This is a genomic window from Sphingomonas kaistensis (assembly GCF_011927725.1).
In the GTDB taxonomy this organism is placed as follows: domain Bacteria; phylum Pseudomonadota; class Alphaproteobacteria; order Sphingomonadales; family Sphingomonadaceae; genus Sphingomicrobium; species Sphingomicrobium kaistense.
The window spans coordinates 223647-337975 of sequence record NZ_JAATJC010000001.1 but is presented as its reverse complement, the minus strand read 5'-3'; the positions used below and the strand labels follow the sequence as shown (position 1 = coordinate 337975).

Annotated in this window: 100 protein-coding genes, 2 tRNA genes and 1 pseudogene (2 of these 103 cut by a window edge); 37 read left to right on the top strand and 66 right to left on the bottom strand. The window is 67.1% G+C overall.

All coding sequences use genetic code 11. The features are described 5' to 3' along the window. Window positions 1–675, top strand: the 3' portion of a protein-coding gene (fghA, locus tag GGQ97_RS01545; RefSeq protein ID WP_168067321.1) for an S-formylglutathione hydrolase. It extends 162 nt beyond the left edge of the window; the window shows 675 of its 837 coding nt (coding positions 163–837); its start codon lies off the left edge, out of view; its stop codon occupies window positions 673–675. A 158-nt stretch (window positions 676–833) separates the two neighbouring features. After that, window positions 834–4091: a hypothetical protein gene (locus GGQ97_RS14490; protein WP_168067320.1), complete on the top strand. Its 3258-nt coding sequence runs from the start codon at window positions 834–836 to the stop codon at window positions 4089–4091. An 86-nt stretch (window positions 4092–4177) separates the two neighbouring features. Here GGQ97_RS14490 and pgl read toward each other — a convergent pair whose 3' ends face one another. The 11 genes from pgl to GGQ97_RS01485 form a co-directional block, all read right to left on the bottom strand. Then, the gene (gene pgl, locus GGQ97_RS01535; RefSeq protein WP_168067319.1) at window positions 4178–4879 is read right to left on the bottom strand and encodes a 6-phosphogluconolactonase; all 702 of its coding nucleotides are present in this window, start codon (window positions 4877–4879) and stop codon (window positions 4178–4180) included. A gap of 103 nt (window positions 4880–4982) precedes the next feature. Further along, complete coding sequence (locus tag GGQ97_RS01530; RefSeq protein WP_168067318.1) at window positions 4983–6788, bottom strand: TolC family outer membrane protein; 1806 nt, start codon at window positions 6786–6788, stop codon at window positions 4983–4985. 185 nt (window positions 6789–6973) lie between these two features. Further along, window positions 6974–8161: a glycosyltransferase gene (locus GGQ97_RS01525; RefSeq protein WP_168067317.1), complete on the bottom strand. Its 1188-nt coding sequence runs from the start codon at window positions 8159–8161 to the stop codon at window positions 6974–6976. A gap of 163 nt (window positions 8162–8324) precedes the next feature. Then, window positions 8325–9632 carry a DUF1996 domain-containing protein gene (locus GGQ97_RS01520; RefSeq protein WP_168067316.1) on the bottom strand — a complete coding sequence of 436 codons (1308 nt, stop codon included), beginning with the start codon at window positions 9630–9632 and terminating at the stop codon, window positions 8325–8327. A 231-nt stretch (window positions 9633–9863) separates the two neighbouring features. Beyond that, window positions 9864–10619 carry a hypothetical protein gene (locus tag GGQ97_RS01515; protein WP_168067315.1) on the bottom strand — a complete coding sequence of 252 codons (756 nt, stop codon included), beginning with the start codon at window positions 10617–10619 and terminating at the stop codon, window positions 9864–9866. Window positions 10620–11242: 623 nt separating this feature from the next. After that, window positions 11243–13363, bottom strand: coding sequence for an NAD-dependent epimerase/dehydratase family protein (locus tag GGQ97_RS01510; RefSeq protein WP_168067314.1), 2121 nt, complete (start codon window positions 13361–13363; stop codon window positions 11243–11245). Window positions 13364–13487: 124 nt separating this feature from the next. Beyond that, window positions 13488–14477 carry a glycosyltransferase gene (locus tag GGQ97_RS01505; protein ID WP_209022768.1) on the bottom strand — a complete coding sequence of 330 codons (990 nt, stop codon included), beginning with the start codon at window positions 14475–14477 and terminating at the stop codon, window positions 13488–13490. A 108-nt stretch (window positions 14478–14585) separates the two neighbouring features. After that, a complete protein-coding gene (locus GGQ97_RS01500) occupies window positions 14586–15542 on the bottom strand; it encodes a glycosyltransferase (RefSeq protein WP_168067312.1) in 957 nt (318 codons plus the stop codon). Between the two features lie 182 nt (window positions 15543–15724). Beyond that, window positions 15725–17128 carry an HlyD family type I secretion periplasmic adaptor subunit gene (locus tag GGQ97_RS01495; RefSeq protein WP_342448419.1) on the bottom strand — a complete coding sequence of 468 codons (1404 nt, stop codon included), beginning with the start codon at window positions 17126–17128 and terminating at the stop codon, window positions 15725–15727. Next, entirely contained in the window at window positions 17129–18850 is a 1722-nt protein-coding gene (locus GGQ97_RS01490) for a type I secretion system permease/ATPase (protein WP_168067311.1), read from the bottom strand. A 241-nt stretch (window positions 18851–19091) separates the two neighbouring features. Continuing rightward, window positions 19092–22151, bottom strand: coding sequence for an Ig-like domain-containing protein (locus tag GGQ97_RS01485; protein WP_168067310.1), 3060 nt, complete (start codon window positions 22149–22151; stop codon window positions 19092–19094). A gap of 547 nt (window positions 22152–22698) precedes the next feature. Here GGQ97_RS01485 and GGQ97_RS01480 point away from each other — a divergent pair. Then, window positions 22699–24057 carry an O-antigen ligase family protein gene (locus GGQ97_RS01480; protein WP_168067309.1) on the top strand — a complete coding sequence of 453 codons (1359 nt, stop codon included), beginning with the start codon at window positions 22699–22701 and terminating at the stop codon, window positions 24055–24057. A gap of 59 nt (window positions 24058–24116) precedes the next feature. Here the strand turns inward: GGQ97_RS01480 and GGQ97_RS01475 are convergent, their stop codons facing one another. From GGQ97_RS01475 to GGQ97_RS01455, 5 genes are all read right to left on the bottom strand, one after another. After that, entirely contained in the window at window positions 24117–25496 is a 1380-nt protein-coding gene (locus GGQ97_RS01475) for an oligosaccharide flippase family protein (protein WP_168067308.1), read from the bottom strand. A 210-nt stretch (window positions 25497–25706) separates the two neighbouring features. Continuing rightward, window positions 25707–26852, bottom strand: coding sequence for a cell wall hydrolase (locus tag GGQ97_RS01470; RefSeq protein ID WP_245197804.1), 1146 nt, complete (start codon window positions 26850–26852; stop codon window positions 25707–25709). Further along, complete coding sequence (locus tag GGQ97_RS01465) at window positions 26849–27610, bottom strand: WecB/TagA/CpsF family glycosyltransferase (RefSeq protein WP_245197803.1); 762 nt, start codon at window positions 27608–27610, stop codon at window positions 26849–26851. Before GGQ97_RS01465 ends, GGQ97_RS01470 begins: the two co-directional genes overlap by 4 nt. Then, the gene (locus GGQ97_RS01460; RefSeq protein ID WP_168067307.1) at window positions 27594–29093 is read right to left on the bottom strand and encodes an exopolysaccharide biosynthesis polyprenyl glycosylphosphotransferase; all 1500 of its coding nucleotides are present in this window, start codon (window positions 29091–29093) and stop codon (window positions 27594–27596) included. The genes GGQ97_RS01465 and GGQ97_RS01460 overlap by 17 nt, the downstream gene beginning before the upstream one ends. Then, window positions 29090–30511, bottom strand: a complete 1422-nt coding sequence (locus GGQ97_RS01455; protein ID WP_168067306.1) for a tetratricopeptide repeat protein — start codon at window positions 30509–30511, stop codon at window positions 29090–29092. Before GGQ97_RS01455 ends, GGQ97_RS01460 begins: the two co-directional genes overlap by 4 nt. A gap of 96 nt (window positions 30512–30607) precedes the next feature. On the opposite strand from GGQ97_RS01455, the gene GGQ97_RS01450 reads away from it, so the two are divergent. The 4 genes from GGQ97_RS01450 to GGQ97_RS01435 are packed head-to-tail and all read left to right on the top strand — an operon-like array spanning window position 30608 to window position 34650. Continuing rightward, window positions 30608–31213, top strand: a complete 606-nt coding sequence (locus GGQ97_RS01450; RefSeq protein ID WP_168067305.1) for a polysaccharide biosynthesis/export family protein — start codon at window positions 30608–30610, stop codon at window positions 31211–31213. Beyond that, entirely contained in the window at window positions 31210–32427 is a 1218-nt protein-coding gene (locus tag GGQ97_RS01445) for a hypothetical protein (protein WP_168067304.1), read from the top strand. The genes GGQ97_RS01450 and GGQ97_RS01445 overlap by 4 nt, the downstream gene beginning before the upstream one ends. Then, window positions 32427–33845 (top strand): GumC family protein, encoded by a 1419-nt coding sequence (locus GGQ97_RS01440; RefSeq protein ID WP_168067303.1) that lies wholly within the window; start codon window positions 32427–32429, stop codon window positions 33843–33845. The genes GGQ97_RS01445 and GGQ97_RS01440 overlap by 1 nt, the downstream gene beginning before the upstream one ends. After that, window positions 33838–34650, top strand: coding sequence for a CpsD/CapB family tyrosine-protein kinase (locus GGQ97_RS01435; RefSeq protein ID WP_168067302.1), 813 nt, complete (start codon window positions 33838–33840; stop codon window positions 34648–34650). Before GGQ97_RS01440 ends, GGQ97_RS01435 begins: the two co-directional genes overlap by 8 nt. Before the next feature lie 39 nt (window positions 34651–34689). Here the strand turns inward: GGQ97_RS01435 and GGQ97_RS01430 are convergent, their stop codons facing one another. After that, window positions 34690–35508 carry an EpsD family peptidyl-prolyl cis-trans isomerase gene (locus GGQ97_RS01430; protein ID WP_168067301.1) on the bottom strand — a complete coding sequence of 273 codons (819 nt, stop codon included), beginning with the start codon at window positions 35506–35508 and terminating at the stop codon, window positions 34690–34692. 85 nt (window positions 35509–35593) lie between these two features. On the opposite strand from GGQ97_RS01430, the gene GGQ97_RS01425 reads away from it, so the two are divergent. Continuing rightward, window positions 35594–35848: an XrtV sorting system accessory protein gene (locus GGQ97_RS01425; protein ID WP_168070612.1), complete on the top strand. Its 255-nt coding sequence runs from the start codon at window positions 35594–35596 to the stop codon at window positions 35846–35848. Between the two features lie 2 nt (window positions 35849–35850). On the opposite strand, the gene epsI is transcribed toward GGQ97_RS01425, so the two are convergent. Together epsI and xrtV are read right to left on the bottom strand one after the other, a co-directional pair. Beyond that, window positions 35851–36546: an exosortase-associated protein EpsI, V-type gene (gene epsI / locus GGQ97_RS01420; protein ID WP_168067300.1), complete on the bottom strand. Its 696-nt coding sequence runs from the start codon at window positions 36544–36546 to the stop codon at window positions 35851–35853. Further along, window positions 36539–37420, bottom strand: a complete 882-nt coding sequence (xrtV, locus tag GGQ97_RS01415) for an exosortase V (RefSeq protein WP_168067299.1) — start codon at window positions 37418–37420, stop codon at window positions 36539–36541. The genes epsI and xrtV overlap by 8 nt, the downstream gene beginning before the upstream one ends. 127 nt (window positions 37421–37547) lie before the next feature. Between xrtV and GGQ97_RS14240 the strand changes: the two are divergent. After that, window positions 37548–38537, top strand: a pseudogene (locus GGQ97_RS14240) (glycosyltransferase family 2 protein); the annotation flags it as partial. 67 nt (window positions 38538–38604) lie between these two features. On the opposite strand, the gene GGQ97_RS01410 reads toward GGQ97_RS14240, so the two are convergent. The 5 genes from GGQ97_RS01410 to GGQ97_RS01390 form a co-directional block, all read right to left on the bottom strand. Then, window positions 38605–39912, bottom strand: coding sequence for a glycosyltransferase family 4 protein (locus GGQ97_RS01410; protein WP_168067298.1), 1308 nt, complete (start codon window positions 39910–39912; stop codon window positions 38605–38607). A gap of 127 nt (window positions 39913–40039) precedes the next feature. After that, window positions 40040–40609, bottom strand: coding sequence for an FxDxF family PEP-CTERM protein (locus GGQ97_RS01405; RefSeq protein ID WP_168067297.1), 570 nt, complete (start codon window positions 40607–40609; stop codon window positions 40040–40042). A gap of 129 nt (window positions 40610–40738) precedes the next feature. After that, complete coding sequence (locus tag GGQ97_RS01400) at window positions 40739–41263, bottom strand: CAP family protein (RefSeq protein WP_168067296.1); 525 nt, start codon at window positions 41261–41263, stop codon at window positions 40739–40741. Between the two features lie 52 nt (window positions 41264–41315). Next, entirely contained in the window at window positions 41316–41963 is a 648-nt protein-coding gene (locus GGQ97_RS14235; protein ID WP_342448418.1) for a L,D-transpeptidase family protein, read from the bottom strand. Window positions 41964–41973: 10 nt separating this feature from the next. Next, window positions 41974–42618, bottom strand: a complete 645-nt coding sequence (locus GGQ97_RS01390; protein WP_168067295.1) for a PEPxxWA-CTERM sorting domain-containing protein — start codon at window positions 42616–42618, stop codon at window positions 41974–41976. A 180-nt stretch (window positions 42619–42798) separates the two neighbouring features. On the opposite strand from GGQ97_RS01390, the gene GGQ97_RS01385 reads away from it, so the two are divergent. Both GGQ97_RS01385 and GGQ97_RS01380 read left to right on the top strand, forming a co-directional pair. Then, window positions 42799–44268: a mannose-1-phosphate guanylyltransferase/mannose-6-phosphate isomerase gene (locus GGQ97_RS01385; RefSeq protein WP_209022767.1), complete on the top strand. Its 1470-nt coding sequence runs from the start codon at window positions 42799–42801 to the stop codon at window positions 44266–44268. Window positions 44269–44424: 156 nt separating this feature from the next. Continuing rightward, window positions 44425–45051: a PEPxxWA-CTERM sorting domain-containing protein gene (locus GGQ97_RS01380; protein WP_168067294.1), complete on the top strand. Its 627-nt coding sequence runs from the start codon at window positions 44425–44427 to the stop codon at window positions 45049–45051. Window positions 45052–45201: 150 nt separating this feature from the next. Here GGQ97_RS01380 and GGQ97_RS01375 read toward each other — a convergent pair. The 5 genes from GGQ97_RS01375 to glpX all read right to left on the bottom strand — a co-directional run bounded on the left by GGQ97_RS01375 (window position 45202) and on the right by glpX (window position 50169). After that, window positions 45202–45276, bottom strand: a tRNA-Glu gene (locus GGQ97_RS01375). 66 nt (window positions 45277–45342) lie between these two features. Beyond that, window positions 45343–47091, bottom strand: a complete 1749-nt coding sequence (gene recJ / locus GGQ97_RS01370) for a single-stranded-DNA-specific exonuclease RecJ (RefSeq protein ID WP_168067293.1) — start codon at window positions 47089–47091, stop codon at window positions 45343–45345. Beyond that, complete coding sequence (locus GGQ97_RS01365; RefSeq protein ID WP_168067292.1) at window positions 47088–48629, bottom strand: PH domain-containing protein; 1542 nt, start codon at window positions 48627–48629, stop codon at window positions 47088–47090. The genes recJ and GGQ97_RS01365 overlap by 4 nt, the downstream gene beginning before the upstream one ends. A 1-nt stretch (window position 48630) precedes the next feature. Beyond that, the gene (locus GGQ97_RS01360; protein ID WP_245197800.1) at window positions 48631–49164 is read right to left on the bottom strand and encodes a PH domain-containing protein; all 534 of its coding nucleotides are present in this window, start codon (window positions 49162–49164) and stop codon (window positions 48631–48633) included. A 30-nt stretch (window positions 49165–49194) separates the two neighbouring features. After that, window positions 49195–50169 carry a class II fructose-bisphosphatase gene (gene glpX, locus GGQ97_RS01355; protein WP_168067291.1) on the bottom strand — a complete coding sequence of 325 codons (975 nt, stop codon included), beginning with the start codon at window positions 50167–50169 and terminating at the stop codon, window positions 49195–49197. 144 nt (window positions 50170–50313) lie between these two features. On the opposite strand from glpX, the gene GGQ97_RS01350 reads away from it, so the two are divergent. Then, window positions 50314–50727, top strand: a complete 414-nt coding sequence (locus GGQ97_RS01350; RefSeq protein ID WP_168067290.1) for a hypothetical protein — start codon at window positions 50314–50316, stop codon at window positions 50725–50727. On the opposite strand, the gene GGQ97_RS01345 is transcribed toward GGQ97_RS01350, so the two are convergent. Together GGQ97_RS01345 and GGQ97_RS01340 are read right to left on the bottom strand one after the other, a co-directional pair. Beyond that, the gene (locus GGQ97_RS01345; protein WP_342448546.1) at window positions 50724–51155 is read right to left on the bottom strand and encodes a DUF2721 domain-containing protein; all 432 of its coding nucleotides are present in this window, start codon (window positions 51153–51155) and stop codon (window positions 50724–50726) included. The two genes, GGQ97_RS01350 and GGQ97_RS01345, sit on opposite strands and share 4 nt — an antisense overlap. A gap of 56 nt (window positions 51156–51211) precedes the next feature. Then, complete coding sequence (locus GGQ97_RS01340) at window positions 51212–51364, bottom strand: DUF2256 domain-containing protein (RefSeq protein WP_168067289.1); 153 nt, start codon at window positions 51362–51364, stop codon at window positions 51212–51214. 53 nt (window positions 51365–51417) lie between these two features. On the opposite strand from GGQ97_RS01340, the gene GGQ97_RS01335 reads away from it, so the two are divergent. Then, a complete protein-coding gene (locus tag GGQ97_RS01335) occupies window positions 51418–51999 on the top strand; it encodes a hypothetical protein (protein ID WP_245197799.1) in 582 nt (193 codons plus the stop codon). 7 nt (window positions 52000–52006) lie between these two features. On the opposite strand, the gene GGQ97_RS01330 is transcribed toward GGQ97_RS01335, so the two are convergent. Continuing rightward, window positions 52007–52702 (bottom strand): META domain-containing protein, encoded by a 696-nt coding sequence (locus tag GGQ97_RS01330; protein ID WP_168067288.1) that lies wholly within the window; start codon window positions 52700–52702, stop codon window positions 52007–52009. 34 nt (window positions 52703–52736) lie between these two features. Then, window positions 52737–53915: an LL-diaminopimelate aminotransferase gene (locus tag GGQ97_RS01325; protein WP_168067287.1), complete on the bottom strand. Its 1179-nt coding sequence runs from the start codon at window positions 53913–53915 to the stop codon at window positions 52737–52739. 105 nt (window positions 53916–54020) lie between these two features. Here GGQ97_RS01325 and GGQ97_RS01320 point away from each other — a divergent pair, with 105 nt between their 5' ends. Beyond that, window positions 54021–54716, top strand: coding sequence for a type 1 glutamine amidotransferase domain-containing protein (locus GGQ97_RS01320; RefSeq protein ID WP_168067286.1), 696 nt, complete (start codon window positions 54021–54023; stop codon window positions 54714–54716). Window positions 54717–54735: 19 nt separating this feature from the next. Here the strand turns inward: GGQ97_RS01320 and GGQ97_RS01315 are convergent, their stop codons facing one another. Both GGQ97_RS01315 and GGQ97_RS01310 read right to left on the bottom strand, forming a co-directional pair. Then, window positions 54736–55563, bottom strand: coding sequence for a hypothetical protein (locus GGQ97_RS01315; protein ID WP_168067285.1), 828 nt, complete (start codon window positions 55561–55563; stop codon window positions 54736–54738). Window positions 55564–55640: 77 nt separating this feature from the next. Beyond that, window positions 55641–56270: a trimeric intracellular cation channel family protein gene (locus tag GGQ97_RS01310; RefSeq protein ID WP_168067284.1), complete on the bottom strand. Its 630-nt coding sequence runs from the start codon at window positions 56268–56270 to the stop codon at window positions 55641–55643. 237 nt (window positions 56271–56507) lie between these two features. Here GGQ97_RS01310 and GGQ97_RS01305 point away from each other — a divergent pair, with 237 nt between their 5' ends. Then, window positions 56508–58244, top strand: coding sequence for a PHA/PHB synthase family protein (locus GGQ97_RS01305; RefSeq protein ID WP_168067283.1), 1737 nt, complete (start codon window positions 56508–56510; stop codon window positions 58242–58244). 4 nt (window positions 58245–58248) lie between these two features. Here GGQ97_RS01305 and GGQ97_RS01300 read toward each other — a convergent pair whose 3' ends face one another. Together GGQ97_RS01300 and rarD are read right to left on the bottom strand one after the other, a co-directional pair. After that, window positions 58249–58473, bottom strand: coding sequence for a hypothetical protein (locus GGQ97_RS01300; RefSeq protein ID WP_168067282.1), 225 nt, complete (start codon window positions 58471–58473; stop codon window positions 58249–58251). 43 nt (window positions 58474–58516) lie between these two features. Further along, window positions 58517–59425: an EamA family transporter RarD gene (gene rarD, locus GGQ97_RS01295; protein ID WP_168067281.1), complete on the bottom strand. Its 909-nt coding sequence runs from the start codon at window positions 59423–59425 to the stop codon at window positions 58517–58519. Between the two features lie 107 nt (window positions 59426–59532). Between rarD and GGQ97_RS01290 the strand changes: the two genes are divergently transcribed. The 3 genes from GGQ97_RS01290 to GGQ97_RS01280 are packed head-to-tail and all read left to right on the top strand — an operon-like array spanning window position 59533 to window position 61901. Then, window positions 59533–60201, top strand: coding sequence for a DUF4893 domain-containing protein (locus GGQ97_RS01290; protein WP_168067280.1), 669 nt, complete (start codon window positions 59533–59535; stop codon window positions 60199–60201). Window positions 60202–60204: 3 nt separating this feature from the next. Then, window positions 60205–60564, top strand: coding sequence for a ribose-phosphate pyrophosphokinase (locus GGQ97_RS01285; RefSeq protein WP_342448417.1), 360 nt, complete (start codon window positions 60205–60207; stop codon window positions 60562–60564). Window positions 60565–60593: 29 nt separating this feature from the next. Then, window positions 60594–61901, top strand: a complete 1308-nt coding sequence (locus GGQ97_RS01280; protein WP_168067279.1) for a metal-dependent hydrolase family protein — start codon at window positions 60594–60596, stop codon at window positions 61899–61901. A 9-nt stretch (window positions 61902–61910) separates the two neighbouring features. On the opposite strand, the gene recN is transcribed toward GGQ97_RS01280, so the two are convergent. From recN to GGQ97_RS01250, 6 genes are all read right to left on the bottom strand, one after another. Further along, complete coding sequence (recN, locus tag GGQ97_RS01275) at window positions 61911–63563, bottom strand: DNA repair protein RecN (protein WP_168067278.1); 1653 nt, start codon at window positions 63561–63563, stop codon at window positions 61911–61913. Window positions 63564–63582: 19 nt separating this feature from the next. Further along, on the bottom strand, window positions 63583–64377 hold the full coding sequence (locus tag GGQ97_RS01270) for an outer membrane protein assembly factor BamD (RefSeq protein WP_168067277.1): 795 nt from the start codon (window positions 64375–64377) through the stop codon (window positions 63583–63585). A gap of 68 nt (window positions 64378–64445) precedes the next feature. Next, on the bottom strand, window positions 64446–65408 hold the full coding sequence (gene secF / locus GGQ97_RS01265) for a protein translocase subunit SecF (protein WP_168067276.1): 963 nt from the start codon (window positions 65406–65408) through the stop codon (window positions 64446–64448). Between the two features lie 10 nt (window positions 65409–65418). After that, complete coding sequence (gene secD / locus GGQ97_RS01260) at window positions 65419–67011, bottom strand: protein translocase subunit SecD (RefSeq protein WP_168067275.1); 1593 nt, start codon at window positions 67009–67011, stop codon at window positions 65419–65421. Beyond that, window positions 67011–67352 (bottom strand): preprotein translocase subunit YajC, encoded by a 342-nt coding sequence (yajC, locus tag GGQ97_RS01255; protein ID WP_209022766.1) that lies wholly within the window; start codon window positions 67350–67352, stop codon window positions 67011–67013. The genes secD and yajC overlap by 1 nt, the downstream gene beginning before the upstream one ends. Before the next feature lie 39 nt (window positions 67353–67391). Next, window positions 67392–67468: transfer RNA gene (locus GGQ97_RS01250), tRNA-Pro, on the bottom strand. Window positions 67469–67601: 133 nt separating this feature from the next. Here GGQ97_RS01250 and GGQ97_RS01245 point away from each other — a divergent pair. Further along, complete coding sequence (locus tag GGQ97_RS01245; protein ID WP_245197797.1) at window positions 67602–68246, top strand: TIGR02117 family protein; 645 nt, start codon at window positions 67602–67604, stop codon at window positions 68244–68246. Here GGQ97_RS01245 and GGQ97_RS01240 read toward each other — a convergent pair. The 7 genes from GGQ97_RS01240 to GGQ97_RS01210 form a co-directional block, all read right to left on the bottom strand. Continuing rightward, window positions 68234–68635, bottom strand: coding sequence for a GFA family protein (locus GGQ97_RS01240; RefSeq protein ID WP_168067274.1), 402 nt, complete (start codon window positions 68633–68635; stop codon window positions 68234–68236). The genes GGQ97_RS01245 and GGQ97_RS01240 overlap by 13 nt on opposite strands. A 67-nt stretch (window positions 68636–68702) precedes the next feature. Beyond that, window positions 68703–70001: an ATP-dependent protease ATPase subunit HslU gene (gene hslU / locus GGQ97_RS01235; RefSeq protein ID WP_168067273.1), complete on the bottom strand. Its 1299-nt coding sequence runs from the start codon at window positions 69999–70001 to the stop codon at window positions 68703–68705. Window positions 70002–70013: 12 nt separating this feature from the next. Then, window positions 70014–70547 (bottom strand): ATP-dependent protease subunit HslV, encoded by a 534-nt coding sequence (hslV, locus tag GGQ97_RS01230; protein WP_168067272.1) that lies wholly within the window; start codon window positions 70545–70547, stop codon window positions 70014–70016. A gap of 11 nt (window positions 70548–70558) precedes the next feature. After that, a complete protein-coding gene (locus tag GGQ97_RS01225) occupies window positions 70559–71479 on the bottom strand; it encodes an alpha/beta hydrolase (RefSeq protein WP_168067271.1) in 921 nt (306 codons plus the stop codon). Continuing rightward, window positions 71479–72942: a phospholipase D-like domain-containing protein gene (locus tag GGQ97_RS01220; protein ID WP_342448416.1), complete on the bottom strand. Its 1464-nt coding sequence runs from the start codon at window positions 72940–72942 to the stop codon at window positions 71479–71481. The genes GGQ97_RS01225 and GGQ97_RS01220 overlap by 1 nt, the downstream gene beginning before the upstream one ends. Window positions 72943–73057: 115 nt before the next feature. Further along, entirely contained in the window at window positions 73058–73471 is a 414-nt protein-coding gene (locus GGQ97_RS01215; RefSeq protein WP_168067270.1) for a holin family protein, read from the bottom strand. 73 nt (window positions 73472–73544) lie between these two features. Next, window positions 73545–74114 (bottom strand): glycoside hydrolase family 108 protein, encoded by a 570-nt coding sequence (locus GGQ97_RS01210; RefSeq protein ID WP_168067269.1) that lies wholly within the window; start codon window positions 74112–74114, stop codon window positions 73545–73547. Window positions 74115–74244: 130 nt separating this feature from the next. On the opposite strand from GGQ97_RS01210, the gene GGQ97_RS01205 reads away from it, so the two are divergent. From GGQ97_RS01205 to GGQ97_RS01195, 3 genes are all read left to right on the top strand, one after another. Beyond that, window positions 74245–74592 carry a hypothetical protein gene (locus GGQ97_RS01205; protein WP_168067268.1) on the top strand — a complete coding sequence of 116 codons (348 nt, stop codon included), beginning with the start codon at window positions 74245–74247 and terminating at the stop codon, window positions 74590–74592. A gap of 767 nt (window positions 74593–75359) precedes the next feature. Then, the gene (locus GGQ97_RS01200) at window positions 75360–75929 is read left to right on the top strand and encodes a hypothetical protein (protein ID WP_245197794.1); all 570 of its coding nucleotides are present in this window, start codon (window positions 75360–75362) and stop codon (window positions 75927–75929) included. Between the two features lie 254 nt (window positions 75930–76183). Next, window positions 76184–77611 (top strand): methyl-accepting chemotaxis protein, encoded by a 1428-nt coding sequence (locus GGQ97_RS01195; RefSeq protein WP_342448415.1) that lies wholly within the window; start codon window positions 76184–76186, stop codon window positions 77609–77611. A 168-nt stretch (window positions 77612–77779) separates the two neighbouring features. On the opposite strand, the gene GGQ97_RS01190 is transcribed toward GGQ97_RS01195, so the two are convergent. From GGQ97_RS01190 to GGQ97_RS01170, 5 genes are all read right to left on the bottom strand, one after another. Further along, entirely contained in the window at window positions 77780–78772 is a 993-nt protein-coding gene (locus GGQ97_RS01190; protein WP_209022765.1) for a sigma-70 family RNA polymerase sigma factor, read from the bottom strand. A gap of 181 nt (window positions 78773–78953) precedes the next feature. Beyond that, on the bottom strand, window positions 78954–79877 hold the full coding sequence (locus GGQ97_RS01185; RefSeq protein WP_168067267.1) for a peptidoglycan-binding protein: 924 nt from the start codon (window positions 79875–79877) through the stop codon (window positions 78954–78956). Beyond that, on the bottom strand, window positions 79874–80275 hold the full coding sequence (locus tag GGQ97_RS01180) for a hypothetical protein (protein WP_168067266.1): 402 nt from the start codon (window positions 80273–80275) through the stop codon (window positions 79874–79876). The genes GGQ97_RS01185 and GGQ97_RS01180 overlap by 4 nt, the downstream gene beginning before the upstream one ends. After that, the gene (locus GGQ97_RS01175) at window positions 80272–81588 is read right to left on the bottom strand and encodes a FliI/YscN family ATPase (protein WP_425338726.1); all 1317 of its coding nucleotides are present in this window, start codon (window positions 81586–81588) and stop codon (window positions 80272–80274) included. Before GGQ97_RS01175 ends, GGQ97_RS01180 begins: the two co-directional genes overlap by 4 nt. A 5-nt stretch (window positions 81589–81593) precedes the next feature. Beyond that, window positions 81594–81998, bottom strand: coding sequence for a flagellar biosynthesis repressor FlbT (locus tag GGQ97_RS01170; protein ID WP_168067264.1), 405 nt, complete (start codon window positions 81996–81998; stop codon window positions 81594–81596). 168 nt (window positions 81999–82166) lie between these two features. Here GGQ97_RS01170 and GGQ97_RS01165 point away from each other — a divergent pair, with 168 nt between their 5' ends. The 6 genes from GGQ97_RS01165 to GGQ97_RS01140 all read left to right on the top strand — a co-directional run bounded on the left by GGQ97_RS01165 (window position 82167) and on the right by GGQ97_RS01140 (window position 92557). Continuing rightward, on the top strand, window positions 82167–83465 hold the full coding sequence (locus GGQ97_RS01165; protein ID WP_168067263.1) for a flagellar hook protein FlgE: 1299 nt from the start codon (window positions 82167–82169) through the stop codon (window positions 83463–83465). 14 nt (window positions 83466–83479) lie between these two features. Next, a complete protein-coding gene (locus GGQ97_RS01160; RefSeq protein WP_168067262.1) occupies window positions 83480–85573 on the top strand; it encodes a flagellar hook-associated protein FlgK in 2094 nt (697 codons plus the stop codon). Beyond that, a complete protein-coding gene (locus tag GGQ97_RS01155) occupies window positions 85570–86487 on the top strand; it encodes a flagellin (RefSeq protein ID WP_168067261.1) in 918 nt (305 codons plus the stop codon). The genes GGQ97_RS01160 and GGQ97_RS01155 overlap by 4 nt, the downstream gene beginning before the upstream one ends. A 56-nt stretch (window positions 86488–86543) precedes the next feature. Beyond that, window positions 86544–87956 carry a M20/M25/M40 family metallo-hydrolase gene (locus GGQ97_RS01150; protein ID WP_168067260.1) on the top strand — a complete coding sequence of 471 codons (1413 nt, stop codon included), beginning with the start codon at window positions 86544–86546 and terminating at the stop codon, window positions 87954–87956. Next, window positions 87953–89401: a D-alanyl-D-alanine carboxypeptidase/D-alanyl-D-alanine endopeptidase gene (gene dacB, locus GGQ97_RS01145; RefSeq protein WP_342448414.1), complete on the top strand. Its 1449-nt coding sequence runs from the start codon at window positions 87953–87955 to the stop codon at window positions 89399–89401. Before GGQ97_RS01150 ends, dacB begins: the two co-directional genes overlap by 4 nt. 156 nt (window positions 89402–89557) lie before the next feature. After that, window positions 89558–92557: a TonB-dependent receptor domain-containing protein gene (locus GGQ97_RS01140; protein ID WP_209022764.1), complete on the top strand. Its 3000-nt coding sequence runs from the start codon at window positions 89558–89560 to the stop codon at window positions 92555–92557. A gap of 64 nt (window positions 92558–92621) precedes the next feature. On the opposite strand, the gene GGQ97_RS01135 is transcribed toward GGQ97_RS01140, so the two are convergent. After that, window positions 92622–93776 (bottom strand): serine hydrolase domain-containing protein, encoded by a 1155-nt coding sequence (locus GGQ97_RS01135; RefSeq protein ID WP_168067259.1) that lies wholly within the window; start codon window positions 93774–93776, stop codon window positions 92622–92624. A 50-nt stretch (window positions 93777–93826) separates the two neighbouring features. After that, the gene (locus GGQ97_RS01130; RefSeq protein ID WP_168067258.1) at window positions 93827–94861 is read right to left on the bottom strand and encodes a S66 peptidase family protein; all 1035 of its coding nucleotides are present in this window, start codon (window positions 94859–94861) and stop codon (window positions 93827–93829) included. Window positions 94862–94953: 92 nt separating this feature from the next. On the opposite strand from GGQ97_RS01130, the gene GGQ97_RS01125 reads away from it, so the two are divergent. Next, window positions 94954–96150, top strand: coding sequence for an FAD-dependent oxidoreductase (locus GGQ97_RS01125; RefSeq protein ID WP_168067257.1), 1197 nt, complete (start codon window positions 94954–94956; stop codon window positions 96148–96150). Here the strand turns inward: GGQ97_RS01125 and pobA are convergent. From pobA to GGQ97_RS01090, 7 genes are read right to left on the bottom strand one after another with little or no spacing between them, the layout of a single operon-like run. Beyond that, a complete protein-coding gene (gene pobA / locus GGQ97_RS01120) occupies window positions 96147–97316 on the bottom strand; it encodes a 4-hydroxybenzoate 3-monooxygenase (protein ID WP_168067256.1) in 1170 nt (389 codons plus the stop codon). The genes GGQ97_RS01125 and pobA overlap by 4 nt on opposite strands. Beyond that, complete coding sequence (locus GGQ97_RS01115) at window positions 97316–98260, bottom strand: Gfo/Idh/MocA family oxidoreductase (RefSeq protein ID WP_168067255.1); 945 nt, start codon at window positions 98258–98260, stop codon at window positions 97316–97318. Before GGQ97_RS01115 ends, pobA begins: the two co-directional genes overlap by 1 nt. Window positions 98261–98281: 21 nt before the next feature. Next, the gene (locus tag GGQ97_RS01110) at window positions 98282–99181 is read right to left on the bottom strand and encodes a class III extradiol dioxygenase subunit beta (protein WP_168067254.1); all 900 of its coding nucleotides are present in this window, start codon (window positions 99179–99181) and stop codon (window positions 98282–98284) included. Then, the gene (gene ligA, locus GGQ97_RS01105) at window positions 99181–99591 is read right to left on the bottom strand and encodes a protocatechuate 4,5-dioxygenase subunit alpha (RefSeq protein WP_168067253.1); all 411 of its coding nucleotides are present in this window, start codon (window positions 99589–99591) and stop codon (window positions 99181–99183) included. Before ligA ends, GGQ97_RS01110 begins: the two co-directional genes overlap by 1 nt. Beyond that, entirely contained in the window at window positions 99588–100607 is a 1020-nt protein-coding gene (locus tag GGQ97_RS01100; RefSeq protein WP_168067252.1) for an amidohydrolase family protein, read from the bottom strand. The genes ligA and GGQ97_RS01100 overlap by 4 nt, the downstream gene beginning before the upstream one ends. Further along, entirely contained in the window at window positions 100604–101467 is an 864-nt protein-coding gene (locus GGQ97_RS01095) for a DUF1932 domain-containing protein (RefSeq protein WP_168067251.1), read from the bottom strand. The genes GGQ97_RS01100 and GGQ97_RS01095 overlap by 4 nt, the downstream gene beginning before the upstream one ends. A 58-nt stretch (window positions 101468–101525) precedes the next feature. Further along, a complete protein-coding gene (locus tag GGQ97_RS01090; protein ID WP_168067250.1) occupies window positions 101526–102725 on the bottom strand; it encodes a LysR family transcriptional regulator in 1200 nt (399 codons plus the stop codon). A gap of 94 nt (window positions 102726–102819) precedes the next feature. Between GGQ97_RS01090 and GGQ97_RS01085 the strand changes: the two genes are divergently transcribed. Genes GGQ97_RS01085 through GGQ97_RS01070 form a run of 4 tightly spaced genes read left to right on the top strand, consistent with a single transcriptional unit; the run spans window position 102820 to window position 106583 of the window. Further along, window positions 102820–103491, top strand: coding sequence for a 4-carboxy-4-hydroxy-2-oxoadipate aldolase/oxaloacetate decarboxylase (locus tag GGQ97_RS01085; protein ID WP_168067249.1), 672 nt, complete (start codon window positions 102820–102822; stop codon window positions 103489–103491). Continuing rightward, complete coding sequence (locus GGQ97_RS01080) at window positions 103484–104539, top strand: 4-oxalomesaconate tautomerase (protein WP_168067248.1); 1056 nt, start codon at window positions 103484–103486, stop codon at window positions 104537–104539. Before GGQ97_RS01085 ends, GGQ97_RS01080 begins: the two co-directional genes overlap by 8 nt. A gap of 56 nt (window positions 104540–104595) precedes the next feature. Continuing rightward, entirely contained in the window at window positions 104596–105423 is an 828-nt protein-coding gene (locus tag GGQ97_RS01075) for an amidohydrolase family protein (RefSeq protein ID WP_245197989.1), read from the top strand. Next, window positions 105420–106583, top strand: coding sequence for an MFS transporter (locus tag GGQ97_RS01070; RefSeq protein ID WP_168067246.1), 1164 nt, complete (start codon window positions 105420–105422; stop codon window positions 106581–106583). The genes GGQ97_RS01075 and GGQ97_RS01070 overlap by 4 nt, the downstream gene beginning before the upstream one ends. Here GGQ97_RS01070 and GGQ97_RS01065 read toward each other — a convergent pair. Next, window positions 106562–107674, bottom strand: a complete 1113-nt coding sequence (locus GGQ97_RS01065) for a 5-methyltetrahydropteroyltriglutamate--homocysteine S-methyltransferase (RefSeq protein ID WP_168067245.1) — start codon at window positions 107672–107674, stop codon at window positions 106562–106564. The genes GGQ97_RS01070 and GGQ97_RS01065 overlap by 22 nt on opposite strands. Before the next feature lie 146 nt (window positions 107675–107820). Between GGQ97_RS01065 and GGQ97_RS01060 the strand changes: the two genes are divergently transcribed. Beyond that, a complete protein-coding gene (locus tag GGQ97_RS01060) occupies window positions 107821–109143 on the top strand; it encodes an MFS transporter (protein WP_168067244.1) in 1323 nt (440 codons plus the stop codon). 107 nt (window positions 109144–109250) lie between these two features. Next, the gene (locus GGQ97_RS01055; protein WP_168067243.1) at window positions 109251–111599 is read left to right on the top strand and encodes a TonB-dependent receptor; all 2349 of its coding nucleotides are present in this window, start codon (window positions 109251–109253) and stop codon (window positions 111597–111599) included. Between the two features lie 51 nt (window positions 111600–111650). Here GGQ97_RS01055 and GGQ97_RS01050 read toward each other — a convergent pair whose 3' ends face one another. Continuing rightward, entirely contained in the window at window positions 111651–112826 is a 1176-nt protein-coding gene (locus GGQ97_RS01050) for a cytochrome P450 (protein WP_168067242.1), read from the bottom strand. A gap of 86 nt (window positions 112827–112912) precedes the next feature. Here GGQ97_RS01050 and GGQ97_RS01045 point away from each other — a divergent pair, with 86 nt between their 5' ends. Both GGQ97_RS01045 and GGQ97_RS01040 read left to right on the top strand, forming a co-directional pair. Beyond that, complete coding sequence (locus tag GGQ97_RS01045) at window positions 112913–114184, top strand: MFS transporter (RefSeq protein WP_168067241.1); 1272 nt, start codon at window positions 112913–112915, stop codon at window positions 114182–114184. Beyond that, window positions 114181–114329: the 5' portion of a hypothetical protein gene (locus GGQ97_RS01040; protein WP_245197791.1), read on the top strand. It continues 1354 nt past the right edge of the window; the window shows 149 of its 1503 coding nt (coding positions 1–149); the start codon lies at window positions 114181–114183; its stop codon lies off the right edge, out of view. Before GGQ97_RS01045 ends, GGQ97_RS01040 begins: the two co-directional genes overlap by 4 nt.

Sequence of the window (114329 nt, the reverse complement as noted above, 5' to 3'; positions counted from 1 at the left end):
ACCCATGCCAACGTCACCGACAAGGGCGAGTATCGCCGGTCCTGCGCCGAGCGCGGACTCGCCTTCCTTGCCCCCGACACCTCTCCGCGCGGGGACGGCGTGGCCGATGCCGAAGGCTGGGACATCGGCCTCGGCGCCGGTTTCTACGTCGATGCTACCGAGGCCCCGTGGTCGGCCAACTACCGGATGTGGAGCTATGTCACCGAGGAGCTTCCCACGCTCCTCGCGGGCGAATTCCCGATGCTCGACAGGGGGCGGCAGGCGATCAGCGGTCACAGCATGGGCGGGCACGGCGCGCTGACCGTGGCGCTGCGTCATCCCGGCCGCTTTCGCAGTGTGTCGGCCTTTGCCCCGATCGTCGCGCCGAGCCAGGTGCCGTGGGGCGAAAAGGCATTTTTCCACTATCTCGGGGCAGACCGGGAAGCCTGGCGCCAGCATGATGCGGTGGCCTTGATCGAGCGCGGCGGCCGCCTGCCGGCGCTCAAGGTCGATGTCGGCGGCGCCGATCCGTTCCTGGAACGCGAGCTGCGGCCCGGCCTCCTCGAGCAGGCCTGCGCCGCCGCCGGCCAGCCGCTCGAACTGGCGGTGCAGCAGGGCTACGACCACAGCTATCATTTCGTGTCGACGTATATGGCGGCGCACCTCGACTGGCACGCCAGCCGCCTGAAAATTTAACTCAGGTTTAATTTCCGGCCCAGAATAGTGACGGAAAAACCACAGTTACCGCCTTTCTCCTCTGGGCGGAAACCCTGAGTGGCTGCCCTCGTTACCCGGGAACTGAAATTATCAGGGGAGCGTGCGGCTGTTCGCCCTTCCCGCAGGGGAGTAACATCATGACAAATCGGTACACCAGGCTTGCGCTGCTGGGCACAGCATCGACCGCGATGGCCGCGCTGTTCGTGCCCGCCGCCGCCTCGGCGCAGAGCAACACCACCTGCACCCTGCGTGCGGGCACCACCAACACCTACGACTGCGTCAACGGCACCACCGGCGTGTCCACCGTGACGGTGACCAACGGCACCTTCACCGGCACCGCTCCGCTGACCTTCACCACCGCCACCGGTGACCTCACGGTCGGCGCGACTGCGGTCAACGGCGGCGTCATCACCAACACCACCGGCGGCCTCGGCAACGACGCCATCCGCCTCCGCAACACCGCCACCGGCGGCGCCATCACGCTGAATGCCGCGGGCCAGAACATCACCGTCCTCGGCACCGATGTCAGCGCGATCGACTTCGCGGCCACCAACGGCCCGGTCACCATCACCGCCGGCAACCTCAGCGCACCGGGTGCGCAGAGCTTCGGCATCTACGGCACCGGCGCTTCGACCGCCAACGTCACCGTCGGCAACATCAACACCGGTGCGACCGGCGCCAACATCTTCGCGTCGGGCAACATCAACTTCACCAGCGGCACGATCACCAATGCCAATGGCTATGCGCTCGACCTGCAGAGCACTGGCGGAACCGTCACCGCCACCACCGGCGCGATCAATTCGAGCCTGCTCGGCGTCCAGCTGATCGGCACCGGCGTCAGCTTTACCGGCGCCGGCATCACCAGCCGCGACTTCGGCATCATCGCCACCGGCTCCACCGGCCCGGTCACCCTCCGCACCGGCGCTGTCAGCAGCGTCGCGGCGGCTGGCATCAACGCCACCAGCACCACCGGCGCGATCGACATCGGCAACTGCCCGACCGTCGCCACCACCGGTGCCAATGCCCCCGGCATCGTCGCCACCACCACCACCGGCAACATCACCGTCAATTGCGGCGCAGTGACCACCGCCGGTGCGGGCAGTGACGGCGTCAACCTGTCGAGCACCAGCGGCAACGTCAGCCTGACCACCACCAGCGTCAACACCGGCACCGGTGCCGACAGCGACGGCGTGGTGATCGCCACCGCCGGCACCGTCAACGCCACCACCGGCACCATCGCCACCGGCGGCGCCGCTGCGGACGGCCTGCAGATCACCGGCGGCGCGGGCGCGGTTACCGCAACCGTTGCCGGCGTCACCACCACCGGCGCCAATTCCGACGCAATCTCGATCACCCGCTCGGGTCCGGTCACGGTCACCAACACCGGCACCATCGCCGTCAGCGGCGCCAACAGCGTCGGCATCGACGTCGCCACCACCGGCACAGGTGCGGTCAACGTCACCACCGGCGTGGTCAACTCGACCGCTGCCAACACCGCCGCCGATCCGAGCTTCGCCGCGGTGCGCGTTGTTGCAGCCGGCGCTGCGCCGGTCACCGTGACCGCCAACGGCAACATCACGTCGGCCGCCGGGTCGGGCATCTGGGCCCAGACCGCCGGCACCTCCAGCGTTACCGTCAACTCGGGCGTCACCGTCAGCGCGCCGACCGCCATCACCCTGGGCGGTGCGACCGGCAACACCCTGGTCGTCAACGGCACCCTCACCAGCACCACCGCCGGTACCGGCGGCTACGTGCTTGCGCCGGGCGCTGGCCCGCTGACCCTGACCGTCGGCGCCGCCGGTTCGATCAGCGGTCCGCTGACCTTCGGTGCGGGCAACGACACCTTCACCAACAACCGCACCGCCGGCTACACCCAGTCGGGCGCGCTCAGCTTCGGTGCCGGCAACGACACCTTCAACACCAGCACCATCTTCACCCAGAACGCCGCCATCACCTTTGGTGACGGCAACGACACGGTGAACAACACGGGCGTCTACAACGCATCGGGCACCACCGACTTCGGCGCGGGCACCGACACGTTCAACAATGGCACCACCGGCACCGGCGCGCTTCCGGGCACGCTGAACGCGTTCAGCGGCGCGACCTTCACCGGTCTCGAGGCGTTCAACAACAACGCCGGCCTGATCGACCTGCGCGACGGCGCCACGGGTGACGTCCTCAACCTCGGCACCGCCAACTACACCGCGACCGGCAATGCCCGTCTCGGGGTCGACGTCGGAAGCGCCAATGGCGTCCTCACCGCCGACCGCCTGGTCTACGGCGGCACCACCACCGGCATCACCACCGTCCTCCCGACCTTCCTCACCGGCGGCGTCGTGGTCGACACCACCGGCGCGCTGATCGTCGATGCCGGAACCGTCGCGGCGGGGCAGTATGTCCTGGCCGGGCCGACCAACGCGGGGCTCGTCAACTTCGGGCTCGAAACCCGCGGTTCCGACGTGTTCCTGACCGGCCGCCCGGACGAGGCAACCGCCGACCTGCTGTTCGTCAACCGCATCGGTAACGACATCTGGTACCAGTCGGCGGAGGCCTACCAGTCCTACGCGATGAGCCGCCGGGTCGACTTCGGCAACGAGCGCAAGAGCCCGGTCGGGATCTGGGCCCAGCTCTACAACTCGAAGGAGCGCTTCGGTGACCGCAACCGGTCGACCACCGCCTTCGGGACGGCGCTCACCACCTCGGCCCGCTTCGAGACCAAGCGTCGCGGTGCCCAGGGCGGGATCGAGTTCGGCGCGCCGAGCTTCCTGGTCGGCGCCACTGTCGGTTACGAACATGCCGAGGGCGGTACCGACTTCGGCACCGACATCGACGCCGAGGGCTACAACTATGGTGTCTACGGCCAGTTCGGCGCCCAGCAGGGCCTCTATGCCGGCGTCCTCCTGAAGCGTGACGTCTATGACGTCCGCGTCACCAACAACTCGGTCGGCGCGCTGACCGTCATTCCGGAAGGCAAGAGCACCGGTATCGACGGCGAAGTGGGCTTCCGCTTCGGCAACCCGGGCAGCCTCAACTTCGACGTCGGAGCGGGCCTCAGCTACGTCCGCAGCCGGATCGACGACTATAACTTCGGCAACCTGACGTTCGACAACGACCGCTACACCAGCACTCGTGGTCGACTGCAGGCCCGGGCTTCCTTCGCCGGGGCGATCGCGCCGTTCGTCGACGGCAAGATCTTCCACGAATTCGGCGATGCGTCCGACCTGATCGTGCGTTCGGGTGCGCTGACGACCGGCCTGGTCGATCAGAAGCGCGGCACCTGGGGCCGGCTCGAGGCCGGAATCGGCGGCGGCGCGGGCGGTGGTCCGCTGCTGTCGGCCTTCGTCGACCTCGGCGATGTCCGCGGCTGGGGCCTGCGCGGCGGCTTCCGCTTCTAAGCGAAAGTCTCACGGCAAAAGGAAGGGCGCCGGGAGCAATCCCGGCGCCCTTTCTGTTGCGCTGCCAAAGAATGAAATGAGGGGCGTTACGGGGCCCAGTGAATGTCGATCGGCTGCTCGGCCTCGGCCAGCACGCGGCCGATCGGAAGCTTGCTCGACTGTCCGTCGGCGATCGCCTGTTCCAGCAGGGCGCGCTTGTCGGCGCCGGTGATGGTGATGATCAGGGTCCGCGCCGACAGCAAAGAAGCGCGGGTCAGCGTCACCCGCGGGACCGGCATGTCGGCCGGCATCGGGTCGGGCGTTACGCCGACCGCCCGGCGCGCCTTGGGCGCATCCAGTGCGTTCTGCATGTCGGCACCGGGAAAGATCGAGGCGGTATGCCCGTCTGCGCCCATTCCCAGCCAGACGAGGTCGGGCGGCCACGGCAGGTCCTGCAGCCGGGCGTCGGCGATATTGCCCGCCGCGGCGACATCGGCATTCTCGCCGCCGATCGGGATCACCCGGGCACCCGCCCGCATGAAGCTTTGCGCCAGCAGGCGCGCATTGCTGCGTTCGTCACTGACCTCGACCAGCCGCTCGTCGGTGGGGACGATGGTGACCTTCTTCCAGGCCAGCTTCTGCGCCGCCAATTTCTTGAAGATCGGCCCCGGCGTGTTGCCTCCCGGCAGCGCCAGAAGCGAGGCGTCGCGCGCGTCGATCGCGCTTTCGATGATGAATCCGACATCGCCGGCGACCGCATCGGCCATCTCCTCGACGCTGTCATATTCCCACCATTCGGCTTCGATCATCGCATGTCCTTCACTTCGGTTTTCGATCGCAAGTCGAGCGCCTTCGTCCCGCGCGGGGGCGGGGTCAAGGCTGGACTGGCGACTGGCATGGGGGTTCTCGGCGTCAGTCGCGGCGAACGGGGTAGCAGGGTGTGGCACCGCTCAGGCCGCGGCAGGCCGCCTCCGCCTCGGCCCGGCTTGCATAGGGCCCGACCAGCAGCCGGGTCACGCTTCCGGCCGGGACATAGCTCGGCTCCTTCGGCCCGACCCGCGTTGCAAGCCGCGCGAACAGCGCCTGCGGAGCGCCCGGACGGGCAAAGGCGCCAAGCTGGATCGCCCAGCGGCCGGGGGCGGGCGCGGGGATGGAGGCGGGGGCGGGCCTCGCCTCGGCCACCGTCCGGACCGGCGCCACCGGTGGCGCAAGCACGGCCTTGACGGCGGGTGATACCGCCGGGACCTCGTTTGCAGCCAGCATGGGGGGCGCAGCGCCGACCCGGTCCGGCGCCGCTTCGGCCAGTTTCTGGGTCGGGGTGGAGCGCGGCACATGCTTCTCCGCGCCGCCCCAGTCGCTCCACGCCCCGGCGACCTTGTTGTAATTGCCCAGCGGATCGTAAAGCGAGCCGCCCTCCAGCCCGAGGTCCTCGGAGCTTGCCTGGCCCATCGCCTGAAGCAGCCGGAACCCCGCCACATACGCATCGCGCCGCGACGCGATCAGCTGGACCTGCGTGCCCAGCAATTCCTGCTCGGCGTTCAGCACCTCGATCACGGTGCGTGATCCGACCCGCCGCTCGGCCCGGGTCCCGCGTAGGGCGAGCTCGTTGGCGCTGACCGCATCCTGGTTGGACGCGATCGCCTTCAGCGAGGCCTGGTAGGTCATGAAGGCCGAGCGGGCGTTGGCGACCACGGTGCGCTCGGTCGCGACCGTCTGCTCGAGCAATTGCCCTTCGGCCGCGCGGGCCTGGCGGATCCGGGCCGCCGGGGCACCGCCCTGGTAAAGGGGGATGCGGGTGGTCAGGCCGACGCTGGTCTGGACCCCGGCGCGCGGCACCCCGATCCCGGGCTCGTCGGTGACATAACTGACATAATCGCCGCCAAGCACCCCCGACAGGCTGGGAAGCCGGTCCGCAAAAGCAACACGTACATCCATTCCCGCCGCCCGAGCCTGCTGCAACACCGCAGTCAGGCGGGGATTGCGGGCAATGGCGATCCGCGCCGCCTCGCTTGCCGTGGCGGGAAGAGGCGGAAGCGGGGGCGGGGAGGCGAGCTGCTCCGGCCGCCGGCCAATCACCCGCAGGAAGCTCTCCTCGCTGACCCCGAGCCGCGATTGCGCCAGTGCCAGTTGCGCGGTGGCGCTGCTCAGCCGCGCCTGCGACTGGGCGATGTCGGTGCGGGTCAGGTCGCCGGCCTCGAACAATTGCTGGGTGGCGCGCAAATTCTCAGCGAGGACGCGGACCTGGTTCTGGTTGAGATCGAGCACCGCGCGGTCGCGCAGTACGTCCATATAGGCTTCGACTGCCTCGGCGAAGACGTCGCCCTCCACCGCGCGCAGCGCCGCCCGTCCGGCTTCGACCCGGGCCTTGGCGGCGTCCACGGAATTACGGATTCGGCCGCCCGCGAACAGCGGCAGGTTGACGTCGAGCCCACCCGACAGGATCGGCCCCTTGGAGCGGCTGGTGACGAGCACGCCCGAGCGGGTGAGGTCGCGGTTGATGCCGACCGTGGCGGCGATCTGCGGCCGGGACTGGGACCCGGCGAGGGCGACGGTCGCGTCGGTGCCCTTCAAGACCTCACGCTGGGCGTTGAGCGCCGGACTGGTGCCGTAGGTGGCCCGCAACGCATCGCGCAGCGTGTCCGCGGCGGCCGTTCCCGCGCCGGCGAGTGTCAGGACGGCAGCGGCGCACGCGAACAGCCGACAAGGCCGTGCACCCACTTTGAAAGTCGCCTTCGCCCCTCGCAACGACCAGCCCCCTTCGCCGCCTGCCGCTTCCTCTGCATCGAGCAGCCCTCGGGCCCGCGTCAGACAAGGAGGAAACTGCCGCCAGAGTGGACCACGACCCGCCCGAGGGCAAGTTCAGTTAACGCGGTTAACCCGGTGCTGCGACGAATGGACGGGGCTCAATGCGCCCCGGACTTCCTGTCGTCGAAAGCGGCTAAAGTGCGGGCAAGAAGGTAGGGCGCCTCGTCGCCCTGCGTGACCCAGTCGAAGATCATCGTGCGCCAGTCCGCCGTCGCCTGCAGGTCAGCCCAGCTTATATCGGCATTGCGTGAGAGCGTGGCATAGAGAAGAGTATCGGAGACAGTCCTCCTGATGGCTGCTGCAAGGCTCCGTGGATTGGCGTTGGCAGCCACGGATGCGGTGACACCATCCCTCATGATGGGCACGAACATGGGATGATCGCTGCAGACAATCGGGGTCCGGCTGGCAATCGCTTCGATCAGGACGAGCGGGAAGCCCTCGGTATACACTCTTCTGCTCGGCACCACGATGACGTCTGCAGAGCTGAAGAGCGTCCTCACCTGATCGTTCGAGACAAGCCCAAGGAAGTCCAACCTGTCGGCTATGCCCTTTTGTTTCGCCAGGTCCCGATAATGGTCGATGGTTCCATTGCCGGCGATACTGCACCGGACGTTCACTCCTTTGTCGACCAGCCTCGCCACTGCGCCAATGAGGTCGCCAACGCCCTTTTCCTCATTGACCGATCCAGCATAAGCCAAGTGGATCTCGTCCTGACCACCCGTCGACTTCGCGGACGCCGTCGCGAGTGATGTCGAAACGGGAATATTCCACGCAACCAGCTTTCGCCGGTCCACCCCCAGATTCGCCAGATGTTCTGTCGCGGGAGGACAATGGTTCGATACGAAGCGGAACTTGGGATTATTCAGCACGCTGGCGATGCGGCGACGTTCCAGGGATGCTCGGATACCCCGCCGATTGTAGCTGTTCGCGAGGATCGGAAAGCCGCGGGAACGATCGGAGGCGCCTGCATGCAGGAGCTTGGGGTCCGGCATGTGAAGGATCGACGTGTCGGCTGGATAGTGGTGGAATGCCTGGACTGCGTGAGGATCGCTATACTTGCTCGCGCCCAAGTCCGTCACCGTCAGCCCCTCCGCTGGTGAGCTGCTTTTTTGGGTGGGAGTGATGAAGCTGAATACCCGTATATCCAGCTTCTCGGCCGCGAGGTCGAGAAGCAGGCGGGCAACTTCATTGTGAGTGGCGTAGACCTGTGCCTCCCCCTCGCGATAGCGGCGGATAGCTTCGACGAAGTCACCTGCGAAGAAGTAGAAATTCACCCGCTCTTTCATTCTCGCCCCACGATGACAGTGCGAAGCCTGCTTGGAACATCGAGTTGTGCTGGTCAAACGATGTGCTGCCGCCGCAGCAACGATTGGCTACGATGCTGTGATTCAAAGCGAAGGCGCGCTCTGCGTGGACGAGGTCAAGTTTGAGCGGAGCATTGGCGAGACGTCACTCAACCGGGATCGGCACAAGACGCGGCTCGGCCTGCTTTACAGCCCAGGAGCCGCGCAACTGCTGGCCGTTCCCCAAGTCGCCGCCAGAGCAGCTAAGCAACTTGTTGATGCAATGGTCATGGAACATGCGGTGCGTGATCGGATCCCAGGCCATGAAGAAGTCCGCGTGGTAAGTGGAGCCCACGGGTTGCCCAGGCGCCATCGCATCAGACGAGAGCGACCACTTCAGCGCGTCGGCATCTAAGGTAAAGTTTGCCTTCATGGTGAAGAAGGGGATCACGTAAGGGTGTGTCGCTGGGCACTTTAGATAGCCCCAGGTGCCATAGGACGGGTAGGCAACGTGATCTCTATGATTAGGGCTGTCCAAGCGCTTACCGTCCCAGCAAGCCGGCGCCTCTCCTTCTGTTGTGACCGATGCCATGCGGCCACTTGCGTCGGGCCGGAGCGGACAGGCGGCGATTGCCTTCCCAAGGCTGTCAAATTCCGTTTGCTGCCCACTTGGCAGGGTGCAGTTAAAGCGAAAGCCACCCGTTGAGGGTTTGCTGAGGTCGAGCATGTCGCGGCCGAAAATGAAACGCAACCCATTTGGTAAATCAACCGCTTGGCCCATGTACCTAGGATTGGATGGATCACTCACGATTGGATCTGTTGCCGGGCGCCGTTTGTAATAGATGCTGACCCAGTCCGGCCGGACAACTGAACCCTTCCCGTTGAGCATGGCAGGCTGCCAGTATGCGGAACGATTGAGGGCAAGTGCTCCGGGCGCGAAGGGATCTCCGACTTCATTGCAGGTCGAGCCGCCTTCGGCACGCAGAGAGGCGTAGGTGCTGTCGCTATACACCCGCGTGTTGCCGAAAAATTGGTGCAGGTGGTTTGATTTTGTGCCGCGTGGACCGGGATTCACAATGGGATCAACCATTGCGATCTGGCCAGGACGACAGATAAATCGGAACGCCCCAACGACATCCGGAGCACCAGATTTGGGTAGGTCGCCAGTACCCCCATTTGGCCGCAGGCCGAGCTTGCTGTCGAAATTGCTTTTGATCGCGGGGAGGCCGGTCAGCGAAGGGGAGGCAATCGGGTCCGGGACCACGGCTGTTGAGGGAAGCATGTGATCGACAACAGCATGCCCCGGCTGGGAGGCGGAATGGTCATCGCGGACACCGCTCAACGGCGCGCTCATGACGCTGGTTGTCGTTGCCACAAGTTTGCGGGCAAAGGGAAGATGCGCGAATCCTGCTGCGGCGACGGAGGCTGCGATACAGGACAGCAGCAGAACTGCGTTATCAGTAGCAAACTTCAAGATGCTCTCCGGGCTCTCCATCTTAGTCCGATCTTGCCTTGCAAGCGAGCCCCCAGACCCTTTTGCGCGATGGATCATGTTATGGGGACTTGCTGGGCCGTGGCACGGCATACGCCTCGAGCACTCTTGTCCTACAGGCTGACCTTCAGGCTTTTGCCTGCGTGCAGCCTGCCAGCACGGTCAATCTCTCGTCAACGAGTGGCTATCGGCGTTTGAGCAGAGAGCGACGGTTCAGATCGCGAAGCCCAGCTTGTTCGCAACCCTCTTGTGAAGAGCCCAGAAGCTTAGCTGAGCTCGGCTAACCCAGCCTAGTTGTTGGATTAGGCGGGGCAGATGCTGCTCAGTAATGACGTGCCGGGCTGACACAGGCTCTTTCGGCGCGCTCAAAATATTGTTCGGCAAAACTTGGGTGTATACCGGCTCTGGCGAGCGGAGGCGCCTGAGCCTGACTCCCTTCTGATAAAGGAAGAAGCCAAGCCACAAATCATCATGATACATCAGTTTGGTGTCGGTAATGTTCTTTGCGGCGAACTCCTCAATTCCATCTAGGTTGGGAGTGTAGAAACTAACGCCATCGCAACCAGTCGCGACGGGAACGCCGTGCTCTCTGTACGTATGGTAAGAGAAGGAACTACCGTGATTCTTCCGCTGGGCTGCAATTAGGTTCTTCAGAAACCACGGCGAGTAGATCACATCGTCATCGGCTATCACAAGGTAGGACGGCTCCTGGATACGCGGAATGGACCCGAGTATCTTGGTGCTCGAGCCCCAGTCGCGACTGGCGATGACATGTTCGACCCGGGCGTAAGCGCCATTCACAAGGAAGTCGGGCACGACATAGCCAGACTGCTCCCATGCACAGAATTCGGGATGCACCAGTAAGATGCGGGTCGGCACGAGATCACCAGCCAACAGCGAATCTAAGGTCGGCTGTAGCTTGCCTATCCTGCTTGGGACGGTGGCAATACTAACAACGATGGGGATCATGCACCGCTCCAGCGGACACGACGTTGGCGATTGACCCTGTTCATTGCGGAAGCTTCAGCTTCGTCCGGCGACACCCCATCGAATAGGAGCCGATCGTATTCGGTATCGAACAACTGCCTATACTCCTCTGGGCGTAGCACTTTTCGTTCGATCAGCTTCAACCGAGCCGCAAGCGCTCAGCGTAGGCTTTGCAGGTTCAAAAACAAGGCTTCCGATCCCCGCTTCCTCCCCGGAGCTGCCGTCCAACGCAGCCACTTACTTTTCAAGGCTTATGGCCGGCCTGCACTTATCTAACGGTCGAGGCGGTCCACCCGGAGGCTTGCTCTGTCTTCACCTCATGCCTCGATCGACAGCCTAGAATTCGGCAGGACTTGGAGAGTAGTCGGCCTTGTCACGCCGCGAATGCGCCTATGCGATTACGACGCTGACAGGCTGGACATTTTTGGCGACACAATTGTAGCCTGGATTGAAGACAAAGTGGCGAAGCAGTTTGTATGACGCCGTCAGTCTTGCGAGACGCCCGCCTTAGCTCGCATGAGCGTGGAAGGACCCAGAAGGCGGCGATTCCACGCAGGGCTTGGACGAACTTGAACAAGGCTCCTCCGCGCTCCGTTCGCCTCTACTCAGCTTCGAGCCGACAGCCAGCCGGACAGTGATCCGGCAATGCCCCGTTCGATGAGTTCGTCGGCCGTGCCAACAGGTTGCCAGCCGAGGTCCTTTCGCGATGCTGCGGCATCGAAGCTGGCCTTCTGTGTTCGGGAAGCCCAATCGCGATAGCTGGGAATGCGTTGCGCATCGGCATGCCGCACCGCCACCTTGATCGGCCACTTGGCCATGTCTTCCAGATAATAGCGCCAGACCGGGCGCGGATGGATCTCGACTTTGAAGCCGCCGATACGCTCGAGCTCCGAGATATAATCCCGCGCCGACAGGAGGGGGCGGTCCACCAGGTTGTAGCTGCGGCCCTCGATGCCCGGCGCCTCCATGGCCTTGACCAGGCCGGAAGCGACATCATCGACAAGAACGAGCGGAAGCTTGTTGTCGCCGTCTCCCCAGAGTTCGACGACGCCTTCGCTGGTCCATCGGCCGACCCCCCAATGGAAGGGATTGCCGCCTTGCCCGATCACGATGCCCGGACGCACGACGACGACAGGCAGCCCCTTGGTCCGATGCAGCTGCAGCAGGACTTCTTCCCCGGCCGCCTTGGCGCGAGCGTAATAGTTGCGGCGACCGATGGAGGGATCGACCGGCGTCGAGTCAGAGATCGTGCCCGCCCCAGGGCCGGCGTAGAGACTGTCGATGGTACCGGTGTAGACGAGACGCTTGACGCCCTGCTTCAGGCAGATCTCCCCGAGGACCCGCGCCGGCTCCACTTCCCGCTCGAGGAACTGCGGCCAGGTCTTTGAATCGGTCGTCGCAAGGTGAAAGACATAGTCGATGCCTTCGAGAGCCCGCGAGAGGTCGTCGGCCGAGCTCATGTCGGCCCGCACGATTTCGACCTTTCCGCCGCCCTGCTGCTCCATGGCACTGTTCGGGCTGCGCGCTGCGATGCGGACTTCGTGACCGCTCTCCAGCAGCTTGCGGACGAGGGCCTTGCCGATGAAGCCCGTTCCGCCGATCACCAGCACCTTGGGGTTGATCGTCGCGGTCGGGCGAGCCTCTGCCGGAGCCGTTGCCGTCGAAACACCGGCCTTGGCGATGATCTCCTCGCAAAGCTTGATGACGCGATGCCCGGTCTGCCCCTCGAGCCGCCTGTCGGCAGGGGAGGTTTCTCTCACTTCGGCATAGAAGCTTGCGATGCTGTTCTGGATCGAGATCTGGTCCGGAGTACCCGTGCGGGGCAACTTCGCCTTGGCGAACAGAACATTGGCGATGTTCGAGCTCGCCTGCTTCCGGAGCTGACGCCCCTGATCCAAGGTTCGGGCACGGCGATCGAAGTCCAGTCCGGACGACGTTCGACGATCGATCACGCAGGTATTGGCGTTCAGGTCGCACAGACCTGTTCCGAGCAATCCACGGACCATGATGGTGCGCTGCGGGAAGCCGGGACCGAAGTTCATGGTGAGGTCGATTGCGGTCGAGCCCACGTCACCAGCGACGCGCCAGCGCCGGTAGGCCGTGCCACCCCCGGGTATGTCGAGCGGGCGGTCTGCGATCACCGACATGCGGTCCGGCTCGCCGGCGAGGTCGAGCAGTTCCGACACGAGGTGCGAACCGATCTCCATCAAGGCATTGCCGGGTTCGCGGACGATCCAGTTGTTGAAGGGCCCCATGCGCATCACCGGCAACTCGCTGAGATGGGTGATGCTGAGATAGTCGATCGGTCCGAGCGCACCCGAGTGAACATGCTGCCGCAGACGCTCGAACGATGACAGGAAGGTCAGGTTATGGTTCACGCCGATCTTGAGGCCGGCTTCCGCCGCGGTCTCAAGAAGATCGCTGGTTTCGGACGTCGACGCGCACATCGGCTTTTCGACGAAAACGTGACTACCCGCCTGCAACACCTTCTCGGCGAGGGCATGATGAGTGTCGGGCGGCGTCAGGATATGGACGACATCGATCTGCTGTTCGGCGAGCATCTGATCGAGGGACTGATAGGCCTTCGCGCCTTGGCCACTGGCCAACGCCTCGGCCCGTACGAGATTCGTGTCGCACACAGCGACGAGCTCCGCCGCCACATCGTGGATGATGCCCCGGAGGTGGAAATCGGCAATGAAGCCGCTTCCAACGATAGCGGACCGCAACTTGCGATCTGTCTGCGGTGTTCGCGAATTCAACTGACTCTCCGATGTATTTTGCGCTGGGGCTGACAAGATCGCTTTCGAGACGTCAAGCTTTACATGGCCGGGCCAAGTGCCGCCGGAGAGCTCAGGAGCGGCCGTTGGTTGCCGCAACTGATTCCAGAAATTCCGAATAGCGCCGGGCAATCACTTTCCAGCTGTAGCGTTCATGCGCCCAGTTGGCGGCATCGCTCCGCTGGCCAAGGTCAAGGGTCTGGCGAATTGCAGCAGACAGTTTGGCCTTGGATTCAGTGTCGACCAGTACGGCATGGTCCTCGAGGATCCACCGCGCGACTTCGTCGTCGTGGGCGACGATCGGGGTCCCGCAGCTGAGCGCCTCCACATAGACGTTGCCGAAGGACTCCCGGATCTTGGTATGCAGGAACACGTCTGCGCTTCGGTAGAGATCGGGCATCTGCTCGTGACGGAAGGTTGCGCGCATGAAGCGCCCGGGGATAAGCCGGTCGGCGAGTTGATCGACGTCGCTCCGCAGCGGACCGTCTCCGGCAACCACCAGCATCGCATTGGGCACGTCGGCAAAGGATTCAATGGCTTCAAGCACGCGCTTGCCTGGCTCAAGCGCACTGACCATCAGCACGATCTTCCGGTCGACCGGCAGCCCGAGTTCGGCCCGCCGTGCAGGACCCGGTGAGAAGCGCAGCGGGTCGACCCCGTTGGGAATGAGGCAGGAATTCCAGCGACCGCGATTGCGTTCGAAGTAGAGAGGGTTCGTGCAGATCAGGCCCTCGCAGGAGAATAGCGACGGTTCAGGTCCCTCGCCGCGTGGCGCCCAATCTCCATTCTGGGTCACGAAGACGTGCGGCGGTCTCCCGCCCCGGCGGGGACGGCGCAAGGCCCAATTCACGTAGGGGAAGCTGCAGGTGACGGTGACGTCGGTCGTGGCCATTGCGGGCAGGTGCAGCAAGCCCGCCGCGAAGGTCAGTTCCTCGTACATGAAGTGATGACGAAGGAAGGGCATGGTCGGCCAGCGCTCGAAGCGTTCCCGGGAGGCGGCAGGCACATGGATGAATTGGTAGGCGCGATCGTCCCGCGCCTGACCCGAGCCCACCAGGGTCACCTCGTGCCTCCCGGTCGTCGCAATCTCCTGGGCGATGTTCTCGAAGACGATTTCTGCGCCTCGGCCGAATCGGTGAAGGCCAGGTAGAGCAAATAATATCCGCACGATTCAACGATGCTCCACGCGAAGACCGAATGTCCCAAGACCCTTGCCAGTGGCATGCAGGATCTGGGCAAGGGTGAATCGCAGCTGAGGCTTTTGGCCGGAAGCCAGCCTCTTGACCGGCCGCAAGAATGCTCGCGCAAGCGAGGCCCCGGCGTGCACGGTCATGCGACCGCGCGAGACGCCGCTCTGCATCGAGGACAGGGCGGCGCTGTTGCCATGCCAGAAGTAGGCGTAGAGCTGATAGGCGAGTGTTGCGCGGTCCGCCGGTTCGTTCTCGTAAACGAAGCCTTGCTTCGCATAGCGGATGGTCAGCCCAGCCGCATGGGCGGCCCGGAAGAACACCATGTCCTCACCGCCGATAACGCCGAAATGTGGATCGAAACGGACGTCGGAGTGGCGCTTCAGCCACTCGTTCGAGATCATCGTATTGAAGGTGGCGGCGGAGGTCAGCTCGGCACCGTCCGGCCATTCGTCGACGCCAAGCTCGAGAAAGGGTTCGTCGACGATCCATTTCGGCGAGCCCTCGGGAACTCTCCGGACCATCCGCCCTGTGACAGCTTGGGCACCGGTCGATTGCTGCGCCGCCAGCATGGCCTCCAGCCAGTGGGACGGAACCTCGCAGTCATCGTCGGTCATGGCCGTCCAGTCCGCCATTCCGATGGCGGTCTCCAACGCAAGGTTGCGCGCCAGTGAAATGTTCTTCTTGCCGGAGATCGCGTAAGCGAGGCCAAGGCCGAACCGATCCGCGAAGGCTTCCGCAACGGGCCTCGCCTGCCCTTCCGGCGTATCGTCGACCAGCGCGACACCGACTTCGGCCTGGTCGGCAACCTGTCTTGCGGCTGCTTCCAGCGAGGTCAGCAGCCGCGCCAGCAGGTCGTTGCGCTTGAAGGTGCAGACCGCAACCGCGATCTTCACCCGCTCCCCGCCTGCCGATACACGCTTCTCCAACTGGATCTCCACATTCAACTGCGTGCGTCGACAGCCACTCACGCTTTATGCTGTGGCTACTTACCGAGCCGTTGCCGCGAGCAAAAATTCACGCTCGCACCGGGCCGGAAGAGACTTGCCGTCAAAGTGAACCACCGCTCGCCCGAGGGCAAGGACAGTGACGGCCGACGGTGCAGGCCCTCGTTATTGGCCGATCAATGCTCGCGGCCGGCCTTGCGCATGGCTGCGGTCAGCGGTTCGAGCATGTATTGCAGCGCGGTCCTCCGGCGGACCGGGATCTCGATCGTCACCGGCATGCCTGCGCGAAGCTGGAAGTCGGGCCCGCGCACGTCCTTGAGCAGGGCGAGCTGGGAGGGTTTAACCTCGACCGCGGCGGTGAAATAGCTTTCGCCGGTCTTTTCGTCGGTGAAGCTGTCGGCCGACACCCGCGTGACAATGCCCTCGAGCGGCGGAAGCGAACGCTCGTGGAGGGAATCGAAGCGGACAAAAGCGGTCTGCCCCGGCATCACGTCGTCGCCGTCGTTGACGGTCAACCGCCCTTCGACATGCAAGCCGGCGCGGTCGGGGACCACGTCCATTAGCCGCTGGCCCGCGGCGATGACGCCGCCCGGAGTGAACACCTGCAGGCCGACCACCGTGCCCGACGCCGGGCTGCGGATGACCGTCCGGGCGAGCTGGTCGCGCGCGGCGGCAAGCTTGGGGACGACCTCGTTCAGCGCCGCCTCGACGTCGCGCAGTTCGGTCGCGCTGCGGGCAAGATAATCGTTCTGCGCCTCGAGGCTCTGGAGGCGGCTCTCGCCGGCCTGATCGCGGCTCTGGGCGACGGTTGCATTATACTGCCCGCGCTGGCCGATCAGTTCGGCCTTGGCCCGCTCCAGCGCGCGGATCCGGCTTTGCGACACGAAGCCTTCCTCGGCGACGGTGCGGAGCGATTCCAGTTCCTGGTCGAGCGAACGGATCTGCTGGTCGAGCGCCGACACCTGCTCGCTATAGCCACGGCCAAGGTTGCCCGCGCCGGCACGCCGCTGGGCAAAGGCGCCGCGCTGCGCCTGGACCACCGCCAGCCGGGTGCGCAACTGGGCCCGCTGCACTTCCAGCGCGCGGGCGATCTCGATCCGGTCCTGAGGGTCGGTCATGCCCGCGAATTCGGCCGGCATGACGATCGTGGGACGGCCAAGCTGCTCGGACTGCAGCCGGGCGCGTTGCGCCAGGAGCGTGATCGCCTGCGACGACAGCGCCCGTTCCTGGGCCCGGACGTCGGCCGCGGCGAGGCTCAGCAGGACCTGCCCCTGCGCGACCTTCTGGCCCTCGCGGACGAGGATCTGGCCGACCACGCCGCCGTCGCGGTGCTGAACGGTCTGCCGCTGCCCGTCGATCACCAGCTTGCCCGACGCCACCGCCGCGGCATCGAGCCGGGTGATGGCCGCCCAGCCGATCAGCAGGACAAAGAACAGAAAGGCGATGGCGTAACCCAGCCGCATGTCGGAGCCCGGGTCGTCCACCCCCTTGGGAACCGAGGTGCCGCCGCTCCCGGAGCCGAAGCCCGGAAAGCCGGCCGGAAGCGCAGTGGCGGGAAGGTTGAGATCGATCGCGGACACTTAGGCAACTCCGGGTTGCGGCGTGGGGGCGGGGACGGATTTCTGGGCGGAAATCTGGCGCAATATCTCGTCCTTGGGACCGTAGGCGGCGACCTTGCCGTCCTGGATGATCAGCAGGCCGTCGACGATCGGCATCATGCTCATCCGGTGCGCGACCAGCAGAATGGTCGTGCCGCGGGCCTTGGCCTGGTGCAGGCATTGCAGCAGTTCCTGGTCGCCGTCGGCATCGAGGTTCGAATTGGGCTCGTCGAGGATCAGGATCGACGGTCCGCGGAACAGCGCGCGGGCAAGCGCCACCCGCTGCGACTGGCCGGCCGACAGCCCGCGTCCGTTGAGGCCGAGCTGCTGGTCGTAGCCGCCGGGCAGCCGCTGGATGAGGTCATGCGCGCCGGCGATCTGCGCCGAGGCGATCGCATCGGTGTCGATCTGCGCCGGGTCCTCGCCCATCCGGTTGCGGAAGCGGGCGATATTCTCCTTGATCGAGCCGCGAAACAGCGCGGGCTCCTGCGGCATGTAGCCGACATGCTCGGCCAGCCGCTGCGGGTCCCAGTTGCGCTGGTCGGCCCCGTCCAGCCGGATCACTCCGTGACTGGGAATGAGCGCACCCGCCAGCGCGCGGACCAGGGTCGATTTGCCGGCGCCGCTCGGGCCGACGATCGCGATGACCTGGCCGGGCTGGACCGCGAAGGTGATGTTCTGGAGGATCGGCTGGCCGTCCTCCGACATGACGTGCAGGTCCTCGACCTCGATCTTGCCCTGCGGCCGCGGCAGCTGGGTCAGCGCGATCTCGGGCGCGGACTGGTCGAGCAGGGTGTTGAGCGTGGTCCATGCCCCGCGGGCCTGGACGATCTGCCTCCAATTACCGACCATCTGGTCGATCGGGGCCAGCGCCCGGCCGACAATGAACATCGAGGCGAAGATCGCCCCCGGGCTGATCAGCCCGTCGATCGCCAGCAGCGCGCCGACGCCCAGCGCAAGCGACTGGAGGAACTGGCGGACGAACTTGGAGGTGGCGGTGACCCCGCTCGACGCCAGGCTCGCCTCGGTCTGCAGGCGCATCATGGTCGCGCGTTGCGACAGGTGGCTGTTGACCATCGCGTCGCGCATGCCGAGCGCGCGGACCACGTCGCCCGCCGCAACGGTGGACTCGAAGTCCGAATAAGCGAGGCCCGCGGCCGCATTGGCGTCCTGCAGCCGGGTGCGAGTCACCTGCTCATTACGAATGGCGAGCAGGATCACGAGCACCGCGCCGACCACCGACAGAAGGCCGATCCATGGGCTGATCAGGAACGCGACCAGGACATAGACCGGGACCCACGGCGCATCGAGCACCGCGAGGATGGCGGGGCCGGTCATCGCCTGGCGCAGGGTGTCGAATTCGCGCATCGCCTGAAGCGCGCCGCGCTGGCCGGTCTGGGTTGGCCGGCCGAGCGTCGATTCAAGGATCGTCCGCGCCAGCTGGGCGTCGAGCCGGACCCCGGCCCGGACCAGCAGCCGCGAGCGCAGCACGTCGAGCGCGGCCATGGTGACGAGGCCGATCAGCAGGAACAGGGTCAGCATGTAGAGGGTGGTGTTGCCGCGGGTCGGAACCACCCGCTCGTACACCTGCAGCATGTACAGCATCGGCACGATGAAGAGCAGGTTGACCAGCGCGCTGAAGACGATCGCGGTCGTGAAATGCCGCCGGCACGCTTCCAAGGCTGTCCTGATCGCGTCGTTCATCAACTTTCCCACCCACTGCACGGGATTGGCCACAGCACGCGCTTCCGTTGCGTGCTTCCCTTAATCGCAATGCTTCTCGGCGAATATGGTTAATAGGGTTTTACGATCCGCACCGGGGCGATCGCCCGGCGGGAATGGCGGCCGCGCCACACAGGCGGCGTCGCGCGGTCGCCCAAACGCGATCGGCGCCCCCGCTTCGATGAAGCGGAGGCGCCGACTTTCGTGGCCCCGAGGGCCTCGCTTACATGTAGAAGAAGCTTCCCAGGTCGAGCGGCCCGTGGTTCTGGACCAGCGCGATCAGTTCGTCGCGGCTGTCCAGGACGCCGTTGCCGTTGGTGTCATGATAGATGCCGGTGCCCGAGAAGCCCTGCAGGTTGTTGATCCAGCCCTGCAGATAGTCCCCCGCGCTGCCCTTCAGCTGCAGCTTGTCGCCGCTTCCGAAGTCGGTGATCCGGGCGAAGTCGTTGGTCCCGGAAGTGCGCGACGAGCCGTCGTCGTAGAAGCGGCCACGCTCGTCGCCGAGCACGAAGACATCGTTGCCGGCGCCGCCGGTCAGCGTGTCGATGGTGCCCTTGCCAAGGCTCTTGCCGTTGCCGACCCCGACCAGCTGGTCCATCCCGCTAGTGCCGATCAGCACGTCGTTGCGGGTGGTTCCCTCGATGACGTTGACACCCAGCGTCACCGACAGGGCGCTCGACATCTGGCCCTTGTTGCCGGCCGCGTCCTCGACCTGCGCGCTATACTTGTAGTTGCCCGAGGTGACGCCGTCGTTGAACGACCAGCTGCCGTTGGACACCGAAGCGGTGCCGAGGCGTACGCCGTCGCGGAACACGACCACCGTTTCGTCCGCGCCCAGCGTGCCGGCCACCGTTCCGCTGACCATCGTGCCACCACCGCTGGTGCCGGACGACAGCGAGGCCGTCCGAAGCAGGGTGGAGTCGCCCGACGTACCGGCCGCGGTCACGCTGACCGCCTGGGTCGGCGCCACCGTGTCGATCGTCAGCGAGAAGGCTGCCGAGACGGCACCCGACTGGCCGGCCGCATCGACGACCTTGACGACATAGTCATGCTTGCCGTCGCTGGCGCCCGGATCGGTGAAGTTCCAGCTGGTCGAGGTCGGCGAGACCTGGCCGATCAACTGGCCGTCACGATACACCGCCAGCTTCTGCCCGGAGCCGAGCAGCGCCGACAGCGTTCCCGTCAGGGTCGGCGTGCCATCGTTGGTGACCGCACCATTGTTGACGCTCGACACCGTTCCGACATCGTCGATTGCGCTTGCGATCAGGGCGATCTGGCCAGGCGCCGGCGTTTCGGGCGACGGGGTCGGAGTGGGAGCAGGAGCGGGGGCAGTGCCCGACGCGTTGATGTCGAGATAGGCATAACCGGAGCCGGTGAAGCCGACGTAGACGAGCCCAAACTGATCCATGTCGCCGGAAATCGTCTTGATGGCGTCGAGGCTACCCATCGGCCGCTCACCGATCTTGGTCCAGCTGTTGGCTGAATCGGTGGAATAGAAAATGCCGTACTCACCGTTGACGAAGCCGGCGACATAGACGGTCGCTGGCCCACCGGCAGTTGCCGGCGCACCGTAGCCAAAGGTGATGGCCTTCACGCTATCGAGGGCCTTCCACGTGGCGCCGCCATCGGTGGAGTGCATGAACGGCACGCCATCAGGCGCATTGATCCCGCCGCTGCCCAGCGGGCCCGAGGTGAAATAAAGCTCGCCCTTGCTACCCGGAACCGCCTCGATCTTGGCGTTCCACTGGGAGAAATTCGAGATCTCACCGCTGTAGACCTTCGACCAGTTCACGCCGCCGTCGGTCGTGCGATAGACGCCGCTGCCGGCATCATAGAGGTAGAAAGTGTTCGGCTGGACTCGATCAGCGGTGATGGTCGTCCGTGCCAAATAATAGGCGGAGTGCAGATCAGAAAAACCAGTCACTCCTGGGAGCGAAATATTCGTCCAGGTTTTCCCACCGTCAAGCGTGTAGGCGGGGGTCTTGTTGCCCGCCGACACCCAGATGAAGTTGGTCGCAGTGCTGGCAGCGATGCTGCCGCCGATCGTATCCATCGCCCACGACGGAAGGCCAGCGAACTTCTGCCAGGTCTTGCCACCGTCGGTGGAGTAGCCGCTGTTCTCCCTGCCCCACCAATCGGAGATACCGACGACGAAATTCGGATCGCTGGAAGCATAATCCAGTGACCAGCCCATCGAGAAGTCGCCGCCGCTGTAGCTGGTCGCGTAGGTATCCGGATCATCCATGTTGATGAACGCTCGGTCCCACGAGCCAAGCACCAGGTCGCCTCCGGCGGGGGCGATGATGTCGTTGGCGACGAGCTGCTCGATTCCGGAGCTGTGCGAGTTCCAGATCACGGTGTCGGTCCACACCATCTTGCTCGGAATGTCGGTCTGCCAGACGCCCACGCCCGCAGCTTGCCATAGCTTGCCCGGTACCAGCGGATCGAAAACGATCCCACCCGAACCCATGTACTTGTCGGTGCTCTCGAGCCACGGGACGTCCGAGCTTGATTCGAGCTTGCTGTACCAGCTCCAGCCACTCCACGTCGCACCGCCGTCCCTGCTCTCCTGGAGAGTTCCGCCCGGCGTCCCAATGATCAGGTGCGAGGGATCGAAGGGATCGATGGCGATGCTATGGATGCCGTTATTGCTGTCGGTGCCAAGTGCCTTCCAAGTGCCGTTGCTGTACTTCCAAATAGTGCCGTCGGTCAGGCCCGTGGCGTAATAGCTGCCATCGGGCGAGATCACTGCCGTATCGATGGTGCTGGGGCCGCCGATGGCCTTCCAGGTCTGTCCGCCGTCGCTGCTCGCGTAAACGCCGCTGCCTGCGGTTCCAACGTACACAACATTGCCCTGGATGCTGATGCCGGTCATGCCAGGGTCGGAAGTGTTGGTTCCCTGCGGCACGGCAGCAATCTTCTGCCAAGTCGACCCGCCATCGCGAGTGACCCACAATCCATCCTTCTGCGTACCGGCAAAGACAATGTCTGGATTTGAGGGGTCGATGGCGAGCTTCTGACCGCTCATCCGGTTATTGCCATTCGGATCAAGATCGTGGATCGGGAAGTCGGTCTTCGTCCAGGTCGCTCCGCGATCAACGGTTTTGAAGATGCCGTCGGACATCGCCATGTAGAAGACGTCGCTGTCGCTGGCAGCGATGCGGATTTCGTAGACGCCGTACTTGTAGAAGGACGTGTCGGGCATGCTGAAGGCGGTCACGAGCTGCGTCCAGGACGAGCCGTTCCAGATGTAGGCACCGTAAGTATCGGTGCGCGCAACCATTGTACCGTCCGGGGCGACATCAATACCGGTGATGAATCCGCCAGCGCCAACCTTCACTGGCTTCCAAGTGCTATCGAGTGCGAAGTCGTCTGCCACTTAAAGCCCCCATCAAGCTTCCGGATCAGCGATCCGCCACTTGGCTGACCTCACCGACCTATTGAGACTGTCTCGGGCAGAAGAGTTAATATTGTCCTGCCCGGGACAGCATCTGTGTTCATTCTTGAGGAGTTTGCCGGGCGTGCAGAGGGCCACCGCGGGCCGCTAAGCGCTTGGTCGGCTTTACACTTCCTAGGGTCCCCACCCGCGCCCCTCAATAATTCCGCCACTGAAAACGAGTAGCGGATCGGAAACTGATTATCGGTGAGTCGAAGGGGGGTCGCGTCCAGCGGTGAGACGGGGCGGAACCGATGGTTTGGACTGGATGGTGTTAAATGGGCATTGCCTCCCGGGGCTCATCCGAGTCAGACAGTCGTGTCTTCGGTACGCGGAGAGCGGGTCGTAAGGACGACCTGTTAAAGGCCTAGTTTGGCGGAGCGGGAACAAGCGAATGAAATGGGCTGCCCTGGCGCTGCTGCTACTGATGGTACCGGCTCTCGCTGCTTGGCTCCGAACGAATCCGAATCTGGCCGTCGTCCTATGGGGGGGGCTGACCTTCCTGCCTTTTGTGCTGACGCCTTGGCACATGCTGATGGCGACCTACTCCATGCCTTTCTGGAGCGGGTACGTGAAAGGCTGGGAGGTCACGGCACTCGACGCTCTGGCTCTGGCGATCCTTTTCGGCACGAGGAACCGATGGCGCGGAATGGTTCTGGTGGTTCCATTCGCGCTCTATTTCCTCGCCGTGCTCGTTGCGGTTATGCAGGCCCGGTTCGGGACTATTGCCTTTGGCTACCCTGTGCAGCTGATCCGGGTGGCGCTCGTCTTCTTGGCGGTGGCGCAGGTGGCCAGGATGGACAGGGGGGAAAGGGCGCTGGTGACAGGCCTTATCCTGGGCTTAACCGTGCAAGCACTCTACGCGCTTTGGGCGCGCGCCGGCGGCGCACTGCAGACGGGCGGTTCAATGGGCCACCAAAACCTTCTCGGGTTCGCTTCCCACATGGCGGTGATGCCAGCCTTCGCGATGCTGCTGGCGGGACGATACACGAAGACCGCCCTGTTAGGCGTCGTCTCCGGCCTGGTCGTGGTCGCCCTGACAGCATCGCGGGGCACTATCATCATCTCCGGTTTCGGTATGGTGCTCGTGCTGGTCCTCTCCCTTGGACTGCGCTTCAGTGGCCGTAAGGCGATTGTCGCTATGGGCGGCGTTGCGGCTCTGGCCGTAGGCTCGTACTTCGCCTTTGAGAGCCTTAACCGGCGATTTGCGGTGCAGGGCCAGATGGCGCTCTTCGAGGAGGACGCCCAGCGACCTGCCTTCGAGAAAGCCGCATATCTGATGATCGAGAACAGGCCGTTCGGGGTCGGGCCCAATCACTATGTGTTCGTTGCGAACACGGAGGGTTATTCCGCTCGGGCCGGTGTGGATTGGTCTACGGGCAATCGCTCCGCAAACGTGCACAATGCATTTTTGCTGGTTTGGGTGGAGACTGGACTGCTCGGCCTGATCACCCTGATTGCTTTACTGGGATCGGCAATCTGGCACGCCTTTTCAAAAGCAATGAAATGGAGGCGGCGACCCGAAGCCGACATGTTCATCGCCACCGGAGTCGCGATCGTCTGCATTTCCATTCATAGTTTCGTCGAATGGGTGCTAGTCATGTATTCTGCCCAATACCTTATTGCATGCACGCTTGGGATGATCGCGGGAATGAGCATGCGTTTACGGGCCTCGTCCAAACAACCGGCGGCGCGACCCGTGATGGCGCCCCTTCTAGTTGCCGGCAAGAATGCTCCGCTTGTCACTAGCTGATACGATTATTCGTAAGTCGGGTTGGGCAGCAATGTAACCTGAGTTTCTCAGGCTCCCACTCAAGCGCCGAAGTGCGAAAGCAGTTCACGCCAAGCGGGCCAACTTTCCACTAATCCGATTTCGGTTAAGAGCATGTGAAGGCCAATCGCGAGGCCCGCGAGCGAAGCCGTAAACAAAAGGTCCTGCCGTTTAAAGCTGATCCCTGCTCGCGCTTCGCCAAAGCTCAACATAGCATATCGGCAGAGTTCCGACGCGACCATCGCCCACGCTGCTCCCACGATGCCGAAACTGGTGACGGCATAGGGCAAAGTGACCACGAGCGACACGAACTTGGCACAGTTGCCCCCAGCCAGATATTCCGGCCTGCGTAGCCCGAGCAGCACATTCTCGTTGAGTGTGTTAATGATTCCGAACCAAACGGCGATTGCCGCTACTGGCAAGACCAACGCCGCATCGCGGTAGCGATCGTCATACAGCAATTCGACGATCAGGTCCGCGCCGGCGATAAGGGCCGCCGTCACGCAGCAGGCAAGCGCCATGAAGTTCAACCTGTGACGGACTATCCGGTGCCTGATGTCGCGGCCGTCCAAGTCCATTGAGGCCACGCTCGGAAAGATAATCGCGCTGCCGAGCTTGCTTCCAAACTGACCGAAGATGTCGGCCAGCGATCTTGCCAGTCCGTACAGGCCAAGGCTTGCCAGGCTCACATATTTGGCGAGCACCAGGCGGTCGAAGTTCGTAGCCAGGAAGAATGCCACGGAAGAGATAAAAACCCATTTTCCAAGGTTCACGATCTCGTTCACGTGCGCTCTGACCAGTTTGAGTCGCAATTTCAGGCCGGGTACGAGCCAGTATGTGAAGGTCGTAGCGACGCCGATCGCCAGGATGTTCCCGTAAAGCAGCCCGTAGATATCTCGCTGAAGATAGACCGTGAGGATAGTCAGGGCCGATCCTACGATGCCGGAAGACAGCTCGTAGACGGCAACGCGAAAGGACTGGAGCTCCTTGATCGCCAAAGGGAGTGCAATTGAATGGAGCCCCATGACGATGATCATGGCGCTGAGGAACGGCAGTATTTCCGCGAGATTGATGCCAGGGTAGAAGAAGTCCGCGACGGGAATGAAACCCAGCGGGAACAGGCACAGAATGACCGCCCTGATTAACTGGAGCGTCCAGGCAGTGTTGTAGAAATCCGGATTTCCTGAATTCCGATTTGCCACAACATTCTGCGCGATTCCGACGTCAGTGAGCAGTTCCAGTCCCACTCTCAAGGACGTGAGAAGGATCATCAAACCGAATAAGTCGGGCGCAAGGAGCCGCGTCAGGACGAGGTTGGTCCCGAAGCGAACGACCTGCGTGCCCATGTAGCCGAACGTGGTCCAGCCGACCCGCATCAGCAGGGGCCGTGCGCCGGCCCCCTTCATGCCAAGGATGGGCAAATCACGACGCCTTTCGACCGGGACAACCAGCGCGCGCCCTCATCTGACAAGTCCGCATGACGGGTAGCGTGCCTTCCATGATCGTTACGAACTTGCGGCCCCGCGATGATCGGCAGCAGGTCCGCTTAAGGGGGCGATAGCAGCGAAAGCAAGCGCATCTGACAGTCTGCATCCGCCCTGATCCGAGTTGCGGCGGCTGTTTGGCCTGGCTCAGCAGCCGTCCTTGCTCGCTCCTACCCGCTGCACCGCCGATTCCACCGCGCGGACCGATTGCACGGGTCCATTCTTGCAGGTCGCTTCGGCGCTGGCCTTGGGCTTGGGGGCGGTGCCCGGGGCCGCTTCGCCGAGGATCAACTGCCCGCGCGCCAGGTCGGCCTGGAGCGGGCTGCTGTCCGGCGCCTTGACCTGCGGGGCGGGGGCGAGCACCTCGACCCGGTCCTCCTCGACCTTGATCTCGGCCGGCAGGTCGCTCGGCGCCGTGACGTTCTCTAGCGTGTCGAGGCTGTCGCTGATGACCTCCGCCATCGGCAACTGGACCGATGGCTCGGTTCCGGCATAGCCCTGCCGGAATGCAGTGCGCGACCCGGCCGAGCCCCTGAAATTGTAGAAGATATGACGCCCGATCACCGCCACCTTGTCGAGCGACGCGGCCCAGTAGGGTACCACGTAATCGGCATGGTAATGGGTCGAATAGCCGACCGGCGCGAAGGTCCGGCCGGCCAGCGCCTCGCTGGCGATCAGTCGCGAGCGGGCCCACAGATAGGCCACCGGAGTCCGTGCGAGGGAGCCGTCGCAGGTGAAGGTGAACTGGCAACCGGTGACCCGCTGGCTGCCCTGGTAGACCACCCCGCAGACACTGTTGGGGTAGCCGCCGTGGCGGACGCGGTTGAGGATGACCTGGGCCACCGCGCGGCCGCCGTCGACCCCTTCGGAGGCGGCTTCGTAATAGATGGCCTGGGTCAGGCAATCGACCGCGCGAAGCCGGCTGATCTCGTCGGCCCGCAGCTTGAAGGGCAGGGCGGCGGCCACGGTGGGCGCCTCGACCGGACGCTCGGCGTTGAGCTTTTGCGCTTCCTCCGGGCTGAGCGGCCGGAACAGGTCGGGCGGCGGAAGCTCGGGAATTGCGGCGGCCGCGGCTGCGGCGGCGGCATCGGCCCTCGCCTTGGGTCCTCCTCCCGCACCGGACGCCAGGCTTTCCTGGAAATGCAGCCCGGCGGCAATCGCGGCGGCCAGCAGCGCCACGGCCACCAGCAGGATGACCGCGAGCTTCTTCTGGCGGCGCGCGCGGAGGCGGCCGGGTGACGCACCCGGCAGGGTCAGATGCCGCGCGCCGGTCGGGGTAATCGTCTCGATCAACGAACCGCGGTGCCCCGGCGGTGGCGGGCGGCGAGCAGGAAGATGCGCGGACCCTCGACCAGGTAGCGGCGCCACATCCGCTTGGGGTCCGAGGCCAGGCGGTGGACCCACTCGATGCTCAACCGCTGCATGATGCGCGGCGCGCGGCGCTGCCGCTCGGTGATGAAATCGAGCGAGGCGCCGATGCAGAGCGCCATCCCGGTCGCCTGCGGGAAGGCCCGCACCGCGCCAGCGATCATCTCCTGCTGCGGCGAGCCGACGGCGATGAAGGTGAAGCGCGCCCGCGCCTCGGCGATGAAGCGCGCCGCCTCTATCCGTGCGGCGGCATTGCGGCGCAGGCCCATTGGCGGCTCGTAATGGACCAGGTCGACGCCCGGATAACGCCGGCCGAGGTCGGCCACCATGTCCTTGTCACCGCCGATAATGGCGATCCGGTCGCCCGGCTTGATGACATTTTCAAACAGGCTTGGCGTGAGGTCGCTGCCGGGAACCACCGGAAGCGACAGCCCCCGGGCGCGGGCAAGGTGGGCGATGATCCGGCTGTCGCACAGGCTGAGATCGGCCTCGCGGTACAGCGGCTCTAATTCCGCCGCCTGCGCCGGATCGTCTAGCCGCACGACATGGTCGACGTTGGGCGTCACGACATAGCCGTAGGGCGTGGCGCTGGTGACGGCGGACAGCCGCGACAGCACGTCGGCCATGGTCAGCCGGTCGAACCCCACGCCGACGAACGGCACCCGCTCAGTAGGCATCGGCATCGAGGAACACGGCCCTGACGGTCAGCACCAGGATCCACAGATCGAGCCACACCGACCATTGATTGATATATTGCTGGTCGAGCTCGACCCGGCGCTTGGCCCGCTCGAGCGTGCGGATCTCGCCGCGCAGACCCTTGACCTGGGCAAGGCCGGTGATCCCCGGCTTGACCCGGTGACGGCCGGCATAGCCCTTGACCGCTTCCTGGTAGAACAGGTCGCCGACCCGCATGTGAGTGGCGTGGGGGCGGGGGCCGACCATCGACATGTCGCCCTTCAGCACGTTCAGAAGCTGCGGCAATTCGTCGATGCTGAGGCGGCGCAGGACCTTGCCGACCGGGGTCACCCGAGGGTCGGCCTTGGTCGTGGTCTGCAGGCCGACGAGGTCGGTCTGGGTGGCGTACATCGAGCGGAATTTGAGGACGTGGATGACCTCGTTGTTGAACCCGACCCGCGGCTGCACGAACAACACCGGTCCGGCACTGGTCAGGCGGATCAGCAGGGCCGAGATCAGCATGATCGGCGACACCGCGATCAGTGCCAGCAACGCGAGGATCACGTCCTCGGTCCGCTTCAGCATGCCGCTGACATCGCGCCACGGCCGCTGCCACACCGTCAGGACCGGCAGGGTCCCGATCAGGCGGACGCGGTAATCGGGCGCAAGGTCGATCGCCTGGTCGGGGATAAGCGAAATGTCGACGCACACCGAATTCAGCCGCTCCATGATCTCGTGGAGCCGGGCTGGCGGCAGGTTGCGGACACTGATCAAGACCTGGTCGACCTCCCCGGCGCGGGCCATCGTCGCAAGCTCGTCGCTGCCACCGATGAAGCGGAGCTCCGGGACATCGGGTAGCTTGGGGCGGTCGTCGGCAACCCCGACGAAGTGGAGATGGCTGAGATTGCTCGACGCAAGCACCTTGCGGATGGCCTCGATCGAGCCGGGGTCGGCGCCGTAGAAGGCGATGCGCTGCCCGATCACGCCGCGGGTCGCCATCCGGTCAAGCATGCGATGGAACGGCCAGCGCGAGGCCGCGAGGAAGGTCACGGTGGCGGCGACATACAGCACGCTCACGCCGCGCGAGAAATTCTCCACCATGCCGGACAGGAAGACGAGGGCAGTGGCGACCAGCCCGCCCAGCAACGCATCGAACACCGCGCTGTCGCCGCGCTCGTTGAGTGTGAACAGGTTCTGGAGGTAGCTGTCCTTCGACACCCGGAGCAGGATGAAGCTGCCAAGCATCGCCGTGAAGGCAAAGAAGTGCACCGAGGGGACCAGCGGCTGCGCGAACAGCCAATCATACAGGAACAGCGTCGCCGGCAAGGCCAGCAGGAAGCAGAGCATGTCGCGCAGGAACAGCATCGGGCCGACAATGTTCGACGTGAACCGCGTCCCGGTCGCCGTCAGATTGGGCGCACGCCGTTCGGGCGCCAGCCGTTCGGGCGCTGCCTCCTTCAGCAGGATGTCCTCGTCCGAGGGCGCGATCACGCAAAGCTCCGGGTTATCTGTTCGTTGCGCTTATCGTAAAATTCTTGCGAGAGTCGCTGCGCGGCGTCCGCTCCGTCGGATTTTGCCACGAGTGGCTTTAGCGCATCGTAAATGGTGCGGTCACCGCCAATGTCGTGGAAGGCCTCCCACAGGGTCCGGCGGGCCCCCTCCGTGTCACCCGACGCCGCATAGACGCGCGCCATCAGCAGCCGGGCGGAAGGTGCATTGCGGTCCGCTGCCACCAGTTTCTGGGCGTCCTCGATCGCTGCCTCATGTTGTCCGGCCCGGCTCCGCAGCAGCGCGCGAGCCCGCAGGGCCTCGCGGTTCTTGCCGTCGACTTGAAGCACGGCGTCCAGCCGCGACAGCCCGTCGCGAGCCCGGCCGCTCTGCACCAGCGCTGTCCCGTAAATGGCATTGGCGACGATATTCGCCGGTCGCACCGGCAGGCTCGCATCCTTCTCGATCAGGGACAGCACCCGCGCCGGTTGCGCCGTGAAGGTCAGGAAGCGGGCGATCGCGATGCGGCGACCGGTGTCGGCGCTCTGTGCCCAGGTGAACAGGCGGTCGGCGACCTTGTCCTGCAGGCCGAGCGCGATCCACGGCGCGAGCAGGACGTCGATGTCGTCCTTCTCGACGCCCTTCAGCGTCACCGCCGCAGCGGCATCGATCGCTCCCGAGCGCAGTTCCGCTTCCACCAGCCGCACCCGCGCCTGCTGGTCAGTAGGCTGCCAGTTAAGATAGCTGCGAAGCGCAGAGGCGGCCTGCGGCCAGTCTTCCTTCAGCTCGTAGATGCTGGCAAGCGCGCGGAGGCTCATCGCGTCCGAAGGCTGCTGCGTGATCTGCGAGCTCAGCAGCGTGATCGCATCCTCCCGGCGGCCCTGGGCCATCAGGATCCGCGATTGCAGGACTTTGCCATTGGGATCGAAGGGAGCAAGCGCCGCAAAGGCCGCGACCTGGCGATCGGCTTCCTCGAAATCGCCCCGCCGAAGCGCGACATAGCCCTTGGTCAGCGGCACTGCCGAATTGGTCGGCGCGACCAGCTCGAGCTGGCGGGCATTGTCGCTGGCAACTTCCAGATTGCCCCCGCGAAGGGCGAGCTGGGTCATGATCGAGAGCACCTCGACATTGCTTCGGTTCAGCTCATGTGCACGCTGGAAGGCGTCATAAGCTGCTCCATAATCGGACAGCTGCATGCAAACCTTGCCAAGCTCGACCCAGTAATCGGCGTTGGAATCATCGGCCGCCACAAGCTTCGCGAGAGCGCGCCGGACTTCGCGAAGATCACCCCCTACGACTGCGGCCTGGTAGTCGGCATAAGCGCTTTGAGCCTGCTCCTGGCGATTGTCGCAGGCGCTCAGCGAAGCGATCAGGATCAGGGACGGGAGCAGTACAAAGCTCAACCTGTTCTTGTGGTTCATAAAGGGGTTCGACTAGACCTTTGAGCGGATTTTGACCAGAAGAGTCGAGTGAGAACACCGAACACCTCCCAGTACCCCGATTTGAGCAGGAGTAACATGGCGCGCATTAACATCTACCTAGCCCTGCTGCTTGCCATCGCCTTTGGCGCGTTTGGCAGCACGGCCAGCGCCCAGCAGGCAAGCCAGGCTGCTCCCACCGGGGTCGCGTACCGCATCAACCCGGGCGACGAAATCGATGTGCTGGTGTGGGGTGACGAGCGGCTGCAGCGCAGCGTTCGGGTGCTTCCGGACGGAACATTCGCCTTTCCGCTGGTCGGGCAGGTCGTCGCCGCGGGGCGGCTTCCTTCCGAACTGGAGCGGATCATCACGGCCGGCCTTCAGCCGCAATATCGCGGCTCGGTCCCGCAGGTGACGGTGTCGGTCAAGAATCCGACCGGCTTCCAGTTCTCGGTGGTCGGCAAGGTCAAGGGGCCGGGCACCTTCACTCCGGGTCGCTACGTCAACGCGCTGGAAGCCTTGAGCATCGCGGGCGGCGCCACGGAATTCGCCGATCTCGGCAATATTCGCATTATCCGCAAGTCTGGTAGCGATCTGTTGACGATCCGTGTGCGAATAGTGGACGCGCTAAGGGGTAGCGGAGGGCGCTTGAACTCGAACGACATACCGCAGATCTTGAGCGGCGATACATTGGTGGTTCCATGATCACCGGCAAGCATTTCCTGCGCGCCCTTGCCGGCGCCAGCCTGCTGCCGCTGTTCGCGGCCGCCCCGGCCCATGCCCAGAACGAGACCTTTCTCGATCTGCAGGCCGGCCTTGGCTATTCGACCAATCCCGATCTGCGCCTGGATGGCGTCGGCAGCGCGTTCGGCCGGATTTCGGCTTACGGCTATCATGGCTGGAGCACCGAGCGGAGCCGATCGAACATCTCGGCCTATGTCGAGAACAGCACCTATTTTCGTCGCTACGGCAACCGGCAGTTGTTTTCCGTTCAGGGCAATAACAGCACCAAGATCAGTGAGACCGTCACGGCCTTTGGTAGTGCCGGCTTCAGCGGCGACTTTGGAGCGCAGCTGAGCTCGCGTTTTTTCGACGCTCCCGTCAATACTGCCCCGGTCGATCCGGTGATCCCGGAAGGCTCCGTCATCGTGGTCAATCCTGACCTCGCCGCCCTTTCGCAGCGCCAGTACCGCATCTTTGGCAACGGAGGCCTCAGCTTCACCCTGTCGCCGCGCGACAGCCTCACCGGCACCATCGGCGCGCAGCGGGCCTTTTTCAAAGGCAATGCGGGCAATCTGCTCAACTACACCCAATTGGATTCCACCTTGGCCTGGAATCGTCAGCTGGACGAGCGGCTGTCAGCCGGTGTGAGGCTGATCGCGAGCAAGTCCGATTACACGCTCGACCGGTCGATCCTGACCTATGGACCGCAAGTTACCGCCAACCTGCGGCTCGACGAGAGCCTTGAACTCGACGGCGCGATCGGCTTCGTCAGGACCGAACGCGACCTCGGGCCGCTCGGCGAAAGCAGTTCGACCGATCTCGCGTTCGACGCGTCGCTGTGCCGTAATCTGGAATATGAACGGATGTGTGCCGCCATCGCGCGGCGGACGCAGAGCACTTCGATTGGGGCTGCGCCGACTTCCTCGAGCCTCTCGGCTAATTACTCGCGGCGCTTGAATGCGCGTGACCAGATCCAGCTCGCCATTGCCGCGACCACGACCGACTCGGCTCGTGAACTCGGACTTGGACGCCAGAACTTCTACTCGGCGTCGGGCTCGTTCGACCGGAAGATCAGCCTGCGTCTGTCTGCGGGCGTCAACGTCGCCGCTCGCAAGTTCACCATCGGAGGACCGGATCCCAAGGCAGACATCGGCGGGTCGCTGTTCATCCGCAATCGATTTGGAAGCGTGCGCTGATGGATGAGACGGAAACCGGGCAGGGCGGGATCGGGTGGTTTTTCAACCACCTGCCCACCATCATGTGGCAACGACGCAATTGGGTCATCTGGCCCTTCGTCGTCACTACGCTGGCGGCAGCGATCGCCGCCTTTGCGCTGCCCACCCTATATCGCTCGACGGCCAGCCTGCTGGTCCAGTCGCAGGACCTGCCGACCAGCGTGGTCGAGGCGCCGACCGCAGGCGACATCGAGCAGCGCATCGCCCGGATCCGCGAGCGGGTGCTGAGCCGCGGCGACCTGATCCGGCTGATCGAGCAGAACAACCTGTATCCCGAGGATCGGCAGAGCGATCCGCTGTCGGAAATCGTCGAAAAGATGCGCGACGCGACCACCGTCGGCGCGCAGACCAACGACCTCGGCGGCTCCTCGGGTGGTACCAACGACACGATCGCGATCGATATCAGCTTCGATTATTCCGATCCGGGCCAGGCCCAGGAAGTCCTGCAAAGCTACGTCAACGACTTCCTGGCTCAGGACAGCGAAGACATTTCCGAGCAGGCGCGGCTCAGCGTCCGCTTCCTCGAGGACCAGGCCAATCGCCTGCGCGGGCAGATCAGCACCCTCGAGAATCAGCTGACGACGCTCAAGGCCCGCAACGGGGCCGCGCTGGCGCAAAATGCTCCGCCGATGATGGATCTCGGCAGCTATTCGAGCCAGATCGCCAGCCTCGAAAGCCAGAACCGCGAGCTCCTGGCGCAGGTCAATCGCGTGCCGCGCAAGGACCCGCAGGTCGCCAATGCCGAGGCCGTGCTGGCTGCGGCGCAAGCGCTGTACAACGACAACCACCCCGACGTCGCGGCCGCGCGCGAGCGGCTCCGCGCCGTGCAGCAGATGTCGCGCGCCAATCCGTCGCAGGACGAATCGGGGCTGTTGCGTGGCCAGATCGCCGCCAACAACCAGGCGATCGGCTCGCTTCAGGCGGCGCGCGCCTCGGCCATGGCGCAGGCGCAATCAGCCGTCGCCGGTTCGGCCCGGGCTCCGGCCATTCTCGAGCAGGCGATGCAGCTGGAGAATCAGGCGACCGGCCTTCGCGAGCAGTATCGCAAGGTCGCCGACGATCTCCTCAAGGCGCAGAACAGTGCACGCCTCGCCAACGAGCAGCGCGCCGAGCGGCTGTCGCTGGTCGAGCCGCCGAACCTGCCCGACACGCCCTACTCGCCCAACCGGCCGTTGCTGATCGCCGGCGGCGCCATTCTCGGCCTGGTGCTCGGGCTCCTGCTCGCCTTCGCCGTCGAATTCCTCCGGCGCCCGCTGCGCAGCCCGTCGCAGATCGAAAGCCTCGGCTTCCCGGTCCTTGGCGTGGTGCCGCTCCTCGGCGCCAAGAAGAAGCGTTCCCGCTTCAATTTCTTCCGCAAAAAGAGTCCGCGATTTGCATAGCTCCATCAACCAGATCCCGGGCGACGCCGCCGATCGCCATTCGACGCCGGACCAATTCGTCGCCGATGCGCTCGACAGTCCCGAAGTGCTCGGCTGGAGCCCGGAACGGGCGCTGTCCGGCGGCATCTACGGCTTCAACAGCATCGATCCGCGCTCGCGCAGCTTCAACCTGGTGCGCGGCCGCCTGCTCGAGCTGAAGCGCAGCCGCAACATGCGGCTGGTCGGCGTGGTCTCGGCGACGCCCAATGTCGGCAAGTCGTTCGTTGCCGCCAACATCAGCGCCAGCCTCAGCCGCGATCCGCAGATCCGCACCTATGCGGTCGACCTCGATCTTCGTCGCGGCTCGCTCAGCACGCAGTTCGGGATCATCCCGGAAAATGGCCTCAACGAATATCTCGCCGGGGGCGGCCGGTTCGAAACCTACGCGCTCGACGGCGAAGCGCTGACCATCATCCCGACCCGCGGCGGGATGGTCCACTCCGCCGAGTTGCTGGCCTCGGCCCGCGCACGCGGGATGTTCCAGGCCATGCGCCGGAGCAATCCGGACAATCTCTTCGTGTGCGACCTTCCGCCGGTCTTCGCCAACGACGACGCGGTCGCGAGCATGGCCTATCTCGATGCCTATATCCTCGTGTCGGAAGAGGGCCTGACGACCGAGCGCGAGATCAAGGATTCGGTCGACGCGCTCGGCCGCCAGAAGCTGGCTGGCGTCGTCCTCAACAAGTTCAAGGGCGGCGTGCTCAGCGACGGATATGGCGTCGAGAATTACTACGCCGTCGGTTACGGCGTCGAGCGCGACAACTAGGGTCTAGTCGCCCGCGCTCCACGGCGCCGCCGTGGCTGCCTATTTCTTGGCAGGCGGCGCGAAGCCTTCCTTATATTCGATCTTGGCAGCGGACCGCAGCTCTTTCAGCCGCTGCTGGAGCGAGGTGGTGCTGTTCTGCCGGCGCATCGCATTGACCGCCTCGGTCTTTGCGTTCGGCCCGGTCAGCGGGTTGGGCTCGCGGGTGGCGATGGCGCTTGCGACCGACTTGTTGCCGGCCGGAACGATGAACGGCTCACCCGGCCCGAGGCGGGCCAGCTGCGGGTAGAGCTCGGACGGGATGACGCTGGTGACCAGCTGGTTGTTGCCGCGCTGGAACGGGATCCGCGCCGCCGTCAGCACGCCGGCCAGTTCTTCCAGCGTCTTGGTCGCGGTGATCCGCTGCTGCACCGCCTTGTCGGTGGGCGTGTCATACTGCAGCTGGTCGAGTTTCCACACTTCGCGGTTGGCGAAGGCCTGCGGCTGCTTGGCCTGGAACGCGGCGATCTCCGCGTCGGTCGGAAGCTTGCTCGTGTCCATCGACCGGTTGGCTAGCATGCCGATCAGCAATTCCTCGTTCAGCTTCTGCTGGCGCGAGATGAAGTCCGGCGACCGGTCGATCCCGTCCTTGCGGGCCTGCTCGGCCAGCAGGCGGCGGTCGATCAGGCCCTGCAGGATGCGATTGGTGACCGCCTTCTTGTCGGCTCCGTCGGGAACGTTCGCATTGGCCAGTTCGGCATTCAGCTGCGAGGCGGTTATCTCCTCATCGTTGACGACCGCGACGGTCTGACCTTCCGCCTTCTTCTGGCAAGCCGTGCAGGTGGCGAGAAGGAGAAGCGCGACAAGGGTACGATGTTTCATAGAATGCGAAGCCTCGAGAACTGCTGTTTCTGGAGGCTAGCATCGATGCTAGGAGTACACCAGACAGGCGGAGGAGTTGCTGTTCGTGGAAACGCCATATGACTGGATTACCGTCGGCATCTTCGCCGGACTGATTGTTCTTTTCATGCAGCGCTCGACCAGCGAGAGCAATGATGTGGACGATCCCTTGTGGATGTACCTTGCTGCCGGCGTCGGTTGTGCACTTGCCAATTACGCCGGGAATGAGGGCCAGCATCTGCTTGCCGCCCTGGCGATCGTCGGCACGCTCGCCTTCGTGTTCCATTTCCTGAAACCGTTCCGCTGGCCCCGCGCCGATTAGGGTCAGGCGATCAGCACGTTCCGGTTGGCGCCCATCTTCGACAACAGCTGTTCCGCGAAATCCGCCAGGCGGGAAAAGGCCGCGTCCCTGTCGGTATCGATGGTGGAAATGCGGGTGAGGACGGCGTCCGGAATGATGCCCTTCAGATTGTCCATCGCGACGGCCATGCGCTGCTGGGCCCAGCTTAGCGGCATGTGATTGCCGACGCGGGTCCAGTAGACGATCTGCTCGGCCCGTCCGGGAATGGTCGCCGAAAGCTTGTTCACGTCGATCGCGCCACCGCCCACCGGAAGCGGCACGGGGACGATCGGGGACAGCTCGAACCCGCCTGCCGGATAGCAGAATTCGGGCCGGTGGATCTGCAGCACGCCGCTTTGGCCGGCGCCCTGCGCGACCAGCAACATCATCGGGGCGTCCTTGCCGTTGGTGTACACCCGGGTGACCAGCTGCGAATAAAGCGCCGCCGACAGCGCGTCCTCCGTCGGGACTACCAGGCCGCTGCTGGTCAGATAGTCCCACGCTCCGATCTGCTTCGGAATCAGGTCCTCAAGCTTGCGGTCGCCAAGGTAGCTGACGACCTCGCTCGGCTTGCGGGCATAAGCGGTGGCCGCCCCCGCAGCGAGCAGGCCGCCGACCAGGAAGCGTCGCCGATCGAGCGAAAGGGAGGGGCTTGCGTGAGGCTCGCGGCCATCAGACATCGACGGTCTCGTTCCTGGAATGCGGTCGGCGCCGGCTGGTGACGAGCGCTTCGATCGCCATCAGGGTGGCGAGTGCGGCGGCGAACGTGAGCAGTCCGGCAAAGTCGTGCAGGAACCCCTGCGCGGCCGCTTCGCCGGCATAATAAGTGATCAGGATCAGGATCAGGACGCGAATGAAGTTGGCCAGCACCGCGATGGGCAGGACCAGCAGCGCCATGCCGATGAACAGCGCCCTGTCATTCTTGTTCTTGAGATAGACGTAGAACATGCAGATCGCCGACAGGGTGAGAAGCGAATTGAGGCCGGAGCAGGCCGCCGCTACCAGCAGCTCGAACTGCGCGATCTGGATCATCACGCCCGAGCTGCCGATCGGATAGCCGAGCGCATAGAGGAACTTCACCGCGGCGCCCGAAATGGCGATCTTCACCGGTTGGGTGAGGACGGCGACAACCTGGTCGGGCGGTGGAAGCGCAAAGGCGAGATAGAGGATCGGGAACCAGCAGGCCCGCAGGACCGCGCCGCCGACCAGAAGATAGGCGCCGGCGACCACCGCCGCATACATCAGGAACACCTGCAGCTCGAGGATGCCGGTGATCCCCGCAACCACGTAGAGCGGGATCAGGACCAGCAAGGCACCAAAGCCGATCAGGCGATTGCCGGGAACCGCAAGGTGTCTGGCCCTGCTATATTCGCGGTAAAGCAGCCACAAACCGGTCGCCATCACGATCGGTCCGTGCCCGCCTTGCTCGGTGGTCCAGTTGAAGCGCGCGACCTCGACCATCGGCGGCACGACGAACAGCAGGAGGGCGGCGATCAGGACGAAATGGGAGAGCTGCCAACCGGCCAGCCCCGACGCCTTTTCTCGGTCCCTCACAAGCAACACTACATACCCGCCCTAATCCGCGTTGGCAGAAGAAGTAAATTGATCCAAGACGCTAGTCTCAAGCCGGGAGCATGGCAATCGCTGCCACGGACAGCCCGGGTGGAGAGACTTCGGACGCATGATTACCATCGTTGTTCTGGTCCTGCTTGCCCCGCTTCTGCTCATCAATTCCGTCTTCGCGCTTGAAGTGGCTACCGGCCTTGCACGTCGTCGAAAGCAGCAATGGCCTGCCCCGCTGGGCCGTACGGTCGTCATTCTGCCCGCGCATGATGAAGAAGCGGTTATCGGACGTACGCTGGCGGCACTTGTCGACGCTGCCGCCGGCGACTTCGAGATCATGGTGGTGGCCGACAATTGCAGCGACCATACCGCTGCGGTGGCGAGGTCGTTCCCCGTCGACGTGGTGGAACGGTTCGATCAAGAACGTCGCGGCAAGGGCTTTGCGCTCGCCTTCGCCCGCGATCGGATGCGCGCCAATCCGCCGCACTCCGTCATCGTCCTCGACTCCGACTGCCGCACCGACCGGGAAAGCCTGCGCGCGCTTTCCGGGGCCAGCCAGCACCTCCAGTCACCGGCGCAAGCCGTCAACCTGCTCGAGCCCGCTCCCTCGGCAGGACCGCTGGTCCAGGTTTCCTCCTTCGCCTTCCTGATCAAGAACTTGGTGCGCCAGCGCGCCCTCCAGCGGCTTGCCGGCAGCGTGCACCTGACGGGCACCGGAATGTGCCTTCCCTGGTCCCAGTTCGACGCGGCCGATCTTGCCACCGCCAGTATCGTCGAGGACATGCGGCTGGGGATCGAACTGGCCCGCAGCGGCAAGCATCCCCGGCTGATCGAGGATGCCGTCGTGTGGTCGCCTCATGCCGACCAGGCGCACACCCTCGGGCAGCGCAGCCGCTGGGAAGGCGGCTATCTCGCACTTGCCCGCGCCACGGCGCCGGCCTTGATCGGTCGCGGTCTGGCAAGCTTCTCACCCCGGGTGCTGGTCGCCGGCCTGGACCTGCTGGTCCCCCCGCTTGCCTTGCTGGCGCTGGTGAACATCGTCGCATTGGGCGCCGCAGCCGTGCTGGCACTAGCTGATATTGTCTCGTGGCTACCGGCCGTACTGCTCGCCACCATCGGCTGCGTCGCCGCGGTGGTCGTGCTGCTGGCCTGGTGGCGGGAGGGGCGGGCCTTTCTCAGCCCCTCGGCGCTGGTTCGCCTGCCGCTCTATCCGCTGTGGAAGCTGCCCATGTATCTGAAGCTGGCCCGCTCGGGCGCTCCAAAGCAGTGGCAGCGGACGGAGCGGCCTGGAGGAACAGGCGACGAAGCGCCTCCGCCGACGTCCTGATATCGAATTCGGCGGCGATCTTTGCCGGACCTGCAGCGCCCAGCCGCCGTCGCAACGCCGGATCGCTCGCCAGTGCCTTGATATGCGCTGCCAGTTCATCCCAGTTCGAAGGGGTGAACAACAGGCCGTCCTCCCCGTCGGTAACCAGCTCCGGAATGCCGGCCACGCGGGTCGCGATCACCGGCTTGCCGAGCGCCATCGCTTCCATGAGGACGATGGGCAGTCCCTCCATGAAGCTCGACAGCACCAGCGCGTCGCTACGGGCGATTTCGACCAGAGTGTCGGCTTCGGACAGGCGGCCGAGGAATGTCACATGGTCGCCGAGGCCCAGCCGCTCGACCTGCTCGTCGAGCTCAGCCCGCATCGGACCGTCGCCGACGATGAACAGCCGGGGCCGCTCGGCGACCGCGACCATGCTGATCGCCTGCAGCAAGCCACCGATCCCCTTCTCGGGAGAAAGCCGCCCGACGAGGATGAGGCGCAGCGCCGGGCCGTCGGTTTGCACGGGAGTTGGCAGCTCATCGAGCGCCAACCCGCAATGCACAACGGTCAACTTGCTCCATTCCCCCCCCTCCACCACCCGAAACGCCTGCGCGCGTCCAAAAAGGGATACGCATGCGACGAACTTCGACGCGGCGATCTTGTCGGCGAGGAGCAGGCCGGCCGGATAATCGAATTCCGAAATTCCATGGATGGTGAAACTCCAGGGTATTCCGACCTGGTGGCTGGCGAGCATGCCGACCGTCGCGCCGCTATTCGCGAAATGATTGTGAAGATGCCCGATCCTGCGCCGCCGCAGTTCGCCCGCAAGCACGATCGCCTCGGCGAAATGGGCCAGCGACAGCAAGGCGGACTTGATGCCCGGCGGGCGGTGGCGAAGCGCCAAAAGCAAGGTTCGCAACGTGCGGATCGGTCGACGGACTGCTTCACCCAGATGCGCGCCAAGAAACGTCAACGGGGACTGTCCAAGTACGAAGAACGTCCGAACGGCCTCGGCCTGGTCGACTGGAGAATTCAGATCCACGGCAGGCGGGACGCGGATGCTGAAGGTCTGGATGTCGACGTCGATCGCGCGCAGGGCGCTGACCTCACGCCGGATGAAGGTGTGGGAAGGCCCCGGATATTGGCTGGTGAGATAGGCGATGCGCACGGTCATGCGCCGTAGTGGACCGGCCTGCGGCCGAACATCAAGCCGCCGAACTGATCCTTGGTCACTGCACAAGAAAAAGGGTCCGGCGGGGCGGCCGGACCCTTCAACTTTTCCGTCGTACCTGTGTGGCTAGTTACGCAGCCTGATACAGGTGAGCGGTCTGGCGGCGGCGGCGCATCGAAAAGCCGATGGCGCCAAAGCCGACGAGCATCATCGCCCAGGTGCCGGGCTCGGGAACGGCTGCTGCGGCCGCGGTAAACGCGACCGAACCGCCGAACGAACCGCTCGAGGTGCCCGGGTTGCCGAGGATGTTCAGGGTGAACGTGCCGACGCCGACGCTGAAGTTGTTCAGCGCACGGGTTTCGTTCGGATCGGCGAGGATCTGAGCGATCGAGATCGGCCCGGCGAGGCCGGTTCCCGACAGGAAGACGTTGGAGAAGTCGGTGTCATCCGACGCCGACGTCGTCACCGAGGTCAGGTTGATGCTGAGCTGGCCGGCCACGTCGGTGGTGAAGGTCAGCACTTCGTTGAAGGGATTGGCGAGATTGGAATCGCTGAACCCGATGGTGAAGCCATTATTGGCGGCAGGATCGAGATTGGCGTTCACCGTGGTCTGCGCGGCAACGATCGTGGCAGCTTCGGCCGTTGCGGGCAAAGCAGTGGCGGCGATCGCGGTTGCGACCCCGAGTTTCAGCAATTTCATAACAGTCCCCTAACGATTGGAAAAGTCGATGGAATGGGATTTCCACCGCGTGTTCGTTAACGGGCTGGTAACTAATTCTGTTCCGATCAGATTAAGCGGTTTCGGATTAAGTCGCTCGGTTCATCCCGCTCAGCTAACGGCTTGTCCCCAAACATTGCCAGCGGTGCGGTAACGGCACACCATTACTTCCTCCGCACCACTATTACCGACCCCGCAGCCGACGTGAGTGGTGCGGCGCCAGATCAACTGCGTGTAGTGGGTAACGTCTTCCATCCGGCCGGTGCGGCTATTGTTGGGAAAGGTGCCGGGCTTGAACTGCTTTTTCTCGGCGATCCACAAGCCGACCATCGCTTCCGGCTGATAAGCCTGCGGCGTTCCGCCCCAGATATTCTCGCCAGTCTGTGGTTCATCGGGCTCGTCGGGCGAATGCTCGAATTTGCCGCTGCGGCTGAGATGCTCGGCCCAGGCAGCGGCGCCCTTGGCCAGCTCCGGATCCCATTGCAGGGGCGGCACCGCGACCGCGCTTCTTTCCCGGTTGTGGGCAGCAAGCAGGCGCTGGTCGAAGCTGGTGCGCGGGCCAAGGCTGCCGATCAGCAGCGGACTGGCCGCTGCCAGCAGCACAAGTTTGCCGAGTGAACGCCGCCATTCCCGCATCGAAGAGCCCTTTCGCGGGCTCCTTCATGCGCTTCAGGCTGTAAACTAATGGTTAGCCGGTCGCCTTCGGGCCGGGCGAGGGGGTGCGGACGATGGTGACCACGTCGCCGACCTTGGCCTGCGCGAACAGATGCCGCGCGAATTCGGTCGGCACGCCGACGCAGCCGTGGGTCGCGGCGCCCCACCGGACATTACTGCCGTGAATCGCCACCCCGTCGCCGGTCAGGCGAAGTGTGAAGGGCATCGGCGCATCGTACAGGCTGGAGCGATGGTCCTTGCCCTTCCACAGCACCGGAAAGCTGCCGAGCGGGGTTTCCTTGCTGTCGGCCCCGTACAGGGCGACCGCGGTGCCGATCTCGTGCCCGCCGCGAAACACGCTCAGCAACTGAGTGCGAAGATCGACGCGGATGGTGATCGGGCCGGCAGGGACGCCCTCGTCATTCCATTCGAAATCGCCGTAATGCATGCGGCGGTTCACCCGCAGCAGCGATAGCGGGACCTGCCTGAAGCCACCCTCGGCCGAAGCTTCCCGGCGTTGCTGGGGCGTCAGGGTGATGCGATCCTCGCTGCCGATCGGCGCAGCCGCGATCGCGGCCACCGGCTTGGCCGTGACCTGCGCCGAATGGGCGACCAGCGGCGACTGGGCGGCATATAGTCCGCCCGCGGCTGCGGCAGCAAGGATCAGGACCAGCCAGCGCACGCCGTCGCCCTCAGGCGGTCGCCAGGCGCGACTGCCGGCGCCGGCGGTTCATGGCAGTGCCGATCATGCCGAAGCCGAGCAGCATCGTCAGCCAGGTGCCGGGCTCGGGCACCGCGCTCACCGGGGTTCCGGGCGGGACTTCGCCGGTGGGCGGAACAGTGCCGGTCGGCGGCGGCGGGGGAAGCAGGCCGCCGCCACCGCCGATGATCGGCGTGCCGCCGCCGACCGGGGGCAGGCTGGCGACCAGGGTGGCGGGGTTGATGATGTCGGCGGTGGTCGGTGGGACCAGCGGCGCGATCGGCGGCACGATCTGCACCGGCGGCGGGGCGGGCACCACGACCTTGACCAATTGCTCCATCGGCGACGGTTTGGGCGGGAAGGTCTTGCCCAGCGCCCGCTCGCGCGGAACGAAGGCGAGCCGCTGCTTGACCTTGGTCTGGGTCAGCGCGCCCTTTTCACGCTCGCCCGGCGAACGCGCGTCGAGCATCGCCATCAATTGCTGGGCTGACGCCAGGCTGGGGAGGGCGATGCCCTGCGTTCCAAAGCTTCCGAGGCTGCCGAAACCGCCGACGGCGAGCGGAGCGGAGGCGATCGCGGCGAGGCAGACAAGCCCCACGACGGTGATGCGCGCCCTTGCGGCATTAACTTTCAGCACGCTCGCTCTCCGCACAATCATTTCCCAACAAGAACAATTAAAGTCTTGTTAAGTTTCCTTTCTACCCGAAGAAGCCGGTCTTGCGAAGGTCGTGCAGAGGGGGTGCGTCGATCCGGAACAGTGTGTGGTTAACGTGTTTTGGCCCGCGACGAGGGCCGGCATTGGCTTTAAGGCAGGTGAATGACCGACAGCGAACAGTCCCGCGCCGCCGCGATGCCGGCCTCCATCCGACCGGTGATCCTGTGTGGTGGCGCCGGCACCCGGCTGTGGCCGCTCAGCCGTGCGCAATTCCCCAAGCAGCTCGCCAGCTTCGACGGCGGCCCCTCGCTGCTGCAGAACACGGTGGCGCGCGCGTCGGGATCTTTGTTTTCGCCGCCGCTGCTGATCACTGCCGAGGATCAGCGCTTCCTGGTGCGCGACCAGGTCGAGGATGGCGGGGCCCAGCCCGAATGCATCATCCTCGAGCAGCAGGGCCGCAACACCGCCCCCGCGCTGGCCGTCGCCGCCCAGTGGCTGGCCGACCATCGCCCCGGCGAGGTCATGCTGGTGCTTCCGTCCGACCATGTGATCGACGACGTCCCGGCCTTTCACGCGGCCATCGCCCAAGCGCTTCCGCAGGTCGCGCGCGGCAAGATCGTCACCTTCGGCGTTCGCCCGACCTCGCCCCACACCGGCTACGGCTACATCCGGGTCGATCCGGAGGCACTGAGCAGCGGCCCGGTCGTCGACGTCGCCGAATTCGTGGAGAAGCCCTCGCTGGACAAGGCAGAGGCCTATGTCGCCTCGGGCGCCTACTTCTGGAACGCGGGCATCTTCCTGTTCCGGGCCGAGGATTTCCTGACCGAGATCGCCCAGCATGCCCCCGGCATCGCGGCCTGGGCCGCTGCAGCAGTTTCCGGCGGTGGCGCGGACGGGGCCTTCTTCCGGCCCGCGGAGGACAATGACGCGGCGCCGATCCAGCCCATCTCAGTCGACTATGCGGTGATGGAACGCTCGCGCCGGGTGGCGGTGGTGCCGGTCGACATGGGCTGGTCAGATCTCGGATCCTGGAACGAGATCTGGAGCCGGTCGGACCATGACGGCCACGGCAATGCACTGCAGGGAAGTGCGCTTGCCGTCGACACCGCCGGCTCGCTGGTCATCGCCGGCGGGGACACCACCGTCGCCACCCTCGGCCTCAAGGATGTGGTGGTGGTCGCGGTCGACGGCGCCGTTCTGGTCAGCGCCCGCGACCGGGTCCAGGACGTCGGCGCGGTGGTCAAGGCGCTCAAGGAAACCGGCGATTCCAATGCCGACCTCGGAAGCGTGGTCCATCGTCCGTGGGGCTCCTATCAGACCACCGATCGCGATGCCCGGTTCCAGACCAAGCGCATCATCGTCCGCCCCGGCGGCAAGCTGTCCAGCCAGCTCCACCATCATCGGTCGGAGCATTGGGTAGTGGTCACCGGTACCGCCGAAGTGACGGTGGGCGAGCGCACTTTCCTGCTGCACGAGAATGAATCGACCTACATCAGTGCCGGGACCGTCCACCGCCTGGCCAACCCGGGCAAGGTCCCGCTGCACTTGGTCGAGGTTCAGTGCGGCACCTATCTCGGCGAGGATGACATCGTGCGCTTCGACGACGTCTACGGACGCGCCGACCAAGGCTGACAAACGGCCTCGCTTGCCGTTCTCCAAGGTACTGTTAGCGTTTCATTAACTTTATTTTCGGTGCGCCGGAACAAGATGGTTAACGCATGCGTCGTGCGCTTCGGACCAAGAGGTTGCTTCTGAGCATCCCCGTGTCGCGTATCGGAGATTCATGCGATGAAGAAACTAACGACCCTTGCGGCCGCGTCGGCACTTGCCGTGGCCGTGGCCACCCCGGCTTCGGCCGCCATCACGGTTCAGGCCGGCGCCGGCTTCGTGCAGCCGTCCGAGAATGTTCTCGCCAACACCACCATGACCGGCACCACCGTCATGGGCAGCACCAACCAGACCAGCACCGCGGTCAGCGTGACCTCGAACGAGTCGATCACGACCAGTTCGTCCAACGGCCAGTCGCGCTTCGTCGCAGCTGACGGGTCGGCGCTCGATCAGGCGACCATCTCGCTCACCGGTGGCGGCACGTTCACTTCGGCTGAGTTCAATCTCTTCAATGCCGCGGCCGATACCAGCTCGGTGACGATCTTCGTCAACGGCATTGCCCAGACCTTCAGCCTCGCCAACGGCCAGAATTTCTTCGGCTTCTCGGCCACCGGCGGTGACCTCATCACATCGATCGCGTTCGACACCAACGGAAGCGGCGTCGCCGATCTTCGTCAGGTCCGCCTCGGCGGTGTCGCCGCCGCGGTTCCGGAGCCCGGCACCTGGGCGCTGATGCTGTTCGGCTTCGGTGCCGTGGGCGTTTCGATGCGCCGCCGCCGCCGCACCCACCTGCCCCAGTTCGCCTGATCCATCTGCCGCTCCCGTCGGGGGCGGTGGACACGGCAAGAAAAAGCCCGGTGCCCACAAGGCGCCGGGCTTTTTCGTGCCGGTGTTACAAGAGTATTGCGCCGCCCTGCCGTCACACCAGAGGCTGCCCCCCGGCAGCACATTCAGGTGTGGTGACCCCTACGGGACTCGAACCCGTGTTTCAGCCGTGAAAGGGCCGCGTCCTAACCACTAGACGAAGGGGCCGTCTGGGCGGGCCGCTGCTAGGCGAAGGCGGCGGGAGGGTCAAGTCAAACGCACCTGAGATTTTGGTCAGGCCAGCGCCGCATCCTCGAGGTGCAGCTCGGCCGCCTCGCCGCCGTTCCAGCTATCGCGATGGACGGTGCCGGCGAGCCACAGTTTCCGGTCGCCCGGCATCGCCAGTAGGGCCTGCCCGAGCGGCGTGTCGGCGGCGCGAAAGGCGATCCACTTGAAGCTCGCCCCGTCGGCCCCGCAGGCGATCCCGCGGACATGGCCGTTGCCGACCACTCCGACCCGGATCAGGCGGGCCTCACCCGCCGCCACCCGCGGCTGCGGCCAGCCGACGCCATAGGGCCCGGCCTGGTCGAGCGAATCGCATAGCCCGCCGGCGATCCCGCGCGGCGCGCACATGGTGTCGAGGATCAGCGCGCGGTTGGCGGTGGCCTTTGCGACGTCGTCCGCCAGCCGCTGGCCAAGATAGTCGCGGAAGGCGCCGACGCCGCCCGGCGCCAGGGTGACCCCCGCCGCCATCGCATGCCCACCGCCGCCAATCGCAAATCCCTCGTCCTTCGCCGCGAGCACTGCTGCGCCAAGATCCACGCCGGTGATCGAGCGGCCGGAACCCTTGCCGATCCCGTCCTCGCCGACCGCAACAACGAACGACGGTTTGCCGACCCGTTCCTTGATCCGCCCTGCGACGATCCCGATCACCCCCGGGTGCCAGCCCTCGGCGGCGACCGTGACGACCGGGTCTCCCTCCATCGCCAGTGCCTGGGCCAGCGCCTCGTCGAGCACGACCTGCTCGATCCCGCGCCGTTCCTCGTTCAGGCGGTCGAGCTCCTGCGCAATGGCGCGGGCTTCCTCGGGGTCGGTGGTGGTCAGCAGCCGCACGCCAAGGTCGGCGCGTCCGACCCGCCCGCCGGCGTTGATCCGCGGCCCAAGCGCAAAGCCGAGGTCGCGGCAGGTCGGCGGCCCCTTCAACCGCGCGGCCTCGGCCAATGCGGAGAGGCCGAGGTTGCGGCCGCCGGCCATCACCTTCAGCCCCTGTGTCACGAATGCGCGATTGAGCCCGTGCAGCTTCGCGACGTCGGCGACGGTGCCCAGCGCGACGAGGTCGAGCAATTCGATCACCCGCGGCTCGGGCCGGGCGGCGAAAAAGCCCTTGCCGCGCAGCGTCCGGACCAGCGCGACGCCGAGCAGGAAGGCCATGCCGACCGCTGCGACGTGGCCGTGGCTCATCCCCGTCTCGCCTTCGTCCAGCCGATTGGGATTGACCAGCGCGTGGCACAGCGGAAGCGCGGCCGCGCATTGGTGATGGTCGACTACCACCACGTCGAGTCCGGCCTCGCGCGCCCCGGCCAGCGACTCGAACGCCTGCGCGCCGCAGTCCACCGTCACGATCAGGCTCGCCCCGCGCGCCTTGAGGGCCAGCAGCGCCGGCAGGTTGGGGCCATAGCCCTCGGCCTGGCGGTCGGGGATATGGACCAGCGCCTCCACGCCTAGCTGGCGCAGCAGCAGTACCAGGAGCGCGCTGCTGGTCGCCCCATCGACGTCGTAATCGCCGAAGATCGCGACCGTCTCTCCGCGCAGCACCGCGTCGGCGACCCGCTCGGCCGCGGCGTCCATGTCGCGGAAATGGCTGGGATCGGGCAGCAGGTCGCGCAGCGTCGGATTGCGATAGCGATCGAGCTCGTGCGGGCTCACCCCGCGGCCGAGCAGCAGCTCGTCGAGAAGAGCGGTGCCGAGTTTCTCTTCCGACTGTGGCCGCCGCCAGCGCCAGGCCTGTCCCGACAGCGACTGCGTAACTCCAAGCGCGTTCATGGCTGCGCCGATAGCAGTTCCCGGTGCAGAAGACTCGCCTGATCTCGCGGCAGGGAGGGGACGATCTGTCCGCCCGATCGCCCGCCCGCGACATCTACCGCCAGGCTGGCGATTCCGAACCGCCGCGACAGGCTGCTTTCCCGCAGTGTCACGCTCTGGACGTTGCGGAGCGGGACGAGGAGGGTGCGGCGGCTCCACCAGCCGGTACGGATCAGCAGGCGCCCGGCCTCCAGCGCGTAAGCGGTGTGGCGCCACTCGAACCAGCGCAGCAGCCCGAGCCCGGCGACCCCGGCGAGGGCAAGCAGCGGCGGCGCGACATAGGCCTCTGCGGGGGCATTGAGGGCGGCGAGGAACAGCAGCCCGGCCACCGCGCCCAGCAGCATCAGCGCCCCGACCACCGCCACGAAACTGGTAAGGTGACCGCGCGACACTGGCCGCCAGGGGGTCGCCTCGTCCGGAATGGCAAGGCCGATGGCCGCTGCGATCCCGGCGACTTCGTCCTCGGTCGCAAGCGGCGCCAGGACATGATCGTCGCGACCCTCCTTGCCGGGCTGCCCGCCCTCGCCGGCCAGGCTCAGCACCTTGAACGCACGCCAGCCGAAGCGATTGCGAAGCGGCCCGGTGGCGATCAGACCCGCCTGGATGCGCCGTGCCGGAAGGGAGACGTCGGTCCTGGTGAGGAGGCCTCGGCGGCGGCGGAAGCCGTTGCCGGTACGGTCGAGCCGGAAGCCATAGTCGCGCAGGACAGTCCGTACGATCCCGGTCGCCAGTCCCGCCAGGACCAGCACCGCGACCCCTGCGACCGCAAGGCCGATGCGGTGGGCGAGAAGCCAGTCGCCGAGCCCGTACTGGCTGAGGATCGGGGTCCAGAACGTGCGCTCGAACGGATCGATGTTGAGCGCGTCGCCGACCGTCTGGCTGGCACCGAACAGGCCCGCGAAGATTGCCAGGCTGAAGTTGAACATCCCCAGCGTCAGCAGACGCCGCAAGTCCATCGCGAACAGGGGAGGGTCCTCGTCGCGCTCGATCACCACGGCCGCCGGCTCGCCGACCGCGGCGCCGCTCGCCCCCAGCCGCATGGTCCGGACATGCTCGCGCAGCGCCTCGGCGCGGTGGAGGGCGATGCCGTCCAGCACCCCTTCCTCCTTGCCGGCGCCCGACCCTCCGGTCTCCAGCGTGACCCGGGCGATCCCGAACAGCCGTTGCAGCGGCCCCTGCGCGATGCTGACGTCGGCGACCCGGTCGAACGGGATGGTGCGCTGGTTGCGGCTGAGGATGCCGCTGTCGATGCGAATGGCGTCGCTTCCGACCCGGAAGGAGAAGCGCCGCCAGTGCAGGAAGAGCGCGGCCGGGCCAATCACGCACAGGGCGCCAAGCACGATCAGCGCCAGCGAGGTCCGGCCCTGGAAGGCGAAATAGCCGCCCGCCGCGATGCCGCCGATGAAGTTGCGCGCGGCGCGCCCCAGTCCGCCCAGCAGGGCAAGCGGGTGCAGCCGCTCGGGCGGGGCCTGGTCGGCGGTCAGCGCAAGCTCGCTCACCTCAGTCGAGGTCCGCCTTGATGTGGGTGCGGATCACCGCCGCCAGCTCGGCAGCGCGGTCCGGCGACAGTCCGGGCAGGCTGACGATGCTGTTGTGGGTACCGGCGGTGTGGATGGCGAGGGTGGCGGTGCCGAACATCTTGTCGAGCGGCCCGCGAGCAACGTCGAGATGCTGGACCCGCACCAGCGGCACCAGCGTATCGGTGTGGAACAGCCATCCGCGCACCACCCGCAGCATCGCCGGCTCCAGCGCATAGCCGAGCCGCGCCCATATCCGGGGGGGAGCGGTGACGGCGGTCAGCAGCGCCAGCAGCGGGATTGCCACCAGCAGCAGCCCGCCGACTGCGGTGTCTGCAAGCACCAGCCGGTCCAGCACCACCGCGCCGATCACGACCGGCAGCCAGGCGAGGAGGGTGCGGGCGCGGATCACCTGCACGTAAGAACGCTCAACGGGCATGACCCCGCCGGGCCGGACGGGGGCTACCGCCTCCGCCGCTACGATCCCGTCCTCAATCTCACCGATGCCAACTGTCATACCCGCTTAGTACAGCAGCGGGTGACGGCTTCAAGCGCTGGTCTTGCGATGCTCGCCCGCGATCCGTCGCACCGTTCCGCTCGACGCGCGCATGACGATGCTCTCGGTGGTGATGAAATCGCGGCGGCGCTTGACGCCCTTCAGCAGCGACCCGTCGGTGACCCCGGTCGCGGCGAAGATGCAGTCGCCCTTGGCCATGTCCTCGAGCCGGTAGATCCGGTCGAGATCCTCGATCCCCCAGCGGCGCGCGCGGCCACGCTCGTCGTCGTTGCGGAACAGCAGCTTGCCCTCGATCTGACCGCCGACGCAGCGCAGCGCAGCGGCCGCCAACACGCCTTCCGGCGCTCCGCCCGAGCCCATGTAAATGTCGACCGTGGTGTCGGGGTTGGTGGTGGCGATGACGCCCGCCACGTCGCCGTCGGGGATCAGCATGATGCCGCAGCCGAGGCTGCGCAGTTCGGCGATCACCTTCGCGTGGCGCGGACGATCCAGCACGCAGGCGATGATCTCGTTCGGCGACACGCCCTTGGCCTTGGCCAGCGCGGTGACGTTCTCGGTGGCGGAACGCTCCAGGCTGACCAGCCCCGGCGCATAGCCCGGCCCGATCGCCAGCTTCTCCATGTAGACGTCGGGCGCGTTGAGCAGGCATCCCGCTTCGGCGATCGCAAGCACCGCCAGCGCATTCGGCCCGGCCTTGGCGGTGATGGTGGTGCCTTCGAGGGGGTCGAGAGCAATGTCGATCTTGGGGCCGGTGCCCTGCTCGGAGCCGACCTTTTCGCCGATATACAGCATCGGCGCCTCGTCGCGCTCGCCTTCGCCGATCACCACCGTGCCGTCCATCGGAAGCTCGTTCAGCGCCGCGCGCATCGCCTGCACCGCCGCCGCGTCGGCCGCCTTTTCATCGCCGCGCCCGATCAGGGTCGAAGCGGCGATCGCAGCCGCCTCGGTCACTCGCACCATCTCGAGGACGAGGACGCGGTCGAGAATATTGGATGCCTGGATCACGGTGGGTTGTTCCTCCTGTTCGCCTTTGGCCAATGCCCCTACCGGCGGCCTGCGACTCGATCAACAAAGCACCGGCGCCGACGCCTTGTTCCGCCCCCGCAAGGACGATGGCAGCGAAATGCCCTCGCCCGGCGTTGTCCACCCATGCACCGCTTCCCCCTGCTCCTGCTCGCCGCCTCGCTGTCCGCCTGTTCAAGCAACGAGAAATGGGCGGACAATGCCGTCACCCCAGCGCTGGAAACGATGGCCGAAGCCCCGGGCGACTGGTCGAAACTCGACGGCATGATCGGCCGCCGCCCGTCCGAAAGCGGATTGATCGACACAAGCGCGATCAGCGTCGACCTCAATGCCCGGCTGGGCGCGTCGGCCAAGCCCTATCGCAATGCGATGATGGCGGCCGGACCGCTCACCCGCCGCGGCAATTTCCTGGTGGCAGAGGCGCCCGATGCCTGGCTGGTGCTCGATCCCGTCGGCCACGCCTTCCGCGCCGGGCTCCGCCGCGACGGCCAGTTCGAGGAATGGACTACCGCCGGCGCGGAAGTGCCACGCCCAAGCTAGCCTTCGTCGCCGGTCGCCTCGTCGACTTCGTGGGTGAGCAGCGCCGGGCGCACGCGGATCGCCCGCGCCGCGATCCGGGTCTCGATCAGGAAGATGAAGAAGCCCGCGGCCAGCGTCACCATCGCGCCGATGAACAGCAAAGCGATGGCGTTTCCGGCGTGGAGGTCAACCAGCGCCGCGGCGAACAGCAGCACCACCACGGTGCAGACCAGTACCGCGCTCGCCACGGTGGAGGTGATGGCGCTGCTCATCAGCCGCATCCGCCGGTCGACCGTGTTGATCTCGCTGACCAACCGTTCATGTTCGGGACCGATGCTTTCCAGCAGCCGTGGCTCGATCGCGCGGCCACGGTCGACGATCCGCGCCAGCCGCCCGGTCAGCGTGTTGAGGAACGCGCCGATCCCCGCCAGCAGGAATACTGGCGCCACCGCCTGGCCGATGATCCGCGCAACAGCCGAGGCGTCGTCAGGAGTGACCGGCAGCGTCACGCCTGCTTCGCTCCCGCCGAGCGGCACCGGTCCGAACAAAATTTCACCTGATCCCAGTCCCGTTCCCACTTCTTGCGCCACGCGAACGGCAGCCCGCACGACACGCAGGTCTTTGTCGGCAGGTCGGCTTTCTTGCGCATCCGCGGCATGGCTCCCGTCCTGAAGCTGCCGCGCGCCCTAGTCAAACCGGCGGCGCACCGACATGATCCGGCCGAGCATGAGCGATTTCGAATTCCTGTTCGCCCTTTACGGGCTGATGCTCGGCCTTTCGATCGCCGAAGTGCTGAGCGGGCTCGCCCGAAGCATCGAGGAACGGCTGCAGTCCCGCCCAACCTTGCGGATCGGCTGGCTCTGCCCGCTGCTCGCGGTCTTCGTTCTCCTCGACCTCCTGTCCTTCTGGTCCGCGGCCTGGACTGTCCGCCCGGTGGTCCGGGTGTCGGGCGAAAGCCTGATGCTGGTGACCGCCTTTGCCGGCGCCTACTATCTGGCAGCGCGACTGGTGTTCCCGCGCGACCTCAGCCAGCTTGCCGACCTCGACGAGCATTTCTTCCGGGTGCGCCGCATCGTGGTCGGCATCCTGCTCGCGCTGCTGGTGGTGCAGATGACCTATTATGCCTCGGTACCGGCGATCCGGCCGCGGCTGGTCGCTCCCGCATCGCTCGGCATGACCCTCCTGCTGGCGGCATTGCTGGTCGCGGCGATGATCGTCCGCAGCCGCCGCTGGGCGACCATCGTGCTTGCCGCTCTCGTCCTGCGCTACGTCGCCGCCTACCTGATTTTCTAGGCCGAGGTCAGCTGCGGGTGCGCGCCAGGTTGAGCGTGCCGAGCGGGTTGCGCAGCACCAGCTGGTCGTTTCCGATCGGCTCGACGTCGAACGGCAGCGCAAGCGCCTTTTCCCCCGCTTCCTCGAAGCTCGGGTCGGCGCAGGCCATCCGGGTCTTGGCCACCGTGCCCGCGCTCAGCACCCGTCCGGCCAGCGCATAAGGCGCGTTCAGCCGGTTGCAGCCAAGCTGCAGGCTCAGCCGCCCGCGGTCGAACTGCGCGGTGAAGGGCCGGTCGAGCGGGGTCGGGCGACCGTTCACCGACAGCACGGTCCAGGTCCCAGCGCCAAGGCTCAGCCCGCGCGACTGGTCGCCGCCGCACCCGGTGCGGAGCTGCCCGTCGACCGTCACCCGCACCGTCTGCGCATAATTGCCCGAGGTGAGCGCGCACGGCTGGGTCCTGGTTTCGACCTGGATGCGCTGTCCGGCAAGGCGGCCGTTCTTGGGCACCGTCCCGCCGGTGTTGGGCTCGTCCACCACGACGCTATTGTCGTTGGTGGCATAGACGATCCGCGCCGGCGTCACCGTCAGCTGCCAGCCCGGCTGCTCACCCCGCGCCAGCAAGGGGTCGATGCCCGGTCCGCCGATCGGGCCGGTCGTAGCGCATCCGCCAAGCAGGATAAGCGCGGCGGAAAGGGCGGCGGGGCCAGGGCTGAGCTGTCTCATTCCCCTTGAACGCACGGACCCGCCAAAGGGTCGATCAGGCCGACTTGAGCAGCTTCTTCACGCTCCGCGCGGCCTGCCGAAGCCTTTGCTCATTCTCGACCAGCGCGATCCGGACGAAGCCTTCGCCTTCCTCGCCGAAACCGACGCCGGGCGCGACCGCTACCCCCGCCTCGGCCAGCAACCGCTTGGAAAATTCCATGCTGCCGAGCGCCCGGAACGGCTCGGGGATCGGGGCCCAGGCGAACATGCTGGCCTGGGGCACCGGGATATCCCAGCCGGCCCGGCCGAAGCTCTCGACCAGCACGTCGCGCCGCTTCCTGTAGAGCGCGCGGGTCGCGGCGATGCAGTCCTGCGGCCCGTTCAGCGCCGCCACCGCCGCCGCCTGGATCGGGGTGAAGGCGCCATAGTCGAGATAGGATTTCACCCGCGTCAGCGCCGCGATCAGCTCGCGGTTGCCGACCGCGAAGCCGATCCGCCACCCGGCCATCGAATAGGTCTTGCTCATCGAGGTGAACTCGATAGCGACGTCCTTGGCGCCCTCCACCGCGAGGATCGACGGCGTCGGCGTCTCGCCGAAATAGATTTCGGCATAGGCCAGGTCGGAGATGATCCAGATCCCATGCTCGCGGGCGAAGGCGACCAGTTTCTCATAGAAAGCGACATCTGCGACGTAGGCGGTGGGGTTCGACGGATAACCGATCACCAGCACCTTGGGCCGCGGCACGGTGTAGCGCATCGCCATCCGCAGCCGCTCGAAGAATTCCTCGCCCGGCGCGGCGGGGATCGAGCGGATCGCGGCGCCGGCGATGATGAAACCGAAGCTGTGGATCGGATAGGAAGGGTTGGGGGCGAGGATCACGTCGCCCGGCGCGGTGATCGCCTGCGCGAGGTTGGCGAGGCCCTCCTTCGAGCCCAGGGTGACGATCACCTCGCTCTCGGGATCGACCTCCACCCCGAACCGCCGCTTGTAATAAGCCGACTGGGCCTTGCGCAGGCCAAGGATGCCCTTGGACGCCGAATAGCCGTGCGCATCGGGCTTGGCCGCCACTTCCGCCAGCTTGGCCACGACATGCGCCGGGGGCGGGCTGTCGGGATTGCCCATGCCGAGGTCGATCACGTCGCGACCTTCCGCCCGCATCGCCGCGCGCATCCCGTTCACTTCGGCGAAGACGTAGGGCGGCAGGCGCTCGATGCGGTAGAAGTCGGTGTGCATGAGACCGATTGTGCCGCTCTTGCTGCAGTGCGGCAAGGGCAAGCGGAACCCAAAACGACCACCGTTGTTCGTCTTGAAACGAAACCCAACGGAGATCCCCGCGCCATGAACATCCTGATGGTCCTGACCAGCCACGACCAGCTGGGCGACACCGGCAAGAAGACCGGCTTCTGGCTCGAGGAATTCGCAGCGCCTTATTACGTCCTCAAGGACGCCGGCCACGCCATCACCCTTGCCAGCCCCAAGGGCGGCCAGCCGCCGCTCGATCCCAAGAGCGACGAGCCCGACGCCCAGACCGACGCCACCCGCCGCTTCAAGGCCGACAAGGACGGCCAGGCCCAGCTCGCCGCGACCGAAAAGCTGTCCGACATCGACGCCTCGGCCTTCGACGCGGTCTTCTATCCCGGCGGCCACGGCCCGCTGTGGGACCTTGCCAACGATGCCGACAGCAAGGCCCTGATCGAACGGACGCTGGCCGACGACAAGCCGGTTGCCCTCGTCTGCCACGCGCCCGCCGTGCTCAAGGACGTCACCGCCCCCGACGGCAGCCCGCTGGTCAAGGGCCGCAAGGTCACCGGCTTCACCAACGAGGAAGAGGAAGCGGTCGGCCTCACCGACGTCGTCCCCTTCCTGCTCGAGGACGAACTGAAGCGGCTCGGCGGCGACTACAGCAAGGGTGGCACCTTCAAGCCCCATGTCGTCACCGACGGTCTGCTGATCACCGGCCAGAACCCGCCGTCGAGCGAACCCGCCGCCGAAGCGCTGCTCAAGGTGCTGGCGAAGGAACCCGCCGAGGCTTGAAGATCAGGAAGGGCCGGGCTCAGTCCCGGTCCTTCTCCCACGAATTGCGGCGGGTCGTCCCGTATCTGTAGTGAATCTCGACCCATTCGCCGACCTGGTAACGCCCTCCGACGCGCGGGGGCCGGATACGGAACTGCCAGGCCGCGGCTAGGACGGCGCGGGCCATCTGAGAGCCAGGCGACTCTCCCAACGCCACGCAATCGTCGACCTTGAAGTCGGGCACCGTTCTGCACGCGATCAGTGCCCACCCGGGCTGCGCCGTCTGCAAATACCCGCGCATTTCCTGTTCGGTCGGCTCGCCGCGTTGCCAGGCGGCGGCGTATAGCCGCTCCCCGTTCGGCCCGGTGCCCGATGCCAGCGGCGTATCGGCCGCGCTGCTCGGCGCCGCGGGGCCGTAGGTCCGAGCGGGCTTCGGCGCCGAGGGCAGTGAGCGCAGGTCAGCCGAGGCCAGGTCGTCGCGCGACAACTGCACCAGCGGCGAAGGCTGAGCCGGGGCCGGCGTCGGCGGCTGGACCGAGGGCACGTCGGGCGCGGGGGCGGCCGGCGCGGTTTCCACCGTCGGCTGCGGCTCGGCCTTGGTTTCCACCTTCTTCGTTTCGGGCGTCTTGACCGCCTCCACCACCGGCTCAGGGCTCGGCGCGGCGAGGTCGAACGTCTTGAGCGGCTGGCCCTCCTTGGCCATCTCCGCGAACCGTCCGCTTCCGAGCGTCAGCAGCGCCAGCACTACCAGCGCTTCTAGCGCCAGTGCCGCGAGGAGCCCTGCCAGCCGCTGTCGCCGCGACTTCGTTCGCTTGGTGCGCACCGGCGGGTCGGCGTCGATCGCCGGGGAGGGAAAGGCCACGCCCATTTGCCTCCCCCTAGCCGAGCCAACTGCGAGTTACAGCCCGCTTATCTCCTTGGGCTCGCGAGGATTTCACGCCGCTTCTAGCGTTCGTAGGCGGGCAGGCTCCAGCCCCGGGCGATCGCCAGCCCGCGCAGGGCGAACCCCGCCAGCGCCGCCAGCAGCGCCGCGGCCCAGCCGGTCATTCCCAGCAGCGCCAGCCCGACCAGCAGCCCGGACGAAAGGGCGGCGGCGGTGACGTAGAGCTCGGGCCGCATCAGGATCGACGGCTCGCCCGCCAGCACGTCGCGGATGATCCCGCCCGCGCAGGCGGTCAGCACGCCCATCGCGAAGGCCGGGACGGGCGCGATTCCATAGGCCAGCGCCTTGGCCGCGCCGTAGGTGGCATAGGCACCCAGCCCGGCGGCATCGAACCACAGCAGAGCGCTTCCGGCGAACCACCGCCGGCTCGCCAGCCACACCAGGGTCGCGGCGGCAAAGCAGATCAGCAGCACCTCGTTGCCCTGCACCCAGAACACCGGCGCGCCGATCAGCAGGTCGCGCAGCGTGCCTCCGCCGACCCCGGTCACCACCGCGAAGAACAGGAAGGTGACGAAGGTCTGCTTGCGCTCCGCCGCCAGCAGCGCGCCCGACACGGCGAACACCGCGATCCCGAACAGGTCGATCGCCTGGATCGCCAGTGGCAGGGCAGGAATGGGCAGCGGCGGGTTCATCTCCTCCCGTCCTTGCGGGGAGCGACGCGACGAAGCAACCGCCGATCCAGCCCCGCTCCGACGAACGGGAAGGCGGCCCCTGTCCTACACGGCTTCACTCTGTCATTGTCCTTGCATGACGACCTTTCCGCGCGGCAGCCTGTACATCGCGACCGGGGCCCGGGCCTTTCGCGAGACGCCCGCCCTATGTGACCTTCGAGAACTTCGTGACCTTCGCGCCGCCCTGGGGAGCGCCTGATGACCACCGAATCGGATACCACCGCAGCCGCTTTTCCAAGCCTCGAGGACTGGCAGCACTGGACCCAGGTGATGGGCCGCGCGCAGCAGATGCTGCTCGAAACCTGGGCCGATAGCTGGAAGTCCGGCGATCCCGCGCCCGGGCTCAAGCTTCCCAACGCGCCCGATCCGATGGCGATGCTGACCGCCGGGGCCGAGGCATGGGGCAAGGGGCTAGAGGCGTGGGGCCAGATGCTGGGCGGGATGGCCGCCGCCGCCGACCGCAAGGACAAGCGTTTCGCCGCCCCCGAATGGCGCGACAATCCGGTGTTCGACACCATTCGCCAGTCCTACCTGGCCATTTCCGATCAGCTGATGAAGACCGCGGACCAGGCCGAGGGGCTCGACAGCGAGGCGCACCAGCGGTTGAAATTCCTGACCGCCAGCTTCGTCGACGCGATGAGCCCGTCCAACTTCGCCCTGACCAATCCCCAGGTCCTGAAGGCGACGATGGAAAGCCGCGGCGAGAATTTGCTGACCGGCCTGCGCCACATGCTCGACGACATGAAGGCCGGGCAGATGACCCACGTCGCGAAGGGCCATTTCGAGGTCGGTCGCAACCTTGCGACCACGCCGGGCAAGGTCATCCACGAAACCCCGCTCTACCAGCTGATTCAGTACACGCCGACGACCGAGAAGGTGCTGGAAACGCCGCTGATCGTGTTTCCGCCGTGGATCAACCGCTTCTACATCCTCGACCTCACGGCGGAGAAGAGCTTCGTCCGCTGGTGCGTCGAGCAGGGCATCACCCTGTTCATGGTCAGCTGGAAATCGGCCGACGAGAGCATCAAGGACGTCACGCTCGACGACTATGTGCTGCGCGGGCAGGTCGATGCGATCGACACCGTCCGCGACCTGCTCGGCGTCGAACAGGTCCACACCATCGGCTATTGCGTCGCGGGCACCACGCTTGCCGCCACCCTGGCGCTGCTTGCGGCGCGGGGACAGGCGGACAAGGTCGCCTCGGCCACCTTCTTCACCGCGCAGGTTGATTTCGCCCATGCCGGCGACCTCCGGCTATTCCTCGGCGACGAGACGATGGGACTGCTCGGGCAATTGAGCGCCGACACGGGAATCGTCGACGGGCGGGTGATGGCCTCGACCTTCAACCTGCTGCGCGGCCGCGACCTCATCTGGAATTACGTCACCAACAATTACCTGCTGGGCAAGGAACCGCCGCCGTTCGACCTGCTCCACTGGAACGGCGACGTCACCAACCTGCCGGCCGGCTGGCACCGCGACTATCTCGAGACCTTGTACAAGGGGAACAAGCTGGTCGAGGAAGGCGGCATTTCGGTCGACGGCACCCCGATCGACCTCAAGCGGATCGAGACACCGCTCTACATCCAGGCCGGTCGCGAGGATCACATCGCCCCGCCGCAGAGCGTGTGGAAGATCATGGACCACGTCCCCGGGCCCAAGCGCTTCGTGCTGGCCGGTTCGGGCCATATCGCCGGGGTGGTGAACCCGCCCAGCGCGGGCAAATATCAATATTGGCTCAACGAGGGCGAGCCCAAGGATCTCGACGCCTTCATCGAGGGCGCGACCGAGCACAAGGGAAGCTGGTGGCCCGACTGGCTGGCATGGCTGACCGAGCGCGCGCCGAAGAAGGTGGACGCCAAGGGCGCGCGCGTCCCCGGCAAGGGCAAGAGACAAGCGATCGAGGACGCCCCCGGCCGCTACGTGAAGACCCGCTAGGGCCTCAGATGATCCCGCCGCCGAGCATCAGCCGAAGCGCGCCGACAAGGATCACGAAGATGCACAGGTTGCGCCCGGCCTTGGATCCGGGGCTGAGCGCGCCAATTCCGGCTCCGATCACCGCCAGCGGCAGGATGAACCAGTTGGCCCAGCCGAGCAGCGGGATGAAGGCGACGGCTGCGCTGACCAGGGCGACAAGGCCGATCAGCAGCGAGATGATGTTCAACATGACCCTTATGTCGTGGAGCTCCCCGCCGATTTCTAGTGCCGCTTCAGCTCGGCTGTCGACTGCTCCGTAGCGCGGCGCCGAGATAGATCAGTGCAGCCGTCCAGATGCATGCAAAGGCGGCGGCCTGGGCCAGCGTGAACGGCTCGCCGAACAGGAACACGGCGACCAGGAACTGCAGGGTCGGTGCGATGAACTGGAGGATGCCGAGGGTCGAATAGGGCAGCAGCCGGGCGGCGGCGGTGAACAGCAGCAGCGGAACAGTCGACACGATCCCGGCCAGCACCAGGAGCATCATGTCGGAAGTGGTTTCGCCCCACACCGGCAGGGTGGTCGACAGGCTTGCCCAAGCCAGCCACCCCACCGCCACCGGCAGCAGCAAGGCGGTCTCGATCCCAAGGCCAGCGGTCGCCTCCACCGTCGCCACCTTGCGAAGCAGCCCGTAGAGCGCGAAGCTGACGCACAGCGCCAGGCTGATCCACAGGTGCGACAGCGCGCCCACCGCAAGGATCGCCACCCCAACCGCCGCCAGCGCCACCGCCAGCCACTGCGGCCGGCTCAACGGCTCCCCCAGCACGAACCGGCCGAGCAGGATGTTGGCCAGCGGATTGAGGTAATAGCCGAGGGATGCGGCAAGGATGTGCCCGCTGTTCACCGCATAAACGTAGAGCAGCCAGTTGACCCCGATCAGCCCCGCCGTCGCCAGCAGCAGGCGCACCGTCCGCGGCTCGGCAAGTGCCGCCCGAACCGCCGGCCACGCGCTCCTGGCGCTGATCAGGGCGCCGAGCAGGAGGAACGACCAGCTGATCCGATGCGCCACGATCGCCAGTGCCGGCACGCCGAGCAGCAGCTTGAAATAGAGCGGCATCAGTCCCCACGCCGTATAGGCGCCGACCCCGAGGCTCAGGCCGGCGCGGGACAGGGTGGGGGCGGGGGTCGAGCGGGCAGCATCCATCCGCCGCGCCTTGGGGCCGAGGCGGCCCGGTCGCAAGGATTTGTTAACCCTTTGGCCCCTTTGACCGTGTGTACCCGCACCGTCGCTGTGCTAGCGTGAGGACGACCATGACCACCGCTCGCTTCGGATCACTTCTTGCCCTCACGCTGGTGCTCGCCGGCTGCATGGCGACACCGCCGGCCCGGCCGACCCTCCCCCTCGCTCCCGCCGCGGCGCCGCCGACCAAGGCCGATCGCTGGCTGAGCGTTGCGACCGCGCCCGACACCGACCGCCTGCGCCGTCTGCCGTTCGCCTGGACCGACGGCCTGCGCGACGCCCGCGTTCGGTTCGCCTCGGCAGTCCGCGAGGAAGGCGACCTGCTCCGCCCCAATGCGGCGCTTGCCCGGCCTGCGCCGACACCCGGAAGCTACAATTGCCGCCTGGTGCGCCTCGGCGCCACCGACCGCCGGACTCCGGCCTTCAACCGGTTCAAGCCCTTCTTCTGCTATGTCGAGGTCGAGGACGACCTCCTGACCCTGGTCAAGCAGACCGGGACCGAGCGACCGGCCGGGCGTTTGTGGGACGACGACGTCGCGACCCGATTGGTGTTCCTCGGCAGCGTCGCGCTGGGCAGCGAGACCCGCCCCAAGCCCTATGGCTCGGACAATAGCCGCGACATGGCCGGCTTCCTGGAGCGGATCGGGCCGATGCGCTGGCGGCTGGTGCTTCCCTATCCCCGTTCAGGCGCCAAGCTCGAGGTCTACGAATTGACCCCGGTCGCCGAGCAGCCTTCCTAGCCAGTGAGCATCGCCGATCCGGTGGCGGTGCGCGAGCATCTGCTTGCCGCTGCCGCCGCCGGCCATCCGCTGACCTACAGCGAATTGCTCGCCCGGCTCGGCCATCCGTTCACCCGGCCCAGGATGCGGGCGCTGTGCAAGACCCTCGCCGCCGTCGACGACGCGGCGCAAGCGGATGGCGAGCCGGAGCTTGCGGTGCTGGTCGTGCGCCAGTCCGACGGCCTGCCCGGCCAGGGCTGGTGGACCGGGAGCTGGGAGAAACACCGCTTCACCGGCGACTGGACCGGCCCCGACGCGCGCCTCCTGATCGATCGCCTGCAACGGCAGGCTTTCCGCTATTGGCAGGAGCGGGCACCGGGCTAAGCTGCGGCGAGAAACCCAGGGGGACCACCATGCTTTCGCTTATCGCAGCCGCCGCCGTCGTGCAGGCGGCGCCACCCGCCCAGCCCGTCACCGTCATCCACGCAGGCACGTTGATCGACGTCCCCGGCCGCGCGCCCAAGCGCAATGCCTCGATCATCGTCCAGGGCCGCAAGATCGTCGAAATCCGCAGCGGCTTCGCGGACGTGCCCGGCGCCCGCGTCGTCGACCTGCGCACCAGCACGGTCATGCCGGGCCTGATCGACAGTCACGTCCACCTCGGCGGCCTCGACGACCGGCTCCAGGCCCGCTTGCAGGCGCCTGTCCGAAACGAGGAGGACGAGGCCTATACCGCTCTCACCAACGCCAAGAAGACGCTTGCGGCAGGCTTCACCACCGTCCGCGACCTCGGCGGCGATCCGCCGGGGATCCGGGCGCTCAAGGGCGCGATCAACAGCGGTGCCTTCGTCGGGCCGAGCATCATCATGGCAGCGCGGATGATCTCGGTGTCGGGCGGCCACGGCGATCCGGTCAATGGCGTCAATCGCGAACTCGCCGAGATCGGGCACGATCACCAGACCAATGTCTGCAACGGGGTCGACGACTGCCGCCGCGCCACCCGCGAGCAGATCCGCGACGGCGCCGACGTGGTCAAGATCGCGGCCACCGGCGGCGTTCTCAGCAACGTCGCGGGCGGGCTCAACCAGCAGATGGCGGACGATGAGATGAAGGCGGTGGTCGACACCGCGCGCTCGTTCGATCGCAAGGTCGCCGCCCATGCCCATGGCACCAGCGGGATCAATGGCGCGCTGCGCGCCGGCGTCAGCTCGATCGAGCATGGCACCTTCGCCAACGACGAGAGCTTCCGGCTCTACAAGCAGACCGGCGCTTATTACGTGCCGACCCTGCTGGCGCCCGCCGCGGCCTACAAGGACGGCGAGCGCGGCGCGCTGACCCCGGCGCAGTTCGAAAAGGCCGCGGCCGCCAAGGGCAATGCCGAGAAGAGCTTCGCCCGCGCCGTCCGGGAAGGGGTGAAGATCGCCTTCGGTACCGACAGCGCGGTCAGCCCGCATGGCAAGAATGCGGAGGAGTTCGCGCTGATGGTCAGGAACGGCATGGCCCCTGCCGACGCGATCAAGGCCGCGACGGTGAACGCCGCCGACCTGCTCGGGGTCTCGGCCGTCGCCGGCACCATCGAACCGGGCAAGGACGCCGACATCGTCGCGGTGGAAGGTGATCCGATCGCCAACATCCGGCTGCTGGAGAATGTCGGCTTCGTGATGAAGTGGGGCCAGGTCTTCAAGGCCAATGGGCAGCGCCAGCTGACGGCGGCCGACTAAGCCGCGCCGTCAGGCGGTTTCGAGCAGGCGCGCGGCCTGGGCCCGCGCTTCCTCGGTGACCGCCGCGCCGGACAGCATCCGGGCGATCTCCTCGCGCCGTTCGTCGGCGTCGAGCAGTCGGACGGTGGTGCGGGTGCCCTCGTCCCCGTGGCTCTTCTCGATCCGGTAGTGGCGGCTCGCCCGTGCCGCGACCTGCGGACTGTGGGTCACCACCAGCAGCTGGCTGCGCGTCGCAAGCCGGGCCAGCCGCTCGCCGATCGCGCTCGCCACCGCGCCGCCGACGCCGCGGTCGATCTCGTCGAAGATCATCGTCGACGCCCCGCCTTCCTCCGCCAGCGCCACCTTCAGCGCGAGGATGAAGCGCGACAATTCGCCGCCCGACGCGATCTTGGTCAGCGCCCCGAACGGCGCGCCGGGATTGGTCGATACCTCGAATTCCACCCGGTCGCTGCCTGACGGACCCGCATCGCCGCCTGCGACCACGGTCCGGAACCGCGCCGCTTCCAGCTTGAGCGGCGCAAGTTCGGCCGCGACCGCTGCGTCCAGTCGCCCGGCCGCCGCGACCCGGGCCGCGGTCAGCGCGTCGCTCGCCGCCGTAAAATCGCCCTGCGCGACGGCGAGGGCTCGCTCGATCTCGGCGATCTGGTTTTCGCCGGCATCGATCGCCTGCCGCTGTTCACGCATCCGGTCGAGCAATTCGGCCAGTTGATCGGGTTCGACCCGGTGCTTGCGGGCAAGGCCGCGAAGGTCGAACAGCCGCGCCTCGGCCTCTTCGAGTTCCTCAGGGGAGAAAGCCAGATCGCGCTGCGCGGCGATCACTTTCTCTTCGGCTTCGCCGCCCTCGATCAGCGCCCGGTCGAGCGCGGTCAGCGCCTCGCCAAGCAGCGGGTGCGCCTCGGCGACCCTCTCCAGCCGCCGCGCCGCCTGGCGCAACTGCGACAGGCCGCCGTCGGAACCGGTGAACAGGCTTGCGAGGCCATCGAGGTCGTCCTGCACCCGCGCGAACTGCTTCATCGCGGCGCGCTTCTCTGCCAGCCGCTGCTCCTCGCCCTCCTCGGGCTCGAGCTTGGCCAGTTCCTCGATGCTGTGGTCGAGGAATTCGCGGTCGCGGTCGGCGTCGGCGGCGGTGCGTCGCAACGTGTCGAGCTCACTGCGCAGGTCGGCCAGCCGGGTCCAGGCCCGTGCCACCGGCGCCAGGTCGATTCGTCCAAAATTGTCGAGCAGCGCCCGATGCCCCTTGGGGTTGAGCAGGCCGCGATCGTCGTGCTGGCCGTGGATCTCGACCAGCGTGCCCGCCGCTTCGCGCAGCACCGCCGCCGGCACCGCGCCGCCGCCAAGGAAAGCGCGGCTGCCGCCATCGGCCTTGAGCGTGCGGCGGAAGATCAGCGGCTCGCCCGCTTCGTTCTCTATCCCGGCTTCCTCGACCACGGCGAGGGCCGGGTGCCCGTCCGGAAGATCGAATTCGGCGGTGACCGACGCGCTGTCCTGGCCGGAGCGGACCAGTCCGCTGTCGGCCCGCATGCCCATCGCCAGCCCGAGCGAATCGAGCAGGATCGACTTGCCCGCCCCGGTTTCGCCGGTCAGCACGCCGAGGCCATCACTGAAATCGAGGGTCAGCCGATCGATCAGCACCACGTCACGGATGACGAGCTGCCTCAGCATGTCGGCTCGGCTTCTGTCCTCAAGCCGCCTGTCGCGGGGCGTTCGGAACGTGCCGCTGGATCAGCGCATAGGCGCGCTCGTACCAGACCGTTCCGGGATAGTTGCGGCCAAGCACCGCGGCCGACTTGACCGCCTCGTCGGGCGTGCCGAGCGCGAGGTAGCTCTCGGTCAGCCGCATCAGCGCCTCGGGCGCGTGCGTGGTGGTCTGATACTTGTCGACCACCTCGCGGAAGCGATTGACGCTGGCGAGCCAGTTGCCCGACCGCTGGTAGTAGCGGCCGACTTCCATTTCCTTGCCGGCGAGCTGGTCGTTGATGAGGTCGAGCTTCAGGCGCGCATCGGCAGCGTAGCGGCTCTCGGGATAGCGGCGGATCAGCTCCTGGAACGAATCGCTGGCCTGGCCGGTGATCTTCTGGTCGCGGGTGACGTCGGCGATCTGATTATAATAGCTCATCGCGATCAGGTAGTTGGCGTAGGGCGCGTCCTTGTTACCCGGGTGGATCGTCAGGAAGCGCTGGGCCGAGCTGATCGCGTCGGGATAGGTCTTCGCCATGTAATAGCTGAACGCGCTCATCAGCTGCGCGCGGCGGGCCCAGACCGAATAAGGGTGCTGCCGTTCGACCTCGTCGAAGGTCTTGGCCGCGACGGTATAGTCGCCGCTGTCGAGCCGGCCCTTGGCCAGCGCGTAGAGCGTGTTGACGTCGCGCGCGACATAGGCGGTGTCGGACTTGGTGCGGTTGCGGGCACAACCTGCGGCGGGCAGGACCACCGCAACACTCAACGCGAGAAGAAGGAGACGATTGGTCTTGGGCATGGGCGGCCTTCTAGGGCAGTCGGGGAGGGAGGCCAAGCGCTGATGGGGGAGGGCGGCTGAACCGCCGCTTACACCACCGCCCCGTCGCTGCCCGCCAGGTTCGGCGCCTTGTCCTCGATCTTGAGGAAGCTGTCGGGCTTGATCCCCAGCCAGACCAGGATCGGGGCCGAGATGTAGATCGACGAATAGGTGCCGATGAAGGTGCCGAGCAGGATCGCGGCGGTCAGGCCGAAAATGACGTCGGGACCAAAGATCAGAAGGGTCGCCAGCGCCAGCATGATCGAGCCCGAGGTGACGATGGTCCTCGACAGCGTCTCGTTCAGCGAGAGGTTGAGCATCGGCACGATCTGCATCTTGCGGAACTTGCGCAAATTCTCGCGGATGCGGTCGTAGATCACCACCGTGTCGTTCAATGAATAGCCGACCACTGCAAGGAAGGCGGCGACGATGTTGAGGTCGACCTGCAACTGGGTCAGCGCGAAGAAGCCGAGGATCAGCGCGACGTCGTGGCCCAGCGTGACCAGCGCGCCGACGCCGAACTGCCATTCGAACCGGAACCAGATGTAGATGGCGACGCCCAGCATGGCGAGGGTGATCGCAAGCAAGCCGTCGCGCGCCAGTTCTTCGGACACCTTGCCCGACACCGCTTCGGCGGCGCCGACCGTGACCCCCGGATATTGGGACTGCAGCATGGTCCGGACCTTGCCGGTGATCGCGGCGGCCTGCGATTCGGGGCCGTCGGGGCGCGGCAGGCGGATCTGGTAGGTCTTGCCGTCGCCGAATTCCTGGATGCTGGCTTCGCCGACGTCGAGCGCCTCGACCCGGCTGCGCAGATCCTCGATCGCGACCGGCTGGGCGAAGGTGGTCCGGACCACCTGCCCGCCGATGAAATCGACGCCGAGGTTGAGGCCCTTGATGCCGACCAGCGCGAGGCTGGCGACCGTCACCAGGATCGACAGGATGAGGGCGATGTTGCGCACTTTCATGAAATCGATGTTGGTGTCGTCGGGGACGAGCTTCAGCAGCTTCATGGCATCGGCCTCAGATATGCAGTTCGCGCGGCCGCTTGGCACGCACCCACAGGGCGACCAGCAGGCGGGTGAAGTTCACCGCGGTGAACACGGAGGTGATGATGCCGATCAGCAGCACGATGGCGAAGCCGCGCACCGGGCCCGAGCCGAAATACCACATCAGCGCCGCAGCGATGGTGTTGGTGATGTTGGCGTCGAAGATGGCGGTGGACGCCTCCTTGTAGCCGGTGTCGATCGCGTCGAGCAGCTTGCGTCCCCGCTTCTGCTCCTCGCGGATGCGCTCGTTGATCAGCACGTTGGCGTCTACCGCAGCGCCGATCGTCAGCACGAAGCCGGCGATACCGGGCAGGGTCAGCGCGGAGCCGAAGATCCCCATGATCGCGAGGATCATGAAGGCATTCACCAGCAGCGCGAGGTTCGCGTAGACCCCGAACCGGCCATAGGTGAGAATCATGAAGATCATCACCGCGAGGACCGCGGCGGCCGAGGCGAGCAGCCCCTTTTCGATCGAATCGCGGCCAAGCTCGGCCGAGACGGTGCGCTCCTCGATGACGTCGAGCTTGACCGGCAGCTTGCCCGACGACAGCGCGACGGCGAGTTCGCTGGCGGTCTCGACGGTGAAGTTGCCGCTGATCTGCGCGGTGCCGCCAAGGATCGGCTCGTTGATGTTCGGCGCCGACAGCACCTTGTTGTCGAGGATGATCGCGAACGGTTTGTTGACGTTCTCGGTGGTGGCGCGGCCAAAGCGGCGGGCGCCGGCAGTGTCGAAGCGGATGGTGACCACCGGGGCGCCGGTCTGCTGGTCGAATGCCTGGGTCGCCTGCGACACGTTCTCGCCCGACACCATCGCCCGGCGCTGGACCGCGATCGCTCCCGTTCCGTCGGCCATCGGCAGCACCTGGCTTCCGGCCGGGGCGCGGCCCTGGGCGACCTGGTTCTGGTCGGCGCGCAGGTCGACCAGCTTGAACTCGAGGCGGGCGGTCTGGCCGATCAGGCGCTTGAGGGCTTCGGGGTCGTCGACGCCCGGAACCTGCACCAGGATGCGGTTGGCACCCTGGTTGATGACGGTGACCTCGCGGGTGCCCGACGGATCGATGCGGCGGCGAACCACGTCGCGGGCCACGGTCATGGCGTCCTTGACGGCCTGTTGCGCGCCTTCGGGCGTGGGTGTCATGATGACCCGGTTGCCGTCGGCGGTGCTGACGTTCCAGGTCCGCGTTCCGGTCAGTCCGACCCCGGCGGTAAGGGTGCGCAGCCGCTCCACCGCGGCATCGAGCTGGGTCGGATCGCGCAGGATGAAGCTGACCCGTCCGCCCGACGTCGAAATGTCGCCGGCCTGGATCCGGGGAGCACGCCGAAGCTCCTGCGAGACACTGTCTTCCATCGCCGCAAGGCGCTGCTTTTCGGCATCGGCAAGGTCGGCTTCCAGCAGCAGCTGGCTGCCGCCGGCAAGGTCAAGGCCAAGCGCGATCTGGGTCCGCGGGACGAACGACGGCCAGGTCGCGACCTGGCTCTTGGGAAAGAAACTCGGGATAGCGAAGGCAATGCCCAGCGCGATCGCCAGAAAGATTCCCCAGATCTTCCACCGCGGCAGGTCGAACATCAGTCGTTCGCGCCCTTGGGCGACAGGTTGAGCACCTGCGACAGCGTCGAGCGGACGACCCGGACCTTGACGCCCTGGGCGATCTCGACCTCGACTTCACGCTCGTCGACCACGCGGGTGACCCGGCCGCGGATGCCGCCGGCGGTGATCACTTCGTCGCCCTTCTTGACGGCGCCGATCATCGCCTGGTGATCGCGCATCTTCTTCTGCTGCGGACGGATCATCAGGAAATAGAAGATCACGAAGATGAGCAGGAACGGGAAAATCTGCATGATGAAGGCGGCGGCACCGCCCGGCGCTGCGGGCGCTGCGGCTGCGAGGGTCAAGCTCATCTCGGGCATCGGTGTCGCGGCTCTTTTCCAGCTTCAAGGAAAGAAAAATGGTCGGGGCGACAGGATTCGAACCTGCGACCCCCACACCCCCAGTGTGATGCGCTACCAGGCTGCGCTACGCCCCGACCGATGCCGCGCTGGCTAGCAGGCGACGTGCGGCGCAGATAGTTGTGGTGGACCGATTAGGCAAGGCAGGGTTTGGTTGCGGTGGTGACGAGGGGGAGAAGGCGAGGCCGGAAGAGCGGCTTCGGCAGGCGATTGCTGCTCGCGCTTGCCGCCTTTCCGCTCGCCTTTCTGGCCGCCGCGGTGGCCGGCGGCCTCCTTCCCGTGAACCGCGATTGGCAGGAGCCGGGGGACGGCACCACCATCTACCTGCGCTCCAACGGCATCCACGTCGACATCGTCATGCCGGCGAGGAAGCAGGGGCTGGACTGGAGCGAGGTGGTTCCTCCGAGCGACGTGGCGGATCCGCCCTTGCCGGTCCGATGGTATGGTTTCGGCGCGGGCGAGCGGCGGGTCTATCTGGAGACGCCGGCCTGGAGCGACCTCAGCGCCCGCACCCTGTGGGCGGCGCTGACGGGCGGCGAGCGGGTGCTGCATGTCGACCAGACCGCTGAGCCGGGGATCGAACTGCGTGCGATCCGCCTCCGGCCCGAGGAATACCGCCGGCTGTGGGCGGCGATCAGGGCCGACTTCGACGGCCGGCCGCGGCGGATCGACCACCCCGGCTACGGGCCCGACGACGCCTTTTACGAGGGCCGCGGCCGGGCCAGCGCGATCCACACCTGCAACCAGTGGGTCGCCGACAAATTGCGGCTGGCGGGGGTCAGGACCAGCCTGTGGTCGCCGTTCCCGGCCGGCCTCCTGTGGCGTTACCGGGAGGCCGGCGATCAGCCCGGATAGCGCTCGAAACTGGGCAGGCTGTCGAGCTTGCCCATCCAGTCGATCCGTTCGGCGGTCTGGATCTGCCCCTGCACCGGGAAGCGACCGGGATCGTCGAACGTCGCGGACTGAATGTCGATCTGCCCGGGGAAGATTGCGTCGTTGAGATAGAACAGGCCGGTGCCGCACTTGCCGCAGAACTGGCGAGTGGCACGTTCACTGCTCCGGAAGCTCGCCGGCTCACCAGTGATGGTCACATCTTCCCTGGCGAACAGGCTCCAGCTGGTGGCCGGCGTCCCGCTCGCCCGCTGGCAGTCACGGCAATGGCACAGCGCGTGATGCACGGGCTGCGCACCCTCCCGCACTTCGAAGCGGATCGCTCCGCACAGACAGCCGCCCTGTTCCGCCATCCTGATGCTCCTGTTGCTCGCGGATTCGCCGCCAGTCTGCCGCGAAAACCGGAACGTTACAAGAACATCAGAGGACGTAGCGCGACAGGTCGGTGTTGCGGGCGAGGTCGCTGAGCTGTGCCTCCACGAACGCGGCATCGACGGTAAGGCTGTCGCCGCGCCGATCTTCGGCCTCGAAGCTGATCGTCTCCAGCAACTTTTCCATCACGGTCTGCAACCGCCGGGCACCGATGTTCTCGACGCTTTCGTTGACCTCTGCCGCGATCTTCGCAAGCGCGCGGATGCCGTCCTCGGCGAAGTCGATGGTCACCTCTTCGGTGGCCAGGAGCGCGCGATACTGGTCGGTGAGGCTGGCGCGGGTCGCCGACAGGATGCGCACGAAATCGTCCTCGGTAAGCGCTTTCAGTTCGACCCGGATCGGCAGTCGGCCCTGCAGCTCGGGCAGCAGGTCCGACGGCTTGGCGACGTGGAAGGCGCCCGAGGCGATGAACAGGATGTGGTCGGTCTTGAGCGGCCCGTATTTGGTCGCGACCGTGGTGCCCTCGATCAGCGGCAGGAGGTCGCGCTGGACGCCCTCGCGGCTGACTGATCCGCCGCGCACGTCGCTGACCGCGATCTTGTCGATCTCGTCGAGGAAGACGATGCCGTTGGCCTCGGCGTCGGCCAGCGCCGCGCGGGTGACGTCGTCCTGGTCGAGGCGCTTGTCCGCTTCTTCGTCGACCAGCTTGGCGAACGCGGCCGGCACCTTGAGCTTGCGCCGCTTCTTGGGCGCGCCGCCCATCGCCTTGGACATCATCTCGCTGAGGTTGATCATGCCGACCCCGCCCTGCCCGGGCAGGTCGAAGGGGGCCGACGGCGCTTCGGTCACCTCGATCTCGACCTCGGCCGAATCGAGGCTGCCATCGGAGAAGCGCTGGCGGAAGGAGGCGCGGGTCGCCTCGCTCGAGCCCTTGCCGGTCAGCGCGTCGAGCAGGCGTTCCATCGCCGCTTCCTCGGCAGCCTGGCGGACCCGCTCGCGGCGGCGTTCCTTTTCCAGTCGGACCGCTTCCTCGACCAGGTCGCGAGCGATCTGCTCCACGTCGCGGCCGACATAGCCGACCTCGGTGAATTTGGTCGCTTCGACCTTCACGAAAGGGGCATCCGCAAGCTTGGCGAGACGGCGGCTTATCTCGGTCTTGCCGCAGCCGGTCGGCCCGATCATCAGGATGTTCTTGGGGGTCACCTCGTCGCGCAACTCGTCGCCGAGCTGCTGGCGGCGCCAGCGGTTGCGGAGCGCAACGGCGACCGCGCGCTTGGCTTCCGTCTGGCCGATGATGTGATCGTCGAGGGCAGCGACGATGGTCTTGGGAGTCAGGGCTTCGTTCACTTGGGATGTTTCCTAAACGGTCTCAACGACCACGCGGTCGTTGGTGAAGACGCAGACCTCGGCAGCGATCGCCATCGCCTTGCGGGCAAGCTTTTCCGGATCCGGCTCGTAGTCGACCAGCGCCTTGGCGGCGGACAGGGCGTAGTTGCCGCCGCTGCCGATCGCCGCGATCCCGCCTTCGGGCTCGAGCACGTCGCCGTTGCCGGTGATCACCAGCAAGGTGTCGGCGTCGGCGACGATCATCAGGGCCTCGAGGTTGCGCAGGAACTTGTCGGTCCGCCAGTCCTTGGCCAGCTCGACCGCGGCGCGCAGCAGCTGGCCGTGATGGGTTTCGAGCTTCTTCTCGAGTCGCTCGAACAGGGTGAAGGCATCAGCGGTGGCGCCTGCGAACCCGGCAATCACCTTGCCGTCCTTGCCCAGGCGCCGAACCTTGCGGGCATTGGGTTTCATCACCGTATTGCCCATGCTGACCTGGCCGTCGCCGGCGATCACCGTGCGGCCATCCTTGCGCACCCCGATGATGGTGGTGCCGTGCCATTGTTCCATTGCTGTCCCGCTCATGTCGTTGGCGGGGATTTGGGAAGCCCCAGCACCGAGCGCAAGAAACGGGTGGCATCCGCAAGCACCGGATGCCGTCCGCGGAAGGGCCGGGACAGGGCCACGGCGGTTCCGGCATGGTCGCACCCCTTGTAGATGCGAAGCTCATGCGGCGCTCCGGCGCGGGTCAGCGCTTCGTCGAGGCTGCGGCTGTTCTTGGCATAGACCAGCCGGTCCGACGATCCATGCTGCAGAAGCAGCGGCGGAGCGTCGGATCGGACATGATTGATCGGCTGGGTATCGGCCGGGTCATGGTAGGTGCCAAAGGTCGCTCGTCCCCGCCATTCGCGGAACGGCGCGAAGTCGAACGGTCCGGACAGCAGCACGCCGGCGCGGATCGTCTCGGGCCCGAGTTGGACGGCGGCGAGCCAGCGCGGGTCGAGCGCCAGCATCGCGGCGATGTAGGCGCCTGCGCTATGGCCGGCGACGGTGATCTTGGTGGGGTCGCCACCAAATTCGGCGACATGCGCGGCCACCCAGCGCACGGCCAGCGCGGCATCCTCGAGGAAGCCGGGATAGCGGATCTCGGGCACCAGGCGATAATCGGGGAGGACGGCGACGAACCCCTGTCCGGCAAAGGCCGCCGCGGCGAAGCCGTAATCGCCGCGCTCGCCCGAATGCCAGCCGCCGCCGTAGAAGAAGACGATTACCGGAAGCCTTGCGCTGTCCGGGTGCGACGGCGCCCAGACGTCGAGCTTGTGGCGGCCGAGCGGTCCGTAGGCGATCCCGTCGCCGACCTTGCGCGCGCGGTCGCCCCGCCCGGGCGTGAGGCGGTCGATCGTGTTGAGCAGTGCCACCGGGCTCCACCCGAAGCGGTCGACCAGTTCGGCGGCGACCCGGGGGATGTTGCGCCAGCGACGACGCTGGGGCGACCGAGGCATCAGACCGGCAGCTTCTTCCCCCGGCGGCGAAGCGCCTTGAAGCGGCCGCGCAGGGGATCGAACAGGGTGCGGCGCGTCATCCCCTCGAACATCGCATCGGGGCTCTTGGGGTCGAGCAGCTCGGTTTCGGCGATGAAGCAGGCCGCGCCTTCGGGCTTTTCGTAGGGCAGGGGCTCGAGCCGGCGGTCGTCCTTCTTGGTCAGTTCGGCGATTGTGGCGCGCAGCGAACCGGTCCGTTCGAAGGTGGCGCGGACCTCCGCCTCGGTCGCGCCGAGATGTTCGGCCATCAGCCGCTCGCGCACGGCGCGGACACAGGCGCGGTGCCCTTCCTCGTCGATCAGCGCGAGATCGCACTCGCTGTCGAGGCCGAGGCTTCGGTTGTTCATGTTGGCCGAGCCGATCTTGAGAAAGGCGTCGTCGACGATCATCACCTTGGCGTGGACGTAGATGTCCTGCCCTCCCTTCGTCTTGGGCGTATAGATGCGGAAGCGGTCTTGGGGATCGACCGAGCCGATGATCTTCATCAGCCGCAGCCGGGTGGCGTCCATCGCCACCTGCTCGAGCCAGCCGTCGGCGGTGATCGGGGTGACCAGCACGATCTCGGGCGGATCGGGCGCTTCCATTCGCCGCATGATCGCGGCGGCGATGCGGGGCGAGGTGAAATACTGGTTCTCGAAATAGATGAAGTCGCGGGCGCTTTCGATCGCGTCGACGAACAGCGCCTCGACCTCGCGGACGTCCTCCCACTCTTTGTAGGCGGCCTGGGTGCGGGCGATGGCGAAGCGGGCGTCGGTGAAATGCGGGTCGAGTTCGTCAGGCCAGAAGTCGTCGCGCTGGTCGAGCAGCGGCAACTCCTCGCCGGTGGCCCGCCGCCAGCGATCGCGGCTGAGTTCAGCCAGCGCGCGGGCGAGCGGGCCGTCGACCGCCATGGTGACGTCGTGCCACGGGCCATAGGGCTTGCCGTTGGGACGGACCCGGCCGGGTTCGTCGTCGCGGTGGGCAGACTTGTCCCAGCGGTCGCCGGTCATGTCGATCCCGCCGCAGATGGCGAAGCTGTCGTCGATCACCACGATCTTCTGGTGGTGGCTGCAGCCGGCGGGGTGGGCGTGGTCGAGGGTGAACTTGATCGATTTCTGCCAGGCGAGGCGGGCAAGCCAAGCGAGAGCCTTGCCGCGGACCAGCAGCTTCAATGCACCAAGGTCCCACTTCAGGATCCGGATGTCGACGTTCGGCTTCTTCTTGGCGATTCCGAGCAGGAAGTCGCCGAGGCTTTCGTCGCTGTCGTCGCGGTCGAGCAGGATACGGGGATCGAAGTCCCAGCCGATGATCAGGATTCGGTGCTCTGCCCGCTCCATCATCTGGCGGATGATGTGGTAATAGTCGCAGGCATCGACGATCACCGAGGCGCGCCCGGCCTGCTCGATCCGCCAGCAATTACGTCCAGGTTCGAGCACTGGCCCCACGTCGATGATCCCTCCACTCCGCCTTCATGCAGAAGAGCGGAGGGGAAGGATCGTTCCACCGGCGGAGCGATGCAAGCGGCTTTAGTCGATTACCTCATCACGAAGGGGGCGAAGGTCAGCGTTCGGCGCCCTTGACCTTGCCCCAGGTCCGGGCCGCGGTGTAGCCGAGATAGCCGGTCCCGAAGAGGGTGTAGAGCTCGTCGGGCAGCCCGCGGAGATAGGCGGTCATGCCGGCGGAGATGGCGGTGGCCTTGGCCGGGTCGACCGCGGCGATCAGTCCCATCGGGATCGACCACAGCATGAGCACGTACATCACATAAAGGAAGCTCGGCCGGGCGCGGCTGGTCCACGGATCGTGGCTGTTGGCCTCGGCGATGATGGCCTGCATCTGCTGGCCGATCTGCGCCGCTTCCTGGTCGCCTTCGAGCTTCAGAAGCTCAAGCTTGGCACGGTCGCGTTCGCGCGGGTCGGGGATGATCTTGTCGATCAGCTTGCCGAGCGGGCTGATGATGGCGTCGATGAGGGGCATGTTCTCTCCCGGTTCAGGTCACGAAGGTCTCGAAGTTCACATAGGGCGGGGTGCAATTGCGGTTCGTTTCTGCTCAGTCGGCCTGACCGATGCGGTTGGCGAGCCAGCCGTAGAGAAAGGCCTCGTTGGCCGGGCGCTTCTCGGCGAGGCGAAGGTAGCGCTCGCCCTGCATCGCCTCGAGCGCGCGCATCAGAACCGTTTCCCCGCTCTTACCACGAAGGTCGAGGAAGGCGTCGAGAGCACCGAGCGTGGCCGGACCGACCCGCCCGTCGGGAACCAGATCGGGGAAGTCCTTGGCGCGGCGGTTGAGCGCGGTCAGCGCCCGCTGGAGGAAGGTGGTGGCGACCCCCGGACCCATGTTGACCCCGGTGTCGAACAGTTCGGCCGCGATCCTGGCGGAGCGGCGGGCGACCTGGTCGTAGCGCGGCCGGAGCCAGTAGAGCCGGCGATAGATGGCGGCCGCCTCGTCCCTCGGGAGAAGCGACATCGGACCGCTATAGCCATGCGAGCGGGCAACCGCTTCGGTTATTCCGTACCGGGTCGGGCCGCCGCGATCGGCGGGATGGTTCGAATAACCGCCCTCGCGCTCGATCAGGTCGTCGATCAATTGGTCGACATGGTGCTTCGAGGGAGTGTCAGTCATGGGCGGCTCCAGCGGTAGATAGGGACCGAGTCGAGACGAGCTAACCCAAATGGTTCGTTGTAGGACAGTCTTTTCTTGAGGCCTGGCGATTGCCCCGCGGATGTGCTTGCGGCCGGGGCGGTGCGGGCGCATGCTCCGCCCCATGCTGATGATGATGGCGCTCGCCCTCGGGCCCGATCTCGCCGAGGCGGCCCGCCGCGAAGTCGCGCGGCAGGAGTGCCGGCTGAAGGACGAGAGCGAAGTGATCACCGTCTGCGGCCGCCGCGAGGAGCGCAGTCGCTACCAGGTAACGGACCCCGCCGCCCCCTATGACCCGGGCGGCAACGTCAAGGGCGTGATGACCGAGCGCATGGGGTGGATCTCGCACGGCGACAGCGGGATCGGCAGCTGCAGCAACATCGGCCCGTCCGCCGGGACGGGCTGCTTCGAAAAGGCGTGGCGCCGCACGCTGCAGCAGAAGGGGTGGCTGGTGCGGTGAGGGGCTGGCGACAGGAAGCGCCGCTCAGTTGCTGAAGGAAGAAGCAATGGCCGCTTTCGACCCATTTTGGACATAGAGGCGAACGGAAGCCTCTTCTGCGCCGCATCTACTCCATCGGCGGTAGCTCTTGCTCCAAAATCATCCTGTCCACGATGATCAGATGCTCGAAATGGCCGGCGTGCCCGTAGTGGCCGGGGTAAGCCGTGCGTCTTCCGACGAAGGTTACGTTAAACGCCTTTAGCTTCGGTCCGGGATCATCCGGCCCCTTCGAATTGTGGAATGGCCGGCACAATGCGCCCCGACAGCGTCCCACTCCGTTGTTGGTCAGAACACCGGTTTGACGTGCGTTCATCGGTAGTTTCGGCCCGACGGCCCCTGCCACGAATCGGTTCTCGAAGTAGTCATTCTGCCAGATCACGCCCGACCAGCGCCGTGGCCCCTCGAACGCGTAACATTCCGTCGCTGGGATCGGAGCATCGTTGGACCAACATGGCCGACCCAGTAGCTCGAGTGGAGCGCGCGCCTGCCACTGGGTCCAAACGGATCGGTAGGCTTCGGGTGGAAGAGCGCCTTTGTCGACTGAGCAGCCGGCCAAGACCACCATCAGCAAATAGCCAAGTCGCCTCATTGGGGTAGGTTAACACGACACTCGATCATCAACGACCAACTTTCGACATGTCCGCTTTCCACCCAAAGCCGACATTCATGCCTTGCTGTTCCGCTGACGACCCATTGCGAACACTGGCTGTGGCGCCATAAGCGATCGCATGCGCAAGCGAGTGAAGACGCCGGTGCACGGCAGTCGCGGTTCACGATGCCGTGGGCGCTGTGCGTCCCTCGCGCCGATGCTGGCGCTGGCCCTGCTTGGGTCCTGCGGCGAAGAGCGACAACCGCCTGCTGCCTTCTCGTTCGATAAGCTGCCGGTCAGTGGCAGTCTGGCGGATGCGCAGCGCGCGGGTTTCACCGCTTGCCTGTCGAGCAACGTCGAGATGCGGTGCCGCAAGGAGGGCGTCTCCTTCCGCCGGCATGGGCCGTTCAGCGCGGCCGTCGACCTCCGGGGCGGCAAGGGCGAAGGCGGTTTCGATCACCTCACCCTGTGGCATGCCTCGGACCAGAGTGCCCTGGTGGCCATCACCAATGACCTGCGCAGCGAGGGCTGGAGCGAATGCCTGACGCCGATCGGGGCCGGCTGGGAAGGCCGGGCCGTTTATCAGCAAGCGGGCTCGCCGGTCTTCCTTGCCCTGGATCTGACCTATTGGGACAGGCGCACCCTCAAGGTCTTCCGGGCCGTGCCATCGGAAATTCCGCAGTGCCGCGCGCAAGGCCAGGCGGCGTGAGGATGGTCGCTCGCCGCTCCTAGCCGACGTTTGCCTCGGCGCTCCGCGTGATGGCACCACTGAATGGCCGCCTCCGGCCCGGGCGGGCGGCACGACCCTCTACAAGGCAAGCAACGACGCCGTGCCCGGGATGTAAGCCCCGGCGCGATGCCGAAGACCACTGTCGACCACGGAAAGGCCGGCGGCACGGCTGCGCCGCATGGCGGAGTGCGGGCTGCCCGCGCCTTTCTCAACTGGAGGCGAGAAGAGAGAAGATGATGAAGTCTTTCCGCGAAAGCGCGCCGATCCGAAACAAGCTCCTGACGGTGTTCGTTTCCATGACCGCGCTTGTCTGTGTTCCCGCCCTTGCCGCCCTGCTTCGGGGAGATTTCCTGACGGCGGGCGTGGGCGCGGGGGCGGCGGTCGCCGCAGCCTTCCTCGGGGCATGGTATCGCGAAGCCATCGCCCACCCCTACGTCAGCACGGTCGTGCGCATGGAGGCGCTGGCGAAGGGCGACCTCGATTCCCCGATCGAGTTCACGACCTACACCGATTGCGTGGGGCGAATGACCAAGGCGATGTTCGTCTTCCGCGATACGGCCAAGAAACAGATGGTCGCGCAGGCCGAGGAGCAGGCAGCCGTCGTGGACCTGTTCGGCGACGCCTTGAAGGCGTTGCGGAGCGGCGATCTTACCGTCCGCATCACGGCCGACGCGCCGGATGCCTACAAGGCGCTGAAGGATGCCTATAACGACGCGGTTGCGGCCATCGGGGATCTGATCCGCTCGGTCGCCGAAAGCACCGCCGAGATCCGCACCGGAAGCAGCGAGATCGCGCAGGCCAGCGAGGACCTTGCGCGGCGGACCGAGTGCAACGCCGCCAGCCTGGAAGAAACCAGCGCCGCCATCTCGCAGATGGACGGGCGGCTCAAGGCGACCGCCGGGGCCGCAACCGAAACCGTGGGACGCGCCGACCAGGCGATCGCCACCGTCGGCGGCGGACGCGGGGTGGCCGATGAAGCGGTGCAGGCGATGGGCCGCGTCAGCGAAAGCGCCAAGGGCATCGACAGCGTGATCGAAGGGCTCGACAAGATCGCTTTCCAGACCCGCGTCCTGGCGATGAACGCCGCGGTCGAGGCCGGGCGGGCGGGCGAGGCCGGGCGCGGTTTCGCGGTGGTCGCCGATCTCGTCAGTGCGCTCGCGATGCGGGCCGAGGAAGAAGCCAAGCGGGCCCGCGACCAGCTGACGGTGACCCAGACCGACATCGTCACCGCGGTCGAGGCGGTGGGGCAGGTCGACGCGGCGCTGCAGAACATTTCGGCCGACGTCGGGGAAGTGCACGAGCTGCTCGGTCGGATCGCATCGGACAACCAGGCCCAGGCGAGTGCGATCACCGAGATCAATGCGGCAATCGCCAGCATGGACCAGTCGACCCAGCAGAATGCGGCAATGGTGGAGCAAACCTCGGCCGCGGCGCGCAACCTGCTGACCGAGGTGAGCGGGCTGGCCGACCAGGCCGGGCGCTTCCGCTGCGGAGGGACGGCGGTGCGCGCGACAGTTGCTGCGTCGGCGCCGGCCCTTGCTGCGCCGAAGCTTCCGGCGCGCGGCAAGGAGGGTGTCTACCAGTCGCCCGTCAAGCCGCTCCCGGCGGCGGCGATCAGCGCGCTGACCCGTCCGGTCGATGCCGACTGGAACGAATTTTAGAGATCCGGCCCGAGCTCCCCCAAGAGGGCTGGTAATGGCCCGGTAGCGTTGCTGCCGGGCCATTTTGTCATGCCTCGCCGACGATCGAGTGAGGCCGGGCCCAACACAAAAAGAACCCCGCCGCCCGGGTCGGGGCGGCGGGGCATGGGGAAGAAGTGGCGCTGGTCGTCAGGCGGCGAGGCGATTGCGGCGGGTGCCGACCTGCTGCGGGGCGTGGGAGCCGGGGATGCCCTCGAGCTCGCTGATGCTGACCACCCGGGTTCCACTCGCGCTGGCCGCGCCGGGGAGAAGGCCGACCGGTTCCTCGACCCGGCTGCGGCGGCTGGCGATGGTCGGGCCGTAGTCGGCCATGACCCGGAAATTGGGGTTCACCTCGGCCAGTTCGGCCATGACCTTGGCGGCGCGCTTGCCGATCTGGCGGACCTGTTCGCGGCTGAGGCCGCTTCCTTCGGGCGCGTCATAGTCGGCCAGTTCGCCGAACACACGGGCCGACAGGATCTCGCGGTCGCGGGTGAGGCGGGCCTCGATCGCTTCGACAGCTTCCTCGTCGAGCCCGGCGCGGCCCCCGGCCTTGAGGGCGCGGGCGAGTTCACGCTTGGGCTGCTTGCGGCGCAGGCCCTCGAGCGCGGCGTGGCGACCCTTGTTGACGAATTCCTCGATCAGGCACTGGGCGGCGGCGCGGGCGAGATAGTCGCTGGCCGAGGCCTCGGTGCGGGCGAGCGCGTCCTCGTCCTCGATCATGGCTTCGAGCGAGACTTCCTCGCCGTCGGGGCCGGAGGTGACGTTGTGAAGCGAAACGGTGGTCGCGGAGACCTTCTGGGCGGACGGGCGCTGGTCGGTCATCACGCGGAAGCGGAGCGACTGGAGTTCGCCGCGGATCTGCCAGTTGACGAAGGTGGTGAACTGCGCCTTTTCCGGATCATAGGCCTCGATCGCCCGGTGCACCGCAATGGCGCAGCATTGCTCGGCATCGTCCCAATGCGCGCCGAGGCCATACTGGCGGATGAAGTGGCGGAACCGCGGGCTGAGCAGCTTGAGCAGGCGGCAGAACACCAGGTCGCTGTCGCGGCGCTGGCGAGCCGTCGGGCGACCGTCGACCCCCGCCTGGAGCTGCTTGATCTCGGCAACGGCTGCTTCCAGCGCCGCGGTGGTCTTGGACATTGGCATTCCCCCGGATGGGCGAGGGGATGATCCCCATGTCGCCCGGTCCGATGAGAAAGCGCCCCGGGCCGTTAACTCGGATGGACCTGTTCATCCGGAGCGGATTTAATGGCGCTGCTGCCAAGAGGGGGAATGGCTCGGTTCGGGTGGGGCCGTTCCGTAATGGAGGTAAATTCGCGGCCTAGGCGGCCACGAAACGGCCCGGCCTGATGCGCTGATCGACATAATGGTCGAGCCAGGCGCGATGCGCGCCGGCGGCGCTTCCGGCGGCGGCGATGCGGCGTCCGGCAGCGGCGCCGCCCACTTGCGCGGCGAGCAGGCGGCCGGCGCGATCGTCGCCCAGCCCGCCGCCGAGATGGCGCATCGCGTCGCCGAGGCCGAGGTGATGGGCGAGATAGGCGGCCCGGGCGGTTTCGGCGCGGCCGGTCGACGCGATTCCGCGGGCGCCGAGGCGGCGCAGGTTGGCGGCGGCATGATCGGCGATCGCCTCGATCGAGGCGGTGGGATCGCTGCGCAGCGCAAGCAGGGCCGGGCGGGCCTCGGGCTTGAGCGAGCCGTCGCGGGCGAGCCAGCCGCGTTCCCCGGCGATCCCGTTGAGCCAGCTTCCCGGCCGCCGCGCTTCGTCGATCCAGGTCCCGGACAGGAACTGGCCAAGGCCCGCCGCGGAGGAGCGGGGATTGCGGCTGGCCGGATCCCAGCTCCCGTCGCGCCGCCGCGCAGCCTCGGCATCGATGATGGACGCGAGCATGGCGGGATCGAGGCCGGTGCGGGCCGCAGCGCGCTCCAGCGCCGGGGCAAGCGCCTGGTTGGCGCCGAGGCGCAAGGGTCCGCCCGGCTGGTCGGGGACTGAAGCGAGCGGCGCAGGCCCTGGCGTCAGGACGGGCTGGAGGCGGTCGTCGGCGGCAAGCGCCTCGATCAGCGTGTCGAGACGCAGCAGGCCCGAGGTCGGTCGTTCGGCCGCAATGGGCGCCGTTCCCTCGCCGCCGGTGCCGAGCGCCGCCTGCCACAAGCGGCTGTCGAGCTCGAACCGGGCAGCGCGATACAGGAGGTCGGCGCGGACCGAGGGCGGCAGCGGGGCAAGCGGAGAAGGCGGCGCACTGGTCACCGGCGGCTCCAGCCGGCGGCGATCCGGTCGTCGAGCGCAGCGGCGGCCTTGGCGTCGCGGCGGCGGCGCAGGGCGCTTGCAGCAGCGTCTGCGGCATCCTCCAGCAACTGAAGGCGGGCGCGGGCCTGGACCGCCTGATCCCGCAGGTCGGCAAGGGCCCGGTCGGACCGCGCGCGGGCGTCGGCGATGGCCTCCAGGCGGCGGGCGCCGTGATCGAACCAGGGGTCGCAGGAGAAGGGGGCGGCCGAGACCAGCTGCCTCTCGGCCGCGCGGTGCCGCTCGAGATCGCGGGTCTCACGCGCGAGGGCCTGCCCCGCCGCCTGTTCGGCAGCGAGCGTCATCGCCAGCGCATCGAGCTGTCGGCGGCGCAGGCGGATGGCGGCGGCAAGCCCGCTCATGCGACCAGTTCGGCAAGCGTCGCGAAGGACTCGCCGGGATCGCCGCGGTCGTCCTTGGTCTGGGTCAGGAGGGCCTCGATCCCCGGCGCAACGGCAATGGCGCGATCGACCTCGGGGCTTGCGCCGGGGGCGTAGGCGCCGAGGCGGATCAGCTCTTCCATGTCGGCAAAGGTGGACAGGATGCGGCGCGCCTCGAGCCGAAGCGCATTGTCCGCCGGCTGGAGGCAGTGCGGCAGGGTCCGACTGACCGATTTCAGGAGGTCGATGGCGGGATAGCGGCCGCGCTCGGCGATCCGCCGGGCCATCACCACATGGCCGTCGAGGATGCCGCGAACGGTGTCGGCGACCGGCTCGTCATGGTCGTCGCCATCGACCAGCACGGTGAACAGGCCGGTGATGCTTCCTTCGCCGGCGCGGCCGGGTCCGGCGCGCTCGAGCAGGCGGGCAAGGTCGGCGAAGACCGAAGGGGGGTAGCCGCGGGTGGCGGGGGGCTCGCCGGCGGCAAGGCCGATCTCGCGTCCGGCCATGGCGAAGCGGGTGACGCTATCCATCAGGCAGAGGACGCGAAGCCCCTGGGCGCGGAAATGCTCGGCGACGGCGAGGGTGGCGAAGGCGGCCTGCCGACGCATCAGCGCGGGCGCGTCGGAGGTCGCGACGACGACCACTGAGCGGGCGAGGCCGTCGGGACCAAGGTCGTCGGCGATGAATTCCTGCACTTCGCGGCCGCGTTCGCCGATCAGGCCGATCACCGCCACGTCGCAATCGGCCCAGCGGGCAAGCATCGACAGCAGCACCGACTTGCCCACGCCCGAGCCCGCGAACAGGCCAAGCCGCTGGCCGTCGCAGAGCGGAGCGAACAGGTCGAGCGCACGGACCCCGGTGGCGAGCAGCGCGCCGACCCGGTTGCGCTCCGCCGCCGGTGGCGGGGAGGCGCGCAGCGGGGCAGGCTCGAGGCCCTGCGGAAGCGGGCCGAGCCCGTCGAGCGGGGCGCCGAGGCCGTCGATCACCCGGCCGAGCCAGGCCGGTGAGGGGCGCAGGCAGGCCTCGGCCGCGACCAGTTCGACCGGGGTCCCGGTGACTAGGCTTTCGGTCGGTGCAAAGGCCATTGCGGTGGCGTTGCCGCCGTCGAGCGCAGTGACCTCGGCGGCGACCGGGCCGGCTTCGCTGGCCAGGTGCAGGCGCGCGCCGATCCGGGCGGCACCGCCAAGGCCAGCGATGGTGAGACAGGCGCCCTGGACCCGGGTCAGGGTCCCGAACCGGCGGTGGGGGTCGGCGCCGCGGACCCGCTGCGTCAGTTCGGCAAGGGCAGCGATCGCGCTCAGGCGGCTTCCTCCGCGACGTCGGCCAGCGCCTCCTGTTCGAGCCGCATCAGGATTCGGCATTCGCCCAGCGCACGATAGTAATCGCTCGAAGCGGCGCGGGTGGCGAAGGTGGCCATGGCTTCCCTGGCCGTCTCACCGTGCGACAGGCGCCCGACCGCGCACAGCGCAGCGAGGATTGCCGCGTGATGGCGGGACAGCCCGTCCGGATCGAGATAGGCCATCATGGTGTGGAAATAGAGCGCGCGGGCCGGCGTGGTGGCTTCGGCCGGGGACATGATCTCGCGTCCGCGAAGAATGGTGACCTTGCTTTCGATGGCAAGGTCGGTGCGGCCGGAGGCGCGGATGACGGCCCCGTTGATCACCACCTTTTCACCGTCGCGAAGGGAAATCCTGAGCGTCATCGAGGCAACTCCACTGTCCTGCTTGTGACCTCATCCTAGACGGCCGGAAGGCGGAACGGAGCGCAGAGCGGCAAATCTTGCCGTGTCCGGGCGGCCGGTCGAACCGCTTCTATAAAGCAAGCAAAGGACCGGCAGCGGGCCAGTCCGAACCACGGGAGCCAGCGACCCTTGAGCCTTTATTCCGCCCTTTACGCCGGTGCGTCCGGCCTTGGTGCCCAATCCTCCGCCATGGCGGGGGTTGCCGACAACATCACCAACATCAACACCATCGGCTACAAGGGGGTGTCGACCGAGTTCCGCACCCTGGTGACGTCGGGCGGCATGAAATCGTCTTACTCGGCCGGCGGGGTCGCGGCGTCCCCGCAGGCGCTGATCAGCAAGCGGGGCCTGTTGCAGGCGAGCAGCAGCCAGACCGACCTGGCGATTGACGGCGCCGGCTTCTTCGTGGTCCGCACTGGGACGGGCGGGGACAGCGACGTGGCGTTCACCCGCGCCGGTGCCTTCAAGCCCGACGTGCAGGGCTTCCTGCGCAACACCAGCGGCTATTACCTGCAGGGCTGGCGGCTCGATTCCACCGGCAACTTCACCGACACCGGGCTCGACTCCCTGCAGGCGGTGCGGGTCAGCGACCTGACCGGCTCGGCCAGCGCGACCTCGCGGCTGCAGCTGCGTGCCAACCTCCAGTCCGACGCGCCCGTGCTGGCCGGTGCCTATACCGCCGGCGACCTCGCGACCGGGACGGTGACACCGCAGTTCCAGCGCAGCTTCGATATCTATGACGCGCAAGGGTCGGCGCACCGGATCAGCATGGGCTTCGTCAAGACCGCGCCGAACGAGTGGCAGGCCGAGATCTTCGCGGTTCCGGCAACCGACGTCACTGCGACCGACGGCCTGCTGGCGAGCGGCACGGTGAAGTTCAATCCCGACGGCAGCCTCTACCTCGCCGGGTCGTCGGCCCCGCTGTTCGCGGATCTGACCCCGACCTGGACCAATGGCGCCGGCGCCCAGCCGATTGACCTCCAGCTCGGTTCGGACGGCAAGCTCGACGGGCTGATCCAGTTCAGCGGCGCAAGCGCGGTGATCAGCTCCAGCGTCGACGGCGGCGTGCTCGGCAACCTTGCCTCGATCGAGGTCGACGAGAAAGGCGTGGTCAGCGCGATCTTCGACGACGGGACGGCACGAAAGGTGTTCCAGCTGCCGGTCGCGACCTTCCTCAATCCCGATGGCCTGACCCGGCTGAACGGCAATGCCTTCGGCCTGTCGAGCGCGAGCGGGGCGGTGGCGATCAATCCGCCGGGTTCGCTCGGATCGGGCATGATCTCCAGTTCGTCGCTGGAAGGGTCGAACGTCGATCTGGCCAGCGAGTTCACCAACATGATCCGCTTCCAGCGGGCCTACAGCGCGTCGTCGAAGATCATCACCACGGTCGACGACATGCTGCAGGAACTGTCCAACCTGAAGCGGTGAGGAAAGCGTAGGCGATGAGTCTTTCCGACATCCTCGGATCTGCCCTGTCGGGGCTGAACGCGGCCCAGGCGGGACTGCGTTCGGCGTCGAACAACATCGCCAACGTCAACACCCCCGGCTACGCCCGCGAACGGGTGCCACTGCAAACCGGGGTCACCGCCGGCCAGGTCAGCGGCGTCCGGGCGATGGAAGCGGTGCGGGTCGCCGACCGCTTTCTTGAATCCACCGTCTATCGCCGCGCCAGCGACTGGGGACAGGCCGAAGCGGTGGCGAACTCGCTCGACCGCCTGCAGGCGTTGCTCGGGGCGCCGGGAGACGACAGCGGATTGCCGGCGCGGCTCGACGCGGTCGGTGCGGCGGCGGTAGCGATGACCGGCGCGGCGGCAAGCGAACCGACCGTGCGCGGGTTCGTCGGAGCGGTGGGCCAGGCGCTGACCGCGCTCCAGACCCTCGACAGCGACGTCGCCGCGCTCCGCATCGATGCCGAGCGCGAGCTCAGCTACACGGTCGACACGGTCAACACGCTGCTGCGGCGGATCGACGGCCTCAACGACAGCGTCGCGCGGCAGGCGGCAGGCGGGCGCGCCAGCAACGGCGCAATCGACCAGCGGATGAGCGCGGTCGAGGAGCTGGCCGGGCTGATCAAGATCGAGGTACGCGAAGGCGAGGACGGGCGGCTGACCATCGACACCGCGGGCGGGGCGACCCTGCTCGACCGGCGTTTGCGGCTGCTCGACTATCCGCCCAGCGACGGGTCGCTGCAGCCGCTCTACCCCGCGATCAAGCTGCGCTTCGTGAATGCCGACGGAAGCGTCGGGGCCGAGACCGGCGAAGAGCTGGATTCTTCGGCCGCCGGCGGGCGCCTCGGCGGACTGATGGACTTGCGCGACCGCCGCTTGCCGGCCTTCGCCGAGGAAGTCGGAAGCCTGTTCGGAGGCCTCGCCGAAAGCCTCAATGCGGTCAGCAATGCCGGAACCACCGTTCCTGCGCCAGGCAAGCTGGAAGGCGCGCAGACGGGCTTTGCGGCGAGCGACCGGCTGGGCTTCACCGGGCGGGCGGTGATCGCCTCCCTGCAGCCCGACGGGACTCTTGCAGCTAGCTTCATCCTCGACTTCGACGCGCTGGGGCCGAGCGCCACCATCCAGGATGCGGTGAACGCGATCAACGCCGGGCTTGGCGGCACCGCCACCGCCAGCTTTTCGGGCGGGCGGCTGACCATCCAGGGATCGGGCAGCCTCGGCGTCGCGGTGGCGCAGGACCCCGACGCTCCGAGCAGCCGCGTGGGCATGGGCTTTGCCCAGCAGTTCGGCCTCAACGATCTGATCAGCGGGACGCGCAGCTATGGCCCGGCCGGTTTCGCGCCGGGCGACCCGCATGGCTGTGCGCCGCCCCAGACAGTCGAGTTCGTGCTGCGCGGGCCCGATGGCCGGGTGCTGGCGCAGGACAGCGTGGCGCCGGCGGCCGGGGGATCGTTCGGCGACCTCATCACCGCGCTCAATGCAGGGACGCTCAGCGCGTTCGGAAGCGTGGCGCTAGACGGGCGCGGGCGGCTTGCCTTCACGCCGGTCGCCAACCTGCCCACCGCCAGCCTGTCGGTGGTGTCCGACACCACCAGCCGGTTCGGCACCGATCGCTCCTTGTCCTCGCTGCTGCTGCCGTCGGGCCGGGAAACCGGGCTGGAGGGCGCCAAGCTGCGGCCCGACATCGCCGCCTCGGGGCGAGCCTTGCCGCTGGCCCGGCTGAACATCGCCGCGGCGGTCGGGACCAAGGCCATCGGCCCGGGCGACAGCCGCGGCGCCAATGCCTTTGTCGATCAGCTTCGGGCGGAGGTCGACCTTGGCCGCGGGCGCGTGTCGGCAATGGAAAGCTACGCCAGCTTCGTGCTCGGCCAGACCGGGCTCGATGCCGCCGGGGCCAAGGACCGGCTGGCCGACATGGAAGGGCGGCGCTCCGACGCGGTCAACCGCCGCGACAGCTATTCGGGAGTCAATATCGACGAGGAACTGGCCAGCCTCGTCACCCTGCAGAACAGCTATTCGGCGGCGGCGCGGATCATGACCACGGCGACGCAGATGTACGACACTCTGATCGGAATGGTGGGACGATGAGCGGGTTCAACCGGGTGGCCAGCGTGCCGATGCAGCGCACGCTGTTCGAAAGCATTTCGGTGTCGCAGCGCAAGCTGGCCGAGGTGCAGCAGCAGATGGCGACCGGCAAGAAGGCGCCCGATTTCGCAAGCCTCGGCATCGAAACCATGCGCAACCTGTCGGCCCGCACCCTGCTTGCCCGGCAGGAGGCCCATGCCGCGGTCGGCAACCGCATCGGCACCACGCTGTCGATCATGGACACGCAGATGGATGGCATCGTTGAATCGCTCGGCAAGCTGCGCGACGGGCTGTTGTCGGCGGTCGGGACCGGCCGCGCCGATGGGCTGCAGGAAGTGGTGGAGGAAGCTTTCCAGCGGTTCCGCACCGGCCTCAACAGCGACGAGGCCGGGCAGTTTCTGTTCGCCGGATCACAGACCACCACCGCGCCGTTCGCGCCGCCGACGCTTGCCTCCTGCGCCGGAGTGCCGACCGCCAACGCCTTTCGCAACGATGCGGTGATGGCGGAAGCGCGCGTCGCCGACGGGCTGGACGTCACCTACGGCGCGACCGCAAGCGAGATGGGCTCCAAGCTGTTCGAAGCGTTCCGGACCCTGGCCGAGGCGGGAACCATCGGGCTCACCCCGACCGCGGCGCAGACGAGCGCGATGAGCCAGGCGATCGGCCAGATCAACGACGGGCTGACGACCCTGCGCGCGGTCCATGCCGAGAACGGTCGGCGCCAGGCGCAGGTCGAGGGTCTGACCACCCGCGCCGCCGAGCGGACCCTGATCGTCGAGCGGCTGGTGTCCAGGAACGAGGACGCCGACCTGGCCGAAGTCGCCAGCCAGCTGGTCCAGCGCCAGACCACGCTGGAGGCGAGCTACACGGTCTTCTCGCGGCTGTCGAAGCTGAGCCTGCTCGATTACATGCGCTGAGGTCGGAGCCCTGCGCGAGGTGGACTTTGCCCCCGCGCTGCTGCTTTGGTGGCCTCATGTTGATGCGATTCCTCGGCGCTCTCGCCCTGTTGGCGGTGGCCGCGCCAACCCAGGCGGCGACCCGCGACAGCGCCGACGGCCGACTGCTCCACGACCTGTTCAAGTCCATCGTCGAGATTCCCACCGTCAAGGGGCGTGGCCAGGTTCCGCGCATGGCGCGCCTGCTGTCGGCGAGGCTGCGGCAGGCCGGATTTGCCGCGCGCGACGTCGAGATCGTGCCGGTCGGCGAGACGGCATCGCTGATCGTCCGCTATCGCGGCACCGGGGCGAAGCCGCCGCTGCTGTTCCTGGCCCACATGGACGTGGTCGAGGCCAAGCGCGCCGACTGGGAGCGCGACCCCTTCAAGCTGCACGAGGCGGACGGCTTCCTCTACGGGCGCGGCACGAGCGACAACAAGCTGGGCGTCGCGCATCTGGTGGCGGCTTTTATCACTCTGAAAAAGGCTGGCTTCCGCCCCGACCGCGACCTCATCCTCGGCTTCACCGGAGACGAGGAAACCGACATGAAGTCGAGCATGGTGCTGGCCGAACGGCTGGCGGCGCTGAAGCCCGACTATGCGATCAACTCGGATTCCGGCGGCGGCCGTGCGGACGCCTCGGGCAAGCCGACCTCGTTCGCGATCCAGGTGGCGGAAAAGACCTTCGCCAACATCGCGGTCACCATCCGCAACGCCGGCGGGCACAGCGCCCGGCCGCGCGCCGATAATGCCATCTACGAGTTGGCCGAAGTGCTCGGCCGGGTACGCGGCTATACCTTTCCGCTGGTCGCCAGCGACCTGACCCGCTCCATGCTGCGCGACGCCGCGGCTTCGAGCAGCGCGAGCGAGAGCCTGAAGGCCAAGGTCGCGGCGCTGGAGGCGAAGCCGGACGATCCCGCCCTGCTTGCCGAGATCGGGCGCGAGCCGCGCCTTGGCCATGCCGTGCGCACGACCTGCGTGCCGACATTGCTGGAGGGCGGCCATGCCGACAACGCGCTTCCACAAAGCGCCACCGCGACGATCAATTGCCGGATCTTTCCGGGGGTCGAGATCGAGGAGGTGCGGCAGACACTGGCGGGGCTGGGCGGCAATGCGGCGGCCGAATGGCGGATCGTCGGCGAGCCGTTCGGAGCGCCGGCCTCGCCCGCCAATCCGGCACTGTTCGCGGCCATCCAGCAGGCGCTTGCACCGCAGGCGCAGGGCATTCCGATCTTCCCCTACATGACCCCGGGCGCCACCGACGGAAAGCATTTCCGCGCGCGCGGAATCCCGACCTACGGCTTCAGCGCCGACTTCACGGTCGGCGGCGAGGTGGCGGGCGTTCATGGCCTGAATGAGCGCATCCCCGAGCGGGCGCTGTACGAGGCGTTCGACTTCTGGCCGCGACTGATGCGCCAGCTTGCGGGCGGCGGCGAAGGGGCGGCCAAGTGAGGGCGCTGCTGCTTGCCGCGCTGCTGACGGCCTCACCGGCGGCCGCTCAGCAGGCGCCGGCAACGCTGCAGCAGCAGGCGCCGGCAACGCTGCAGCAGCAGGTCGAGGCGAAGCTGGCCGAGGCAGGGCCGGGGGTGCGGTTCGGGCTGGTGGTGGCGACGCTGGACGGGCGGGAAATCGTCAGCCTCAACCCCGACGGCCGCTTCGTGCCGGCGTCCAACACCAAGCTGTTCACGACGATTGCCGCCTACGAACTGCTGGCGGGGATCGACCAGCCGGACCGGGATGGGGCGACCCGGGTGCTGCTTCGGCCAATGCGCGGCAAGGCGCCCGACGTGATCCTCGAAGGACGCGGCGATGCCCGCCTGTCAAGCGCCCCCAATTGCGCGACTGACTGCCTGGCGACGCTGGCCGATGCGGTGGCCGCCCGCACCCGCCGGGTCGGTGCGGTGATCGGGGATTCCCGCGCCTTCGCGGATGAACGGTGGAGCTTCGGGATGAGCTGGAACAACATCCCGACCCGCTCCGGTACCGCGCTTGGCGCACTGATGATCGACGGCAACGAGGCCGTGTTGCGGATCGCGCCCGGTGCCGCGGGCCAGCCGCCGCGGGTGACGGGCGGCGACTATATGACGGTGGCGAACGAAGCGGTGACGGTGGCCGAGGGCAAGACCGCGCTCGAGGTCGCGCGCCTGCCGGGAAGCCGCACGGTCCGGCTGTCGGGGACCATCCTTGCAGGCGCCGCGGAAGAGGTGCTGCGGCTGGGGATCGACGATCCTGCGCATTATGCGGCGTGGCGCTTCACCCGGATGTTGCAGGAGCGCGGGGTCCGCGTAAGCGGTGCGCCGGCGGCGCTCTATCGCCCCGCGGGCGGCGGCGCGGCGCTTGCCGAGGCGCAGCCGGTGGAGGTCGCCCGGGCGGAGCCGGGTCCGCTGGGCGAGGACATCGCCACCATCAACAAGGTCAGCCAGAACGTTCATGCCGAGCTGCTGCTGCGCCGGCTGGGCGCGGCCCGGGCCAAGCCGGATGTTGCCGGTGGGCTGGAAGCGGTGCGCGAGATGCTGGACCGTGCCGGCGTGCCGGAGCGGGCGGCGACGCTCGCCGACGGGTCGGGGATGTCGCCCTACAACCGGGTCAGTCCACGCGGCGTGGTGACCCTGCTGCGGTGGGCTGCGGGACGGCCGTGGGGCGCGTCGTTCCGGGCCAGCCTGCCGGTCGGCGGGATCGACGGAACGCTCGGACGGCGCTTCGCCGGTGGCGCGCTGAAGGGGCGGGTCTTCGCGAAGACCGGATCGCTGACTGCCGCCAGCGCCGTGTCGGGCTACCTTCTGACGGCGCGCGGCGAGACCCTGGTCTTCTCGGCCCTCGCCAGCGATGTCCCCGAGGATGTCCGCGCCACCGCGATCATGGACGGTGCGCTGGAACTGGTCGCCGCCAGCCGCTGAGCGGGACGGCTGTTGCGCCGCCGCAACAGCACCGGGGCTGTCGTGCAAAAAGGCTGCCCCCAGCAGCCATGTGACAAAGAAAAGACTGGCAAGCGGCGCGCCCTTTGCCTCCTATCCCGCGCATAACGACAAATTAGCGGGGCAAGGGGGGAAATCATGGTTCTACGGGGGACTCGGGCAGCCATGCTGTCGATGGGCAGCGCACTGGCGCTTGCGCTGGTTCTGGCCACGCCGGCCGTGGCGCAGAGCACGACCGGCAACACCACCGAACCGGCGGCAACCCCGACCGGCGCGGAGACACCGGTGTCGCCGGCCAATGCCGGCACCGCCGACGAAGCGCCCGGCGAGATCGTGGTCACCGGCTCGCGCATCCGCCGCGATCCCAACAACAGCCCGCTGCCGCTGCAGATCATCACCACGCAGGAACTGGTCCGCGAAGGCATTTCCAATCCCGAGCAGCTGATCAGCTATCTCAGCACCAACGGCAATGGCGCGGACAATCTGGCATCCAACTCCGACGTCGTGTCGGGCGCCCAGCGCGGCACCAACGGCCTGTCGTCGGCCAACCTGCGCGGCCAGGGCAGCGCGTCGACATTGGTGCTGCTGAACGGCCGCCGCGTCGCCGCTCACGGCCTCCAGGGCTCGGCGGTCGACGTCAACCAGATCCCGTTCGCCGCGATCGAGCGGGTCGAGGTGCTGAAGGACGGCGCATCGGCCATCTACGGTACCGACGCGATCGGCGGGGTGATCAACTTCATCACCCGCAAGGATTACCAGGGCCTTGGCGTGCAGGGCTTCACCGACCTGACCGAGGCCGGCGGGGGCAACATCTACCGCGTCTCGGGGATCGTCGGCTACGGCGACCTGGCGGAACAGGGCTTCAACATCATGGGCGCGGTGGCCTATAGCTCGAACCGCATCCTGCGCGGGTCGCAGCGCGATTTCGTCAACGGCAACCAGCCCGAGCGCGGCCTGTCGATCGACACCCGCGGAACCCCGATCGCGACCATCTTCAACGTCGCCACCACCGCTCTTCAGACCCCGACCGGGACGCTGACCCAGGGCCTGACCCTGACCCTTCCGAACGGCGCCAACGGGGCCGGCGGCGGGATCAACATTCTCGACCTGCCGGGCGGCGCCGGCTGCGGATCGGTCGATGGCGGCCTGCCTTACGATGAAGTGCTGTGGGCCAACGCCACGGCGCAATATGCCTGCGCCTGGGACACCGGCCGGGCCGCCGTGATCCAGCAGCCGATCGACACGCTGACCTATTACACCCGCGGCGTGGTTCGGGTCGGCGGCGAGCATGAACTGTTCGCCGAGGTCACCGGATCGAGCGCCGACAGCTCCAAGCAATTCTCCAACGCGCAGGTGTCGTCCAACACCACCAACAGCCCGTTCTTCTATCCGCTCAATTCGAACACCACGGCGGTCTACAACGACGTGTTCAACCGCCTGAGGGCGGCGTTCCCGGCCAATGCCGCGGCGCTCGACGCGCGCTACGGCCGTCCGATCGCCTACCGCTGGCGCTGCATCGCCTGCGGACCGCGCGAATATGAGACCAGCACCGACACCATCCGCGCCACCATCGGCGCCGAGGGGCCGTTGTTCGCCCGCTGGGATTATCGCGCCGGCGCCTCCTACGCGAAGAGCGAAAGCGCGTCGGTCCTCGGCTCGGGCTATTATTACCGCGGCACGCTGGCGAACGGCACCTACGACACGACCGCCCCGCAGGTCGCCGGCGCGCCGGGCTTCTACGGCCTGGTCGGAGCGCTCAACAGCGGGCTGCTCAACCCGTTCAGCGTGACCCAGACCGAGGCCGGGCTTGCCGCCCTGCAGTCGGTGTCGGCCGAAGGCGCGACGCTGTACGGCGGCCAGTATGAGGTGCGGCAGTTCGACGGGTCGATCTCGGGCCCGCTGTTCAACCTGTTCGGCAACCGGGTCCAGGCAGCGTTCGGGGTGGATTATCGCCGCGAAACCTACTCGTTCAACGGGTCGGCCGCCGCTGCTGCAACCGCTCCGGTGATCTTCCTGGCCGCGTTTGACAACGTCAACGCGCTGACGCCCAAGAAGCGCGACGTGAAGGCCGCTTATGCCGAGGTGCTGGTCCCGCTGGGCGACCGACTGGAAGTGACCGGCGCCGTCCGCGTCGACGAATATACCGGCTTCGGCACGACCACGAACCCCAAGATCTCGGCCAAGTACCGCCCGGTCGACCCGATCATGTTCCGGGGCTCGTACAACACCGGCTTCCGGGTGCCGTCGTTCAACCAGATCTTCAACGGAACGACCATTTCGCCCAACCCGGGCAACACCCTGGTCGACCCGACGCTCTGCCCGCAGGGGACGGTCAACGGGCCGCAGCCGGCCTGCGCCCCGATCACCCCGGAATCGCTGAGCGGTGGCAATCTGCTGCTCGGGCCGGAGACCAGCGAGCAGTGGACCGTCGGCGTGGTGATCGAGCCGGCGCGGCGGTTCAGCCTGTCGCTCGATTATTGGAACATCGCGGTCGACGACACGATTGGATCGATCACGATCCCGCAGCTGCTGGCCAATATCTCGTCCTTCCCCGACCGGATTGTCCGTACCAACGGGATCATCACTGGGGTCGACCTGCGCACCGGCAACTTCGGTTCGCGCCGGACCGAAGGGCTGGAGGTCGCGGCGCGGGCCGGGGCCGACCTCTTCGGCGGCCAGCTGACGGCCGGGCTCGACGGCACCCGCCTCCTCACCAAGAAGGAGAAATTGCTTCCCAACCTGCCGTACACCGACTTGATCGGCGTGTTCAGCCTGACCGGCGACCTCGGCCTCAAGTGGAAGCACAATGCGTTCATCGGCTACCGCACCGGAGCGTGGAATTTCAGCTTCTCGCAGATCTTCCGCAACAGCTATCGCAACTTTGCGCTGCCGGGCAGCGCCGCGCGGCCGCTCTACAATCCTCGGGTCAAGAGCTACGTGATCTACAATGCCGCGGTCAGCTACGAGCCGTGGAAGGACCTGCGTCTGACGGCGGGCGTCAAAAACCTGTTCGACAAGGATCCGCCGTTCGCCATCACCTATGACAGCAACACCGGCGCCGGTTCGAGCTGGGAGCCGCGCGTCACCGACCCGCGTGGCCGCAGCTTCACGCTCAACCTCGACTGGAAGCTGTTCTAGGCGATCGCTTCGGGACACGGGAAAGGGGGGATCCGGCCGGTGGCCGGGTCCCCTTTTTTATTGCCTAGCGCAGGTTGGCGGCGAGCCATTCCTCGATGGCCTTGAAGCTCGATCGGCCGGCGGGAGGATCCTTGCCGTTATTGGCCGCGACAAAGGCGATCCCGGTGCGCGTGGCGGGGTCGAGCCACAGGCCGGACCGCACGCGATAAGCCTCGCCCGCATGCCCGACCAGCCGCCGCCCGGTCCCGCTGAGGTCGTCGCGGCAGTCGGCGCCGGACACCGGCAGGAGCTGGATGGCGAGGCCGTAGGAGCAATAAAAGCCGTCGTCGGTCGCGCCGTTGCCGCCGTCGAACGTCCATACCGGGCTGGTCATGGTCCGGACGCTTGTCGGCGACAGGAAGGCGCGGCCGTCGTGGCGGCCGTCGTTCAGCAGCATGCGACCGATTACGCTGAGACCGGTCGCCGAGATGCGCAGGCCGCCCTGCGGCGAGAACAGCGCGCCGTTGCTGCCGGGCCGATAGCTATCGAGCGTGCAGGGGGTGCCGGGTTCGGTGAACACCGGGCAGGCCGGGAGCTTGCCTTGCAGGTCGTCGAGGATCGCCGACCCGTCTTCATCGTAGAGCACCACTGCGCGAGCTGCGGCGGCCGGCGTGCAGGTGGCGTAGTTGAAGCAGGCGTCGAGGCCGAGCGGCTCGAGCACTTGCGCCCGGGCGACCCGGTCGAACCGCTCGCCGGTGGCCCGCTCGATCACCGTCCCGACCAGGCCGAAGTTGAGGTTGGAGTAGCGGAAGAAGCTGCCTGGCGCGTGATCGGGGTCGAACGAGCCGGGATCCTGCGCCTGCGGGCGGATCTCCTTGCCGAGGCGGACGACGTAATTCTCGCCATTGTCGCGCACGCTGCCGGTGTGGCTCAGCAGCATGCGCAGGGTGATCGGACGGTCCGGGAACGCCGGGTTGCGCAGCGTCCAGCCAAGCATCGTCGAGACATCGGCATCGAGGTCCAGCCTGCCCTGTTCGACCAGCCGCATGACGGTCAGCGCAGTGGCGATCTTGGACACCGACGCGACGCGGATCGGGTCGTCCGGCGTGATGCGGCGGCCGGTTCGGCGGTCGGCGAGGCCGCCCGCAGCCTGCGCGCGCACGGCGGTGGCGTCGAAGCGCGCCCATGCCCAGGCGACCCCGGGCGGCGGAGCGTAGCTGGCCGGTCGGTCGACGGTCATGCACCCGGCCAGCGGCAGCGCAAGGAGCGGGAGAAGGCCATGCCGCCGCGTCACGCGACCGGTGCTTCGAGCATGCGGATGGTGCCGGCGTCGGCGTCGATCTCGGCCCGGCAGCCGACCGGCAGGCTGAACTGGTCGTCGACATGGCCGAACATCGCGCCGGTGTAGGTGGGCACGCCGAGCGGCTTCAGGTGCTGGTCGAAGATTTCGTTCAGGGTGAACAGGCTGGTCGATCCGTCCGACGGCTTGCAGTTGGTGCACTGGCCGAACACCACCCCCGCGACCTTGCGCAGGATCCCGGCCTGGCCGATCTGGGTCAGCATCCGGTCGATCCGGTAAGGCGCCTCGTCGGTGTCTTCCAGGAACAGGATCGCGCCGCTGAAATCGGGCAGCCAGGGCGTTCCGGCGAGGCTGGTCAGGACCGTCAGGTTGCCGCCGAGCACCTTGCCGCTGGCCTTGCCCGGGCGGAGGGTCTGGTAACGGCCTTGCCGCTGAACGAGGCGATCCTGGTCGCCGGGGACATTGCGATAGACGGGCAGCTTGCCGTCGAACGCCAGGTCGCGGAACGACGCGTAGCTGTACTTGCTCCAGCCGCTTCCCGCCGTGGGCCCGTGGATGGTCGGGAAACCGGCCCGCGCCTGGATGGCGAGGTGAAGCGCGGTGATATCGCTGAAACCGACCAGCAGCTTGGGATTGGCGGCGATGGTCTTCCAGTCGAGCAACGGCAGGATCCGCTGCGATCCCCACCCGCCGCGCAGCGCGAACAGCGCACGGATGCCCGGGTCGGCAAAGGCGGCGTTGAGGTCCGCCGCGCGGTCCCGGTCGGTCCCGGCGAGATAGCCGAAGCGGTCTTTCCAATGCGATCCCGGGACCGGCACCAGCCCCATGGCGGTGATCGCCTCGGTCACCAACTGGAAGTCGAACGCGTCGGCATAATGGCCGGCCGGGGCGACCAGCGCGACGCGGTCGCCGGGGCGCAGACGCGGCGGCTTGCGGGTAGCGGGAGCGGCAGCGGCGGGCAGGGGCAAGCCCAGCGCCAGTCCGGCTGCGCCGAGGGTCGCAAGAGCGTCGCGTCGCTTCATCATCGTCATGCCCCGGACGATAAAGAGCATGGGGCGGAGTGCAATGGAGGCTGCTAGGCTCAGCGGGTGATGTCGCCCCAGGATCGCCGCCCCTCGTGACCACCGACGTCCTCGTCCTCGGTGCCGGCGTGGTCGGCGTGGCGACGGCGGAGGCGCTGGTCCGGCGCGGGCTGTCGGTGACGCTGGTCGACCGGGCGGCCGGGCCGGGCGAGGGCGCGAGCTTCGCCAATGGCGGGCAGCTCAGCTACTCCTACACCGACGCCTTGTCCTCGCCGAGCCTGCTGAAGCGGCTGCCCGGCATCCTCGCCGCGACCGATCCGGCGTTTCGTGTCGCGGTGCGGTTCGACCCCGATTACCTGCGCTGGTGCCTGGCCTTTTTCCGCAACGGCAGCGCCGGGCGGTTCGCGGCCAACAGCCTGGCCGGGATCGCCATCGCGCTGCGCTCCCACGCGCTGATGGAGGAATTACTCGCCCGCCATTCCATCGACTTCGCGCATGCGGTGCCGGGAAAGCTGCTGCTCCACGAGGATGCGGACGGCTTTCGCGCGGCCGCCGCCCATGCCGAAGCGAAGCGGCAGGCGGGGATCGACGTGCGGGCGCTGTCGCCGGACGAGGCGGTGGGCATCGAGCCGGCGCTGGACGGCATTCGCGCGCGGCTTGCCGGCGGAATTTTCGCGCCGGGTGACGCGGTTGGCGATCCGCACCTGTTCTGCACCGCGCTGGTCGAACGGCTGCGCGGCGAGGGCCTTGCGACCCGCTTCGGTGCGGTGGCCGACGGCGTGGCGGAGGGCTCGGTCCGGTTGGCCAGCGGGGAGCGGCTGCACGCAAGGCACATCGTCGTTGCGGCCGGGCCGCAGGCCGCCGCCTTGCTTCGGCCGCTCGGCTGGCGCTTGCCGATCGTCCCGGTGCGCGGCCATTCGCTGACCCTGCCTCCGGGCCCCAGCGCGCCGCGTGTCAGCATCACCGACGTGGCGCGCAAGCTGGTGTTCTGCCGGCTGGGCGACCGGATTCGTATCGCCGGCCTCGCCGATGTCGGCTTCACGGAAGCGGCGGTCGATCCGCGGCGGTTGCACGCCTTGGGTGAGGCGGCGCGGGCGAGCCTGCCCGACGCTGCCGCCTACGACGGCCCTTCCGCGGCCTGGGCCGGCCTTCGTCCGGTCACGCCGGATAGCCTGCCGATCGTCCAGCGGCGCGGTGCGGTCACCGTGAACGTCGGCCACGGCGGCCTTGGCTGGACCTATGCGCTCGCCACCGCCGAACGGGCGGCGGCACTGGTCACCGGCGACGCCTAGAGCGGCAGGCCGACGTAATTTTCGGCGATCGAGCGCTGCATGGTCTCCGAGCTGGCGACATAGTCGAGCTCGGCCGCCTGCATCTTGTGTTCGAAAGCGCCGTCGGTGGGGAAGCGGTGCATCAGCTTGGTCAGGTACCAGCTGAACCGCTCGGCCTTCCAGATCCGGGCCAGCGCGCGCGCCTGGAAGCCCGCCAGCCCGGCCTCGTCGCCATGCACGTGAAAGGCGATCAGCGCCTCGGCCAGGTAGGCGACGTCGGAAGCGGCGAGGTTGAGCCCCTTGGCCCCGGTCGGCGGCACGATGTGCGCGCTGTCGCCGGCCAGGAACAGGCGGCCGTGGCGCATCGTCTCGCAGACGTAGGAGCGCAACGGAGCGATCGACATCTCGATCGCCGGTCCGCGGGTGACACCGCGCTCGCTGAGCGTATCGAAGCGGATCGCCAGTTCATCCCACAAACGCTCTTCACTCCAGTCCTCGACCCGGTCGGTCAGCGGGACCTGGATGTAATAGCGGCTTCGCGTTTCCGAGCGCATCGAGGCGAGCGCGAAGCCGCGTTCGGTGTTGGCGTAGATCAGCTCGTGATGGCACGGCGGAACGTCGGCGAGGATGCCCAGCCAGCCGAACGGATAAGCGAGTTCATAGTCGCGCAGGACCGCCGCCGGGATCGCCTTGCGCGAGGGGCCGTGATAGCCGTCGCAGCCGGCGATGAAATCGGCATCGATCCGCTGATCGGCGCCATCCTTGCGATAGGTCAGGAACGGCTGGGCACCGTCCACGTCGTGGATCGCCAGATCCTTGGCCTCGTAGATCACCTGCAGGTCGCGGCTTTCCGCCGCTTCCATCAGGTCGCGGGTGACCTCGGTCTGGCCGTAGACGGTGACATGGCTACCGGTCAGTGCCTTGACGTCGACCCGGATCAGCCGGTCGTCGGTGGCAAGGTTGAAGCCTTCCTCGATCAGCCCCTCGCGTTGCAGCCGGGAGTCGAGCCCGAGCCGCTCCATCAGGCCGGTCGTGACGGTTTCCAGGACTCCGGCGCGGACCCGGCCAAGGACATAGTCCGCCGCCTGCCGCTCGACCACGACGCAGTCGACTCCCGCCTGGCGCAGCAGGTGGCCGAGCAGAAGGCCGGACGGCCCCGCCCCGATGATGGCGACCGCGGTTTTCATCAGCCGGACGCGAGCTGCTTCTCGAGGGCATCGAGGACGCGGTAGCAGGGCATGACCTGCTCCACGCTGGCATTGGGTTCGCGCCCTTCGCGGATGGCGGCGACGAATTCGCGGTCCTGAAGTTCGATGCCGTTGGAGGAGACGGCGACCTTAGACAGGTCGACCGGCTCCTCGCGCCCGGTGACGAGATCGTCATAGCGCGCGATCCAGGTGCCGTTGTCGCAGATGTAGCGGAAGAAGGTGCCGAGCGGCCCGTCGTTGTTGAAGCTCAGCGACAGGGTGCAGATCGCGCCGCTTGTCGCCTTCAACTGGATCGACATGTCCATCGCGATCCCGAGCTCGGGATGCTTGGGACCTTGGATCGCATTGGCCTGGACGATCGGCCCGGCCTGGTAGGCGAACAGGTCGACCGTGTGCGCGGCATGGTGCCACAGCAGGTGGTCGGTCCAGCTGCGCGCTTCGCCCTTGGCGTTGATGTTCTTGCGGCGGAAGAAATAGGTCTGGACGTCCATCTGCTGGATGGCGAGGTCGCCGGCGGCGATCCTGCCGTGCAGATACTGGTGGCTGGGATTGAAGCGGCGGGTGTGGCCGACCATTGCGGTAAGGCCGGTCGCCTCGGCCCTGGCCAGCACCTTTTCCCCGTCGGCGAGGCTGTCGCACAGCGGGATCTCGACCTGGACGTGCTTGCCGGCATCGAGGCATTGGAGCGCCTGTTCCGCATGCAACTGCGTCGGGGTGCAGAGTATGACGGCGTCGAGCCCCGGCTGTTCGAGCGCTTCGGTCAACTCAGTGGTGGCGTGGGGGATGCCGTATTTGTCGGCCACCGCCTGGGTCGGCTCGAGGGTTCGGCCGACCACCGAGACGACCTCCACCCCGTCGATGTTGCGGAGGCCGTCGAGGTGCTTTTCGCCAAAGGCGCCGGCGCCGGCGAGTGCGATCTTCATGACTGTGTCTTTCGGTTCGGTTCAGGCGGTCAGCGGGGCGTCCGAGGCCGCCGAGCCACCACGCGTGTCGAGGCTCTCGCCATTGTCGGGGCGCAGCACGATGTGGCCGATCGCGGTGTTGCTGCACGGCACGTGATAGTGGCGGTGGATCGCCGTGGTGCGCTTGCCCAGCGCGCCGCGCATGATCAGCCACATCACCATCTCGATGCCCTCGCTGCCTGTCTCGCGGAGATATTCGATATGCGGGACACGGCGGAGGCGGTCGGTGTCGCCGACCAGTCCGTCGAGGAAGTCGTTGTCCCATTCCTTGTTGATCAGGCCGGCGCGCGGTCCCTGGAGCTGGTGGCTCATCCCGCCGGTGCCCCACACCTGGACGTTCAAGTCCTCGGGGAAGCTCGCCACCGCCCGCGCGATGGCTTCGCCCAGCGCCCAGCAGCGATTGCCCGACGGCGGGGGATAGGTGACGACATTGACCGCCAGCGGGATGACCTTGACCGGCCATTCGGCGACGTCGCCGAACATCATGGTCAGCGGCACGGTCAGGCCGTGGTCGACTTCCATCTCGTTGATGATGGTCATGTCGAATTCGTCGAGGATCAGGCTTTGCGCCACATGCCAGGCGAGGTCCGGATGGCCGGGAACGTCGGGCACGGGACGCGGGCCCCAGCCTTCGTCGGCCGGCTTGTAGCTTTCGCCGCAGCCGATCGCGAAGGTGGGAATGATCTTCATGTCGAACGCCGAGGCATGGTCGTTGTAGACCAGGATCACGACGTCGGGCTTCTCTTGCTTTTCCCACTCGCGGGTCCAGTCGAAGCCTTCGAAGATCGGTGCGAAATAAGCGTCGCGATCCTTGCCCTGGTCGTGCGCGACACCGAGCAGGGGGACGTGGCTGCAGCCTACGCCGGCAGTGATCCGAGCCATCAGTTGCTGTCCTTCTTCGAACGGACACCCTGCGGCGAGCGGCCGCCGGCGTTCATCATTGCCTGATATTCCTCGACCGACACGCCGGTCATGGTGCTGACCGCCTGGACGAAGCTCTGGCCGTCGGTGGAGAAGACCTTGGCGAGGAAATAGATGTTCCCGCCCAGGTCGAGCAGGCGGTTGTAGTCGCGTGCCAGCATTGCCTGCTTCTGCTCGTCGCTGAGCGGCCATTCCGCGAGGTAGGCGGCCTCGTCGGCCTTCCACTTCTCGCGGTTCTCGGGCTTTATCAGGCTCATCGCGAACTGGTTGAGGTGATAACCCTGGCGTGCCCTTGCGGCGGTGAAGACCCGGGTGCCCGGGATATCCTCGAATTCGGCCAAATAGGCGTGGATGTCCCTTGGTTCGCTCACAGTCCGCGCTCCTTCAGCATGGCGTCGAGGCGCGGGAAGACGCGGCGGGCATTGCCTTCGAAGATGGCGTGCCGTTCCGCGTCGCTGATCTCCAGCGCGTCGACATAACGTTTGGTGTCGTCGAAATAATGCCCGGTCGTCGGGTCGATCCCGCGCACCGCGCCGACCATCTCCGACCCGAACAGGATGTTCTTGTTGTCGATCACATCGGCCAGGAGGTCGACTCCGGGCTGGTGGTAGACGCAGGTGTCGAAGAAGATGTTATTCATCAGGTGGGTGTCGAGACCGGGCTTCTTGAGCATGTCGGCAAGGCCCCGGTAGCGGCCCCAATGATAGGGTACCGCGCCGCCGCCGTGCGGGATGATGAAGCGCAGCGTCGGGAAATCTGCGAACAGGTCGCCTTGCAGCAACTGCATGAAGGCGATTGTGTCGGCGGCGATGTAATAACCGCCGGTCGCATGCATCGCGGGATTGCAGCTGCCCGACACGTGGATCATCGCCGGCACGTCGAGCGCCACCATCTCCTCGTAGAAGGGGTACCAATATCGGTCGGTCAGCGGCGGGTGGGTGAAATGGCCGCCGCCGGGATCGGGGTTGAGGTTGCAGCCGATGAAGCCGAGTTGTTCGACGCAGCGCTTCAACTCGGCGATCGAGCCCACCATGTCGGCCTTGGGGCTTTGCGGCAGCATGCACACGCCCACGAACGTCTCGGGATAGAGGCCGACGACCCGGGCGATGAGGTCGTTGCAGCGGGTCGCCCATTCGATCGCGACCGCCTCGTCGCCGACATGCGGCGCCATGGCCGAGGCGCGGGGCGAGAAGATGGTGAGGTCGGAGCCGCGCTCGCGGATCAGGCGCAGCTGGTTGGCGTCGATGGTGGCGCGGATCTCCTCGTCGGAAATCTCGGGATAGGGCGGGGCGGGCTGGCCGGCCTTGAACGCCGCCTTCTGCGCCTCGCGCCAACTGTCATGCGCTTCCGGAAGGACGGTGTAGTGGCCGTGGCAGTCGATGATCATGCGGCTTCCTCCGCGCGGGGCGGGTCGATCTGGGCGAGCTTGGCGGCGAGGCCGGCGGCCGGGACGATGCCCAAGCGGCCGAGCGCGCGCTGGCGGGCGATGATGCCGCGGGTCATCGCCGGGTCGATGCCAAGATCCTCGAGCGTGCGCGCCACCTCCTCCATCTCGGCGGCCCGGCGCAGGCCGTGGACCAGCATCCGGTCGAGGTTATAGTCGGCCTGGACGCTCCAGTCGGCCGGGGAGGACGAGGCCGCGAGCGAGGCCAGCACCGCGTCGGTGACCCCGGCGCGGTGGGCGGCAAGCAGGCATTCGGCGGTGAGCGCCTCGATCCCCTTGACCATAGCCGAGCGGATCATCTTGATCGACGAGGCATCGCCGACGCTTGGCCCTGCGATTGCGACAGTGCCGAAGCCGTAGGCGCGGAGGCGCGCGGCGGCCGCGTCGGCCTGTTCGCCCGCGACCAGCAGCGGCACCGCCAGGCGCGCGGGGAGGACCGGCGCCATCACCGCGACGTCGACATAGTGCGCCCCGGCCGCCGTCACGATCCTGGCCGCGGCGCGCTTGGTCGCAGGGGCGACGCTGTTGAGGTCGAGGAACATCGCGCCGGGCGCCAGGAACGGCGCGCATTGCTCGGCTGCGGCAAGGGCCTGGTCGGCCGTCACGAGCGAGAGGACAAGGTCCGCGCCGGCGACTGCCTCGGCCGCGCTGTCGGCACCGGCCACTCCGGCGGCGGCATAGTCGGCGAGCTTGGCGGCGCGGGTGGCGGAAACGTCGGTCTTGCGGTCGAAGGCAGTGACGCCGGGCCGGGCGAAGGCAGCGCCTGCTTCGCCGAAGCCGATCAAGATGAGTGTCTCCGTCACCGCTCGGCGCCTAGGAGATGCGGCGCCTCAACGACCAATACAAATGCGCCGTACGCTATCAGTTTTGCTGATGTCTTGTGTCATCGCTGGCCAGGGTCAGAAGGTCGATTAGCCGCGATTGGGCGCGGGTGGGCCGCCATCCGGACCGAGTCGCGATGCCGATGGTGCGGACGGTGCCGGGCAGGTCGATCGGGATCCGGACCAGCATTCCGGCCGCCACCTCCAGCGCGACCTGGTCGGCCGACAGCAGGGTGAGCAGGTCGCTCTGCGCCAGCAGCCCGCGGATCACCATCACCGAACCGCACTCCACCGGCACCGCCGGCGGGGCCGCGCAGCCCTCGAACAGGTCGCTCCAATGGCTGCGAAGCGGGGTTCCGGCCGGGCCGACCACCCAGGCCTGCTGCGCAAGGTCGGCAATGCCGATGTTCGTCCGGGCGGCGAGCGGATGGCCGGCGCGGGCAAACACCGACAGCGAATCGTCGAACAGGGGTTGCTGCTCGATTCCCGGCGGCGGCTCGGGTCGGATCGCGCCGACCATCAGGTCGATCGACCCGTCGCGAAGCGGCTCGATCAGTTCGCGCCAGGAGCCTTCCACCACGTCGACGATGGTCGCGGGAGCCTGCCTGACGAACTCGGCCAACGCGTTGGGCAGCAGAAGGGCGCGGCTGAGCGGCATCGCGCCGATGGTGATCCGCCCGCCGACCCCGGTGTCGCCGAGCGCTTCTTCGATTCCCGCCGCAATCTCTCGCGCGGCAAGGCGGATCGCGCGGGCGAGGGTGCGGCCGGCGGGGGTCAGGATCATGCCGCGGCCGCGCCGTTCGGCGAGGGCGACGCCCCAGATCTGCTCCAGCTCCCGCACCGCGCGGTGGATCGCGGGCTGCGACAGGCCGCTGGCCGAGGCTCCACCACTGAACCCGCCGGCATCGGCGAAGTGGAGAAAGGCGGACGCCTGCGTGGCCGTCATCAGCCGGTCGGGCCGGGCGAAGCCGCGCGCGCCGCCCCGCCTGGGACCGGCGGCAAGCGAGGCAAAGGCGCGCCCGGCCCGCTCCGACAGCGCAAGCCCGGCGGCGGTCGGCGCCATCCCCTCGTGGGTCCGCAAGAACAATCGCTGGCCGAGCTGCCGCTCGATCTTGCTCAGCCCTTGGGTCAGGGCGGGCTGCGACAGCCCCGCCGCCTCGGCTGCGCGGTTGAGGCTGCCATGCGAACGGATTTCGCCAAGCGCGCGAAGGTGGCGCAGGTTGAAGTCGAACGGCTGCATCGCTCTTATAATATTTGCTTATGGGGCCCATGCAACTTTGATTGGCCAAGGCGGGCCACCTCTCCGAGGCCGGGCATCATTAGAGGAGCAGTGCATGGCAGTCGTCGTCCAGAACATCGACCGGGCAGCCGCTGACGTGATCGACGGGCTGGGCGCCGCCGGCGTCGCCACGGTGCATGAAGCGCAGGGGCGGACCGGGCTGCTCGGCCACCAGCTGCGGCCAATCTATCCCGGTGCGCGGATCGCCGGCAGCGCGGTGACGATCTCCGCGCCGCCCGGCGACAATTGGATGGTTCATGTCGCGATCGAGCAATTGGGCGAGGGCGACATCCTGGTGCTCGCGCCGACCTCGCCGTGCGTCGACGGCTATTTCGGCGATCTTCTCGCCACCAGCGCGATGGCGCGGGGGTGCCGCGGACTGGTGATCGACGCCGGTGTGCGCGACGTCCGCGACCTGACGCAGATGGGCTTTCCGGTGTGGTCGCGGGCGGTGTTCGCGCAAGGGACCGTCAAGGCGACGCTGGGGTCGGTCAACGTGCCGATCGTCTGCGCCGGGGCGGCGATCGAGGCGGGGGACGTGATCGTCGCCGACGACGACGGGGTGTGCGTGGTCAAGCGCGCCGATGCCGCCGACGTGCTGAAAAAGGCCCAGGCACGCGAGGCGGCCGAGGAGGACAAGCGCAAGCGGCTGGCGGCGGGCGAGCTCGGGCTCGACATCTACGACATGCGGGGCAAGTTGCAGGCGATGGGCCTCACCTATGTCTGACGGCGTGCGCTGCATGTGGATGCGCGGCGGGTCATCCAAGGGTGCCTTCTTCCTGGCCGATGACCTGCCCGCCGATGCGGCCGCACGCGATGCCTTCCTGCTGCGGATGATGGGGTCGCCCGATCCGCGCCAGATCGACGGCATGGGCGGCGCCGATCCGCTCACCAGCAAGGTCGCGGTGGTCAGCCGCTCGGCCCGCGAGGGCGTCGACGTCGACTATCTGTTCCTGCAGGTCTTCGTCGACAAGGCCGTCGTCACCGACGCGCAGAATTGCGGCAACATGCTTGCCGGTGTCGGGCCCTTCGCGATCGAGCGCGGGTTGGTGGCGGCGAAGGACGGCCGGACCGAGGTCGCGATCTTCATGGAGAATACCGGGCAGGTCGCGGTGGCGACGGTGCAGACGCCGGGCGGCGCGGCGACCTATGCGGGCGACGCCGCGATCAGCGGGGTGCCGGGCACCGCCGCGCCGATCCCGCTGGCGTTCCGCGACACCGCCGGATCGTCCTGCGGGGCGCTGCTTCCGACCGGCAATCCGGTGGACCAGATCGACGGCATCGCGGTGACGATGATCGACAACGGCATGCCGTGCGTGGTGATGGCGGCCGCCGACGTCGGGATCAGCGGCTATGAGGATCGCGACACGCTCGACGCCGACGAAGCGATGAAGGCGAGGGTCGAGGCGATCCGCCTCAAAGCCGGTCCGCTGATGAACCTTGGCGACGTGCGCGAGAAGTCGGTCCCCAAGATGATGCTGGTCGCCGCGCCGCGGGAAGGCGGGGCGATCGCGGTGCGGTCGCTGATTCCGCACCGGGTCCATGCCTCGATCGGCGTGCTCGGTGCCGTCAGTGTCGCGACGGCCTGCCTGGTCGAAGGATCGCCGGCGGCGACGGTCGCCGTGGTGGCAAGGGGCAGCGAACTGACGCTGGGCGTGGAGCATCCGACCGGGGTCACCGAATGCGTGGTGACGCTCGACGAGGCGGGCCAGCCGGTCAGCGCCGGCATGCTGCGCACGGCGCGCAAGCTGATGGACGGGAAGGTGTTCGCGTGAAGGACGAAGCAGGCCGCATCCGCAGCTGGACGCTGGACCCATCCACTCCGCATTTCATGCCCCCGCCGGGAGCGGTCGACGCGCATTGCCATGTGTTCGGTCCGCAAGCCGACTTTCCGTTCAGCCCGGCCGCAAAATATCTGCCGCAGGACGCCGGACCCGACGCGCTGTTCGCGCTGCGCGAAAAGCTCGGCTTCAGTCGCAACGTGATCGTGCAGGCGAGCTGCCACGGCACCGATAATCGCGCGACGCTGCACGCGATCGCAGTGTCGGGCGGGACCGCGCGCGGAGTGGCGGTGGTCGATCCGGCGATTGGCGATGGCGAACTTGACGCCTTGCACGAGGGCGGCATCCGCGGGGTGCGGTTCAATTTCCTCAAGCGGCTGGTCGACAATGCGCCAAAGGACAAGTTCCTCGAGGTGGCGCACCGCATCGGCAGGCTCGGCTGGCACGTCGTCGTCTATTTCGAAGCCGACATTTTGGAAGAGATGCTGCCGTTCCTCGCCGCCATTCCGGTGCCGGTGGTGATCGACCACATGGGCAGGCCCGATGTCGCCCAGGGTCCGGACGGGCCCGACATGCGCGCGTTCCGCTCCCTCCTCGACAGCCGCGCGGACATCTGGACCAAGGTCACCTGCCCCGACCGGCTCGATCCCGCCGGGCCGCCCTATGCCGACTTTGTCACGTCGGTCCGGCCGCTGGTCGAGGCGTATCCGGACCGCGTGCTGTGGGGCACCGACTGGCCGCACCCCAACATGGAGAAGGTGCTGCCCGACGACGGCGCGCTGGTCGATGTCATTCCCCTGATTGCCCCGACCGAGGAATTGCGGCGCAAGCTGCTGGTCGACAATCCGATGCGTCTCTACTGGCCCGACGAGGCTTGAACGGAGCAAGGCTCGTCCTGCTCGGCGCCATTGCGGCGCTGGGCTCGCTCGCCATCCAGATGCTGGTCCCGGCGCTGCCGGACATCACCGCCAGCCTCGTCGCAAGCTCGGAGGACGGGCAGTTGCTGATCACCGGCTACCTGGCGGTGCTGGCGATGGGGCAGCTCGGCTGGGCGCCGGTCGCGGACCGGATCGGGCGGCGGCCGGTGATCCTGATCGGGCTGCTGCTGTTCCTCGCCGGGACGTTCGCCTGTGTCGTCGCGCAAAGCCTCGAGTTGCTGCTCGGCGGGCGGCTGCTGCAGGCGGCGGGGGCGTCCTCCTCGCTGGTCACCGCGCGGGCGATGGCGACGGATGGCGGCAAGGCCGGAACCGCCGCCGCGCCGCTTGCGGTGCTGACCAGCGTGACCCTGATATCGCCCGCGCTGGCGCCGGTCGTCGGCGGCATTGTCGTGTCGCTGGCCGACTGGCGGATGCTGTTCTGGCTGCTTGCGGGGCTTGGGGTGACGGGGCTGCTGCTCGCCTGGCGCTTCCTGCCCGAGACGCTGGCGGAGCGCACGGCGTCGGTCGGCCCGACCGCGATCCTGCGGCGCTACGGCGCAGTCGCGGTGCGCCAGCGCTTCCTTCCCCTCGCCCTCGCCAACATGCTGGCAAGCGCGGGCTTCTACCTGTTCCTCGCCGTTTCTCCGTTCGTGTTGGAAGCGGCCGGCGCCACCCCGGCCTGGTCGGGTCTGTTCTATTCGGTGGTGGCGAGCGCGATCATCGCCGGGACCTTGTTGGTGCCGCCGATCGTGCGGCGCTGGCCGCAGGCGCTGTGGCCGGCCGGATCGGTTGTGATGCTGGCCGGGGCCGCGGCGCTGTGCCTGTCGGCGGCGGCACCCACCGCCATCTTCGGCCTCCTCGCCGCGATGAGCCTGGTGGCGCTGGGCAGCGGGCTGAGCGGCCCGGCGCTGCTGGCCGAAGCGATCGAGCGCCAGCGCGGCGAGGCGGCAAGCGTCGCAAGCCTGTTCGGGACGCTGCAGATGGGCGGCGCGGCCTTGCTGTCGACGCTTGCCGTCCGCCTTGCGCCGTCACCGCCGGCCGAAATCGCGATGATCGGCGGGTTGATGTTCGCCTCGGTGCTGGTCCGGCAGTGGGGGCGTCAGGCCTTGCCCCAGACCTGATCCGCGACGTCGATCACCAGCTTCATCTTGGCCGCCTGCTGCTCGACCTCGATGTCGTTGCCGTGGACGGTCGAGGAGAAGCCGCATTGCGGCGACAGCGCCAGCTGGTCGAGGGGGGCGAACTTCGCCGCTTCGTCGATCCGGCGGCGGATGTCATCCGGCTGCTCCAGCTCCCCAAGCTTGGTGGTGACGAGGCCCAGCACCACCGTCTTGCCCTTGGGCAGGAAGCGCAGCGGCGCGAAGTCGCCCGAGCGGGGATCGTCATATTCGAGGAAGTAGCTGTCGATCTCCAGCTCGTTGAACAGCACTTCGGCGACCGGCTCGTAACCGCCTTCCGCCGCCCACGACGAGCGATAGTTGCCGCGGCACAGGTGGACTCCAACCACCATATTGTCGGGCCGGTCGCGGATGCTGTCGTTGATCAGCCGGGCGTAGAGCCGCGGCAGTTCGTCGGGGTCCATGCCGCGCTTCCGGGCATTCTCGCGCTGGGTGTCGTCGCACAGATAGGCGAGGTTGGTGTCGTCGAGCTGGAGGTAGCGACAGCCGGCGTCGGCGAGGCTCGCGATCTCGGCGCGATAGGCGGCGGCGAGGTCGGTGTAGAAATCCTCGAGGTCGGGATAAGCCTCGGCGTCGATCGCGTCGCGCCCGCCGCGGAAGTGCAGCATGGTCGGCGAGGGGATGGTGACCTTGGGCGTGCGGGTCGTGCAGGACGCGAGGAACTCATAATCGGCGCGCTGGATGTCGGCGACGTGGCGGATCGGCCCGGTGATCTTCATCACCGGCGGGGCATAGGCGAGCTCCTTGCCGCCATGCTGGTGGAACTTGACCTGCGTTCCGCCGGCCTCGTCGACGCCGTCGAGCTGGAGCAGGAAGTCGGTGTGGAAATAGGTGCGGCGGAACTCCCCGTCGGTGATCGACTGGAGGCCGAGCCCTTCCTGCATCGCCACCACGTCGCGGATCGCCTCGTCCTCCACTTCGCGCAGCCGGGCGGCGTCGATGGTGCCGTCACGATGCGCCGCGCGCGCCTCGATCAGTGGCTTGGGGCGGAGGAAGCTTCCGACATGGTCGGCACGGAACGGCGGCTTGGTCATCGATTCTCCGCTGGTAGATCGTAGGTGAGGCAAACGACGCGCTGGGTAGGGCGGATCGCCGCCTGCGCGCAAGCCATTGTAGGTGGCGCGAAATGGTGGCTATGTTGTGGCTTATAACAAAGCCTTGGGAGGGGTTGGGCAACGCCATGAGTCAGGATCCGCGCGTCATCATCAACCGGGAGCCGATGACCCGTGCCCAGTGGGGCATCGTGGCGATCATGGTCGGCCTGAACGCGCTGGACGGGTTCGACGTGCTGTCGATCAGCTTCGCGTCGCCAGGGATCGCGGCGGATTGGGGCATCGACCGCGCCGCGCTCGGCTTCGTGCTGTCGATGGAGCTGATCGGCATGGCGATCGGATCGCTGCTGCTGGGCGGCATGGCCGACAAGGTCGGGCGGCGGACCACCATCCTCGGATGCCTTGGCCTGATGACGGTCGGCATGCTGGGTGCCGCCACCTCCCACGATGTCGTCACGCTGTCGCTGTGGCGGGTTCTGACCGGCCTCGGGATCGGCGGCATGCTGGCCGCGACCAATGCGGCGGTTGCCGAGGCGGCGAACGAGAAGCGCCGTTCGCTCGCGGTGGTGCTGATGGCGGCGGGCTATCCCGTCGGCACCATCATCGGCGGCTCGATCTCGGCAATCCTGCTCGCCCATTACGACTGGCGCGCGGTGTTCGTGTTCGGCGCGGTCTGCAGCGCGCTGTTCATCCCGCTGGTGCTGTGGCGCGCGCCGGAATCGGTCGCCTTCCAGATGACCCGCCGCCGGCCCGACACGCTGGAGCGCGTCAACCACACCCTGCGCCGGATGGGCCATGCCCCGGTCGAGGCGCTGGTCGAACCCGAAGCGGGCGAGGTCCGCTCGCGGGCGCCGGTCGTCAACCTCTTCTCGCCCGCGCTGATCCGCACGACGATCGTCCTGACGCTCGCCTACCTCACCCACATCATGACCTTCTATTTCATCCTCAAGTGGATCCCGAAGATCGTGGTCGACATGGGCTTCCCGCCGCCGCAGGCCGCCGGGGTGCTGGTGTGGGCAAGCGTCGGCGGCGCCACCGGATCGCTGATCCTGGGATTGCTGACCGGCAAGGTCCGGCTGCTGGCGCTGACCATCACCGCGATGCTGCTGTCGACCGCGCTGGTGATCCTGTTCGGCGGCGGCCAGAGCGACCTTGCCGGGCTGTCGCTGGTTGCGGCCTGCGCGGGCTTTGCCACCAACGCCGGCGTGGTCGGGCTCTATGCGCTGATCGCGCAAAGCTTCCCGACCGCGGTGCGGGCAACCGCGACCGGCTTCGTGATCGGCATCGGCCGCGGCGGATCGGCGCTTGCACCGGCGCTGGCCGGTCTGCTGTTCGCGGCCGGCCAGGGGCTGCAGACCGTCGCCATCCTGATGAGCGCGGGTTCGTTGATCGCTGCGGCGGCGCTGATGTTCCTGCGGCAGAAAAGCGCGGCGGCCACTCAACCGGTCTGATAAGCCAACTTTCGGGATCACCGATTGTTGACAATAATAGCTTTGCTTCATAGCCATTGACTGGCGGTGGGTCAGTTTCGCCCGCGGCTTTGGAGGAGAGATAAGCCATGGGGAGCTTCCGGCTCGTCGTCCTGAGCGCGACGGTGTCGCCGCTCGCGCTGCTGCTGGCCGCGCCGGCCTCGGCCCAAGCTGGTCCGGTGCCGTCGAGCACCGAGACCGCGCAGGAAACCACCGAAGCGCAGGTCGCGGAAACGGGTGTCGAGGACATTGTCGTCACCGCGCAGCGCCGCACCCAGCGGCTGCAGGACGCGCCGGTGTCGGTCACCGCCCTGTCCAACGTCGCGCTGGAGGCGCGCGGGATCGACAACCTTGGCGACGTCAGCAATTTCGCGCCAAACCTCGAGCTGCACCCGACCAATCGCCCGGCCGGCGGCGGGTCGGCCTTTGCCGGCTATATCCGCGGCGTCGGAACCGGCGACTTCCAGTTCCCGACCGATCCCGGCATCGGCGTCTATGTCGACGACGTCTACATCGCGCGCAGCGTCGGCGGGCTGCTCAGCCTCGAGGACGTCGAGCGGGTCGAGGTGCTGAAGGGCCCGCAGGGCACGCTTTACGGCCGCAACACCATCGGCGGCGCGATCAACGTCATCACCACCGAACCCCGGCTGACCGGCGATTTCAGCGGCCTCGTGAAGGCGCGCGCCGGAAGCTACGGCCGGTTCGACCTGACCGGTCTCGTCAACACGCCGCTGATCGAGGACCGGCTCGGCCTCAAGCTCTCCGTCTCGCGGCTCGACAGCGCCGGCTATGGCCGCCGCCTGCTCGACAACCAGCGCTACGCCAGCGAGGGCCGGGTGATCCTGCGCGGCGCGATCAAGGCGCGGGTCAACGACGCGATCGACGTCAAGGTCGCCGGCGATTACACCCGCCAGCGCCAGAAACCGCCGTCGGGCTATCTGATCGATTTCGTGCCGACCGGGGCCACCGTGGCCAAGATCGCGCGCTTCAACACCATTGCCGCGCCGTTCGTGAACGGACAGCTCGGCCTCCCCGCGGGATCGATCTACGACGCCCGCTGGGAAGCGCCCGATCCCTACCGCGTCTATGCCTTGCAGCCGCAGCAGGACGACAGCGACATCGGCGGCGTGTCCGGGGTCGTCAACGTGCGCCTGTCGGACACCGTCACCTTCCGCTCGATCAGCGCATGGCGGACCATCGACGCCCTGATCGAGGTCGACGGCGACCAGGTGCCCTACGTGCTTCAGCAGTCGCGCACCGCGCTGAAGCAGAACCAGTATAGCCAGGAATTCCAGCTCGGCGGCACCGCGCTGGGCGACCGCCTCAACTTCCTGGTCGGCGCCTATGCCTTCCGCGAAAAGGGCGACAGCAGCGTCTTCACCCGTTCGTTCGAAGGCATCTACGAAGCGCTGATCGCGGCGGGCCAGACCCCGATCGCGGCCGACGCCGGCAACACCTTCACCACCTTCGGGCTGGAGGCGACCAGCTATGCGCTGTTCACGCAGAATACGCTGAAGCTGACCGACCAGCTTGGCGTCACCGTCGGTGCCCGCATCAATCGCGACAAGAAGGATTATTCGACCTCGGTTCGGCGGCCGCAGAACGGGCAGATCGTGGTGCCCTTCTCGACCGCAAGCGCCAAGTGGAACAGCTTCACCCCGCGCCTCGCGCTCGAGTTCAAGCCCAACCGCGACCTCTTGTTCTACACCAGCTATTCCAAGGGCTTCAAATCGGGCGGCTTCGGCGCGTCCACCGTCGCATCGCCCCCGACGCCGCGCTACGAGCCCGAGAAGCTGACCAGCTACGAAGCGGGCGCGAAGACCAGCTGGTTCGACAACCGGCTGACGTTCAACATCGCCGGCTTCTACTCCAAGTACCGCAACATCCAGCTAACGGTGCAGTCGGTCGATCCGGTCACCAACGCCAACATCCGAACCACCCGCAATGCGGGCGGGTCGAACATCAAGGGGTTCGAGGCGGAACTGGTGGCGCGGCCGCTGGCCGGGCTCGACCTCAACCTCGGGGTCGGCCATGTCGACGCGAAGCTCGACACGCTGTCGGCTTCCGCCCTGTCGAGCGGGTTCAGGCTGGGCGACCGGGTCCCCCAGATCCCCAACTGGTCGGTCAATGCCGGCGCTTCCTACCGGGTGCGGACCGGCGCCGGCGACCTCACCCTGCGCGGCGACCTGTCGCACAAGGGCTCGCAATTCCTGACCGCCGCCGACCCGACCTCGTTCCAGGAGAAATATACGCTGCTGGGCGCGCGGGTATCGTTCGAGCCCAGCTTCATCGAGGGGCTGGAGCTGTCGGTCGAGGGCACCAACCTCACCGACAAGCGCTACAATTACTACAAGGGAACGCTGGCTCCGACCGGCGAATATGTCGCGATCCCGGCGGCCCCGCGTGAAATCTACGCGACGGCCCGCTTCCGGATCTGAGCGGGGTCTGGCGCGGCAGCTTCCCCTCGCCGCGCCAGCATCCCAAGGCCCCTAGGCCGCGATCACCTTGAGCGGGACGAATACCGGGCCGACCTCGGGCATCCCGCTCATCCTAACTTCGCCGTCGAGTTCGATCGAGCGCGTCCGTTCAAGCAACTGGCGCAGCGCGATGCGGAATTCGGTCCGGGCCATCGCCATCCCCGCGCAGCGGTGCGGGCCGCGCCCGAACGCCAAATGCTCGCGCACATTGGCCCGGTCGATCCGGAACTGGTGCGGCTGCTCGAACACCGCCTCGTCGCGGTTGGCCGACGCATAGGCGAGCGCGATCGGTTCGCCGACGGCGATCTCCCGCCCGCCCATGACGGTGGGCACCCGGCTGGTCCGGGCGAAGCCGCGGTAGGGCGTATAGAGGCGAAGGAATTCCTCGACCGCGCTCTCGAGCTGTTCGGGATGGCGGCGCAGCTCGTCGGCAAGCTCGGGGTGGCGAGCGAGGTGCACCGCGACGCTGCCAAGGAAGACCGGCGGCGCGACCAGCCCGACGACCAGGATCTGCCGGACGCAGCCGACCAGCATCTCCTCGGGCAAGGGCTGGCCGGCCGCATCGGTGGCGGCAAGCAGGCTGCTGACCGGGTCGATGTCGGGGTCGAGCGGGTCCGCCTTGCGCGCCGCGATCAGGTCACGCGCCAGCCCGTACAACACTTCGCTGGTCTTCGAGACGGTGGCGACATCGAAGTCCTCCCACGCCTTCACGAACGCCTTGGCGGTGCGCCACAACAGGTCGCGCTGCGCATCGTCGAGGTGGAACCAGTCGGCGAAGATCAGCGCGGGCAGCGGACTTCCGAACCCTTCGACGAAATCGCCGCCGCCGGCCTCGATATAGGCGTCGAGCAGGCTCCCCACATGGGTCTCGATCCGCGCCTCGATCGCCGCCAGCCGCCTGGCCCCCAGCGCGCGGTCGATCGCCCGGCGGTACGGCGTGTGCTCGGGCGGATCGAGGTGCAGCGGCGGTCGCCGTCCGGTCGCCGAGGCGCCGGGCACCACGTTGCGGACGGTGGTGGTGAATTGCTCCGGGTGGTCGAGGATATGCTTCACGTCGGCGTGTCGGGTGGCGATCCAGAACCCGCCGAACGCCTCGCTGCGGGCCACGGGGCAGCGCGCGCGGAGGTCGGCGAACACCTCGTGCGGGGTGTCGAACGACTCCGGGGCGAGCGGATCATATTCCTGCATAACTGGGGCCTAATCGTTGAAAAGCCAGACAATCGGCGTTGACACATAATTGCTCTGGTGCATAGCATTTCGGCTGGAGGAACGACGTGGACCTTGGCCTGTACAGGAAGGTGATGGCGCGGGTGGTGGCGCCGCTCACCGTTGGCATCATCCTGAGCTCGCTCGACCGCGTCAACGTCAGCTTCGCGGCGCTTCAAATGAACGCCGACATTGGTCTCGACCCCAAGGCCTACGGCTTCGGCGTCGGCATTTTCTTCGTCGGCTACCTGCTGTTCCAGTTGCCCAGCGCCGAGGTGCTGAAGCGGATCGGCCCGCGGCGGTGGATCGCTGGCAGCGTGATCGGCTGGGGCCTGGTCGCGACCGCCATGGCCGCGCTGCAGACGCCGACCCATTTCTACGTCCTGCGCTTTTTGCTCGGCGTGTTCGAAAGCGGCTTCGCGCCGGGCGTCGTATGGTACGTCAGCCAGTGGCTTCCGCAGCGTTACCGGGCGCGGGCCATTGCCGGGACGCTGTTGGCCATCCCCATCTCGGTGATCATCGGCGGTCCGTTGTGCGGGGCGCTGATGAAGCTGGAGATCGGCGGCCTCGCTTCGTGGCGCCTGATGTTCGCGGTGGAGGGCGGGATCACCGTGCTGGCGGGCATCGCCGCTTTGTTCCTGTTCGTCGACCGGCCAGCCGACGCGCGCTGGCTGAAACCGGACGAGCGCCGCGCGATCGAGGATGCGATCGCCGCCGACCGGACCAGCACCGTGCGCACCAACGCCAGCCTGTCCGAAGCGCTGCGCGATCCGATCCTGTGGCTTGCAGCGGGGGTCTGGTTCGTCCTCATCACCGGCGCCAACGCGATCATCTTCTGGCTGCCGATCGCCATCAAGTCGCTGGGCGTCGCCGATCCATTGCAGGTCGGCGTGCTGAGCGCGCTGCCGTGGATCGCGATCGGCACCGGGATGGTGGTCAACGCCCGGCATTCGGACCGCACGGGTGAGCGTTACGGTCACCTCGGCTGGCCGATGGTGGTGGCGGCCGCGGCCATGCTGACGGCGGCGGCGATTCTGTCGAACGGTCCGCTGGCGCTGCTCGCGCTGGTCATCGCCGGGTTCGGCCTCGGCGGAGCGCAGTCGGTCTTCTGGTCGATCCCGACCCGCTACGTCGGCGCCCGCAATCCCGGCGCGATTGCGGCGATCAACCTGTGCGGCAACCTCAGCAGCACCGTGGCGCCGATCCTGATCGGGTGGAGCGTCGCCACCACCGGCAGCGTCGCGGTGCCGGTCTATGCGCTGTCGCTCATCACCATTGCGGGCGCGGCGCTGGTCCTGCCGCTGCGCCGCCTTGCACTCGCGCGGGAGGCGGCACGATGATCGCAAGAGGGCTGCTGGCTGCGGCCGCCACCCTGTTCGCGGGGGCGGTGGGCGTAGCCCAGATCCGGCAGGAGCCGGACCGCTGGTGGAATCCGGGCGAGGGCCGGACCTTTCCTGCGACGCTCGATTATCAGAACGCCAACGG

Excerpts from the sequence above, each read along its gene's own strand:
- GGQ97_RS01385 (WP_209022767.1), top strand. The coding sequence starts at position 42,799 with ATGACCGACAGCGAACAGTCCCGCGCCGCCGCGATGCCGGCCTCCATC.
- GGQ97_RS01195 (WP_342448415.1), top strand. The coding sequence starts at position 76,184 with ATGATGAAGTCTTTCCGCGAAAGCGCGCCGATCCGAAACAAGCTCCTG.
- GGQ97_RS01300 (WP_168067282.1), bottom strand. The coding sequence starts at position 58,473 with ATGTTGAACATCATCTCGCTGCTGATCGGCCTTGTCGCCCTGGTCAGC.
- GGQ97_RS01310 (WP_168067284.1), bottom strand. The coding sequence starts at position 56,270 with ATGAACCCGCCGCTGCCCATTCCTGCCCTGCCACTGGCGATCCAGGCG.
- GGQ97_RS01445 (WP_168067304.1), top strand. The coding sequence starts at position 31,210 with ATGATCACCGGCAAGCATTTCCTGCGCGCCCTTGCCGGCGCCAGCCTG.
- pobA (WP_168067256.1), bottom strand. The coding sequence starts at position 97,316 with ATGAAAACCGCGGTCGCCATCATCGGGGCGGGGCCGTCCGGCCTTCTG.
- GGQ97_RS01150 (WP_168067260.1), top strand. The coding sequence starts at position 86,544 with ATGTTGATGCGATTCCTCGGCGCTCTCGCCCTGTTGGCGGTGGCCGCG.
- GGQ97_RS01135 (WP_168067259.1), bottom strand. The coding sequence starts at position 93,776 with ATGACCGTCGACCGACCGGCCAGCTACGCTCCGCCGCCCGGGGTCGCC.
- GGQ97_RS01380 (WP_168067294.1), top strand. The coding sequence starts at position 44,425 with ATGAAGAAACTAACGACCCTTGCGGCCGCGTCGGCACTTGCCGTGGCC.
- GGQ97_RS01140 (WP_209022764.1), top strand. The coding sequence starts at position 89,558 with ATGGTTCTACGGGGGACTCGGGCAGCCATGCTGTCGATGGGCAGCGCA.
- GGQ97_RS01515 (WP_168067315.1), bottom strand. The coding sequence starts at position 10,619 with ATGATCCCCATCGTTGTTAGTATTGCCACCGTCCCAAGCAGGATAGGC.
- GGQ97_RS01400 (WP_168067296.1), bottom strand. The coding sequence starts at position 41,263 with ATGCGGGAATGGCGGCGTTCACTCGGCAAACTTGTGCTGCTGGCAGCG.
- GGQ97_RS01240 (WP_168067274.1), bottom strand. The coding sequence starts at position 68,635 with ATGGCGGAACAGGGCGGCTGTCTGTGCGGAGCGATCCGCTTCGAAGTG.
- GGQ97_RS01350 (WP_168067290.1), top strand. The coding sequence starts at position 50,314 with ATGCACCGCTTCCCCCTGCTCCTGCTCGCCGCCTCGCTGTCCGCCTGT.
- GGQ97_RS01450 (WP_168067305.1), top strand. The coding sequence starts at position 30,608 with ATGGCGCGCATTAACATCTACCTAGCCCTGCTGCTTGCCATCGCCTTT.
- GGQ97_RS01280 (WP_168067279.1), top strand. The coding sequence starts at position 60,594 with ATGCTTTCGCTTATCGCAGCCGCCGCCGTCGTGCAGGCGGCGCCACCC.
- GGQ97_RS01190 (WP_209022765.1), bottom strand. The coding sequence starts at position 78,772 with ATGTCCAAGACCACCGCGGCGCTGGAAGCAGCCGTTGCCGAGATCAAG.
- GGQ97_RS01180 (WP_168067266.1), bottom strand. The coding sequence starts at position 80,275 with ATGAGCGGGCTTGCCGCCGCCATCCGCCTGCGCCGCCGACAGCTCGAT.
- GGQ97_RS01405 (WP_168067297.1), bottom strand. The coding sequence starts at position 40,609 with ATGAAATTGCTGAAACTCGGGGTCGCAACCGCGATCGCCGCCACTGCT.
- GGQ97_RS01205 (WP_168067268.1), top strand. The coding sequence starts at position 74,245 with ATGCTCCGCCCCATGCTGATGATGATGGCGCTCGCCCTCGGGCCCGAT.
- GGQ97_RS01480 (WP_168067309.1), top strand. The coding sequence starts at position 22,699 with ATGAAATGGGCTGCCCTGGCGCTGCTGCTACTGATGGTACCGGCTCTC.
- GGQ97_RS01225 (WP_168067271.1), bottom strand. The coding sequence starts at position 71,479 with ATGCCTCGGTCGCCCCAGCGTCGTCGCTGGCGCAACATCCCCCGGGTC.
- GGQ97_RS01430 (WP_168067301.1), bottom strand. The coding sequence starts at position 35,508 with ATGAAACATCGTACCCTTGTCGCGCTTCTCCTTCTCGCCACCTGCACG.
- GGQ97_RS01080 (WP_168067248.1), top strand. The coding sequence starts at position 103,484 with ATGTCTGACGGCGTGCGCTGCATGTGGATGCGCGGCGGGTCATCCAAG.
- recN (WP_168067278.1), bottom strand. The coding sequence starts at position 63,563 with ATGCTGAGGCAGCTCGTCATCCGTGACGTGGTGCTGATCGATCGGCTG.
- GGQ97_RS01160 (WP_168067262.1), top strand. The coding sequence starts at position 83,480 with ATGAGTCTTTCCGACATCCTCGGATCTGCCCTGTCGGGGCTGAACGCG.
- GGQ97_RS01290 (WP_168067280.1), top strand. The coding sequence starts at position 59,533 with ATGACCACCGCTCGCTTCGGATCACTTCTTGCCCTCACGCTGGTGCTC.
- GGQ97_RS01525 (WP_168067317.1), bottom strand. The coding sequence starts at position 8,161 with ATGAAAGAGCGGGTGAATTTCTACTTCTTCGCAGGTGACTTCGTCGAA.
- GGQ97_RS01305 (WP_168067283.1), top strand. The coding sequence starts at position 56,508 with ATGACCACCGAATCGGATACCACCGCAGCCGCTTTTCCAAGCCTCGAG.
- GGQ97_RS01330 (WP_168067288.1), bottom strand. The coding sequence starts at position 52,702 with ATGAGACAGCTCAGCCCTGGCCCCGCCGCCCTTTCCGCCGCGCTTATC.
- GGQ97_RS01085 (WP_168067249.1), top strand. The coding sequence starts at position 102,820 with ATGGCAGTCGTCGTCCAGAACATCGACCGGGCAGCCGCTGACGTGATC.
- GGQ97_RS01090 (WP_168067250.1), bottom strand. The coding sequence starts at position 102,725 with ATGCAGCCGTTCGACTTCAACCTGCGCCACCTTCGCGCGCTTGGCGAA.
- secF (WP_168067276.1), bottom strand. The coding sequence starts at position 65,408 with ATGAAGCTGCTGAAGCTCGTCCCCGACGACACCAACATCGATTTCATG.
- GGQ97_RS01065 (WP_168067245.1), bottom strand. The coding sequence starts at position 107,674 with ATGACCAAGCCGCCGTTCCGTGCCGACCATGTCGGAAGCTTCCTCCGC.
- GGQ97_RS01060 (WP_168067244.1), top strand. The coding sequence starts at position 107,821 with ATGAGTCAGGATCCGCGCGTCATCATCAACCGGGAGCCGATGACCCGT.
- GGQ97_RS01215 (WP_168067270.1), bottom strand. The coding sequence starts at position 73,471 with ATGCCCCTCATCGACGCCATCATCAGCCCGCTCGGCAAGCTGATCGAC.
- GGQ97_RS01320 (WP_168067286.1), top strand. The coding sequence starts at position 54,021 with ATGAACATCCTGATGGTCCTGACCAGCCACGACCAGCTGGGCGACACC.
- GGQ97_RS01440 (WP_168067303.1), top strand. The coding sequence starts at position 32,427 with ATGGATGAGACGGAAACCGGGCAGGGCGGGATCGGGTGGTTTTTCAAC.
- recJ (WP_168067293.1), bottom strand. The coding sequence starts at position 47,091 with ATGAACGCGCTTGGAGTTACGCAGTCGCTGTCGGGACAGGCCTGGCGC.
- GGQ97_RS01100 (WP_168067252.1), bottom strand. The coding sequence starts at position 100,607 with ATGATCATCGACTGCCACGGCCACTACACCGTCCTTCCGGAAGCGCAT.
- GGQ97_RS01485 (WP_168067310.1), bottom strand. The coding sequence starts at position 22,151 with ATGGTTGCGCGCACCGATACTTACGGTGCCTACATCTGGAACGGCTCG.
- secD (WP_168067275.1), bottom strand. The coding sequence starts at position 67,011 with ATGTTCGACCTGCCGCGGTGGAAGATCTGGGGAATCTTTCTGGCGATC.
- GGQ97_RS14490 (WP_168067320.1), top strand. The coding sequence starts at position 834 with ATGACAAATCGGTACACCAGGCTTGCGCTGCTGGGCACAGCATCGACC.
- GGQ97_RS01050 (WP_168067242.1), bottom strand. The coding sequence starts at position 112,826 with ATGCAGGAATATGATCCGCTCGCCCCGGAGTCGTTCGACACCCCGCAC.
- GGQ97_RS01115 (WP_168067255.1), bottom strand. The coding sequence starts at position 98,260 with ATGAAGATCGCACTCGCCGGCGCCGGCGCCTTTGGCGAAAAGCACCTC.
- GGQ97_RS01315 (WP_168067285.1), bottom strand. The coding sequence starts at position 55,563 with ATGGGCGTGGCCTTTCCCTCCCCGGCGATCGACGCCGACCCGCCGGTG.
- GGQ97_RS01335 (WP_245197799.1), top strand. The coding sequence starts at position 51,418 with ATGATCCGGCCGAGCATGAGCGATTTCGAATTCCTGTTCGCCCTTTAC.
- yajC (WP_209022766.1), bottom strand. The coding sequence starts at position 67,352 with ATGCCCGAGATGAGCTTGACCCTCGCAGCCGCAGCGCCCGCAGCGCCG.
- GGQ97_RS01465 (WP_245197803.1), bottom strand. The coding sequence starts at position 27,610 with ATGCCGATGCCTACTGAGCGGGTGCCGTTCGTCGGCGTGGGGTTCGAC.
- GGQ97_RS01490 (WP_168067311.1), bottom strand. The coding sequence starts at position 18,850 with ATGAACGACGCGATCAGGACAGCCTTGGAAGCGTGCCGGCGGCATTTC.
- GGQ97_RS01155 (WP_168067261.1), top strand. The coding sequence starts at position 85,570 with ATGAGCGGGTTCAACCGGGTGGCCAGCGTGCCGATGCAGCGCACGCTG.
- GGQ97_RS01270 (WP_168067277.1), bottom strand. The coding sequence starts at position 64,377 with ATGCCCAAGACCAATCGTCTCCTTCTTCTCGCGTTGAGTGTTGCGGTG.
- GGQ97_RS01075 (WP_245197989.1), top strand. The coding sequence starts at position 104,596 with ATGCCCCCGCCGGGAGCGGTCGACGCGCATTGCCATGTGTTCGGTCCG.
- GGQ97_RS01055 (WP_168067243.1), top strand. The coding sequence starts at position 109,251 with ATGGGGAGCTTCCGGCTCGTCGTCCTGAGCGCGACGGTGTCGCCGCTC.
- pgl (WP_168067319.1), bottom strand. The coding sequence starts at position 4,879 with ATGATCGAAGCCGAATGGTGGGAATATGACAGCGTCGAGGAGATGGCC.
- GGQ97_RS01110 (WP_168067254.1), bottom strand. The coding sequence starts at position 99,181 with ATGGCTCGGATCACTGCCGGCGTAGGCTGCAGCCACGTCCCCCTGCTC.
- GGQ97_RS01455 (WP_168067306.1), bottom strand. The coding sequence starts at position 30,511 with ATGAACCACAAGAACAGGTTGAGCTTTGTACTGCTCCCGTCCCTGATC.
- GGQ97_RS01325 (WP_168067287.1), bottom strand. The coding sequence starts at position 53,915 with ATGCACACCGACTTCTACCGCATCGAGCGCCTGCCGCCCTACGTCTTC.
- GGQ97_RS01200 (WP_245197794.1), top strand. The coding sequence starts at position 75,360 with ATGCGCAAGCGAGTGAAGACGCCGGTGCACGGCAGTCGCGGTTCACGA.
- GGQ97_RS01130 (WP_168067258.1), bottom strand. The coding sequence starts at position 94,861 with ATGATGAAGCGACGCGACGCTCTTGCGACCCTCGGCGCAGCCGGACTG.
- GGQ97_RS01210 (WP_168067269.1), bottom strand. The coding sequence starts at position 74,114 with ATGACTGACACTCCCTCGAAGCACCATGTCGACCAATTGATCGACGAC.
- GGQ97_RS01410 (WP_168067298.1), bottom strand. The coding sequence starts at position 39,912 with ATGACCGTGCGCATCGCCTATCTCACCAGCCAATATCCGGGGCCTTCC.
- GGQ97_RS01170 (WP_168067264.1), bottom strand. The coding sequence starts at position 81,998 with ATGACGCTCAGGATTTCCCTTCGCGACGGTGAAAAGGTGGTGATCAAC.
- hslV (WP_168067272.1), bottom strand. The coding sequence starts at position 70,547 with ATGGAACAATGGCACGGCACCACCATCATCGGGGTGCGCAAGGATGGC.
- epsI (WP_168067300.1), bottom strand. The coding sequence starts at position 36,546 with ATGTCTGATGGCCGCGAGCCTCACGCAAGCCCCTCCCTTTCGCTCGAT.
- GGQ97_RS01340 (WP_168067289.1), bottom strand. The coding sequence starts at position 51,364 with ATGCCGCGGATGCGCAAGAAAGCCGACCTGCCGACAAAGACCTGCGTG.
- rarD (WP_168067281.1), bottom strand. The coding sequence starts at position 59,425 with ATGGATGCTGCCCGCTCGACCCCCGCCCCCACCCTGTCCCGCGCCGGC.
- GGQ97_RS01360 (WP_245197800.1), bottom strand. The coding sequence starts at position 49,164 with ATGACAGTTGGCATCGGTGAGATTGAGGACGGGATCGTAGCGGCGGAG.